Consider the following 111142-nt stretch of genomic DNA (forward strand, 5'->3'; position numbering starts at 1 on the left):
GCGCACGGTCCGCAGTCCGGCCGGTGGGCGGGCCCACTCCCGGCAGGCGTCCAGGAGCCGCAGCTGACGGTCCGCGTCCAGCCAGTCGGGCACATGGACCGCGCCGGGGGCGACCTGTGCGCGGCTCCGCGGGAAGAGCTCGGCGTCCATGGCCCCATCATCACGTATCCGGCCCACCGGGGACGGGGCCCCACCTGCGGCTCGGCTAGCCTGGACGCACCATGAACGACCGATTGACCACGCCGTGGGGCGGGTACGCGCTGGCCCGCTTCCCGGAGGACCCCCGCGACCGGCTGCGTGCCTGGGACGCCTCCGACGCGTATCTGCTGCGGCACCTCGCGGCGAGCGGCACCCCGCTCGACGGTGCGGTCGTGATCGTCGGCGACCGGTGGGGTGCGCTCACCACGGCTCTCGCGGCGCACCGGCCGACACAGATCACCGACTCGTTCCTGGGGCAGGAGGCGACCCGCGCGAACCTCGCGCGCAACGGCGTCGACGCGGGTGCCGTCCGGCTGCTCAGCACCCGGGACGACCCGCCGTCCCGTGTCGACGTGCTCCTGATCCGCGTCCCGAAGAGCCTCGCGCTGCTGGAGGACCAGTTGCACCGGCTGGCGCCCGGTGTGCACGAGGGGACGGTGGTGATCGGCACCGGCATGGTCAAGGAGATCCACACCTCGACGCTGGAGCTGTTCGAGCGCGTCCTCGGGCCGACCCGTACCTCGCTCGCCGAGCAGAAGGCCCGGCTGATCTTCTGCACCCCCGACCCGGACCTCGACCGGGGCGGCAACCCGTGGCCGTACCGCTACCGACTCCCCGACGGCATCGGCCCGTTGTCCGGCCGGACCGTCACCAACCACGCGGGCGTCTTCTGCGCCGACCGCCTCGACATCGGCACCCGTTTCTTCCTCCAGCACCTTCCGCGCGGCCGGGGCGCCGAGCGGATCGTGGACCTCGGCTGCGGCAACGGCATCGTGGGGCTGGCGGCCGCGCTGGCGGACCCCGAGGCCGAGGTGCTGTTCACCGACGAGTCGTACCAGGCGGTGGGCTCGGCGGAGGCGACCTACCGGGACAACGCCCGGGGGCGGGCGGAGTTCCGGGTCGGTGACGGTCTGTCCGGGGTGCCCGCCGCGAGCGTCGACCTGGTCCTCAACAATCCGCCGTTCCACTCCCATCAGGCGACGACGGACGCCATCGCCTGGCGCATGTTCACCGGCGCGCGGCGCGCCCTGCGGCCGGGCGGCGAGCTGTGGGTGATCGGAAACCGTCATCTGGGCTACCACGTGAAGCTGCGCCGCCTCTTCGGCAACAGCGAACTGGTCGCGAGCGACCCCAAGTTCGTCGTGCTGAAGGCGGTCAAGAAGTAGCCGAACCCGCGACAGTCCCCCGCGTGGAGCGTGCGGGGGGGGGGACGCCTACGGGGGCGGGGACTCCGATGCGGGTGTGCCGCCGTCCCGCAGCACGGTCACGAGACGGGCCACGGTCCGGGCCATCGCCTCCCGTCCCACGCCGAGGTAGCCGCGCGAGTCGACCGCCTCGGGCCGCCCGGCGAGGAACTCCCGGATGGCTCCGGTCATCGCGACGTTCAGGGCGGTGCCGATGTTGACCTTCGCGATGCCGCCCGCGACGGCCGCGGTCAGTTCGTGGTCCGGCAGGCCGGACGAGCCGTGCAGCACGAGCGGTACGTCCAGGGCGGCACTGAGCCGTTCGATCAGGGCGTGGTCCAGTGCGGCCGTGCGCGTGGTCATCGCGTGGGTGCTGCCGACGGCGACGGCCAGCGCGTCGACACCGGTGTCCGCCACGTAGGCGGCGGCCTCGGCAGGGTCGGTGCGGGCGCCGGGTGTGTGCGGGTCGGGCGGCGGTTCGCCGTTCTTGCCGCCCACCTGCCCCAACTCCGCCTCGATCCACAGTCCTTGGGCATGCGCCCAGTCGGCGGCGGCGCGGGTCGCGGTGAGGTTCTCCTGGTACGGCAGCCGGGCCGCGTCGTACATCACGGAACCGAACCCGGCGCCGGGTGCCTGCCGGAGCAGGTCGTCGCTCTGGACGTGGTCGAGGTGGAGGGCGACGGGCACGGCGGCTCGCGCGGCGGCCGCGGCGGCGGCGCGGGCGAGCGGGAGGAGCCGTCCGTAGCGGTACTTGACGGCGTTCTCACTGACCTGGAGCACGACGGGGGCGTCGGCGGCCTCGGCGCCCGCGATCACGGCCTCGATGTGTTCGAGGGTGATGACGTTGAACGCGGCGACGGCACCGCCCGCCGCGGCAGCGGCGGCGATCAGCTCACCGGTGGGGGCGAGGGGCACGGCTGCTCCTTCTCACCTGGCGTGGGAATCGGGTGCGAGGATCACCGAACGGGTCAGATGGCGCGGCCGGTCGGGATCGAGTCGGCGGGCGGTGGCGAGGGCGACGGCGAGCCGCTGGACGCGGAGGAGTTCGGCGAGCGGGTCGAGGCCGCCGGCCACCCACAGCCCGCCCGTCTCCCGGACCTGTGCGGCCAGTTGGTCGGGTGCCTCGCCGAGCATCCAGGTCGCGGTCGTGCGGGTGGTGATGCTGATGGGGCCGTGCCGGTACTCCATCGCCGGGTATGCCTCCGTCCACGCCTGCGCGGCCTCGCGCAGTTTCAGCGCGGCCTCGTGGGCGAGCCCGACCGTCCAGCCGCGCCCCAGGAAGGTGAACTGCGTGCGCTGGACGAGCCCTTCGGGCAGCGGGGCCTCCAGGGCGGTGCGGGCGTCGGCGACCACGGCGTCCGAGTGCAGGCCGAGGTGGGCGCGGAGCAGGGTGAGGGCGGTGGTGGCGAACCGGGTCTGGACGACGGAGCGTTCGTCGGCGAAGCCGAGCTCGACCACCTCGTCGGCGCACTCCGTCACGGGCGTGCGCGCATCGGCGGTGATCGCGGTGGTGCGCACCTGACCGCGGAGCCGGCCGAGGAGGTCGAGGACCTCGGTGGTGGTGCCGGACCGGGTGAGGGCGACGACCCGGTCGTAGGCCCGGCCGTGGGGGAACTCCGAGGCGGCGAACGCGTCCGTCTCTCCCTGCCCGGATCGCTCGCGCAGCGCGGCGGCGGCCTGCGCCATGAAGAAGGAGGTCCCGCACCCCACGATCGCCACCCGCTCCCCCGCCGCCGGCAGCACGTCCTTGTGGCCCTGCGCGCTCTCGGCGGCGCGCGTCCAGCACTCGGGCTGGCTGGTCAGCTCCTGCTCGACGTACGTCATGCGCACCCTCCCAGCGATGCCAGTGATGCTTGTTCTTGCAAGATTGAGCCAGATTTCGCGCACGATCAAGCATTGCGACGCAAGTACGGTGCGCTAGGGTCACCCGCAAGGTCAAGGAAACGGAGAGTGGGGATGTCCCGCGACGCCCGCTGGAAGGCGCTGCTGGAGCTGCTCGTCGAGCGGGGCCGGCTGGAGGTCGAGGAGGCGGCGGCAGAGCTCGGGGTGTCGGCCGCGACGATCCGCCGCGACTTCGACCAGCTCGCGGAGCAGCAGATGCTGGTGCGCACCCGGGGCGGCGCGGTGGTGCACGGGGTCTCCTACGAACTGCCGCTGCGCTACAAGACCGCCCGCCGCGCCTCGGAGAAGCTGCGCATCGCACAGGCGGTGGCCGGTCTGATCACGCCCGGCGAGGCGGTGGGTCTCACCGGCGGCACCACCACCACGGAGGTCGCGCGGGCGCTCGCGGCGCGCGGCGACCTGGCCTCGGGCTCCCCCGCGCTGACGATCGTCACCAACGCGCTGAACATCGCCAACGAGCTGGCCGTGCGCCCCCAGTTCAAGATCGTGGTCACCGGCGGGGTCGCGCGACCGCAGTCGTACGAGCTGATCGGTCCGCTCGCGGACGGCGTACTCGGCCAGATCACCCTGGACGTGGCCGTGCTCGGCGTCGTGGCCCTGGACGTCACGCACGGCGCGGCGGCGCACGACGAGGCGGAGGCCGCGATCAACCGTGTGCTGTGCGAGCGCGCCGCGCGCGTGGTCGTGGCGGCGGACTCCAGCAAGCTGGGGCAGCGCGCCTTCGCGCGGATCTGCGCGGTGGAGTCGGTGGACACCCTGGTCACGGACACGGCGGCCGGGGCGGAGACGGTGCGGCGGTTCGAGGAGGCGGGCGTCCGGGTGATCACGGTCTGACGGCCCGAGACCGGGGGCGGATCCGCTCCCCCGTGCCGCCCCCTCGCCTTGCGCCTACTCTGGGACCTGCGGTGCGCGTACCCGGTGGTCAGGGAGGCTGCGATGGCCGAAACGCCGAGCGAGCAGTACGGGCCCGGGCACTCCCGGTACCTGCCGATCGCCGACCACGGTCTGATCGGTGACATGCGCACCGTCGCCCTGGTGGGAAGCAACGGCACCATCGACTGGTACTGCTGCCCCTCCTTCGACTGCCCGAGCGTCTTCGGCGCCATCGTGGACGCCGACCGGGGCGGGTGCTTCGAACTCGCCGCGACCGTGCCCGGCCGCACGAAGCAGTTCTACTTCCCCGACACCAACGTCCTGATCACCCGGTTCTTCACCGAGGACGGCGTCGGCGAGGTGCAGGACTTCATGCCCGTCGGAGCGGGATCCGTCGAGACCGAACGCCACCGGCTGATCCGGAGGGTCCTGTGCGTGCGGGGCTCCCTGCCCTTCCGGGTACGGGTGGCTCCACGGTTCGACTACGGCAGGCAGCCGCACACCCTGCGGCTGCTCGGTGACGTGGCGGTCTTCGAGTCCGCCGGCCTGTCACTGGCCCTGACCGCAACCGTTCCCCTGGAAGGCGACGACCGGGACGTGTGGGCGGACTTCAAACTCGCCGAGGGCGAGGCGACGGTGTTCGCGCTGGACCAGGTCGGTGAACATCTGGCGCCGCGCATGTGCGCACGCGTCGAGGCCGAGAACCAGTTCGCCGCCACGGTGGGGTACTGGAGGCGCTGGCTGCACCAGTCCCGCTACCGCGGTCGCTGGCGGGAGATGGTGCACCGCTCCGCCCTCACCCTGAAGCTGCTCACCTACGCCCCGACCGGCGCGATCCTGGCCGCGCCGACGACCAGCCTGCCCGAGCGGCTCGGCGGCGAACGCAACTGGGACTACCGCTACGTGTGGGTGCGCGACGCGGCGTTCTGTGTCTACGCCCTGCTGCGGCTGGGGTTCGCCGGCGAGGCCGAGGCGTTCATGAAGTTCGTGACCCGGCACATCACACCCGGCGACGGCGGACCGTCCGGCCCGCTGCAGATCATGTACGGCATCGACGGCCGCACCGACCTGCCCGAGTACGAACTCGACCACCTAGAGGGCCATCAGGGCTCCGCGCCGGTCCGGGTCGGCAACGCGGCCGCCGACCAGCTCCAGCTCGACATCTACGGCGCCCTGATCGACTCCATCTATCTCTACGACAAGTGGGCGCAGCCCATCTCCAGCGACCAGTGGGACGAGGTCTGCGCACTGGTGGACTGGGTCTGCGCCAACTGGGACCAGCCGGACGAGGGCATCTGGGAGACCCGCGGCGGCCGCAAGAAGTTCCTGTACTCGCGGCTGATGTGCTGGGTGGCGATCGAACGGGCCATCCGGATGGCCCGCCGCCGCGGCCTGCCCGCCGACATGGTGCGCTGGCTGCAGTGCCGCGACACCATCTACCGGCGGATCATGCAGCGCGGCTGGTCCGTCAAGCGCCAGGCCTTCGTCCAGCACGAGGACGGCGACGTACTGGACGCGTCCGTGCTGATGATGCCCCTGGCCAAGTTCATCGCGCCCACCGACCCCAAGTGGCTGTCCACACTGGACGCGCTCACCCAGGACCTGGTCTCCGACTCCCTGGTCTACCGCTACGACCCGCAGGCCAGCCCGGACGGCCTGCGGGGCGACGAGGGCACGTTCTCCATCTGCTCCTTCTGGTACGTCGAGGCACTGGTCCGCGCCGGACGGCTGGACGAGGCACGGCTGGCGTTCGAGAAGATGCTCACCTACGCCAACCATCTGGGCCTGTACGCCGAGGAGATCAGCCACACCGGCGAGCAACAGGGCAACTTCCCGCAGGCGTTCACGCACTTCGCCCTGATCAGCGCGGCGTTCAATCTGGACCGGGCGCTGGGGTGAGGCGGAACAGTGTGCCGCTGCTTCCGCTCTGCGCGCGCTTCAGACGGATCACGGCGGTGGCGGGGTGCGGTGTCGCCCGGCCGGGGTGATGCTCCTCGACGGTGTGCGCGTCGGCGCCGCGCAGGTCGTTGGTGCGGGGTCTTCAGACGGGAAGCGTGTAGACCACCGACGGGAGGGATGCCGCCGGGGCGGGCTGTTCGAGGGTGCCGTCGTCCCGGACCCGCAGCGCGGCGAGGGTGCCGCTGTGCTGGTTGGCGACGAAGAGGTGACCGGCCGTCAGGGTCAGGCCGCGGGGCCAGGTGCCGCCGCTGGGGAACTCGCCGATCGGCGTCAGGCCGGGGTCGGTGACCCGGAACGCGGCCACCGTGTCCGCTCCGCGGTTGGTCACCCACACGAAGCGCCCGCATGGCGAGGCGACGATCCCGCCGGGATAGTTGTCGACGTCCTGGGCCGTGGTGGCGGGCACGGCGGAGCCCGCCGTCAGGACGCCCGTCCCGGCGTCGTAGCGGTGGCAGGTGACGGTGGAGGAGAGCTCGTCGGCGCTGAACACCAGCTCGCCGCCGGGGGCGAACGCGAGGTGGCGGGGGCCGGAGCCCGCGCGCAGCCGGCTCACCGCGGTCTGTGTGAGGGTTCCGGCGCGGGTGTCCAGCACGTAGGCGAACACCGCGTCCGCGCCCAGGTCGGTGGCCAGCACGAAGCGGCGCGCCGGGTCGACGACGACCTGGTGGGCGTGGCTGCCCTCCTGGCGTCCTGTGACCGGGCCCGAGCCCTCGTGCTCGACGACGTCGGTCGGCTCGCTCACCCGCCCGTCCTCGTCGAGCCGGTGCACGGCCACGGTGCCGGGTGCGGTGTCGCTGCCGTAGTTGGCGGTCAGCAGCCAGCGGCCGTCGGGGTGGACGCTCAGATGGCACGGGTTCGTCCCGCCGCTGGGGACCGGGGTGCCCAGGGGCGTCAGAGCGCCGTCGGGCTGCCGGGTGACCGCGGTGACGGTTCCGGGGTCGGTCTCGTTCGTGCTGTAGACGACGTCCAGGGTCGGGTGCGCCGCCAGGAAGGAGGCGCCGCTGACGGGCAGCGGCGGCAGTCCGCTCTCGGGGGCCAAATGGCCGCTCGCCGGATCGAAGCGCACGGCGGCGAGACCGGCGCCCTCGCCCCCGGTGTCGGGAGTGTAGGAGCCGGTGAGGACGAGGAGGGGGCCGGACGAGGCAGGTGTGGGCATGGGGCTTCCCGGGACTTTCCTTGAAGGGGGCGGTGGCGGGGCTGTTCAGCGGACGTTGTCGTCGTGGTGGTCGAGCAGGGCCAGTTCGGAGCGGCGGGGCAGGCCCTCCCAGTCGCCCGCGGTGCTGACCGCGAAGGCGCCGAGGAGGGCAGCCGTCCGCAGCCGCTGCTCGGGCGGTTCACCCGCGAGCAGTTCGGCGAGGTATCCGGCGGCGAAGGCGTCCCCCGCGCCCACGGAGTCGTGCACGCGCACGGGTATCGCGGGCTGCCGGTGCGGCTGCCCGTCGAGGAGGGCGAACGCTCCCTCGGCGCCCAGTTTGATCACGGCGCCGGACGGGCCGAGGTCGCGGATGCCCCGGGCGAGTTCCTCCGGGTCGTCGGTGCCGGGGACCACGAGCCGGGCCTCGTGCGGTCCCGCGAAGACAAGGTCGCAGCGGCGCAGCAGCGGCAGCAGGGCGCTCCCGGCCTCGTCCTCGCTCCACAGCAGCGAGCGGAAGTTGATGTCGAGTGAGATGGTCACTCCCGCGTCGGCGGCGATGTCCATGGCCCGGGTGACGGCCTTCGCGGGTCCGTCGCCCAGCGCGGGTGTGATCCCGGTGAGGTGCAGGACGGCCGCGCCGGCGACGACGTCTTCGGGGATGTCCTGCGGGGACAGTCCGGCACCGGCCGTGTGGGTGCGGTAGTAGCGCGTGCGGTGGTGGCCGGCGGTGCGCCGTTCCTTCAGCAGGAGCGACGTGGGGGCGGGGTCGCGTACGGCGAGGGCGGTGACCCCTTCCGCGCGCAGCTCCCGCAGGATGAGGTCGCCGAGCGCGTCCTCGCTGACGCGGCCGATCCAGACGGCGCGGCCGCCGAGCCGGCTGACCCCCACGGCGACGTTCGACTCCGCTCCGGCGAGCCCGAGCCGCAGATCGGCGCCCAGGGAGAGCGGGCCGGGCTGCGACGCGGACAGGGCCGCGAGGGTCTCCCCGACCGTCACCAGGTACGGCGTGCGCGAAGGGCTGTTCATCGGCCGACCTCCTCGGCCGCGGCGGTCGCCCCGACCGTGTCGAGCAGGGTGCGCGCCCGTTCGGTGAGCGCTCCCAGGGCCGTCGCACTCGGGTCCCGGTCCGCTCCGCGCAGCAGCGGCGAGCCGATGCCCACGGCGCAGGCTCCCGCGTCGATGTAGTCGCGCGCCTGGGCGATGTCCACGCCGCCGACGGCCATCAGCGGGATCTCCGGCAGCGGCGCGCGCAGCTGGCTCAGATGGGCGGGGCCGCCCGTGCAGGCCGGGAAGAGCTTGACCGCGGCGGCGCCCGCCTGCCACGCGGCGGCCACCTCGGTCGGCGTCCAGGCACCCGGGTAGCACGGGATGCCGCTCTTCGCGGTGCTGCGGATCAGATCGGTGTCCACGACCGGGGAGACGAGGAACTCGGCTCCGGCCGCCAGCGCGTCACGGGCCTGGCCGGTGGTCATCACGGTACCGGCGCCGACCGCCACCGCGGGTCCGAGGTCGTCCCGGATGCAGGCCAGGGCGTCGAGGGCACCGACGGTGGTGAGGGTGACCTCGAGGCAGGTGATGCCGCCGTCCGCGAGCGCCCGGGCCACGGCGGGCAGTCCGAGGGCGTCGCCCGACCGGAGGATGGCCATGACCCGGGTCCGGCCGAGCTGCGGGGTGATGGGGGGACGCTCCATCACTCCACCGCCCCGGAGGACGTGCCGGTGACCTGGGTGTCGGTCATGGGAGAGTTCCTTCGCGTAAGAGTCCGTCGAGTGATCGGCTGTCGGCTGGGTCCTGCCCGTGCGCCGGTCACTTCAGTCCGGACGTGGCAATTCCGGAGACATGTCGTGCGGGTTGCCGTTGCCGACGCCGACGAGCTCTCCCGCACCGTCGACCTCGAACGTCACCTCGAACGTCACCTCGAGACTCCCGTCGGGAACGAGACGGCCCCGGCCGTCCACCACCTCCCAGCACGTGCGCCAGGTCGTCGCGGCCGGTGGTCAGGGATCTGACGTCCGGCACGAGCCGCAGCGCGGCCGGAGCACCCACGGTCGTCAGCGATGAGGCGGCGTTCGGGGCGACCCGTGCGACCCGGCGCCCCGGACTCCCGCCGCCCCGAACTCCCGCCGCTCCGGCCGACGGAGCTACAGCGTGCGCTCCAGGCGCTCCGCCACCAGCTTCACGAAACGCGCGGGTTCCTTGGGCTGGCCGCCCTCGGCGAGCACCGCCAGACCGTGCAGCAGTTCGGTGGTCTCGGCGAGCACGGTGCGGTCCTCGCGTTCCTTGTACGCCTGGTTCAGGCCCTTCACGAGCCGGTGGTCGGGATTGAGTTCCAGGATCCGCTTGGTGCGCGGCACCTCCTGGCCCATCGCCCGGTACATGTTCTCCAGGGCCGGGGTCAGGTCCTGCGCGTCCGAGACGATGCAGGCCGCCGACACGGTCAGGCGCGACGACAGACGCACCTCCTTGATGTCCTCGTCCAGTTGCTCCTTCATCCAGCCGAGCAGACCCGCGTACTCCTCGGTCTGCTTCTCCCGCTCGTCGTCGCCCTTCTCGTCCCCCCGAGCACCCAGGTCGATCTCACCCTTGGTCACGGACCGCAGCGCCTTGCCCTCGTACTCGCCCACGGCGTCGACCCACACCTCGTCGACGGGGTCCGTGAGCAGCAGCACCTCGATGCCGCGCTCCCGGAACGCCTCCATGTGCGGGGAGTTCCCGATGCTCTGCCGGGACTCGCCGGTGATGTAGTAGATGTCCTCCTGCCCGTCCTTCATCCGCTCCACATAGCTCTTCAGCGTGGTCGGCTCGTCGTCGCCGTGCGTGGTGGCGAACGAGGAGACGGCGAGGATGGCGTCGCGGTTCTCGGGGTCGGTGACCAGCCCCTCCTTCAGGACGGCACCGAACTCCCGCCAGAACGTGGCGTACCGGTCCGGGGCACCGGTCATCATGTCCTTGACCGTGGACAGGACCTTCTTCGTCAGACGACGCTGCATCATCCGGATGTGGCGGTCCTGCTGAAGGATCTCGCGGGACACGTTGAGCGAGAGGTCCGCCGCGTCGACGACGCCCTTGACGAAGCGGAGGTACGGCGACAGCAGCGCCTCGCAGTCGTCCATGATGAAGACGCGCTTCACATACAGCTGCACCCCTCGCTGGAAGCCCTGCGTGAACAGGTCGTGCGGGGCGTGCGACGGGAGGAACAGCAGGGCCTGGTACTCGAAGGTGCCCTCTGCCTGCAGCCGGATCGTCTCCAGCGGATCGCGCCAGTCGTGGCCGATGTGCTTGTACAGCTCGTGGTACTCGTCGTCGGACACCTCGTCGCGCGAGCGCGCCCACAGGGCCTTCATCGAGTTCAGCGTCTCGGGTTCGCGCGCACTCTCCTCGCCCTCTGCCGTGGCCGCCTGGGGGACGAGCCGGATCGGCCAGGTGATGAAGTCGGAGTACCGCTTGACGATCTCCCTGATCTTCCACTCGGAGGCGTAGTCGTGGAGCTGGTTGTCCGGGTCCGCCGGCTTGAGGTGCAGGGTGACCGCGGTGCCCTGCGGCGCGTCCTCGACCTTCTCCAGCGTGTACGTGCCCTCGCCGCGGGACGTCCAGCGGGTGCCCTGGCTCTCGCCGGCGCGGCGGGTCACCAGGGTCACCTCGTCCGCCACCATGAAGCCGGAGTAGAAGCCGACCCCGAACTGTCCGATGAGCCCCTCGGCTCCGGCCCCGTCCTGGGCTTCCTTGAGCTCCTTCAGGAACGTGGCCGTCCCGGAGTTGGCGATGGTGCCGATGAGCTGCCCGACCTCTTCGTACGACATGCCGATGCCGTTGTCCCGCACGGTGAGCGTGCGGGCGTCCTTGTCGATCTCGATCTCGATGTGCAGGTCGGACACATCGGCGTCGAGCGTGTCGTCCCGCAGCGCGGCGAGGCGCAGCTTGTCCAGCGCGTCGGAGGCGTTGGAGACGAGTTCACGCAGGAAGACATCCTTGTTCGAGTAGACAGAGTGGATCATCAGCTGCAGCAGCTGACGGGCCTCTACTTGGAACTCAAACGTTTCGGTCGGCATGGTTCGCGATTACCTCACGGGTCTGAGTCGCCGGAACGGTCGGTAGCCACTGTAAAACACCACGTAAGGACGGGATGCGGACCCGTCACACATGATCGATCACAGGGGTTAGCATATGAGCGCCACCTAGCTCGAAAGATAAGACTGTGACTGTCAATGACGACTCGTTCACCAGCTGGAAGCACCGCGAGGAGATCGCGGAGTCGATGATCCCGATCATCGGGAGACTGCACCGGGAGCGGGACGTCACCGTCCTCCTTCACAGTCGCTCCCTGGTGAACAAGTCGGTGGTCAGCATCCTCAAGACCCACCGGTTCGCCCGGCAGATCGCCGGGGAGGAGCTCTCGGTCACCGAGACACTGCCGTTCCTGCAGGCGCTCACCGCCCTCGATCTCGGCCCCTCCCAGATCGACATCGGTATGCTCGCCGCCACGTACAAGGCCGACGACCGCGGTCTGTCGGTGGAGGAGTTCACCACCGAGGCCGTCGTCGGCGCCACGGGGGCGAACAAGATCGAGCGCCGTGAGCCGCGTGACGTCGTCCTCTACGGGTTCGGCCGCATCGGGCGCCTGCTGGCCCGCCTGCTCATCGAGAAGACCGGCTCCGGCAACGGGCTGCGACTGCGCGCCGTCGTCGTACGCGGCGGTGGTGACCAGGACCTCGTCAAGCGCGCCTCGTTGCTGCGCCGCGACTCCATCCACGGCCAGTTCCACGGCACGATCACCGTCGACGAGAGCAACGGCACGCTCGTCGCCAACGGCAACGAGATCAAAGTGATCCACGCCGACGATCCGAGCGAGGTCGACTACACGGCGTACGGCATCAAGGACGCCATCCTCATCGACAACACCGGCAAGTGGCGTGACCGCGAGGGCCTGTCGAAGCACCTTCGCCCCGGTATCGGCAAGGTCGTCCTGACCGCCCCGGGCAAGGGCGACGTCCCCAACATCGTCCACGGTGTGAACCACGACATGATCAAGCCGGACGAGCAGATTCTGTCCTGCGCGTCCTGCACCACCAACGCGATCGTGCCACCGCTGAAGGCGATGGACGACGAGTTCGGCGTGCTGCGCGGGCACGTGGAGACGGTCCACTCGTTCACCAACGACCAGAACCTGCTGGACAACTACCACAAGTCCGACCGCCGCGGCCGCTCGGCGCCGCTCAACATGGTCATCACCGAGACCGGTGCCGCCTCGGCCGTCGCCAAGGCACTGCCGGACCTCAAGGCGAGGATCACCGGCAGTTCGATCCGCGTCCCGGTGCCGGACGTCTCCATCGCGATCCTCAACCTGCAACTCGCCCGCGAGACCACCCGCGACGAGGTCCTCACCTACCTCCGCGACGTGTCGCTGACCTCACCGCTCAAGCGCCAGATCGACTTCATCAGCGCCCCCGACGCCGTCTCGAGCGACTTCATCGGCTCGCGCCACGCCTCGATCGTCGACGCCGGCGCAACCAAGGTCGATGGCGACAACGCGATCCTCTACCTGTGGTACGACAACGAGTTCGGCTACTCCTGCCAGGTCATCCGGGTCGTCCAGCACGTCTCCGGCGTGGAGTACCCGACCTACCCGGCGCCGGCGGTCTGAGCGGGCGCCGGTCGGCATCGACCGGAGCCGGCGGACTCCCGGCACGGCGGACACGCGGTGCCGGGAGCGGGACACCCGCTCAGCGTGCTCGGGTCCACCCTCTGCCGGAGTCCGGCCCGCCCGACGTGCGCAGGGTGCCGACCGTCTTCAGCAGCCGGTCGGCCGGTTTCCGCAGCTCGGGGTGGGCCAGGACCGTGTTGCGCAGGCCGCGCACCGGCCTGCGCCACAGCCGGTACGCCGCCGCCACCGGGTGGGGGCGGGTGGCGAACCCCTCGCCCACCCGCAACTCCCGGGTCTTGAGCCAGTCCTTGTACTCCTTGTCGCCCCGCCCCAGGTCCACCAGCGTCACACCGTGCCGGGCCGCCGCCTCGGTCAGCCGGAGGTGCATCATCAACCCGGGTGAGTAGTAGCGGAGTTCGGGGTCGTAGGCGGTGAACCAGGCAGCGAGCACCGTGCTGGACCTCGGCCCGAAGTGGGCTGCCATAGGCCGGTCGCCGGCGAACAGCACGGACAGCACGCCGGTGAAGTGCTCCTCGCGGACCCGCGAGAGGTGGTCCACCAGGTCGACGATCCACGGCCGCGAGAACCGGTCCATCCGTCCGGTGCGGCGGTACTGGGCGGACTTCCACTGCATCAGCGTGCGCAGCGCCCGCGGATCGCGCTCGTCGAAGACGAACCGCACCTCGCCGACGTCGCGCCCCACGCGGCGCTCCTTCTTCAGGACCGTCTTGGCCAGCCCCGGATACGTGCCGCGCAGCCAGTGCGGGTAGTCGCCGTCGCCGGGCTTCACATCGATCACGGGCGAGGCGAACGTCCCCGTGACATGTCGGCCGAAGGGTTTCTGCTCCTCGACGAGATGGTCGAACTCGAAGATGGACAACCCGCAGGCCTGCAACAGGTCCCGCGCGTCCCAGGAGATCCCGGGTCGGTGCACGAGTGCCTGGCAGTCGGACAGGCCGAGGCCGATGGCCCGGCCCACGCCCAGGGCGTTGCGCTCGTACGGGAGGAATCCGACGGGCTCCCCGTTCTCGCGCAGCACCGCCACCCGTGCCCCACCTCGGTACCGGCCGATCCCGGTGGCGAACTCGGGTGCCAGGAAGGGATTGGCGTATTCCGGCGACGCATCCATGGCCTGGTGCCAGGCCCCGCGCAGGGCGTCGCTCAGCTCGTGCGGCCGGTGAATGGTGATGTCCACCTCACATCAACCGCCCTTCCGCAGGCTCCGCGAGGAACGTGCCGGTGACGGCACAGCCCGGCAAGGCATGGTGGCGACTACTCATGGATCTGCTCGTGGATCGCATTGGACGACCGCTCCCCCCTGTGACGCTGTCCGCGTCCTGTCACTGCTTCGGGCCCCTGCCGGCCCACGCCGTGTACGCGCTCGTTCCACGGTCGAGGACCGGGGCGGGACACGTTCGGCAAGGATCAAACGTCGCGAAACAGTGCGCACGCTGTCAAGAGTGCCTACCGCAACGAAAGTTCGCGCACGAGACGTTCTCTTCGGCCGGCTCAGGGCCGCCCGCGTACCGGCCTCCCCGTTCCGGCGCGTGCGACGCCCGGCTCGGTCGGTGTCCACCGTCGCCTTGCCCGGTCAAGGAGTACTCTCCTAGCCTGACTTTGTGCCGCTCATAAACAAATCAACCCTGCACAAAGGCGTGCCGGGCAGCGACCTCACCCGGCTCCGTGTCGCCCTCACCGCCTTCTTCGCCCTCGACGGTTTCGTCTTCGCCGGTTGGGTCGTACACATCCCCGACGTCAAGGAGCAGACGGGCGCGTCGGCGAGCGCCCTGGGGCTCGCGCTGCTCGGAGTGTCCGCGGGCGCGGTGATCACGATGACGCTCGCCGGCCGGCTCTGCCGCCGGTTCGGCAGCCATCCGGTGACCGTCGTCTGCGCGGTCCTGCTGTCGCTGAGCGTGGCCCTGCCCCCGCTCACCCACTCCGCACGGGCGCTCGGCGCCGTCCTGCTGGTCTTCGGGATGGCGTACGGAGGTATCAACGTGGCGTTCAACAGCGCCGCCGTCGACCTGGTGGCCGCACTGCGACGGCCGGTCATGCCCAGCTTCCATGCCGCGTTCAGCCTGGGCGGCATGGTGGGCGCCGGGCTCGGCGGGCTGGTCGCGGGATCGCTGTCGCCCACCCGGCACCTGCTCGGGCTGACCGTGACGGGCCTGCTCGTGACCGCGGTCGCCGGGCCCACGCTGCTGCGTCAGCGGCCTCCGGAACCGCCGGACAGGGCGCGGCCCGAGGGCACCGCGCCCCACCGTCTCGGCACCCGCACACGGGGGCTGGTCACCGTGTTCGGCCTGATCGCGCTGTGCACCGCCTACGGTGAGGGCGCGCTGGCGGACTGGGGCGCGCTGCACCTGGAACAGGACCTCCACGCCCACCCCGGGGTGGCGGCGGCCGGTTACTCCTGCTTCGCGCTCGCCATGACGGTGGGCCGGATCAGCGGCACCACGCTCCTGGAACGGCTCGGGCGGGTCCGTACGGTGGTGGCCGGCGGCGCCACGGCATCGGCCGGCATGCTGCTCGGCTCGCTCGCACCGTCGGTGTGGGCGGCCCTGCTCGGCTTCGCCGTCACCGGGCTGGGCCTCGCCAACCTCTTTCCGGTCGCCGTGGAGCGCGCCGGTGCGCTCGCGGGCCCCGGCGGAGTCGCGGTGGCCTCGACACTCGGTTACGGCGGCATGCTCCTCGGTCCGCCCGCCATCGGATTCATGGCCGACTGGTTCTCGCTGCCCACGGCGCTCACCAGCGTGGCGGTCCTCGCGGCCGTCGCCTCCGCGATCGCATACGGGGCGCACCGCGCGACCGCAGGCCGACTGTGACCGGAAGAGGCCGTCGAGGACGCACACCGGCCGGGACGGCCCAGGTCGCCTTGATACTGGGGTGGCTCTTGTCCTGGAGCGCGCTTCATCCGGCACACTCGCCGCATGGAGACTGCCGAGTTCGTGCGAGCCCTGGACCGGGAGGGCCGGCTGCTGGCCGCGGCGGCCGAGGAGGCGGGCACCGAGGCCAAGGTGCCGACCTGCCCGGGCTGGCAGGTGCGGGATCTGCTGCGGCACACCGGCATGGTGCACCGCTGGGCGGCGGCCTTCGTCGCCGAGGGGCACACCTCGTACCACCCCGACGGCGGGCTGCCGGACCTCGACGGCACGGAGCTGACGGTCTGGTTCCGCGAGGGGCACCGGTATCTCGTCGACACCCTGTCCTCCGCCGCGCCCGACGTCCAGTGCTGGCACTTCCTGCCCGCGCCCTCGCCGCTGGCGTTCTGGGCCCGGCGGCAGGCGCACGAGACGACCGTGCACCGGATCGACGCCGAGTCGGCGCGCGGCGGTGCGTCCACCGAGATCGGCCGGGAGTTCGCGGTGGACGGCATCGACGAGCTGCTGCGCGGCTTCCACGCCCGCTCCAAGAGCAGGGTCCGCAGCGAGGAGCCGCGGGTGCTGCGGGTACGGGCCACGGACGCCGACGGCGCGGTGTGGACGGTACGGCTGTCGGGCGAGCATCCGGTGACCGAGCGGGGCGGGAGCGGGGAGGCGGACTGCGAAGTGGCCGGGCCCGCCGCGCGGTTGTATCTGTCGCTGTGGAACCGGCTGCCGTTCCCGGAGGTGACCGGGGACGCCTCCCTCGCCACGCTGTGGCGCGAGAGGTCCGCCGTCACGTGGAGCTGAGCATCCTGGTCAGCACCGCGCGCTGCACCGGCCGCACCTCGCCGTGCAGGGCACGGCCCTTGTCGGTGAGGGTCACCCGCACACCCCGCCGGTCCTCGGTGCACAGGGCGCGCTCGACCAGACCGTCCTTCTCCAGGCGGGCGATCAACCGTGACAGTGCGCTCTGGCTGAGGTGGACCCGCTCGGAGATCTCCTGGACGCGGTAAGCACAGGAGCCGTCCGCCCCCGGACCCTCGGACAGCACGTCCAGCACCTCGAAGTCGCTGGCGCACAGGCCGTGCTGGTGCAGGGCGCGGTCGAGTTCGCACTGGGTGCGGGCGTGCAGCGCCAGGATGTCGCGCCACCGGTCCACGAGCGCCCGGTCGGGAGTGTCCGCCTCGTCCTTGGCAGCCATGGCCGCACGGTAGCAGAGAACCGGCTTTGTTGCATCCGAATTAAATGCACTTGCATTGAATGCAGATGCATGAAAGTCTCTTGGGCATGACCTCTCCGCTCACCACACCCGCGTTCGAAGGACGCTGGACCCCCCGGCTGTGGGGCACCCTGCTGGTGCTCTGCGCCGCGATGTTCCTCGACGCACTGGACGTGTCCATGGTCGGCGTCGCCCTGCCGTCCATCGGGACCGACCTCCATCTGACGACGTCGACGCTCCAGTGGATCGTCAGCGGCTACATCCTCGGCTACGGCGGACTGCTCCTCCTCGGCGGACGCACCGCCGACCTGCTCGGCCGGCGCCAGGTGTTCCTGGTGGCGCTGGGCGTCTTCGCGCTCGCCTCGCTGCTCGGCGGGCTCGTCGACTCCGGCCCGCTGCTGATCGCCAGCCGGTTCATCAAGGGCCTCAGCGCCGCCTTCACCGCACCGGCGGGCCTGTCGATCATCACCACGACGTTCCCCGAGGGCCCGCTGCGCAACCGCGCCCTGTCGATCTACACCACCTGCGCCGCCACCGGCTTCTCCATGGGCCTGGTGCTGTCCGGCCTGCTCACCGAGGCCAGTTGGCGCTTCACCATGCTGCTGCCCGCGCCGATCGCGCTGCTCGCCCTGCTCGCCGGCCTGAAGCTGCTGCCGCGCAGCGCACGCGAGAAGGACCACAACGGCTACGACATCCCCGGCGCCGTCGTCGGCACCGCGTCGATGCTGCTGCTCGTCTTCACCGTCGTCGAGGCGCCGCACGTCGGCTGGGCCTCCGCCCGCACGCTGCTGTCCTTCCTCGCCGTCGCCGCGCTCCTCACCGTCTTCGTCCTGGTCGAGCGGCGCTCGGCGGGACCGCTGGTCCGGCTCGGCGTGCTGCGCTCCGGCAACCAGGTCCGCGCCCAGCTCGGGGCGATGGCCTTCTTCGGCTCGTACGTCGGCTTCCAGTTCCTGGTCACCCTGTACATGCAGTCGCTGCTCGGCTGGTCCGCGCTGCACACGGCGCTCGCCTTTCTGCCGGCGGGCGCGCTGGTGGCCGTGTCCTCGACGAAGGTCGGCGCGATCGTGGACCGCTTCGGCACCCAGCGGCTGATCGCGGTGGGCTTCGCCCTCATGGTCGTCGGATACGCCCTGTTCCTGAGCGTGAACCTGCACCCGGTGTACGCGGCGGCCATCCTGCCGAGCATGCTGCTCATCGGCGCGGCCTGCGCCCTGGTCTTCCCCTCGCTCAACATCCAGGCCACGAACGGCGTCGACGACCACGAGCAGGGCATGGTGTCCGGCCTGCTCAACACCTCGGTCCAGGTGGGCGGCGCGATCTTCCTGGCCGTGGTCACCGCGGTGGTGACCGCCAACGCCCCCGCGCATCCCTCGGCGCAGGCCGTCCTCGACAGCTACCGGCCCGGCCTGATCGTGGTCACGGGCATCGCCCTGGCAGGCCTGCTGATCACCCTCACGGGCCTGCGCACGCGCCGGACACAGCGGTCCCTGGTGGTCGCGAAGTCCCTCCAGGAGGAGGCGAACGCGGAACCGGTCGGGGTCCGCGACTAGGGTCTTTCGTTCGGATCAGCCCGGCATGATCAACGAGAGGCCCTTGGGGGACGCCTCCCCACGTGCGCCCGGCGGGGTTCCTTGCCCCGCCGGGCGCACGCCTGTTTGACTCGGGACATGGAGGATCACGGGGGGCGTGCGTCCGGGAGCGGGCGGCGTACACAGGCGCAGCGGGACGCGATCACCGTCGAGATCGGATACGCCCTGTGCAGTGCGGTGTTCGCGGCGGCCCTGGTGTTCGGGGCGGTGGCGGGGCCCGCCTTCGCCTTCGGGCTGTCGGGAGGTACGCGGCACACGCTCGTCGTCTCGGGCATCGCGGTGGCGTCCGTGCTGCTCGTCGTGCGCGTCGTCAGCGTGCTGGTCCGCTTCGGGCGCGGCGTGGGCGCTCAGCCCAGCCAGCCCGGTCGTACCAGCCCCGACTCGTAGGCGAGCACGACCAGTTGGGCCCTGTCCCGCGCGCCCAGTTTGACCATGGTGCGGCTGACGTGGGTCTTCGCGGTGAGCGGGCTGACGACGAGCCGGCGGGCGATCTCATCGTTGGACAGGCCGATGCCGACCAGGGCCATCACCTCCCGTTCCCGCTCGGTGAGTCCGGCGAGCGACGCGGTGGCCGCGGGCTCCTTGGAGCGGGCCGCGAACTCGGAGATCAGCCGCCGGGTCACACTCGGCGAGAGCAGGGCGTCGCCCGCGACCACCGCCCGTACGGCGCGCAGGAGTTCCTCCGGCTCGGTGTCCTTGACGAGGAAGCCGGAGGCACCGGAGCGGATCGCCTCGAAGACGTACTCGTCGAGTTCGAAGGTGGTGAGCACGACCACCTTCACGCCGTCCAGGTCCGCGTCCTGAGTGATCCGGCGGGTCGCGGCGAGCCCGTCGAGCAGCGGCATGCGGATGTCCATCAGCACGACGTCGGGCCGCGCCTCGCGCACCGTGCGCAACGCCTCCTCGCCGTCGGCCGCCTCCCCGGCCACCTCGATGTCCGGCTGGGCGTCGAGCAGCGCCTTGAACCCCGCCCTGACCAAAGACTGGTCATCGGCGAGCAGTACCCGGATCAACGGTCCTCCCTGTGCGCGAGTGCCCCCTCGGTCGATGTCCTCAGCGGCAGTACGGCAAGCACCCGGAAACCGCCGTCCGCGCGCGGGCCCGCCTCGATCGTGCCACCGAGCGCGGCCGCCCGCTCCCTCATCCCGGCCAGGCCGTTCCCGCTCCCGCCCGCCTCGGCGCCGGTCGCGGGCCCGTCGTCGTCGACACGAAGGCGCAGCACGCCCTGAGCGCTGTCGATGTGCACGCGCGCATGCCGCGACCCCGAGTGGCGTACGACGTTGGTGAGCGCCTCCTGCACGATGCGGAACGCGGCGAGATCGGTGCCCGGCGCGAGCCGCGGCGCCTCGCCGTCGACCGTCACCGTCAGCCCGGCGCCCGCGGCCTGCTCGACGAGTTCCGGCAGCCGGTCCAGACCCGGCGCGGGCGCGCGCGGCGCGTCCCCGGGCGTGCGCAGGCCGTCGAGCACCTGGCGCACCTCGCCGAGCGCCTCCTTGCTGGCGGCCTTGATGGTGGTGAGTGCCGTACGCGCCTGCTCCGGGTCGGAGTCCAGCAGCGCGAGGCCGACGCCGGCCTGGACGTTGATCACCGAAATGCTGTGGGCGAGGACGTCGTGGAGCTCACGGGCGATGCGCAACCGTTCCTCGTCGGCGCGCCGCCGTGCGGCCTGTGCCCGTTCGGCCCGCTCGCGCGCCCACTGCTCGCGCCGGATGCGCACGACCTCCGCCATCGCCACGATCGCCACCACCCAGGCGGAGATGAGCAGTTCCTGCCCCCAGGAGGCCGCGGAGTCCCCGGGCGGCGGCAGCCATCGGTACAGCCAGTGCGCGACCAGGACGTGCCCGGCCCAGAACAACCCGACGGCCGTCCACGCAGCGGTGCGGCGGCCCGCGGCGAGGGCGCTGAAGCAGCCGACGGCGACGGTGAAGAAGACCGGGCCGTACGGGTATCCGGCGCCCAGGTACACCATGGCCGCCGCGGCTGTCACGAAGACGACCGGCACGGGATGCCGCTGCCGCCACAGCAGCGCTCCCGAGGCGACGACGACCAGCACGTAGGCGAGGACGTCGAGGGAGACGCGATGGCCGTGCTCGTTGCGGGCGGAGAAGTGCGTGCCGGCCACCACGAAGGCGGTGAACAGCAGGGTGGAGCGCCAGGGCAGACCGGAGCCGCGGGGCTCATGCCTCCACCACGGCGGTCCGTGCCTCCACCACGGCGGTCCGTGCCACCGCCACGGGGCGTCTGCGTGCTGCTCCTCCATGCCGTTCACGCTAGACGCCCCTGACGGTGGCCGTCGTCGACCGGGCGAGGTGATCACGGGTACTCCCCGGGGAGTACGCCTGAGGGAGCACCGGGCCCCTACGGGAACACCAGGCCCACACCGTGCGCGAGCTGGGCCGCCGCGTGCCGGAAGAACGTCGCACGGTCCTCCACGACTTTGTTGAACTGCCCGAACACTTCGAACCCCACCAGCCCGTACAACTGCGCCCAGGCGGCGATCAGGGCGGTGACCGCCTCGGGCGGGAGGTCGGGGGCCAGTTCGTCGGCCATGCGCCGGGCTTCGGGGTCGAGTTCGGCGGGCACCGGGGTGCGGGCCACTCCGCGCCGCCGGTACGCGTCGCGCACGATGCCGATCATGAGGAACCCGACGCGGGAGGCGGCCGGGACGGTGTCCTGAGGTGCGGAGTATCCGGGCACGGGCGAGCCGTAGATCAGCGCGTACTCGTGCGGATGCGCCAGCGCCCAGGCGCGCACGGCCTCGCACACGACGACCCAGCGCTGGGCCGGGGCGGCGTCACCGGCCTGGGCGTCGGCGGCCTCGGCGGCCTCGCCGAGGGAGTCGTAGGCGTCGATGATGAGCGCGGTGAGCAGGTCGTCACGGCTGGGGAAGTAGCGGTAGAGCGCCGAGGAGACCATGCCCAGCTCTCGGGCGACGGCGCGCAGGGAGAGCGCGGCGGCGCCTCCCGCGGCGAGCTGTCTGCGCGCCTCGTCCTTGATGGCGGCGGTTACCTCCATGCGGGCGCGGGCGCGGGCTCCTTGGGGGATGTTCATACTGGGCAGTCTGCCACGGTTCCGGAGCAGTGCACACAAACGAGAGCAGTGCGCTCTGACCTGACGCGAGCGGTGGGCGCACGGGAGAGAGGCACACGCAGACGGGGGCTCCGCTCACCAGGAGCGGCGCTCCACCCGAGAGCGTCGCCCCAAAAAGAGAGCACTGCTCTTGCATTGGACCACCGATCTCGCGCACACTGCTCTTGAGCGAGAGCACCGCTCACACTTCCAGGCCCCAGGAGGCCCCGCCATGTCCGACGCCCGGTCCGCGCACGTCCGGAAGCCCGGCTGGTTCACCGTCAACGTCTTCAACCGCGCCGTGGCCTGGATGACCCGCCGTGGCATCAGCGTCTGGGGCTCCCGGGTCCTCGCGGTCCGCGGCCGCAAGACCGGCGAGTGGCGGACCACCCCCGTCAACCTGCTGACCGTGGACGGGCAGCAGTATCTTCTCGCCCCCCGCGGCCATGTCCAGTGGACCCACAACATGCGCGCCGCCGGCGGCGGCGAGCTCCGGCTCGGCAAGCACGTCGACGTGTTCACCGCCACCGAGGTCGCCGACGACGACAAGGTCCCGCTGCTGCGCGCCTACCTCGAGCGCTGGAAGGCCGAGGTCGGCGTCTTCTTCAACGGGGTCGGCCCCGACTCCCCCGACGCCGACCTGCGCCGGATCGCCCCGGACCACCCCGTTTTCCGGATCACGGTCACGAGCTGACCTCGCCGCCCGCCGGCCGCCGGTCCAGCGCGGTCAGGGCGCGCTGGGCGATCGGGCGGGTGCGGACGATCTCGCCCAGCGACGTGGCCCCCTGCGTGATGTCCTTGAACGCGTTCCAGGCGGGCCGGAAACCGGTCAGCGCCGCGTGGAAGAGACCGGGCCGGCGTTCGAACGCGTTCAGCAGCCGCTTGCCGACGCTCATCTCGACGCCCAGGCCGGCCTTGATCGCGAAGGCGTAGTTCAGGGCCTGGCGGCGCGTGTCGACCGCGTCGTGCGCCTCCGCGATCCGTACCGCCCACTCCCCCGCGAGCCGCCCGGACCGCAGCGCGAACGAGATCCCCTCCCGGGTCCACGGCTCCAGCAGCCCCGCCGCGTCCCCGCACACCAGCACCCGCCCGCGCGACAGCGGCGAGTCGTCGGCGCGGCAGCGGGTCAGGTGCCCGGAGGAAATGCTCGGCCGGAACCCGGCGAGTCCGAGCCGGGCGATGAAGTCCTCCAAGTACCGCTTGGTCGCGGCGCCTTCACCACGCGCCGAGATCACGCCCACGGTCAGCGTGTCGCCCTTCGGGAAGACCCAGCCGTAGCTCCCCGGCATCGGCCCCCAGTCGATGAGGACCCGCCCCTTCCAGTCCTCGGCGACGGTCTCCGGGACCGGGATCTCCGCCTCCAGGCCGAGATCCACCTGGTCGAGCTTCACCCCGACATGGGCTCCTATCCGGCTGGCGCTGCCGTCCGCGCCCACCACGGCACGGGCGAGCAGCGTCTCGCCGCCCTGCAGGACGACGGCGACCGTACGCCGGTCCGGCACCGCAGAGCCGTGCTGCTCGACCCGCGACACCGTCGCCCCGGTGCGCAGTTCGGCGCCCGCCTTCTGCGCGTACTCGACGAGCTGCTGGTCGAACTCGGGCCGGTTGATCAGCCCGAACAGCATCTGCTTGGAGCGGCGGGTGCGGGTGAAGCGGCCGTTGTTCGAGAAGGTGACCGCGTGCACCCGGTCGCGCAGCGGCAGCTCGAAGCCGGGCGGCAGGGCGTCGCGCGAGGGGCCGATGATGCCGCCGCCGCACGTCTTGTAGCGGGGCAGCTCGGCCTTCTCCAGCAGCAGCACGCTGCGTCCCGCGACCGCCGCCGCGTAGGCGGCCGAGGCCCCCGCGGGTCCCGCGCCCACCACGACGACGTCCCACACCCGCTGCACGCCGTCCGCCGAAGAGTTCTCGCCGCTCACGATGGTCTACTGCTCCCGATCAAGCCGCCTGCCGCATCTGTCCCCCGCATCCTACGGCCGCGTCCTCACAGGCCGCTGTGGGAGGATCTGCAGCGTATGCGCCCTGCGCCGGCATGCGCGTACGCCCGAAGGACCGCCCGTACACACCCGCACACGTCCACAGCAGAGGTACTCATCGGTACCTGAGTCGCAACCTGAGGAGCGTTTCCATGTCGTCGAATCCGATCGCCGAGACCGTCGCCTCGCTGATGCCCAGGGCGAAGGAGGAGCTCACCGAGTTGGTGGCCTTCAAGTCGGTGGCGGACTTCGACCAGTTCCCGAGGAGCGAGAGCGAGGGCGCCGCGCGGTGGATCGCCGACGCGCTCACCGCCGAGGGCTTCCAGGACGTGGCGCTGCTCGACACCCCGGACGGCACGCAGTCGGTCTACGGCTACCTGCCGGGCCCCGAGGGCGCGAAGACCGTGCTGCTCTACGCCCACTACGACGTGCAGCCGCCGCTGGACGAGGCCGGTTGGACCACGCCGCCGTTCGAGCTGACCGAGCGTGACGGCCGCTGGTACGGGCGCGGCACCGCCGACTGCAAGGGCGGCGTCATCATGCATCTGCTGGCGCTGCGCGCGCTCAAGGCGAACGGCGGCGTGCCCGTGCACGTCAAGGTCATCGCCGAGGGTTCGGAGGAGCAGGGCACGGGCGGCCTGGAGCGGTACGCCGAGGAGCACCCCGATCTCCTCGCGGCCGACACGATCGTCATCGGCGACGCGGGCAACTTCCGCGCCGGTCTGCCGACCGTGACCACCACCCTGCGCGGTATGACCCTGGTCCGCGTCCAGATCGACACCCTCGAAGGCAACCTGCACTCCGGTCAGTTCGGCGGCGCTGCGCCCGACGCGCTGGCCGCGCTGATCCGTGTGCTGGACTCGCTGCGCGCGGAGGACGGTTCGACGACCGTGGAGGGCCTCGACGGCGAGTCTCCGTGGGAGGGCCTGAGTTACGACGAGGAGCAGTTCCGCAAGGATGCCAAGGTCCTCGACGGGGTGGAGCTGACCGGTTCCGGGTCGGTCGCGGACCGCATCTGGGCGCGCCCTGCCGTGACCGTCCTCGGCATCGACTGCCCACCGGTCGTCGGTGCGACCCCGTCGGTGCAGGCGAGCGCGCGGGCGCTGATCAGCCTCCGGGTGCCGCCGGGCGTGGACGCGGCGGAGGCGACGAAGCTGCTCCAGGCCCATCTGGAGACGCACACGCCGTGGGGCGCCCGGGTGCGGACGGAGCAGATCGGGCAGGGCCAGCCGTTCCGCGCGGACACCTCCAGCCCGGCGTACGCGGCGATGGCCGAGGCGATGGCGGTCGCGTACCCCGGTCAGGAGATGAACTACGCGGGCCAGGGCGGCTCCATCCCGCTCTGCAACACCCTCGCGTCGCTCTACCCGGGGGCGGAGATCCTGCTGATAGGTCTGAGCGAGCCGGAGGCCCAGATCCACGCGGTCAACGAGAGTGTGTCGCCACAGGAGTTGGAGCGGCTGTCGGTCGCGGAGGCGCTGTTCCTGCGGAACTACGCGGCGAGCTGAAACCGCTGGGCGGCGCCGTCAACGGTGTGGCGCGCGACGGACGTCGGCGGGCGGGCTCGGTGCGGTGAAGCCGCCCGCCCCGTCGCACGCCGAGCGCCTCGCGGGCGGGGGCCTTGGACAGGAGCCCCCACCTGGTCAGGAGTTCCTCTCGGTCGGTGACTTCTCCAGCGCGGCGAGCGCCGGGTCGAGGACGATGTCCTCACCGCGTGCCTCGACCGTCGGCTCCTCGGGAAAGTGGCAGGCGGTCAGATGTCCCTCGGGGTTGGCCGTGAGGCGAACGAGCGGCGGCTCGTCGGTCGCGCACTTCTCCTGCGCCTTCCAGCAGCGGGTGCGGAAGCGGCATCCCGAGGGCGGGTCGATCGGGGACGGCACGTCGCCGGCCAGGCGGATGCGCTCGCGCCGCTCGGTGCCGTCCGGATCGGCCTCGGGAACGGCGGACAGCAGTGCGTGCGTATAGGGGTGCCGAGGCCGTGTGTAGAGCGTCTCCCGGTCGGCGACCTCGACGATCTTCCCCAGGTACATCACCGCGACCCGCTCGGAGAAGTGGCGGACGACGGCGAGGTCGTGGGCGACGAAGACGAAGGCGATACCGAACTCCCGCTGCAGGTCCTGCAGCAGATTGACGACCTGGGCCTGGATGGACACGTCCAGCGCCGAGACCGGTTCGTCGGCCACGATCAGCTTCGGCCGCAGGGCGAGTGCGCGCGCGATGCCGATGCGCTGGCGCTGGCCGCCGGAGAACTCGTTCGGGTAGCGGTTGTAGTGCTCGGGGCTGAGACCCACCGTCTCCAGCAGTTCCTGGGCGCGCCTCTTGTGGCCCTGTGGCGGGTTGATCCCGTTGAGCTTCATCGGTGTCTCGATGATGGTGCCGACGGTGTGCCGCGGGTTCAGCGAGGAGTACGGATCCTGGAAGATCATCTGGAGGTTCCGGCGCGCCTCCCGCATCTTCGCGACGGGTTTGTGGGTGATGTCCTCACCGTCGAACACGATGCTGCCGGCCGTGGGCTCCAGCAGCCGCGTGATCAGGCGTCCGGTCGTCGACTTGCCGCACCCGGACTCGCCGACCAGGCCCAGCGACTCGCCGGCCCTGACGGAGAAGTCGATTCCGTCGACGGCGTGCACGGCCCCTGTCTGCCGCTGGAACACGATGCCCTGCCGGATCGGGAAGTGCTTCTGCAGACCGCTGACCTCGAGCAGGTTCTCGCCGGCCGGCGGCTTCGCGGACGCCGGGGAAGCGAGTTCTTCGGGGATGGACTGGGTGGTGCTCACGGCATGCTCCTGTTCGTCCGCCGCCGTCACTGCTCGGCCTCTGCGGCTCGGCCGCCGCGGATCTGTCGTTTGGTCTCTGCGGTGAGGTGGCAGGCGGCGATGTGCTCGGCGGTACCGGAGACCGTCAGCAGTTCGGGCCGCTCCACCGTGCAACGCCCCTCCGGCACCCAGCCCTTGTAGGCGCAGCGCGGGTGGAAGGCGCAGCCGCCGGGAAGGTTGATCAGACTCGGCGGGCTGCCCGGGATCGGGTTCAGCCGCCGGGTGACGTCGTCTCGGATGTGCGGCATGGACTGGAGCAGTCCCCAGGTGTAGGGGTGCTCGGGCTGCTTCAGCACGTCCCGCACGGTGCCGTACTCGATCCGGCGGCCGCCGTACATGACCAGGATGTCGTCGGCGATGTCGGCCACCACGCCGAGGTCGTGGGTGATGATGATGACGGCGGAGCCGAACTCCTCCTGCAGGTCGCGGATCAGGTCCAGGATCTGCGCCTGGACGGTGACGTCGAGGGCGGTCGTCGGCTCGTCGGCGATGAGCAGCGCGGGGTCGCAGACCAGGGACATGGCGATCATGGCGCGCTGTCGCATACCGCCGGAGAACTGGTGCGGGTAGTCCTTCACGCGCCGCTCGGGCTGCGGTATGCCGACCCGCTTCAGCATCTCCACGGCGCGGTCCTTGGCCTCCTTCTTGGACACCTTGTGGTGCACCTGGTAGGCCTCGGCGATCTGGGCGCCGACGGTGAAGAACGGGTGCAGCGCGGACAGCGGGTCCTGGAAGATCATGGAGACCGTGTCGCCGCGCAGCTCCCGCATCTCGTTCTCGGGCAGGGCGACGAGTTCCCTGCCCTCCATCCAGATCTCGCCGGAGACCCGGGCGCGCGTGCCCTTGTGCAACCCGAGCAGGGCCAGCGAGGTCACCGACTTGCCCGAGCCGGATTCACCGACGATGCCGAGGGTCCGGCCCTTCTCCAGGGTGAAGGACACTCCGTCGACGGACTTGACGATGCCGTCCTCGGTCGGGAAGTGCACGCGCAGGTCCCGTACGTCGAGGAAGGAGGAGGGCGCGGGCGTGACGTCCGCGGGCTGTGGCGAGGTCTGCAGGGACACTGGTGTTTCCTTGGGGGCTGCGGGGTCGGGTGTCAGGCGAGGCGTACGCGGGGGTCGACGAGGCCGTACACCAGGTCCACCACCACATTGGCGAGGACGACGAACGTGGCGGCGAAGAGGGTGGTGCCGAGGATGACGGGCAGGTCGGAGTTCTCCACCGAGTTCACCGCCAGCTTGCCGATGCCGTTGATCCCGAACACCGACTCGGTGATGACCGCGGAGCCGCCGATGAGCGAGCCGACGTCCATGCCGAAGATGGTGATGATCGGGGTGATCGCGGCCCGCAGCCCGTGCTTGAGGACGACCGTGCCGGCCGGCAGCCCCTTGGCCCGGGCGGTGCGCATGTAGTCCTCGCTGAAGACCTCCAGCATGGAGGAGCGTGTGAGCCGGGTGTAGAAGGCTAGGTAGACGATGACCAGGGTCGCCCACGGCAGAAGGAGCCCCTGGAACCACGCGACCGGGTCCTGGGTGATGGGGGTGTAGCCGGAGGCCGGCAGGAGCTGCCACTTGTCGACGAACACGAAGAGCAGCAGCAGGCCGATGAAGTAGATCTGCGTGGAGACGCCGACCAGCGCCAGTCCGACCGCCGCCTTGTCGACGGCCTTCCCCCTGCGGACCGCGGCCGCCGTGCCGAGGCCGACGCCCAGGACGAGGAAGGCCACCGCTGCGCCGGCGCCGAGCGAGAGGTCCGCCGGGAAGTCCTGCAGCAGGGTGGTCAGTACAGGGGTGTCGGTCTGGAAGGAGACCCCGAGGCAGGGCGCGCCGCAGTGGATGCGCATGCTCTGGTCGCCGTAGTCGCGGCCGACGAAGAGCCCCTTGAAGAACTCCCAGAACTGCGTCGTGGTGCTCCGGTCGAGGCCCAGCGAGTGCTTGATCTCCGCGAGGCGGGAGGGGGAGCAGGTCTTTCCGCAGGCCAGGAGTGCGGGGTCGGAGGGCAGCGCGAAGAAGATGAAGAAGGTGATCACACTGATCACGAGCAGGATCACGGCCGCTGCCAGCAAGCGGCGGATGAGATAACGAAGCATGTCGTGCTGGGACCTGGCGGGTGCCCGGTCCGCCTCCCTCTAGCTGTGGGCCGGTGGGGTGTGCCTGCGCCCGGTGGGGCTGGACGTGGGTTGGGTGGCCCCGCCGGCGGCGTACCGTCGGCGGGGCCACCGGGGTCACTGCTTGACGTAGACGTGCACGAGGCTGGGCTCGGCCATGATGGTGTCCGGGATGACCCCGCCCACCTTCGAGCCGCTGATGGCGCTGAACTTCATGTACATGAGCGGAACCACAGCGGCGTCCTTCATGATCTGCTCGTCCAGGTTCCCGTAAGCGGTGTTGCGCTGCGAGATGTCGGCTGTCTTGGAAATCGCGGTGATCTGCGCGTTGACCTTCGGGTCGTTCAGGTACGACAGGTCCTGGTTGGCCTGCGGGTTCTTGGCGATGAGGTCACCGTCGAACAGGGTGGGGAGCACGGTGGAGGCGTTCGGCCAGTCCGCGATCCAGTCGCCCCAGGTGAGGTCGTACTGGTTCTTGACGTTGTTGACGGTGTTGAAATAGTTGGCCACCTGCATCGGCACGAGGTTCACCGTGATGCCGATCGCCGCGAGGGAGGTCTTCACCGCGTCACCGAAGTGCTCCTGGGTGGGCGTGTTCTCGATCGCCATCGACATGGTGAGCTTCGGGTCGCCGGCCTGCTTCATCAGCGCCTTGGCCTTGGTGACGTCCCCGGCAGGGCTGGTGCTGTACAGGTTGAACTTCTTGTAACCGCCGATGCCGGGGCTCAGCATCGTGCTCGCGTAGTCGCCGTACGCCTGGCCGCCGAAGGCGCCGCGGACGGTGGTCTTGTCGATCGCGTACTCGATCGCCTCTCGGACCCTGATGTCCTTGACCGTCCGGGTGTTGATCGCCAGGTAGTTGATGCCCGGAGCGGCGTTGTTGTAGTAACGCGACTTGAGCGTCGGGTCGTTGGCGAACGAGTTGAGGTCGGAGCCGGCGAGCGGGTACTGCTCGATCGAGGTCTGGGCGATGCCGCCGTCCGACTTGATCTGCTGGTCGATGGCCGCCTGGTCCTGGCCGAACTTGAAGTCGAACTCGTCGACGTTCTGCTGGCGGATCGGGTCGGTCGACTGCTGCCAGTACTTGTTCTTGACGAGGACGAGTTCCTTGTTCTTGGTGTACGACTTGATCATGTATGGGCCGTCGGACCAGACGTGCGTGTCGTACGTCGAGCCCGTGTCATGGGCCTTGGGCACCGCCGACCACCCGGACATGGCCGTCGTCTCGTTGAAGTCGGCGACCGGCTGGTCGAGGTGGAAGACGATGGTGTACTGGTCCGGCGTCTGGATGGAGTCGAGCTGCTTGCCGCTGTAGGGGCCCTTGTAGTCGCCGCCGCCGACGAGCCACTGCGCCGCGTACGGCGGGCCGCCGTTGATGTCGCCGGAAAAGGCGCGCTCCACACCGTACTTGACGTCCTGGGCGGTGACGTCGGTGCCGTCCTGCCACTTGACGCCGTGGCGCAGGTGGAAGGTCCACACCGTGTCGCCCTTGCTGGGTGTTCCCGTGTCGGTGGCGAGGTCACCGACCAGCTTCGGCGTGGAGCCCGCCTCGTCCCATCCGGTGAGGGTGCGGACGAACAACTCGTCCGTGCTCTGCCCCTCGGTGGTGTAGGTGCGCTGCGGGTCGGTGTGGTCGAAGTCCGACTCGTCGAGGACCGTCAGCGTGCCGCCCTTGACCGGGCCGCTGCTGCTGGTGTTGCTCGAGGAACCACCGCACGCGGTGGCCCCGAGTGCTATCGCCACGGCAGAGGCCGTAAGAGCGACCGCGCGCGTTCTGCGCATCATCTGGGAACTCCGTTCTTGTCATGGGCTCGGCCTGGGCAGTCGTTTGTGGGACGGCCTGTGCCGACACTCGAAGGGCAGCGCGTCGCTGACACTCGAAAGGCAGCGCGTCAGCTGCGGTTGGCGCGGGGGTCGAGGGCGTCCCGGACCCCGTCCCCGAGGAGGTTGAGCGCCAGTACGAGGATCAGGAGCAGGACGCCGGGGATGAACAGGTACATCGGGTCCTGCAGGAAGAACTCGGACGCGTCCGAGAGGAGGGCTCCCCAGTCCGGAGCGGGCGGGATGACTCCGACGCCCAGGTAGGACAGGGCCGCCTCGGTGGAGATGTTCTGCGGGACGGCGAGGGCGAAGGAGATCAGGATCGGCGCCCACAGGTTGGGCAGCAGCTGGCGGAAGAGGATGTGCCGCCGGCCGGCACTCATGATCCGCGCGGCGTCGACGAACTCCCGCTCGCGCAGGGACAGCACCTGACCGCGCACCAGGCGTGCGGTGTAGGCCCAGGCGAAGACCGCGATGTTGAGGACCAGGACCAGCAGCCGGAGGTTCTCGTCCGTCCCGCCGTGACTGTTGGTCTGCAGCGCGTTCTGGATCACCGGGGTGAGCGCGATGATGAACAGCAGCTGCGGGAAGGCCAGCATGACGTCCATGACCCGCGACAGCGCGGAGTCGATCCAGCCGCCGAAGTACCCGGCCGCCAGCCCGGCCACGACACCGACCACGGTGGACAGCACCGCCGACGCGAAGCCGACGAAGAGCGAGGTGCGCAGGCCGTAGACGATCCGGGCGAAGATGTCGTACCCCGTACCCGGCTCGACGCCGAGCAGGTGCTTGAGGCTGATTCCGCCCAGTGATCCGTACGGCTGGTTGCCCGTGTCCGGGTTGATCGCCTTGGAGTCCGGGGTGATCGGGCCCCAGCCGGTGAGCGCGGTGAGCGCCGGGGCCAGTAGCGCGATCGCGATGAAGAGCAGGGTGATCACCAGTGCGATCATGGTGATCCTGTCCCGCCTGATGCGCCTCCAGGCCATCCTGGCGGGTGAGCGGCCCTCGACCGCCGTGCCGCCGGGCAGGGAGTCCTGCGACGGTTCGCCGGCCGGGAGCGTGGTACCGCCGGCGGCCTGGACCGACTGGTGTTGCGTGGTCATCGTATGGACATCCCGGAGGTGAGCTGGGGCCGCCGCGAGGATCTTCCGTCCGGCTCGCCCGCGGCCTTCGCGCTTGTCTCGTCGGCGGCGGACAGGCGGACCGGGGTCGGGCGCCTGGTCGCCGTCGTGGTCGAACTCGTCATGGCGGTTCTGCCCCTGAATGCAGGAGGTGGCTGGCGGCCGGTGTCGGCGCCAGGAGACTGAGCGGACTTTCGCAACCCTGCGCGAGTTCGGTCAACACCGATAAGGCGCCGAAAGGAGACTGTTTACCCGAATGGACAAGGCTTGACGGACGCGGGATGCGGGGTTAGCCCTGCTGTGAATACCTCACGACAGTTTCTTGGCCATCGATTGGCGCAACGCTGCGTGGAGAGGTCGGACACGCCCGGTTCACGGGGCGGGCGACTGGCTCATGGCTCGATCGTCGCCGCAGGTGGCGAGGTGCCTCCAACGCTCCTGCCCCGTCTTCGAGTTGATATTCACACCCGGACGGGGCAGGCGTCCTCACGCTTCTGCGGGAACTCTACGATCCCAGCGAAATCGCCGGGCATTATTAAGAATTCTCAGAATTGCCGCCGCCGTCCGAGGGCAGGCGGGTCATCGGCTCTCAGCCGAGCGGAATTCCCGCTTCGAGGTACAGCGCGGCCCCGCGTTCGCGCGCCTGGAGCGCCCAGCGGAGCCGTTCGTAGCGCACGGGCGGAAGCAGATCGGCCGCTTCCTCTTCCGTGACGAACCGGCAGTCGCGCAACTCCGGGCCGGGCAGCAGGAGTCGGCCGGCTTCCTCGCTGTCGAGGCGGCCGCCGTCGAAGAGGAGGCGCAGACCGCCGTAGCCGGGCGGCGCGGGGGGCTCCCAGTCGAGGACGAGCAGCCGGGGGACCTCTTCCAGCCTGATCCCGGTCTCCTCCTCGACCTCGCGCATCCCGGCGCGGGCGGGCGCCTCGCCGGGTTCGACGACTCCGCCGGGGAACTCCCACCCGGCCTTGTAGGTGGGGTCGACGAGCAGCACGCGGTCCCGTTCGTCGAACAGCAGCACACCGGAGGCGACGGTCTCGGAGGTGGGCTCGGGTGTCTGCACGATCTCGCAGGCGGGTGCCTGGCCGGTCCGGACGGCCTCGGCGATCCGCAGGGCGGCCTCGTAGGGGGTGAGGGCACTGGTGTCGACGGGGTGCGCGTCGGCGGCGAGCCATGTGGCGAGCGCGGTGCGATAGGGCTCGATGTGGTCGTACGACCACTGGCGGATGCGCATCTCCCCGTCGGGGAGGTCGGGCGGGACCTCCCGGCCGGCTATGCGCTGGCGCAGGATCGTTTCGGCCGGAGCGAGGAGGACATGGCGTACGGGGATGCGCCGGGCGGCGAGGCCGCCGAAGATCTCGTCACGGTACTCCTGCCGCAGCAGGGTCATCGGTACCACCAGGACACCGTCGAGTTCGGCGAGCATCGCGGCCGCGGTGTCGATCACGAGCCGTCGCCAGATCGGCAGGTCCTGGAAGTCGCCGACCTCGGCGAGGCGTTTCGGCGGCAGCAGTTGGGTGAGCACTCCGCCGATGACCTCGGGGTCGAAGAGCGTGCTGTTCGGGATCAGTTCGATCAGTTCCCGTGCGGTGGTCGTCTTCCCCGCACCGAACGCACCGTTGATCCAGACGACGGTCACGGTTCCCCCTCTTCTGTTGGCCCCCTGGGGCTTGCCCGCTCCACCCTGCCACGGAAACCCGGCGCTGATGAGGGCGCCTCGGCGTGGCCGAGGTCACCACCACCGCGGCCGCCGGGCTCCGCACACCGCGGCGCCGGGCCCCACCGTCCGGGGGGCACCGGCGCCGCGACGTCGGCTCCCCCTCAGCCGTCCTGCCCCAGGGCGTCGTCGTCCACGGCCAGGCTCTCCTGGCCGATGGTGTGGTCGACGGCGCCGAGAGTGTCCTTGACGCTCAGATCCCCGAGCCTGTCGTGGCCGGCGGCATGGGAGGGGCTGACGGCGGCCACGACGAATCCGGTGGCGAGGGAGGCGATGGCGAGCATGCTGCGCTTCTTCATGCCCTGTTCAACTGCCGAAGGACGCCGGGGTCACGCAACGAACCCCGGCCGGGCTCTTCAGCTTCACACCCCGGCAGCGGTCGCGTCCGTGCCCTTCGCCAGCGCCGCGGCAGCCGCGCCCACCAGGCCCGCGTCCGTGCCCATCAGCGCGGGCGCCACCGTCAGGCGCTGGACGAAGGACAGCGTGGCGTAGTCGGTCAGGGCCTTGCGCAGAGGGGCGAACAGGAGGTCGCCGGCCCCGGCCACTCCCCCGCCGATGACCGCGATGTCGATCTCGACCAGCGTCGCGGTCGCGGCGATCCCCGCGGCCAGCGCCTGGGCGGCCCGCTCGAAGGACGCCACGGCCACCGGGTCGCCCGCACGGGCGGCGGCGGCCACCGCGGCGGCCGAGGTGTCCCCGTCGGGCCCCGGCCGCCAGCCGTCCTCCAGGGCGCGGCGCGCGATGTTCGGTCCGCTGGCGATGCGCTCCACGCAGCCGCGCGAGCCGCACGGGCAGGGATCGCCGTCCAGGTCCACGCTGATGTGCCCGATGTGGCCGGCGTTCCCCGTCGGGCCCGGGTGCAGCCGCCCGCCCAGGACCAGACCGCCGCCGACCCCCGTCGACACCACCATGCACAGCGCGTTGTCATGGCCGCGGGCCGCGCCCTGCCAGTGCTCGGCGGCGGTGATGGCCACACCGTCGCCGATCAGCTCGACGGGCAGCCCGCCCGTCGCCGCCCGGACCCGCTCGACCAGCGGATAGCCGCGCCACCCCGGTACGTTGACCGGGCTCACCGTGCCCGCGGAGGCGTCCACCGGCCCCGCGCTGCCGATGCCGACGGCACGCGCCCGCCCCCAGAACGGGGAGCTGGTCAGCTCCCGTATGACGTCCTCGACGGCCCCCATCACGGTGTCGCCGTCCTCCTGCGCGGGCGTCGCGCGCTGCGCGCGCAGCAGGATCCGGCCGTGGCCGTCCACCAGCGCTCCGGCGATCTTGGTGCCGCCGATGTCGAGCGCGGCCACGAGGTCGGTGTGCATCAGTGTCTGATCTCCCAATGCGTCAGTGGTATCGGCCCCGGCGTACGGCGTGCGGTCGCCGCCGCGGGGTCCGGGCGCCGGGCACGAGCGGGCAGGGAGCGCCCCTGGGGGAAGGCGCGGGCCGGAGAGTGCGGTGGACAGTCTCTCCCGCATCTGACAACGTTGTCCAGGCTCTATGCTCGACGCCACATCCTCATACAACTCCATGGAATCCCGGTAGTGCCCGGGACCGAGGCATCTTCCGTGGACGACAGACAGGACAGCGCATCGTGCCCGAGACCGCCCGCCGCACCGGCCGCCCCGCAGACTCCCACGCCGGGACCCGCTACGGCACCCGTCCGACCATGAAGGACGTCGCGGCACGCGCAGGGGTGGGTCTGAAGACGGTGTCGCGTGTGGTCAACGGCGAGCCAGGGGTCACCCCGGACACCGAGCGCCGGGTCCAGGAGGCGATAGAGGCGCTGGGATTCCGGCGCAACGACAGCGCGCGGGTGCTGCGCAAGGGCCGCACCGCGAGCATAGGCCTGGTCCTGGAGGACCTCGCGGACCCCTTCTACGGGCCGCTGAGCCGCGCCGTCGAGGAGGTCGCCCGGGCGCACGGGGCCCTGCTGATCAACGGCTCCAGCGCGGAGGACCCGGACCGGGAGCAGGAGCTGGTGCTGGCGCTGTGCGCGCGCCGTGTGGACGGACTGGTCATCATCCCGGCGGGTGACGACCACCGCTATCTGGAGCCGGAGATCAAGGCGGGCGTCGCCACGGTGTTCGTGGACCGACCCGCCGGGAGGATCGACGCCGACGTGGTGCTGTCCGACAGCTTCGGCGGCGCCCGGGACGGAGTCGCCCACCTCATCGCGCACGGCCATCGCCGGATCGGCTTCATCGGCGACATGCCGCGCATCCACACCGCGGCCGAGCGGCTGCGCGGCTACCGGGCCGCCATGGAGGACGCGGGCATACCCGTCGAGGACTCCTGGATGTCCCTGGGCGTCACCGATCCCGAGCGGGTGCGCCGGGCCGCCGAGGCGATGCTCGAAGGGCCTGCCCCCGTCACCGCGATCTTCGCGGGCAACAACCGCGTGACCGTCACCGTCATCCGTGTCCTGGCCGCACACAGCCGTCCGGTCGCCCTGGTCGGCTTCGACGACATCGAGCTGGCCGACCTGCTCCAGCCCGGCGTCACGGTCGTCGCCCAGGACGCCGCCGCCCTCGGCAGCACGGCCGCCGAGCGCCTGTTCCGCCAGCTCGACGGCACGCTCATCACCCCGGAGCGCATCGAGCTTCCCACCCGGCTGATCACCAGGGGCTCGGGCGAACTGCCGCCCGCCGACTGAGGTCACGCCCGAGGCCGCGCCCGCACGCCACTGCCGAAGCCACGACGCCCGTCACTGCGCCAAGGCCGTGAGGTCCCCTCGCCTCGGTGCCGCGAAGCCCTCCAGGTCGGCCCGGGTCAGGCCGGTGGCCCGCGTGACCTCTCCCGTGTCCAGAGCGCCGCAGTCCAGCCCCCGCAGCAGATAACCGCTCAGCGCCTTCGCCGTGGCCGGTTCGTCCAGGACGTCGCCGGCGGTGCGATCGGCGTAGCGGGCGAGACGTGCCGCGGCCTGCTGGAAGCCCTCCCGGTAGAAGGCGAAGACGGCCGCGTACCGGGTGGGAAGGTGGCCCGGATGCATGTCCCAGCCCTGGTAGTAGGCGCGGGCCAGCGCCCGTCGGGTGAGCCCGTAGTGCAGCCGCCAGGCGTCGTGTACCCGCTCGGTGGGGCCGACGGGCAGGACGTTCGTGGAGCCGTCCGACAGGCGGACGCCGGTGCCCGCCGCCGCGACCTGCATGACCGCCTTGGCGTGGTCGGCGGCCGGGTGGTCGCTCGCCTGGTGGGCGGCGGACACGCCGAGGCAGGCGCTGTAGTCGAAGGTGCCGTAGTGCAGTCCGGTGGCGCGGCCCTCGGCGGCGTGGATCATGCGGGCGACGGTGGCGGTGCCGTCGGCGGCGAGGACGGCCTGGCTGGTCTCGATCTGGATCTCGAAGCCGAGGCGCCCCGCGTCGAGCCCGTGCGCCTTCTCGAACGCCTCCAGCAGCCGCACCATGGCGGTGACCTGCTCCGGGTACGTCACCTTGGGCAGTGTCAGCACGAGCCCGTCCGGCAGCCCGCCGGCCTCCATCAGGCCGGTGAGGAAGATGTCGAGCGTGCGGATGCCCCGGTCGCGCACCGGTGCCTCCATGCACTTCATACGGATGCCCATGTACGGGGCGGCCGTGCCCTCCCGGTACGCCTGAGCCATCAGCCGTGCCGCGCGGGCGGCCGCCTGGTCCTCCTCGGCGTCGGGGCGCGGCCCGTAGCCGTCCTCGAAGTCGACGCGCAGGTCTTCGATCGGCTCGCGCTCGAGTTTCGCGCGGACGCGGTCGTGGACCGGCTCGGCGAGTTCGTCGCCGAGACCGAGGACCGAGGCGAACGAGGCGGCGTCCGGGGCGTGTTCGTCGAGGGCGGCGAGGGCCCGGTCGCCCCAGGAGCGCACGGTGTCGGCGGCGAAGACGTCACCGGGGACGTAGACCGTGTGGACGGGCTGGCGGGTGCCGGGGTCGCCCGGGTAGCGGCGGGCCAACTCGGCGTCCACCGGGGCGAGGGAGGCACTGATCTCCTCGCGGACGACACCCGCGATGCTCGTCGACACCCGCTCCTGCCGGCCCTGGCCCATCCCACACCCCTCCCGCTTTCCACTGCGCGGAATCAACAATCCGTAGAGCGAAGCTATCCATGGCTCTTGCCGCCGGTCAACACCGTCTGGTGCACGAACCACCCCTCCACCAGCAGGCCCCTGGGACGAACGAAGGCCCCCGCGGACCGCACCTGCGGACGCGGGGGCCTCCCAGCCCTGGAGTCGCTCAGCCCTTGCGGGCCTTGATCTGCTCGGTGAGCTGCGGGACGACCTCGAACAGGTCGCCGACGACGCCGTAGTCGACCAGGTCGAAGATCGGGGCCTCGGCGTCCTTGTTGATCGCCACGATGGTCTTCGAGGTCTGCATACCGGCGCGGTGCTGGATCGCGCCGGAGATGCCGGTGGCGATGTACAGCTGCGGGGACACGCTCTTGCCGGTCTGGCCGACCTGGTTGGTGTGCGGGTACCAGCCCGCGTCCACCGCGGCACGCGACGCGCCGACGGCCGCGCCCAGGGAGTCGGCGAGGGTCTCGATGAGCGCGAAGTTCTCCGCACCGCCCACACCGCGGCCACCGGAGACCACGATCGCGGCCTCGGTCAGCTCCGGACGGCCCGTCGACTCACGCGGCGTACGGCCGGTGATCTTCGTGCCGGTCGCCTTCTCGGAGAAGGTGACGTTCAGCGCCCCGACCGTGCCCGCGGCCGGGGCGGCCTCCACGGCGGCCGAGTTCGGCTTCACCGTGATGACCGGGGTGCCCTTGCTGACACGGGACTTGGTGGTGAAGGACGCGGCGAACACCGACTGGGTGGCCACCGGGCCCGCCTCACCGGCCTCGAGGTCGACGGCGTCGGTGATGATGCCCGAGCCGATGCGCAGCGCCAGACGCGCGGCGATCTCCTTGCCCTCCGCGGAGGACGGGACCAGCACGGCGGCCGGGGACACCTGCTCGTAGGCGGCCTGCAGGGCGTCCACCTTCGGCACGACCAGGTACTCGGCGTACTCGGAGGCGTCGTGGGTGAGGACCTTGACCGCGCCGTGCTCGGCGAGCGCGGCGGCGGTGTTCTCGGCACCGGAGCCGAGGGCGACGGCGACCGGCTCGCCGATACGGCGGGCCAGGGTCAGCAGCTCCAGCGTGGGCTTGCGGACGGCACCGTCCACGTGGTCGACGTAGACGAGAACTTCAGCCATGGGAACGGATCTCCTTGCGGATTGCGAAGTCTGAGGGACGGTAAGGGAGTCGATCCCTTAGATGAACTTCTGGCTCGCGAGGAACTCAGCGAGCTGCTTGCCGCCCTCGCCCTCGTCCTTGACGATCGTGCCCGCGGTGCGCGCCGGGCGCGCGGCCGCGGTCTCGACCGTGGTGTAGGCACCTTCGAGACCGACCTCCTCGGCGTCGATCTCCAGGTCGGACAGGTCCCAGGACTCCACCGGCTTCTTCTTGGCCGCCATGATGCCCTTGAAGGACGGGTAGCGGGCCTCGCCCGACTGGTCGGTCACCGACACGACAGCCGGAAGAGACGCCTGAAGCTGCTCGGAGGCGGCGTCGCCGTCCCGGCGGCCCTTGACCGTGCCGTCCTCGACGGAGACCTCGGACAGCAGGGTCACCTGCGGGACGCCCAGACGCTCGGCCAGCAGCGCGGGCACGACACCCATGGTGCCGTCGGTGGAGGCCATGCCGGAGATCACCAGGTCGTAGCCGGCCTTCTCGATCGCCTTGGCCAGCACCAGCGAGGTGCCGATGGCGTCCGTGCCGTGCAGGTCGTCGTCCTCCACGTGGATCGCCTTGTCGGCGCCCATCGACAGCGCCTTGCGCAGCGCGTCCTTGGCGTCCTCCGGGCCGACCGTCAGGACGGTGACCTCGGCGTCGTCCGCGTTCTCCGCGATCTGCAGCGCCTGCTCGACCGCGTACTCGTCGAGCTCGGAGAGCAGACCGTCCACGTCGTCCCGGTCGACGGTCAGGTCATCGGCGAAGTGCCGGTCGCCAGTGGCGTCGGGCACGTACTTCACAGTGACAACGATCCTCAAGCTCACGCCGGCTCTCCTACTGCATCGTCATTTCTGGGCTGCCTTCTTGCAGGCAGCATAGGCGCCTGAAGCGGCCGATCCCGGTCGGGGCGACCCCGCGCTCCGAACGAAATATTACTTGCCAGTACATCGAGTGGATGCCCGCTAAGCAAGCGCTTTGAACTGTGACCTTGACAACGCTGTGTAACCGGCCGGGTGACGACTCAGGGACGGAGGCCGCTGAAGCGACTCAGTCACGGAGGCCGTTGAACCGGCCCTGGTGGTACAGGAGGGGGCGTCCGGCACCCGAGGGATCACCGAGGACGACCTCGGCGAGGACGACGCGATGGTCCCCGGCGGGCACCCGGGCCACCACGCGGCACACCAGCCAGGCGAGGACGTCGTCCAGAAGGGGCACCCCCTCCGGGCCCTCGCGCCAGCTGGTCGGTGCCCCGAACCGGTCGGCGCCGCTCGTGGCGAAGGTGCCGGCCAGGTCCTCCTGGTGCTCGCCGAGTATGTGCACGCCGACGTGCTCGGCCTCCGAGACGACGGGCCAGCTGGAGGAGCCCACACCGATGCCGAAGGAGACGAGCGGGGGCTCGGCGGAGACGGAGGTGAGGGAGGTGGCGGTGAAGCCGACCGGCCTGCCGCCGCCCTGGGCGGTGATCACGGCGACTCCGGCCGCGTGCCGCCGGAAGACGGAGCGGAGCAGGTCCGGGGAGGCGAGCCGATGGGTGACGAGGTCGGGCGTGGCCCTCATGCGGTGCTCCTTCTGGGAGAGGTGACCTGGGGTCCGTGGGTGCTCAACACGCCGGACAGCACGCACTCGCGGTGTGGGCCAGATCCACGTGGACACGCTCGAAGAGAAGGAGTTCCGGGGGCATACGGTCAGGCTGACGATAGGTGGTACGCGCAGTCAAGTGCGTCCCGGCATCCGGGAGGCACGTCACCGTCGTGGACACAACCGTCAAACCGCCTCCCCCAGCGCCGCGATGACGTCGGCCTTGCGAGGCTGGCCGGTGGCTCGCCGCACGACCCGGCCGTCGGCGTCGAGGATCAGGACGGTGGGCGTCTTGAGGATGTCGAGTTCGCGCACGAGGTCGAGATGCGCCTCGGCGTCGATCTCGATGTGGGTCACGCCCGGAACCATGTCGGCAACCTCGCCGAGGACCCGGCGCGTGGCCCGGCAGGGAGCGCAGAAGGCGCTGGAGAACTGGACGAGCGTCGCCCGCTCGCCGAGCCCCTGGCCCAACTCGGCCGCGCCGAGCCGCTTTCCCTCGTCCCGCCCGCGCACTCTCACTCTCCCGCTCCGTCGCCGGTGCAGCACTCCGTACGCGCTCGCCAGCGCGAGCACGGCCACGCACACCACAAGTCCCGTCATCTTCTGCTCCAGCGTTCACCAGACCGCAAAGATTCCCGGCTCCCCGATCCGATTCATATGCGGAATGCTTGAATCATGGACATCGACGTAAGGGGACCGCGCTTCGGGGCGGCCGTGACGACCGTTGTGCTGGCCGTGGTCCTGGTCACCGGCAGCGCCTGGCTGTTGGCCTGGCAGTTGCTGGCCTTCGCACTGGGCGCGGCCGGGGGCGTGACGCGCTCACCGTACGGATGGCTGTTCCGGAGGGTCGTACGCCCGCGGCTCGGGCCGCCGACGGAGTTCGAGGCGCCGCAGCCGCCGCAGTTCGCCCAGGCTGTCGGGCTCGTCTTCGCCGTCGTCGGGCTGGTCGGCTACACCGCGGGGCCGCGGTGGCTGGGGCTGGCGGCCACCGGGGCGGCGCTCGCCGCCGCATTCCTCAACGCCGCGTTCGGGTACTGCCTGGGGTGCGAGGCGTACCTGCTCATGCGGCGTGCGGCGGTCCGCACGGACTGACGGGGCATCAGGCCAGGTGGTGCGAACGGCTGACGTGACGAGGATCTCGCCGTACACGGGCACCAGGACTGGCCCCGCGTCCGTTCTTCAGGCACGATCTGCGGCAAGCCGTAAACCTACGGCTGCGTAACTTCCGCTGGGAGTCCCTTCCCAGGCAGAGAGAAGGGTCCGTCCCCATCCATGGCTGAGCTCGTCTACCGTCCCGTCATCGGTCTCGCCCGCACGATGTTCAAGGCGTGGGACCTGAAGATCGACTGCGAGGGCTCGGAGAACATCCCCCGCTCCGGCGGTGCGGTGCTGGTGAGCAACCACATCAGCTATCTGGACTTCATCTTCAACGGCCTGGCCGCGCTGCCGCAGAAGCGCCTGGTGCGCTTCATGGCCAAGGAGTCCGTCTTCCGGCACCGCATCTCCGGCCCGCTGATGCGCGCCATGAAGCACATCCCGGTGGACCGCAAGCAGGGCGAGGCGGCGTACGCGCACGCGCTGGACTCGCTGAGGTCGGGCGAGGTCGTGGGCGTCTTTCCGGAGGCGACCATCTCCGAGTCGTTCACCCTGAAGAGCTTCAAGTCCGGTGCGGTGCGCCTGGCCCAGGAGGCGGGTGTCCCGCTGGTCCCGATGGCCCTGTGGGGCACCCAGCGGCTGTGGACCAAGGGCCACCCGCGCAACTTCAAGCGCAGCCACACCCCGATCACGATCCGGGTCGGCGAGGCGATCGAGGCCCCCCGCGAGACATATGCGGGCGTCCTGACCCGTCAGCTGCGCGAGCGGGTCCAGGAGTTGCTGGAGGCCGCGCAGCGCGCCTATCCGGGCCGGCCCAAGGGCCAGGAGGACGCCTGGTGGATGCCGGCCCATCTCGGTGGCACCGCGCCCACCCCCGAGGCGCTGCGCGCCGCCGAGGCGCACTGAGGCCCGTCAGGCAGGGGCGTGGACGGTGATCCTCGCCCCGGGGCTGAACTTCTCCAGCAGTTCCGCGAGTTCGGCACCGGCCTGCTCGACGTCGGCCACCGGCATCGGGTCCAGGCTCTCCAGCAGGAAGAGCGCCGAGGTGGACTCCTCGGTGAGCCGGGTGCGCGGACCCTGGCGCCAGTTCCAGCGGCGGCAGGTCACGCCGGCCTCGTCGCGCCAGACCACCTCGCCGGCGTCCGGGTGTTCCACGGTCTCCTCGCCCGCCGAGACGGTCACGAACTCCTCGTGCCCCGCGGCCCGTACGAGGCGCATGGCGCCCTGGATGCGGTCGAGGTCCTCGCCGCCGACCGGGATGAGATGGGCGACGCTGATGGCGTTGTAGATGTCGACGAGCACGTTGATCCTGGGCAGGCCGGCGTCCGACAGGGCCCGCTTGGCGAGCGCCTCGGCGGAGTTGCGGGTGCGGGACGGCTTGGCGCCGAAGGCCGTGTACACCGCACGCCAGGCCGCCATGTGCGGCTCCTCGTGCGGGGCGCGTCCGTCCAGGCGGGCGGCGAGCCGGCGGGCGGCGTCGTCGAGCAGGGCGGACGTGGCCTCGGTGCTGGGCCCGCTCACGAGACCGTGGGCTTCGATCGCGACATGGGTGAAGCCGGGCGCGAGGGCGCGCACCTCGTCGGACACGGTCAGGGTGGGAGTCATCGCCTGCCTCAGAGCGCGGTGGGGAGGGTCTTCCAGAGGGTCGGCCGGTCGGGTGCGGCCTTGAGGGCCCTCACCACCGCCGGGTGAGGTGCAGCATACAGGACTGAATAGTCCACCTCGCTGGACTTTGCGTCGGGGATCCAGGCGAGGCGCTCACCGTCGAGGGAGAACCGGGCGTCGACGCCCGGTTTGTTGCCGCGGGGGTCCTGACGATGCCAGGCGCCGTTGAACCGCACGGCGACCAGACCGTGCACGGCATGACCGCCGCCGTCGTCGTGCGCCAGCCGCTGGTAGCACAGGGCCGTCGGAATGTCCTCGGCACGCAGCAGCGCCGCCAGGGCGTGGGCCTTGGCGTAGCAGATGCCGGTGCGCTGCTCCAGCACGTCGGAGGCCCGCCAGGTGACTCGCAGGTCACCGCTGTCGGCGGAGTGCGGAATGGCGTCGCGGACGTATTCGTAGGCCGCTCGCGCATAGGCATACGAATTCTGGACGTCCTTCGCAAGGCGCGCGACGGTTTCCCGCACCAGCGGATGGTCATGGTCGATGACCTCGTCGGCGGCCAAGTACGCGGACAGGTCGGGCGTTTCCTGGATCAGCTCCATGCCCGCAGAGCATAGGAATGCGGTCACTCGAGAGTCAATGACTTTTCGAGTGCCCGCATAACTATGCAATCAGCGGGCCGGCGTGTCTGTGCGGCGGCTAGCGCGCCATCTCCTCCTTGAGGGCCGCCACGAACCGGTCCACGTCGTCCTCGGTCGTGTCGAACGAGCACATCCAGCGCACGTCGCCCGCCGCCTCGTTCCAGAAGTAGAAGCGGAAGCGCTTCTGCAGGCGCTCGCTCACGTCGTGCGGCAGGCGCGCGAAGACGGCGTTGGCCTGGACCGGGTGGAGGATCTCCACTCCGTGGACCGCGCGCACACCCTCGGCGAGGCGCTGGGCCATCTCGTTGGCGTGGCGGGCGTTGCGCAGCCAGAGGTCCTTGGCGAGCAGGGCCTCCAACTGCACTGAGACGAAGCGCATCTTGGAGGCGAGCTGCATGGACAGCTTGCGCAGATGCTTCATGTGGCTGACCGCGTCCTGGTTGATGACGACGACGGCTTCGCCGAACAGCGCGCCGTTCTTCGTCCCGCCCAGGGACAGGATGTCCACTCCGACCGCGTTGGTGAACGTGCGCATCGGCACGTCCAGGGAGGCGGCCGCGTTGGCTATGCGGGAACCGTCCAGGTGCACCTTCATACCGTGCGCGTGGGCGTGCTCGCAGATCGCGCGGATCTCGTCGGGCGTGTAGAGGGTGCCCAGTTCGGTGCTCTGGGTGATCGAGACGACCTGCGGCATCGCACGGTGCTCGTCCTCCCAGCCGTACGCCTGCCGGTCGATCAGCTCGGGGGTGAGCTTGCCGTCCGGGGTCGGCACGGTGAGCAGCTTGAGGCCGCCCACGCGCTCCGGCGCCCCGCATTCGTCGACGTTGATGTGGGCGGACTCCGCGCAGATCACCGCGCCCCAGCGGTCGGTGACCGCTTGGAGCGCGACGACGTTGGCGCCGGTGCCGTTGAAGACCGGGAAGGCCTCGGCCGTGGCACCGAAGTGGCTGCGGATGATCCGCTGGAGGTTCTCGGTGTACGCGTCCTCGCCGTACGCGACCTGGTGCCCGCCGTTGGCCAGAGCCAGGGCGGCGAGCACCTCCGGGTGGGCCCCGGCATAGTTGTCGCTGGCGAAACCGCGGACCTCCGGGTCGTGATGACGGCGCGCGTCGGTCCTGGGAGGGTTCACGGCTTCTCGGTCAGCCACAGACGGGTTCCGTTCACTTCGGTGGCGGGCTTCTCCCAGACGCCGGCGATGGCCTCGGCCAGGTCCTTGACGTCGGTGAAGCCCGCGAACTTCGCGTTGGGGCGTTCGGCGCGCATCGCGTCGTGCACCAGCGCCTTCACCACCAGGATGGCAGCCGCCGACGTCAGCTCGCCCTCGCCCTTCGCCTTGTTGAAGGCGTCGGCCATGGCGAGCGTCCAGGCCTCCGCGGCGGCCTTCGCGGCGGCGTAGGAGGCGTTGCCCGCGGTGGGCTTGCTCGCGCCCGCGGCGCTGATCAGGACGTACCGGCCGCGGTCGCTGCGCTGCAGGGCGTCGAAGAAGGCGAGCGAGGTGTGCTGCACGGTGCGGATGAGCAGCAGTTCGAGCAGGTCCCAGTCGTCGAGCTTGGTCCTGGTGAAGGTCTCGCTGCCGCGCCAGCCGCCGACGAGGTGCACCACACCGTCGACCCGGCCGAAGTCCTTCTCGACATGGGCGGCCCAGTCACGGGTGGACTGCAGGTCGAGCAGGTCCACCGTGTCCCCGGTGACGGTGGCGCCGCCGTACGCGTAGCGGGCCGCGTCCACGGCTTCCGCGAGCCGCTCCGGGTCGTTGTCCGAGCCGACGACGGTGGCCCCCGCCTCGGCGAGCCGGAGCAGCGCCGCCCGGCCGGCCGGTCCGCCCGCGCCGGCCACCGCGATCACCGCACCGGCCAGTGGCCCGTTCCCGTTCCGCATCTTCGCCTCCTGCCGAGCGGCCTTACCGGTTCCAAGGGCGCTCACGCGGCGACCCGCCCGGCCGCCTGAGCCGTGATGCCCTTGGTCGAGGCGATCACGTTCTTGAGCTTCTTCTGCAACGCCTCATAGAACATGCTCAGCGGAAACTCGTCCGGAAGCACGTCGTCCACGAGCTTACGCGGCGGCTGCGTCAGATCGAGGGCATCGGGGCCCTTGGCCCACTTGGAGCCCGGGTGCGGCGCGAGGTAGGTGGAGACCAGCTCGTATCCGGCGAACCAGTGCACGAGCTTGGGGCGGTCGATGCCGTCCTTGTACAGCTTCTCGATCTCTGCGCACAGCTGGTTGGTGACCTGCGGGGCGCGCTCCCAGTCGATCGACAGCTTGTTGTCGGTCCAGCGGACGACGTCGTGCTTGTGCAGGTAGGCGAAGAGCAGCTGCCCGCCGAGGCCGTCGTAGTTGCGCACGCGCTCGCCGGTGACCGGGAAGCGGAACATACGGTCGAACAGCACCGCGTACTGCACGTCCCGGGCCTGCGGCACACCGTCGGCCTGCAGCTTCACGGCCTCCTTGAAGGCGGTGAGGTCACAGCGCAGCTCCTCGAGGCCGTACATCCAGAACGGCTGGCGCTGCTTGATCATGAACGGGTCGAACGGCAGGTCGCCGTGGCTGTGGGTGCGGTCGTGGACCATGTCCCAGAGCACGAAGGCCTCTTCGCAGCGCTTCTGGTCGTGGACCATCGCGGCGATGTCCTCGGGCAGCTGAAGGCCCAGGATGTCGACGGCGGCCGCGGTCACGCGGCGGAAGCGGGCGGCCTCGCGGTCACAGAAGATACCGCCCCAGGAGAACCGCTCCGGCGCCTCGCGCACGGCGATGGTCTCCGGGAACAGGACGGCGGAGTTGGTGTCGTAGCCCGCCGTGAAGTCCTCGAACTTGATGCCGCAGAACAGCGGGTTGTCGTAGCGGGTGCGCTCCAGCTCGGCCAGCCAGTCGGGCCAGACCATGCGCAGCACGACCGCTTCGAGGTTGCGGTTCGGGTTGCCGTTCTGCGTGTACATCGGGAAGACGACCAGGTGCTGGAGGCCGTCCTCGCGCCTGGCGGCAGGCTGGAAGGCCAGCAGCGAGTCCAGGAAGTCGGGCACCTGGAAGCCCTCGCCGGCCCACCGGCGCAGGTCCTTCACGAGCGCCTCGTGGTAGGCGGCGTCGTGCGGCAGCAGCGGGGAGAGCTCCTCCACGGCCTGCGCCGCACGGCCCACGGCGGCCTCCGCCTCCGCACGCTCCGGTGCGTCCTCGGCGTCGAAGTCGATCGAACCGTCCTTGGCCTGCCATGGCCGGATCTGCTCCACGGCATCCTTGAGCACGGGCCAAGCGGGGTGGTCCACCACCCTGTCCTGCGGAGGAACCCGCTCCTCCGAAACCACCTGCACAAGAATTTCCGTCATGACCCATCCTTCACGGGAGAACCTCGCGTAAGCACACCGTATGCATACGGGGTTTCTCCCAGCAAGAGGGCAGTCGACAAATTATCCTGTCGGACCAGGCCTTCACCGTTCATTTTCCTGTGCTGCACGACACAGGCGACGACTTCCGCTGAACGCTTGTTCGGCCCCCGCCCGCGGGGCAGAGAGGCGACTTCCGGCCATCGGGCCTGGGGGTGCAGGGCGGTCAACACGGGCGAGACGCGCCCACCCCGGGGTGACACCCGACCGGCCGCTCGGTCCGGTTTCGCGCCGCTCCGTGCACCCCGGGCCCCGGCACGGTCGGGTTCGGGGGCGCGGCCGGGCCATTAGGCTGCGGCCGAGCCGCGCCGTCCGGGAGCGCCGCGCGGCTGCCCGAGCCGCCGTCGACGGAAGCGAGCCGACCTTGAACTTCCTCACCATCGGTCACCGCGGAGTGATGGGTGTCGAACCCGAGAACACCCTCCGGTCCTTCGTCGCCGCCGAACGCGCGGGCCTCGATCAGATCGAGCTGGATCTGCATCTGAGCAAGGACGGCGCTCTGGTGGTCATGCACGATGACCAGGTGGACCGTACGACCGACGGTACGGGGCCGATCGTGGAGAAGACCCTCGCCGAGTTGAGCGCGCTCGACGCGGGCCGTGGTGAGCGGGTCCCCGTCTTCGAGGAGGTCCTGGACGCGGTGAGGACACCGATCCAGGCGGAGATCAAGGACGTGGCGGCGGCACAGGCACTGGCCGAGGTGATGCACCGCCGGGACCTGGTCGGCCGGGTGGAGGTGTCCTCGTTCCACGACGAGGCGGTCAGGGAGATCGCCCGGCTCGTACCGGGCGTCCGCACGGCGCTGATCGCCGACCGCCACGGCACCGACGTCGTGGAGCGGGCCGTGCAGGCCGGCGCGGCGACCGTGTGCCTCAACATCCGCCGGCTGACCCTGGAGGTCGTCGAGCACGCGCGCGAGGCGGGCCTGAAGATCATCGGCTGGGTCGTCAACACCCCGGAGCATCTGCGGCTCGTCCGCGCGCTCGAGCTGGACGGCGCGACCACCGACTATCCGGAGATCAGGCGCACCGGCCGCTTCACGGCGTGACCTGCACGCACACGGTCACACCAGCGGCTTGACCAGCAGCTCGAACTGGAGGTCGTCGCGCTGGGGGATGCCGAAGCGCTCGTCGCCGTACGGGAAGGGGCTCATCCGTCCCGTACGGCGGTAACCGCGCCGCTCGTACCAGGCGATGAGCTCGTCCCGGACGGAGATGACGGTCATCTGCATCTCCTTGACGCCCCAGGTCTCGCGGGCCGTGCGCTCCGCCTCGGCGATGACCACCTTGCCGAGGCCGCCGCCCTGCAGCGTGGGGCTGACCGCGAACATGCCGAAGTAGGCGTGGTCGCCGCGGCGCTCGAGCTGGCAGCAGGCGATGATCACCCCGTCGCGTTCCACGGTCAGCAGCCGGCTGTCGGGCGACTTGATCACCTCGAGCACGGCCTCCTGGTCGGTCCGCCGGCCCTCGAGGATGTCCGCCTCGGTGGTCCACCCCACCCGGCTGGAGTCGCCGCGGTACGCCGACTCGACCAGTGCGACCAGCGCGTCGACGTCGGCCTCCGTGGCGTCGCGGAATGCCAGACCGGTCGTGGCGGTGTCAGCGGTGGCGGGGCTCTCCATTGGGATGCTTCTCCGTGTTCCGTGGCGCGGCGCGGGCATCGATGAGGGTAACCCGCCCACTAGGCTCCACATGCATGGTCCACGTACTGAGCAGCCGCACCCTTCTGCGCCCGGCCGATCCGGAACGGTCCCGGGCCTTCTACGGCGGGAAACTCGGGCTCCCGGTCTACAGGGAGTTCGGTACGGGGCCCGATCGCGGGGTCGTGTACTTCCTCGGCGGCGGCTTCCTCGAGGTGGCGGGCCGCAGCGAGGCCCCGCCCTCACCGGCTCTGAAGCTCTGGCTGCAGGTACCGGACGTGGCCTTGGCGCACACGGAGCTGGCCGACGCCGGGGTCGCGATCGTGCGGCCGCCGGTCAAGGAGCCGTGGGGTCTGATCGAGATGTGGATCGAGGACCCGGACGGCACCGAGATCGTGCTCGTCGAGGTCCCGGCCGACCATCCCCTGCGGTACCGGCCGGGGACCTGATGCCCCCCGCCGGGGGTGGCCTTAGCGTGGTCAGGGGGACCGCAGTGACCGGAGGTGTCTCATGAAGCTCGACGCGCCGGTGACCGGCGGGCCCTGCTGGACGGAGCTGGGCACCAGCGATCTGGAGGCCGCCAAGCGGTTCTACACCGAGCTGTTCGGCTGGCGGCCGGAGACCGACCCGCGGCCGGAGGCGGGCGGCTACACGATCGCGCATCTGGGTGACGCGGCGGTCGCGGCGCTGGCCCCGCTCTTCCAGGAGTCGCAGCCGGTCGCATGGAACGTGACGTTCTCGGTGGCCGACGCGGACGCGGCGGCCGAGGCGGTGCGCGCTGCCGGCGGCACGGTGCTCCTGGGGCCGATGGACGTCTTCGACGCGGGCCGTTTCACGGTCGCCGGCGATCCGGGTGGCGCCGTCTTCCAGATGTGGCAGCCGCGGGCCTTCGCCGGGGCGGGGCTGCTCAACGCGCCGGGCTCGCTCGGCTGGGTGGAGCTGCTGACCCGTGTCCCGGAGCGGGGCATCGACTTCTACACGACCGTCTTCGGCTGGAGCGTGCACCCTTCCGAGCAGTACACGCAGTGGGGCCTCGACGGCGCCGACTTCGGCGGCATGGTGACGATGGGCGACCGGTTCCCGCCCGAGGTGCCGTCGCACTGGCTGCCGTACTTCGCCGTGGAGGACGTGGACGCCTCGGTGCAGGTCGCGACACAGGCGGGCGCGGGCGTCCTCATGGAACCGACCTCGGTCCCGGACGGCCCGCGCATCGCCGTCCTGAAGGACCCGCAGGGCGCGGTGTTCGGCATCTACGTCGCTGGTCAGGAGGGCTAGGGCGTGTTGCGAAAGTTCCGTCGTTCGCCCGAAGGGCGGGCCTCGCGGCGTCAGATGCGTGCTCCGGGGGTACCCCCTGCTCGAAGAGCTTGGGGGAGTGCCGGGCGGAAGCCCTCGTACTTCGGCGTGAGCGTCACCCGGTCGATGACCGGGGCGTACGCCGAGCGCCGGCCGTAGGGGTTGCGGGTGTCGCCGTCGAGTGCGCCGTCAGCCGCGCGGTGCGCCGAGCCGGCCTTCCAGCTGGACGAGCAACTCGCCCAGCAATTCCGCGAGTTGACGCCGGTCGCCGGTGCCGAGCCCGGACAGGACGGCGGTCTCGTACGACAGCTGCTCGGGCAGGACGGCGTCGACCAGCTCGCGGCCCGCCTCCGTCAGATGTACATGCGCCATGCGGCGGTCGCGGGAGTCCCCGCGCCGCTCGACCAGGCCGCGCTCGGCGAGCTGCTTGATCCGTTTGGTGACCGCGGCCCCGGAGGAGAAGGTCTCCCGGGCCAGCTCGCCGGGCGTCAGCTCGTGCCCCGTGCGGCGCAGCGTGCCGAGGACGTCGAACTCCGGCCGGGTGAGCCCGGCGCGGCGCAGCGGGGCGTCCTCGGCCTGCTGGAGCAGGGCGGCGCAACGGTTGACCCGCCCGATGATCTCCATGGGCCCGGTGTCGATGTCGGGGCGGACGGCCCGCCACTGGCGTACGACGGCGGCGACGATGTCGCCCGCGACGGGCCCCGGTCCCGCCGCGCCGCCCTGCGCCCGCGTCGTCGGTCCGTTCACTGCCGTCATGTCCGTGCGCCTTCCGAGGTGTGCAGTCCCTGCCGTCGTACCGTCGCGGCGAGCGTACGGTGTCCGGCCTGTTCGGCGCGCAGCACCCGCTCCTCGGGCAGGGCGCGCTGCCACCACTCGCCGGCCGCGGCGTCGGCCGTGGCGCGCAGCTCTACGAGGGCTGCGGCGAGGGCGCGGCGTGCGCTTTCCAGGGCTCCCGGTTCGGCGTGCTCGGCGGCCAGGAGCAGGGCCGCGCGCTCGCGGGCGCGGTCGGCGGCGGCGAGGGCGTGGTCGAGGCGGTCGCCGGCGCGCCGGTTGGTGACGACGATCGCGGCGACGAATCCGACCAGCGCTCCGATGAGGGTGTCCAGGATCCGGTCGGCCATCAGCGCGGCGGGTTCCTGGTGGCGGGCGAACTCGGTGATGAGCAGGGCCATCGGGGTCACGCAGACGCTGCCGAGCCAGTAGTTGCGGCTGATGAGCGCCTCGGCGCCGAAGTTGAAGACCAGGCCGCACAGCACCAGGGCGAGCTGGTTCAGGTGCGCGAGCGGGGCGATGGCCGCGAAGAGGAGGACGCCGAGGAGGTTGCCGATGACGCGCTGGATGCCTCGGCGCCAGGTGAGGGTGACGTTGGCCTGGTACAGCGCGGCGGCGGTGACCAGCGCCCAGTACGGGCGGCCGACGCCGAGCGCGAGGGAGACGTATCCGGCGAGGGCGCAGCCGAGGGCGGTGCGCAGGGCGATGGGGGCGAGCGGGCCGAGCCTGCGGTGCAGGGGGCGCCGCGGGCTCGCGAGTTCGGCCTCCACGCCGAGGAGTTCGTCGGCGGTCCCGCGGAGGTCGTCCGGGAGCGGGACGGGCCCGGTGCCGCGCAGGTCGCGCGCCCAGGCACGCAGCCGCTCGGGGTCGGTGTCGTCGGGCGCCGCGAGCGCGACCTCGGCCCGGACGACGAGCCGTGCCAGGGCACGCCGAGACGCAGAGCCGGTGGACAGCAGCGACTGCCAGGCGGTGTGCACGGCGGCCGCGGCACCGGCCCGGGCGGTGGCCGCCCCGGTCTCGGCGAACACGGCGGCGGCGCTCAGGGCGTGGGCGGTGGCGCGGCGCTCGGGGCCGTGCGGCCGCAGCAGGCCGGGGGCCATGCCGACGATCCAGGACCAGGCGCCCGCCGCGGCGGCGAGACCGAGGTGGGCGGGGACCTGCCCCAGGGCCTGCGGGGCGAACAGGGACGCCGAGCTGACGAAGGTGAAGATCACATTGCCGGGCGGCCCGATGCGGGTCGCGTCGCAGAGCGCCTTCTGCACCGCCGCCAGGAGGGCGCCCACGGTCACCAGGACCACGGCGTTCGTGGTGAGCGACGCGGCGACCAGGGCGACGGCGAGTCCGCCGAGCATGCCGAGGACGACCCGGACGAGGGTCAGGGCGCGGGCCGCGTACGGGCGGTTGTGCGCGTACAGGGCGCACAGCGAGCCCGCCATCGTGTAGACGGCCAGGTCGAGGCGGCCGAGGGCCAGCAGCGTCAGGTTAGGCGGGGCGACCGCGGCGACCACGCTCAGTGCGGGTTTGAACCAGATCTCCGAGGGCCTGCCGAGGCGCAGATGGCCGGAGAGGGGCAAGGGGCGCACTCGGGAGGTTCGGGGGGTGACACTGCTCATGGACACGAGATTAGCAGGTGTTTTACTCGTAAACGATTTGGAGCGACCATGCCCGGCCTGCCGCGCGATCCCCGCGCTCCCCCTGTACCCCTGTGCGCTTGCGTGCGCACCCTGCGTCACGGGCATGCCCCTCGGTGACCGTCCGAGACCGTCCAGCGGGGAGGTGCGCGGTGCACGGACCGGCTTCGCCCGGCTGGCTGCTCGTCGCGCTGTGCGCGGCGACCGGGGCCTACTGTCTGCTGCGGATGCGCAGCACCGTCGAGGAACAGCGCCGGGCCGCGGGCGGCGAGGCGCTGATGGGGTTCGGCATGGCGGTGATGGCCGTGCCCGCGGCGGTCGCCGTACCGCCGCGCGCCGTGTGGATCACCTACGGCGTGATCTTCGCCGGGGCGGCCGTACGGGCCCTGTGGGAGGCCCGGCGCGGCACCCACCATCTGCACCATCTGGTCGGCGCGTGCGCCATGGTCTACATGGCGGCGGCCATGGCCGCCTCGCAGGGACCCCACACGCACGGCGGTGTGTCGCCGCTGACCGGGACACTGCTGCTCTACTTCACGGTCTATGTGCTGTGGTCCGGAGTACGGCTGGTGCCCGCGGTGGCGGTGGCCGCGGCCGGGGGTGCGCCGGGCAGGGGCTGGGGCGACCGGCCCGAACTCGCGCGCGCCTGCCGCCTGTCCATGGCGATCGCGATGCTGGCGATGCTCCTCACGCTGTGACCCGGGCGCCGGGCCGAGCCGGCATCAGGTCGTCGGTGGGACAGGACGCCACGCAACCGTGGCGTGCGTCACTTTGCCGCGACAGTACGTAGGCCGTGCCCCCGACCGGCTCATAGGCTTCGGCCCATGATGGTCCCCGCGGCACTGCTGCTGCTCGGCGCGCTGACCGCCGTCCTCGCTCCACGGCTGCTCGCCCGGGCGGACTGGGCGGACCGCGAACCGGTGGTCGCCCTGTGGGTGTGGCAGTGCGTGGTGGCGGCGGTCCTGGTGTGCTGCGTGCTGTCGATGACGCTGAGCGCGGCCGCCGCGTGGGCGGCCGTGCGGGGCCATGTGTTCGCCCCCGCCCCGCACTCGGTCGTGGCCGCGTACGCGCTGGGCACGGGGAGCCCCTGGGCCGCGACGACCGCGGTGGCGCTGGCGTGCGGCGGGGTGTGGAGCGCGGCGATGCTGGTCCGGGAGGTCTCCCGGGCACGGGCGCGCCGTCGGCACAGCCGCACCGAACTGCTGGTGCGGGCCCCGCTGTTGCCCGGCGAGGAACCGCGCGGCGACCGACTGGTGGTGCTGGAGGCAGAGCGCCCGGACGCCTGGTGGCTGCCCGGGCCGGCACCCCAACTGGTCGTCACCACGGCGGCGTTGCGCCGTCTCAAGGGCAGGCAGCTGGAAGCGGTGCTCGCCCATGAGCAGGGCCACGCGCGGGCCCGGCACGACTGGCTGCTGCACTCCTCGGCCGCACTGGCCAACGGGTTTCCCCAGGTGCCCGTCTTCGCCGCGTTCCGCGACGAGATGCACCGGCTGGTCGAACTCGCCGCCGACGACATGGCCTCGCGCCGCCACGGCCGCCTCACCACCGCGCTCGCGCTGGTGGAACTCAATGAGGACCGTGGCGTGTTCGGGCCCTGCCCCACCCCGCAGGCCCATGTTCCGCAGCGTGTGCACCGCCTCCTCACTCCCCCGGACCGGCTTCCGGCGGCGCGGCGGCTGCGGCTGACGGCGACCGCGGCGCTGGTCCCGGTGATTCCGGTGCTGGTGGCGTTCGTACCGGGGCTGCGCGCACTCGGGTAGTCACGGCAGGCGCCCGGCGGCCCGGGCTTGACCCGTGGCCGCACTGGTCGGCGAGGATCACGGTATGCACCCCGCGCCCGTCGACTCACCGTCCCGCCCTCCGGCCCCGCGGGCCGCGGCGCTCACCGCCGCCGCTCTCGCCGCCGCGTCAGTGCTGCTCCTGGTGCTGGTCGCCGTCTCCTGGCGGCCGCTCATGACGCTCGACGGCGACATCGCGACCAGCCTGCACCGCCGGGCGGTCGAACACCGTGGAATCACGCACGTGGCCCGCATCCTCACGGACTGGGTGTGGGACCCCCAGACGATGCGCGCCCTGTGCGCGGCCGCCGTGGTCTGGCTGCTGTGGCGGCGCAGAGCGTGGTGGCTCGCACTGTGGGTGGCGGCCACGTGCGTGCTCGCGGCGCTGGCGCAGAACGCGCTCAAGGCGGCTGTCGGCCGCCCCCGCCCGGTATGGCCGAATCCCGTCGACTCCGCCCACTACTCGGCCTTCCCCTCCGGTCACGCCATGACGGCGACCGTGGTGTGCGGACTGCTGCTGTGGCTCCTGCACCGCCTCGGCGCCGGGCGCCTGTTGTGGCGTACGGCGCTCACGGTGGCCGTGGTCTCGGTCGTGGGCGTCGGGCTGACGCGCGTCTGGCTGGGCGTCCACTGGCCGTCGGACGTGCTGGGCGGCTGGCTGCTGGGGGCCCTGCTGGTCGCGCTCGCGGTGGCGTCGTACGAGCGGTGGTGCCAAGGGGAGGAAGAGCCGGTCCGGCGCGAACGGCGTCCTTGACCGTGCGGGGCGTGTCACGAAGGATCGGCCCCATGGCGATCAAAGGCGTGCTCTTCGACTTCTCCGGGACCCTCTTCCGCATCGAGTCGACCCAGTCGTGGCTGCGCGCGGTGCTCGCGGAGGCCGACGTGACGCTGCCCGAAAGCGAGTTGCTGCGGCTGGCGGGGCGGCTGGAGGCCGCGGGCGCGCTGGCGGGCGGCGCCTCCCCCGCGGGGCCACTGCCGGACGACCTGGCCGCGCTCTGGGCGGTGCGGGACCGCAGCGCCGAGGCGCACCGGGCCGCGTACACCGGGCTCTCCCGCCGGGTGGGACTGCCGGATGCGCGGCTGCACGACGCGCTGTACGACCGTCATATGACGCCCGCCGCCTGGCGGCCCTACCCCGACACGGTGGAGGTGCTGGCCGCGCTGCGCGAGCGCGGGGTGGCCGTCGGCGTGGTCAGCAACATCGGCTGGGACCTGCGGCCGGTCTTCCGCGAGCACGGCGTCGACCGGTATGTGGACGCGTACGTGCTGTCGTACGAGCACGGCATCCAGAAGCCGGACACCCGGCTGTTCGCGCTCGCCTGCGACGCGCTCGGCGTCGCCCCGCAGGACACGCTGATGGTCGGCGACGACCGCCGCGCCGACGGCGGCGCGGCGGACCTGGGCTGCGCGGTGCACTTCGTGGAGCACCGCACGGTGACCGAGCGCCCGGACGGGCTCCGTCCGGTGCTGGACCTGATCGACTGAGCCGGGCGCGCGCCTCGGCTGTCAGCTCTCGTAGCCCTCGACCTGCGACGCCGGGCGGACCTGTGCCTCGTCCGGGTTCTCGCCGAACTCGGCCTTCGCGCGGCGCTGGCGCAGCAGGTCCCAGCACTGGTCCAGGGCACGTTCCAGGTCGCCGAGGCGCTCCTGTTCCGTCGCACTGTCGATGCGGCCGGACGACACCGCCTCCCGCAGAGCGCGCTCCTCCTCCACCATGGCCGAAATCCTGCCCAGGATCTGGTCCTGATCCATGTCTGTACGCCTCCTCGGTGACTGCTGACCACTCTAGGGAGGGTTCACCGGCCGTGCGACACCGGTGGCGGGAGAGGAGAGGGGCGCGCCTGCCCTGGACCATCCCCCGTGTGGCCCGGGGCAGGCGCCGTCCGGGGCCGGCCTGCGAGGCGCGGTCCCGGGACGCACTGAGTATAGTTGGCTGGCAGCCAGTCAACGCAGGAGTCCAGGATGTCGCCGCGCAGCGCCTCGGTCAATGAAGAATTGCGGCGGCGTTCCCGCGAGCGGCTTCTGCACGCGGCCGTCGAACTGGTCAGCGAGCGCGGCTACGACGCGACCACCCTCGGCGACATCGCGGACCGCGCCGGCTCCGCGCGGGGCCTGGTGTCGTACTACTTCCCCGGCAAGCGGCAGCTCCTCCAGTCGGCCGTGCACCGGCTGATGCACCGCACCCTGGAGGAGGCGCTGGAGCGCGAGCCGCGCACGGAGGACGGCCGGGAGCGGATGGCGCGGGCCATCGACGCGATCCTGGGCCTGACCGTGCACCACCCGGTGCTGATGCGGCAGCACATGGCGGGGATCCTGCAGGCCGAGGGGTTCGTGCAGTGCCCCGAGCAGCAGCGGCTGGCGGAGCTGCTGCGGGACACGGTCGCACGGCACGGCTCGGCGGCCCCCGAGACCGACTACCCGATGCTGCGGGCCCTGCTGATGGGCGCGGTCTACGCGGCACTGGTGCCGGGCGTTCCCATGCCGCTTGCCGTCCTGCGGGCCGAGTTGTTCAAGCGGTACGGCCTCGCCTGGGAGATGGGTGCCCCGCCGGCCCCCGAGGGGACCGACGAGGCCTACGACGCGGATCTGTCGCGGTTCTTCGCGACGGAGGACCGCCCGCCGCAGAGCAGCGGTCAGCCGAAGTAGTCCGGCTGGGTCTGGACGTTCAGCTCGTCGAGCCGGACCCGCTGTGCGGGGTCGGTGCGGCGGTCGGTCAGCTTCAGGACGTCGAACCCCTTGGCGATGTCGTTCGAGTAGATGTACCCGTTGTAGTAGTACGCCGACCAGGAGCCGCCGACGGTGAGGGTGTCCGTGGTGAGCGGTCCGCGCTCGAAGTAGGCGATCTCCTTGGGGTGCGCGGAGTCGGTGAAGTCCCAGACGGAGACGCCGCCCTGGTACCAGGCCTGGACCATGAGGTCGCGCCCCTTGACCGGGATCAGCGACCCGTTGTGGGCGACGCAGTTCTCGGTGTCCGCCTGGTGGCGCGGGATCTTGTAGTAGCCGCGGAAGACGAGCTTGCGGCTCTCGCCCTTGCCGACGATGTCGTAGATGCCGTCGGCGCCGCGGTTCGGGCCGGTCTGCGCGTTGCAGGTGGCCCCGCTGCCTCCGCCCAGCTCGTCGGTGAAGACGACCTTGTCCGCCTTCTGGTTGAAGGTGGCCGAGTGCCAGAAAGCGAAGTTCACGTTGTCCTGGACCCGGTCGATGACCTTCGGATGCTCCGGGTCCTTGATGGACATCAGGATGCCGTCGCCCATGCAGGCGCCCGCCGCGAGTTCCTTGGAGGGCAGCACGGTGATGTCGTGGCAGCCGGTGGTCTTGGAGACGCCCGGGTTGGTGGGTGCGCCGGGGTTGCCGCCGCCGTCCGGTCCCTCACCGGGGAAGAGCACCGGGAAGCTCACCACCGCGGCCTGCTCGGGCGCCTTGCGCGGCACCTTGATGACCGATATGCCGTCGTGCGGCGGCTGGCAGTCGGGGAACGTGCTGCTCGGCGAGTACGAGGAGACGTAGATGTAGACGTTGTCGCGCTTCGGCACCAGCGAGTGCGTGTGGGAGCCGCAGGCGGTCTCGACGGCGGCGACATACCTGGGGTTCTTCTTGTCGGTGATGTCGAAGACCTTCATGCCCTCCCAGGACGACTTCTCGGTCGCGGGCTGGGTGGTGCTGTTGCAACTGCTGTCGCTGCGCGAGGAGTCGGTGGACAGGAAGAGCAGATTGCCGGAGACGGAGACGTCGTTCTGCGAGCCGGGGCACAGCACCTGGGCGACCGTCTTCGGGGCCTTGGGGTCGGCGATGTCGAAGATGCGGAAGCCGTCGTAGTTGCCGGCGAAGGCGTATCTGCCCTGGAACGCCAGGTCCGTGTTGAAGCCGGGGAGCGCGTCCTTGGGGATGTTGGCGAGGTGCTGGACGTTCGCCGAGTGGACGATCTCGTCCCGGCCGGGTATCTCGCCGTCCGCGATCGCCTTCCTCGCCTGGGTCTGGGTGCTCTCGGACACCTCGCGGGATGCGGGGACGTCTCCGGGATCGGGGGTGGCGGCCGCGGGTTGGGCCGTGAGCAGTGCGGCCAGGAGTCCGGCCGCGACGGCGCCTACTCCCAGGCGTCTGCGCCGCGTTCGGTGGTCGTGGGACAGGGTCACTGTGTCCTCCCTGGTAGCCGTTCGGGCTTGAACGGTTCACGGACCTCCGAAGTATCGTCTTTCTCATGGGCAGATCAACAGATGGCAATGCACTCGTAACGAACGTCTTCGGTCACGCGCGTGCTCTCCGCCGCCGTGCGTCCGTCATGTCGCTGGTGGCGTTGCCGCTGGCGATCGCCCTGCTCACCGGATGCGACTCCGGGTCAGGTGGCAACTCCGCCGCCGGGGACGGCCCTTCGGTGATCGCCCCGGGGAAGCCCGGCGAGGCGGCGCAGACGCTTTCCGCGGAGGAGGCGGGCAAGCGGCGCGCGGAGGACGACACGCCGAACGCGGCGGACTTCTCCTACGCACACATGATGATCGAACATCACCGGCAGGCGCTCGAGATGACACGACTGGCACCGCAGCGGGCGCAATCGGACCAGGTGAAACGACTCGCGGAACGGATCACGGCCGCACAGAAGCCTGAAATCGCCGCGATGGAAGCGTGGTTGGCGGCGCATGCGAAGGACGACCACGGCAGCGCCCACCAGCACGACGCGATGCCGGGGATGGCGACCGAGGCCCAGCTGAAGCAGTTGCGCGCGGCGGAGGGCAAGGCGTTCGACGAGCTGTTCCTCAAGCTGATGATCACTCATCACGGCGGCGCCGTCACGATGGCGACGGACGCGAAGGCCGAGGGCAACAACATCCAGATCGAGGAGATGGCCGACGACGTGATCGCACAGCAGACGAGCGAGATCGGCCGGATGCGCGACATGTTGTGAGGTTGGCGCGCGCGGGCCCCGCCCGGTCAGCGCCGGGTATGACGTGGCGTCAGGAATCCGGCGTCTCGCGCTCCGGCGATCAGTTTCAGCGAGCGGCGCCGGCTTCGCCCTGTCGCACACATGACCGCGTACACCGGGTCGACGCCCTCGGTCTGGGCCGCGCGGTACTCCTCGGCGACCAGGCGCCACCCCTCGACACCGCGCGGCCAGACGGGACGGTGCCGGTCCGCCGGCGCCCCCAGGGGCTCGTACGGCGACTCGGAGTCCACACCGCACGCCTCGAGCAACGGTTCCTCGATCCAGTCCGCGAGGGCCGTCAGATCGCCCAGCGACAGGGGCGGCTGGGCCCGCACCTCCTCGATCGACACGCCGCCGCCCGCGACCACGGCGAGGACGTCGACCCGGCCCCCGTCGGGCAGATCGAGCCGAACCGCGTACCACGACGTGACACTCCCGTGCTCCCGCACTTCCCAGGCGGGCCACACGGCCACCGGCACATCCGACCGAGATCGATCGGAAAAATCCTGAAAGGACACTTCCAGCACACACGGAACGTAAGCGAATGGTCACATACCATGCGGAGAGCCACGCACAGAAGGAGAGCGCACCGCACCCCGTCGGCCCAGCGGCACGCCCCCTCCCCTCCCGCCGTGCGCGGTGCAATGCTGGAGCCACCAGCGATCTCCTCCGCGAGGGAGTTCCGCCGTGCTGCATGTCGCCGTCGTCGGCTCGGGTCCGAGCGGGGTCTACACCGCCCAGGGCCTGGTCCAGCAGGATCCACAGGTGTGCGTCGACGTTCTCGACCGCCTGCCGTGCCCGTACGGACTGGTGCGGTACGGCGTGGCCCCCGACCACGAGAAGATCAAGTCCCTGCAGAACAATCTGCGCACGGTCCTGGAGCACGAGCGGATCCGCTTCCTCGGCGGCGTCCAGGTGGGCGCAGGCGGGGTGCCGCCCGCCCGGCTGCGCGAGCTGTACCACGCGGTGGTCTACTGCGTGGGCGCCGCCACCGACCGGCATCTCGGCATCCCGGGCGAGGACCTGCCCGGCAGCTGGTCGGCCACCGAGTTCGTGTCCTGGTACAGCGCGCACCCGGACTCCGTCGCGGAGGGCTTCCTGCACGACGCGCGGGCGGCCGTGGTGATCGGCGTCGGGAACGTCGCGGTCGACGTGACCCGGATGCTGGCCCGCGAGGTGGCGGACCTGAGCCCCACCGACATGCCGCAGGCGGCGCTCACCGCACTGGCCGCCAACAAGGTCACGGAGATCCACATGGTGGGGCGTCGCGGTCCCTCCCAGGCCCGCTTCACCACCAAGGAACTGCGCGAGCTGGGCGCCCTGCCGGACACCGTCGTCGTCGTGGACGAGGGGGAACTGGCGCTCGACCCGGCGTACGTCGATCCGTCCGGGCTGCCGCCCACCCAGCGCCGCAACGTTGAGGTGCTGCGCGGCTGGGCCGCGACACCACCGAGCGGTGCGGCGCGGCGGATCCGACTGCGGTTCTTCCTGCGCCCGGTCGAACTGCTGGCCGACGCGGGCCGGGTGGGCGCCGTGCGCTTCGAGCGGACGCTGCCCGACGGACAGGGCGGGGTCACCGGCAGCGGGCGCTACGAGGACATCGAGGCACAGCTCGTGCTGCGTTCGGTGGGCTACCGCGGAGTGCCGCTGGAGGGCCTGCCGTTCGACGCGAAGACCGGCACCGTGCCGCATCGGGCGGGACGGGTGCTGCGCGCCGGGGAGGTCTCCCCCGGCGAGTACGTGGCGGGGTGGATCAAGAGGGGCCCGACGGGCGTCATCGGCACGAACCGCCCTTGCGCGAAGGAGACGGTGACCTCCTTGCTCCAGGACGCGCCCGGCCTCGCCGCCCGCGAGGTCCCGGACGACGCGCTCGCGGCCCTGCGGGAGGACGGAGTACGGCCGGTCGAGTGGCCGGGATGGTTGGCGATCGAACGGGCGGAGGCGGCGCTCGGGGCGTCGCTGGGCCGGGGAGTGGTGAAACTCCCGGACTGGCAGTCGCTGATGGCCGCCGCGCACGACACAGTCCCGCAACACCCCTGAAATCAACAAACTGTTCAAGGAGTTTACGTTCTCCCCCATGCCCACCGTGCACCCCGTTGACGAAGTCCCCCCGATACGCCAACTCGCCGCCTACGCCCTCCAACACGTCCTCGCCATGTACGCCGGCGCCGTGGCAGTACCGCTCATCGTCGGCGGCGCCATGAAACTGCCGGCCGCCGACCTGGCCTATCTCATCACCGCCGACCTGCTGGTGTGCGGCATCGCGACCCTCATCCAGTGCGTCGGCTTCTGGCGCTTCGGCGTACGGTTGCCGATCATGCAGGGCTGCACCTTCGCCGCCGTGTCCCCCATGGTGCTCATCGGGACGACGGGCGGCGGACTCCCCGCCATCTACGGCTCGGTGATCGTCGCGGGCCTCGCGATCGTGCTGCTGGCCCCCGTCTTCGGCAGACTCCTTCGCTTCTTCCCACCCCTCGTCACCGGTACGGTCATCCTGATCATCGGGCTGTCGCTGCTGCCGGTGGCCGGCAACTGGGCCGCCGGCGGCCAGGGTTCGAAGGACTTCGGGGAGCCGAGGAATCTGGCCCTCGCGGCCTTCGTGCTGCTGGTCGTCCTCGCGGTGCAGCGCTTCGCGCCGGCGTTCCTCAGCCGGATCGCGGTGCTGATCGGCATCGTGGTGGGGCTGGCGATCGCGGTGCCGTTCGGCTTCACGGACTTCGGCGGGGTAGGACACGCCGACTGGGTCGGTATCAGCACGCCGTTCCACTTCGGTACGCCCGTCTTCCACGCCTCGGCGATCGCGTCCATGCTGGTGGTCGCGGTGGTGACGATGACCGAGACCACCGGCGACCTGATCGCGGTCGGCGAGATGACCGGCCGCAGGGCCGAGCCGCGCTCCCTCGCGGACGGCCTGAGGGCCGACGGGCTCTCCACGATCCTCGGCGGCGTGTTCAACACCTTCCCGTACACGGCGTACGCCCAGAACGTCGGCCTGGTCGGCATGACCCGGGTGCGCAGCCGCTGGGTCGTGGCGGCCTCCGGCGGCATGCTCGTGCTGCTGGGTCTGCTGCCCAAGCTGGGCGCGGTGGTCGCGGCCGTTCCGGCGCCGGTGCTCGGCGGGGCGGGACTGGTGATGTTCGGGACGGTCGCCGCGAGCGGACTGCGGACGCTGGCCGGCGTCGACTTCCGGGGCAACCACAACCTGACGGTGGTGGCCGTCTCGGTGGCGGTCGGCATGCTGCCGGTCGGGGTGCCGACGGTCTACGAGAAGTTCCCGGACTGGTTCCAGACGGTGATGAACAGCGGCATCAGCGCCGGCTGCCTGACCGCGATCGTATTGAATCTGCTCTTCAACCACCTGCCCTCGAAGGCCGGTTCAGCCGTCCTGGAGGCGGACGGCCTGGTGCGCGGCGGCGGTGAGGAGGGTGTCGAGGAGCCCAGGGAAGAGATCGTCTAGGTCGTCCCTGCGCAGGCCGTTCATCTTGGCCGTGCCCCGGTAGACCTGCCGGATCACCCCGCTCTCGCGGAGCACCCGGAAGTGGTGCGTGCTGGTGGACTTGGTGACGGGCAGGTCGAAGTGCGAACAGGAGAGCTCGTCGCCGACGGCGGCGAGCTCCCGCACGATCCGCAGCCGCATGGGGTCGGACAGCGCGTGCAGCACGGCCTCCAGTCGGATGTCCTCACGCACCGGGTGCGGAAGGTCGCGGCTGCCGAGAGCGGGGGCGGCGGGGGTCACAACAGCTCCAGTTCGTCCGGGGGTCCATCCGGCGGGGCGTCCGGGAGACTCCCCTTCATGCCTTCATGGTACGAGGACCATCGTAGTTTGACATCCGCCGTACTACGATGGCTATCGTACGAGGGTCGTTGTCGGCACCGCACCGAATGGAGTCCGCCGTGAGCGCGCTCTTCGAACCCTTCACCCTGCGCGATGTGACGGTCCCGAACCGCCTCTGGATGCCTCCGATGTGCCAGTACTCGGCGGCTCCCGAGGGGCCCGCCACGGGCGCACCGACCGACTGGCACTTCGCGCACTACGCGGCGCGCGCGACCGGCGGCACGGGCCTGATCGTCGTCGAGGCGACGGCCGTCTCCCCCGAGGGCCGCATCTCCCCGTACGACCTCGGCCTGTGGAACGACACACAGGTCGAGGCTTTCCAAAGGATCACGGGCTTCCTCAAGGAGCAGGGCACCACTCCGGCGGTCCAGCTCGCGCACGCCGGCCGCAAGGCGTCGACGGACCGGCCCTGGAAGGGCGGCGCGCCGGTCGGCGCCGACGCCTACGGCTGGCAGCCGCTCGCGCCGAGCGCGGTGCCGTTCGACGCACGCCACCCCGTGCCGACCGAGCTGACCGTGACCGGTATCCAGGAGATCGTGGGGCGGTTCGCGGACGCGGCCCGCCGCGCCCTGGCCGCCGGCTTCGAGGTCGTGGAGATCCACGGCGCGCACGGCTACCTCATCAACGAGTTCCTCTCCCCGCACTCCAACCACCGCACGGACGCCTACGGCGGCTCGTACGAGAACCGCACCCGCTTCGCACTCGAGGTCGTCGACGCGGTGCGGCAGGTGTGGCCGCAGGACAAGCCGCTGTTCTTCCGCGTCTCGGCCACCGACTGGCTGGACGAGGGCGGCTGGACGGCCGACGACACGGTCCGCTTCGCGGCCGACCTCAAGACGCACGGCGTGGACCTCCTCGACGTCTCGACCGGCGGCAACGCGGCGGGCGTCCGCATCCCGACGGGCCCCGGCTACCAGGTGCCCTTCGCCGCCCGGGTGAAGGCGGAAACGTCCCTGCCGGTGGCCGCGGTCGGACTCATCACCGAGCCCGGGCAGGCCGAGAAGATCCTGGTCAACGGGGAGGCGGACGCGGTGCTGCTGGGCCGCGAACTGCTCCGCAACCCCTCCTTCGCCCGCCTCGCGGCCCGCGAACTGGGCGGCGAGGTGCGGATCCCGGACCAGTACCACCGTTCCGTCTGACCTGTCCTCGCCCGCCCGCGCGGACGTCGAGCGCACTGGGGACAGGCCCTGCGGCGTGTCCCCCGGGCGTCGGCACATCGACGACGGTCAGATCGCGTGCGGCCGGTCGCCGGTCAGCCCGTCATCCGGCCCCAAAGCGGCCCGAACCGCGCCCAGGCCTCGTCCCACTGCGCCATGCGCCGGCGTTCCAGGCGTTCACGCAGGATGCGTCCGCCCACGAACGGGACCGCCGCCGCGCCGGCCCCCACCAGCAGCCCGATCATGGCCGCGCGGACCTGCGCCTGGGACTCGGTGGCGGGCTGTGTCACCAGGGAGCCCCCGGGGTCCGTCCACACGGTGACGGCCGTGCCAGTGGGGCTGCCGGCGGCCACTCGGGCCTGCCCGGCGTGCGACGAACCGTCCTCCCCCGTCCACCGCACCTTCGCCCACACCCGCTGCGCCCCGGCGGCGCCCCTCTTCGGGGCGTCCTGGGTGAGCAGGGCCACGACCGGGTGCCACTGCGCCCGCTCCTCGGCCAGCCCTCGCTCCACCGAGTGCGTCGCCGCCCATCCCGTCAGCACTCCCCCGACCACGGTCACGGCCCAGACGGCCAGCACCACCCAGGCCTCCAGCGCATCGCTGCGGCGCCGCAGCGGATTGCGCCGCCACCGCCACAGCCACACCCTGCGACCGCGGAACGTCATCGACGACAGCCACCTCATCGATGGCATCCTCCTCACGCATGCACGGACACCCCCCGACGCCCTCCCATACGCGAGCGGGCCCGCCGCTGCTCACCCGGCGTCCGCCGCCCGCGGGTTCACGGCCCCCGCGCAAAGCCCCCAAGGCTCGCCCGTCGCCCGGCGCGCTTCCTCTCTGCTCTCCGGAAACACGGTTCTGACCTGCGGTGACTCCGTCCACGGGGGTGACTGTCAGTGCCGGGGTGCAGACTGGCCCATGTCTGGAACAACGGCGTTTCGGAGGTGGCCGGCATGGCCGACGTACTGCTCACCGTGGGCACACGCAAAGGACTGTTCATCGCGCGGCGACGAGGCGGCGCCTGGGAGTTCGACGAAAGCCCGTACTTCAACGCACAGGCCGTCTACTCGGTGGCCATCGACACCCGCGGCGCCACCCCGCGCCTGCTGGCCGGAGGCGACAGCGCGCACTGGGGGCCCTCGGTCTTCCACTCCGACGACCTGGGCCGCACCTGGACCGAGCCCGCGCGGCCCGCCGTCAAGTTCCCCAAGGACACCGGCGCTTCGCTGGAGCGCGTCTGGCAGCTGCACCCGGCCGCGGCGGAGCCCGACGTGGTGTACGCGGGCACGGAACCGGCCGCGCTGTACCGCTCCGAGGACCGCGGCGAGAGCTTCGAGCTGGTGCGCCCCCTGTGGGAGCACCCGACGCGCGACAAATGGGTGCCGGGCGGAGGTGGCGAGGGCCTGCACACCGTGGTCACCGACAGACGGGACCCGAAGGCCGTGACGGTCGCCGTGTCGACGGCCGGCGTCTTCCGCACCCGGGACGGCGGCGCGAGCTGGGAGCCGTCCAACTCCGGTGTCTCCGCGGTGTTCCTCCCCGATCCGAACCCGGAGTTCGGCCAGTGCGTGCACAAGATCGCACAGGACGCGGCGGCTGCGGACCGGCTCTATCTGCAGAACCACTGGGGGGTGTACAGAAGCGACGACGCGGGCGCCCACTGGACGGACATCGGCGAGGGCCTGCCGTCGACGTTCGGGTTCGCCGTGGCCGCCCATCCGCACCGCGGGGACACGGCGTACGTCTTCCCGATCAACGCGGACGCGGACCGCGTCCCGGCCGGCCACCGATGCCGCGTGTTCCGGACGGCGGACGCGGGCAAGAGCTGGGAGCCGCTCACGGCGGGGCTGCCGGCCGAGGACCACTACGGCACTGTCCTGCGCGACGCCCTGTGCACGGACGACGCGGACCCGGCGGGCGTCTACTTCGGCAACCGCAACGGCGAGGTCTACGCGTCGGCGGACGACGGTGACAGCTGGCAGCAGCTCGCCTCCCATCTGCCGGACGTGCTGTGCGTACGGGCGGCGGTGATCGCCTGATCCGCCATCAACCGCCGGTTGAGGCCCCTGTTCGCCCGCCGCGCGATCATTCCCGGTCACCCATGGGTCACCGGTTGATCGCCGGTGCGCGAGCGGCAGTAGGGTGACGCCCGTGGCACCACGACCGTTGCATGAAATCGTCGAAGCAGGCTGGGCGAAGGCCCTGGAGCCGGTGGCCGAACGGATCGCCGCGATGGGAGACTTCCTGCGCGCGGAGATCGCCGCGGGGCGCACCTACCTCCCGGCGGGACCGAACGTCCTGCGGGCCTTCCAGCAGCCCTTCGACGAAGTCCGCGTCCTGATCGTCGGCCAGGACCCCTATCCCACACCGGGCCACGCGGTCGGGTTGTCGTTCTCGGTCGCTCCGGACGTACGGCCGCTGCCGGGCAGCCTGATCAACATCTTCCGGGAGCTGAACGCCGACCTGGGTCTGCCCCAGCCGTCCAACGGCGACCTCACCCCGTGGACCGGGCAGGGCGTGCTGTTGCTCAACAGGGCGCTCACCACGGCTCCGCGCCGTCCTGCGGCCCACCGTGGCAAGGGCTGGGAGGAGGTCACCGAGCAGGCGATCCGGGCGCTGGCCGGGCGTGGCAAGCCGCTGGTGTCCATTCTGTGGGGCCGTGACGCGCGCAATCTGCGCCCGCTGCTGGGCGATCTCCCGGCGATCGAGTCCGCGCACCCGTCCCCGATGTCGGCGGACCGGGGCTTCTTCGGCTCACGGCCGTTCAGCCGGGCCAACGACCTGCTGATCCGGCAGGGTGGGCAGCCGGTGGACTGGCGTCTGCCGTGACACCCTCCGGGCCGGGGCCCGTTCCGTCGGCGGACGCATCCGGCGCGGTGCCGGAAGCCGTGCTCGCCGTGGACTCCGGGGGCTCCGGCCTGCGGGTCGCCCTCGCCCCGCGAGGCGGCCCGGCCTCGGCGGCGACGGTCCCGCGCTCGTCCCGCGAGCCGGTGCGCACCGGTGCCCGGGGGATCGATGCCGGGCACCTGCTGGAACAACTCCTGCCGATCGCACGGCGGTTGCTGGCGGACGCCGGTGGTGCCGAAGTGCGGGCGGTCGCGGTCGGGACGGCAGGTCTGGCCACGCTGGGCGACGACCTGCGCGCCCGGCTTCCCGGCGCGCTGGCCCGTGAGCTCGGTGTACGCAGGGTGGCGCTGGTCGCGGACGCCGTCACCGCCTACGCGGGCGCACTCGGCGCACGCCCCGGCGCGGTGGTGGCGGCCGGCACCGGCCTGATCGCGCTCGGCACGGATCTGACGAGCTGGCACCGGGCGGACGGCTGGGGTCATCTGCTGGGCGACTGCGGCGGCGGCGCGTGGATCGGGCGGGCAGGGCTGGAGGCGGCGCTGCGCGCGCATGACGGGCGGCCCGGCGGTTCGGAGCGTCTGCTGGCGCGGGCCGAGGCGATGTTCGGCCCGGTCACCGGCCTGCCCGGCAAGGTGTATCCGCGCCCCGACCGGGCGGCGGTGCTGGCCTCGTTCGCTCCCGAAGTGGCCGCCTGCGCCGCGGACGACCCGGTCGCCGACGGCATCCTGCACGCGGCCGCCCGGCACATGGCCGAGTCCGCGGCCGCCGTGTGCCCCACCTCGGGCGAACCCCGCGTCGCCCTCACCGGGGGCCTGTTCCGGGTGGGCGAGCCCCTTCTCGTACCGCTGCGGCGCGAGTTGGCGCGCCAGGTGCCGCAGGCACACCTGGTCCCCGCGGAGGGTGACCCGCTGTACGGCGCCGTACGCATCGCGCTCGCATTCGCGAACGATTCACTCACACTCCCCGACGACGAACACCTGTTGCATCTCGTGACCGAAAAGAGCGAGTGATTCCCCTTGCCGGGAGAGGGGAGTTACCTCCTCGTACGCGGGGGAAAAGTCACACCGTATCGATCACTTCTCATCCGCACGTAACTCATCAGACAAAACCGGACGGATACCGCTCACCTGCACCCTCCCCGAACAGGGGAGCCCACAAAGCCAGTAGCATGCGGCGCCATGAGCTCCCCCACTGGGCCCGCATCCGGCCTGCCTGTACGAATGCCGCGACCCCGCCAGCCCGGGCGGCACCGCCGCCCGGAACCCGTGGTGGCTCCCGAGGGCGCGCCTGCGCTCGTCCTCGCGGTGCCGGGCACGCCCAGCGCCGCCACGCGCAGCCTCGCCGAGGAGGTCGTGAGCATCGCGCGTTCCGAGCTGCCCGGCCTGGACGCGCGCATCGGCTACCTGGACGGGGACGACTCGGAGTTCCCGACGCTGAAGTCCGTGCTCACGCACACCGCCGAGGAGCGCGCCGCGCGCCACGAGCAGGCGGTCGCGGCCGGCCTGGAGGTCAAGGAGCCCGACGGCCCCGTCGCCGTGGTGGTGCCGCTGCTGGCCGGGCCGGACAGCGCGCTGCTGCGCCGGGTCCGCCAGGCCGTCATGGACAGCCGGGTCGCGGCCGACCTGACCGATGCCCTCGGCCCGCACCCGCTGCTCGCCGAGGCGCTCCACGTGCGCCTGTCCGAGGCCCGTCTGGCCCGCGCCGACCGCGCCCGCCTGTTCACGGTCGCGACGGCCGCGGACGGCATCATCCTCGCCTCCGTCGGCGGCGAGGAGGCCGTGCAGGCGGCCGGGATCACGGGAATGCTGCTGGCCGCGCGGCTCGCCGTCCCGGTGATGGCGGCGGCGCTGGACCAGGAGGGTTCGATCACGTCCGTGGCCGAGCAGCTGCGCTCCTCGGGCTCGCAGCAGCTGGCGCTCGCGCCGTACCTGATCGGCCCGGAGCTCGAGCCGGGGCTGCTGGAGGCGGCCGCCGAGGAAGCGGGCTGCCCCGCCGCCGAGGCGCTCGGCCCGTACCCGGCGATCGGCAAGCTGGCGCTCGCCAAGTACACGACGGCGCTGGGCATCGCCCCGCAGCAGCCGCAGGGGACGCCGGTCCGCTGACCCTGCACACCCGTACGACCAAGGGCCCGCTCCCCGGAGGAGCGGGCCCTTGGTCGTGTCACGGGCAAGCCCGCCGCCGACCCCGCTGCGGGGTGACCGGCGTCAGACCCGGATCGGGGACGAACCGTGCAACGGAGCGGCCAGGGCGATCAGGGCCCGTTCCAGTCCGTGGAGGTGGCTGAGGGCCTGCTCGGCGCCGGGGTGGTGGCCCGGGACGCCCGCGGGAGACGTCAGGGCGCGTTCGGGGACCGCTCCGAGCAGCGCCTCCACCGCGGTCTCGACGCGGCGGCACGCGTCCGTGAGACGGGCGTCGTGCGAGGCGTCCGGGTCCGCGGCGACGGCGACCAGGCCGCGCGTTCGACGGGCGCACTCGTCGAGCAGCGCCAGCACCTGGCGGGCCCGGGCCTTGCGCGCCCGCAACGGGTTCAGCGGATGCACCAACGGCGCGAGTGCCTGCCGGACGCGCCCCAGCAGCGCCTCGAGCTCCGCCGCGCGCGACGCGGGGTCCGCCTCCGGGTCGCCCGCGAGCCGCCGTGCCGCCGCGGCGGTGCAGGCGTGCACCGCGTGCACCGCCCGGCGCACCCACTGGTCGGTGACCGTGTGCGTGGTGATCGGCAGGACGAGCGCGACGGCGAGGGCCGCCCCCAGGGCCCCGACGCCCGTCTCCGCGAGGCGCAGAGCGAGCAGCCCCGGGTGCAGCACGCCGAAGAGGCCGTAGAGCAGGCCCGCCATCACGGTGACGAAGAACATCATCCAGCTGTAGGACGGGGCCGCCGTGTAGAAGATGCCGAAGACGCAGACGGCGACGAGCGCGGCGGTGGGCGCCGGGGCGCCGTGCAGCGGCACCGCGACCAGCAGCCCGGCGACGATGCCGGTGACCGTGCCGACGACGCGCCGGAAGCCGCGCACCAGCGTCTCGCCGCGCGAGGCGGTGTTCACGAAGATCCACCAGGCGGTGCCGACGGCCCAGTACCAGCGCTCGTGGGACAGCACCTGGCCCGCTGCGACGGCGAAGGCGCACGCTGCGGTCGCCTGGAAGGCCTGGCGGGTGGCGGGCCGGGCGAGGCCGCGGCCGCCGAGCGGTGCGGGCGCGGCGGGCAGCGGGGTACGGCGTTCGACGCACCACACCCCGAAGCGGACCGCCGAGGCGGTGACGAGCGAGAGCGCCACGGCCGCGTACAGCTCCGGCAACTGCCCCGGGACGGCATGCAGGAACTGCGCGACGAAGAAGGTCATGAAGGCGAAGATGCCGAGCGCATGCCCGCGCGGCCCCCAGCGACGGGCGTACACACCGGCGAAGACGACCGTGAGCCAGACCGCGTCACGCACCGCCGGCACATCGTGCAGGGCGGTCGCGACCGTGAGGACCGGAAGGCCGACGGCGGGCAGCAGCGCGGTGGTGACCGCCTGGCCGCGCACGGTCGGGTCGGCGACCGTGAACAGCGCCAGCAGCGCGGCGAGCCCGCCGGTGACCGAGGCCGGCAGCGGCAGCCCGGCGACCTCGCACGTGGTCACGGCGAGGCCGATGCCGAGCACCGCACGCAGCGACACGCGCAGCCGGAACAGCCCCGGATCCGGAGCCGTGAACATCTTCTTCAACTTCTTCAGTGCCGGGTGAGTCACCGTCGTCCGTCCGCCCCCACTTCTCATGTCATCGCGACGCCAGGACATGGGAATGGCGCCGCGGGCACGGATTCCGGCCTCGTCACCGGTCCTGCGCTGCGCGGCGCCATCGATACCCCTAAGGAAAGCATCAGAGCCACGGTGGCTCAACCGACACGCTGTTCACTGGTCCATTGGTACAGTCACAGAAGCTCCACTGATACCACCGGGAGGCCAACGGACCATGGCCGTGGACGGACTCGACACCCGCATCCTGCGGCTGCTGCTCGAACAGCCGCGCACCAGCGTGCGCGAGTACGCGCGCATCCTGGGCATCGCCCGGGGCACTCTGCAGGCCCGCCTCGACCGTCTGGAACGCGACGGGGTGATCACCGGCACGGGGCCGTCCCTGTCCCCCGCCGCGCTCGGGCACCCCGTGCTGGCGTTCGTGCACATCGAGGTCACGCAGGGGCATCTGGACGAGGTGGGCGACGCGCTCGCGGGTGTGCCGGAGATCGTGGAGGCGTTCTCCATCACCGGTGGCGGCGACCTGCTGACCCGGGTGGTCGCACGCGACAACGCACACCTGGAGGACGTCATCCAGAAGCTGATCAGCCTCCCCGGGGTGGTGCGCACCCGCACGGAGGTGGCGCTGCGCGAACGCGTACCGCACCGGCTGCTGCCGTTGGTGGACTCGATCGGCCGCGCGGCGGCGAACTGACCCCCGGGCGGGCCACAGGCGGGGCGTGCCGATGGCCGTCGCCCCGGGCTCCTCGCGTGAGGCCATCGAGGCGGTCATGGCGGGCGCCGGCCCGGGCGCATGGCTCGGCACGGCCGTCTCGGCCGACGAGGTCGGGCACGGCGAGCCGGCCCCGGACGTCTTCCTGGAGGCCGCGCGCAGCCTCGGCGCGTCCCCCGCCGGCTGCGTGGTCGTGGAGGACGGGCCGGCCGTCAGCAGGTCCCGACGTTCCCCCGGTGGCGGCCACACTGGCGGCGTTCGGGCGGGCATCGGGAGCCGCCGCCGCGCACGCGGCCGGGATGCGGTGCATCGCAGTCCCGCGGAGCTCACGCCCGGACTGCCTACGACTGGCTGCTGGGCTCGGCCTCCTCGTAGCCTTCTTGCGACCGGGGAGGGGTTCATGGGTTCCGAGGCCGTACTCGTCGCCAACCGCGGGGAGATCGCCGTCCGGGTGCTGCGCACCGCCGCCGAACTGGGCCTGCGGACGGTCGCGGTGTACGCGGACGGCGACGACGCGCACATCCGGCACGCCGACGAGAGCGTCCCGGTCCCGGACTACCGGGACGCGGAGGCTCTGCTGACCTCCGCACGTTCGACCGGCTGCGCGTTCCTGCACCCGGGATACGGCTTCCTCAGCGAGGACGCGGAGTTCGCCCGCCGCTGCGCCGCGGGGCGGGTCACGTTCGTCGGCCCCTCCCCCGACGCCCTCGCCCTCTTCGGCGACAAGGCACGCGCGCGTGCCTTCGCTTCGGAGCTGGGGGTGCCCGTCCTGCCCGGAGGGGGAACGACCCTGCAGGAGGCCCGGGAGTTCCTCCGCGACGGTCCGCTGATGATCAAGGCGGTCGGCGGGGGCGGCGGGCGCGGTATGCGGGTGGTGCGGACGGCCGATGAGCTGGCCGGGGCATGGGAGCGCTGCCGCTCCGAGGCCCGGCAGGGCTTCGGGCGCGACACGGTGTACGCCGAGCGGCTGCTGGAGGGCGCCCGGCACATCGAGGTGCAGATCCTCGGCGACACGCACGGCGCCCTCACGCATCTGTGGGAGCGGGACTGCAGCGCTCAGCGCCGGCACCAGAAGCTCGTCGAGATCGCGCCCGCGCCCGAACTCCCGGACCAGGTACGGACCGCAGTCGTGTCGGCCGCCCTGCGGCTGGCGGGCGCCGCGCACTACACCGGGCTCGGCACGTTCGAATTCCTGGTGCGGGGCGAGGAGTTCCACTTCATCGAGGCCAATCCACGGCTCCAGGTGGAGCACACGGTCACCGAGGAGGTGACGGGCGTCGATCTGGTGGCCGTACAACTGCGCCTGGCTGCGGGCGAGTCGCTGGCGTCGCTGGGGCTGGCGGGACCGCCCGATCCGCCGCGCGGTTTCGCCGTGCAGGCACGGGTCAACGCCGAGGTGACGGAGGCGGACGGCACGGTGCGCCCGTCGTCCGGGCGCTTGACGCGCTTCGACGTGCCGACGGGCCCGGGGATCAGGGTCGACACGGCGGTCCGCGCGGGCGCCGAGGTCGGCGTGCGCTACGACGCACTGCTCGCCAAGGTGGTGGCACACGTCCCGCACGGCGGCTGGCAGGCCGCCTGCGCCCGGGCCCGCCGCGCGCTGGGTGAGTTCGCGATCGAGGGGGTTCGCACATCTGTCCCGCTGCTGCGGGCGGTGCTCGCTCAGCCCGGGTTCTGGGCGCACACGGGATTCGTCGAGCAGCACCTGCCGGAACTGCTGCCCGAGGAATCGGGCGTGGTGGCCGGGTGGGCGGACGGCACCGTAGGGGCACCGCTGAGCGGAAATGTGCTCTCGGTCGCGGTCGCGCCGGGTGACGCCGTGCGCTCCGGGCAGCAGCTGCTGGTGCTGGAGGCGATGAAGATGGAGCACGTCGTCCGAGCACCGGGCTCCGGGGCCGTCCGCGCGGTGCACGCGCGCGTGGGGGACACGGTGGCGGAGGGACGGGCCCTGGTGGAGCTCGACGTCACCGACGACGATCCGCACCAGCACGGCGGAGCCCCGGCGGTGGACCTGGACGCCGTGCGGCCGGATCTCGCGGAGGTGATGCGGCGGCACGCCTTCGGCCTGGACGAGCATCGCCCGGAGGCCGTCGCCAAGCGGCATGCCACCGGCCGGCGTACGGCGCGCGAGAACATCGAAGACCTGTGCGAGGAGGGGTCGTTCACCGAGTTCGGTGCGCTGGCGATCGCGGCGCAGCGGCGCCGGCGCTCGCTGGAGGACCTGATCCGGGCGACTCCGGCGGACGGCATGGTCACCGGCATCGGGCGCGTGAACGGCGAGCCGTGCGTCGTCATGTCGTACGACTACACGGTCCTCGCGGGCACGCAGGGCCTGCAGAACCACCGCAAGACCGACCGGATGCTGCAGATCGCCGAGGAGCGGCGGCTGCCGGTGGTGCTGTTCGCGGAAGGGGGTGGGGGCCGCCCCGGTGACACGGACGGCATCTCCGTCTCGGGCCTGGAGCTGACCACGTTCCACCAGATGGGCCGTCTCAGCGGTTCCGTCCCCCTGGTCGGCATCGCCTCGGGGCGCTGTTTCGCCGGCAACGCGGCTCTCCTCGGCTGCTGCGACGTGGTGATCGCCACGCCGGAGGCCACGATCGGCATGGGCGGTCCGGCGATGATCGAGGGCGGCGGGCTCGGCGTGTTCCGGCCCGAGGATGTGGGGCCGCTGTCGGTCCAGGTACCGAACGGGGTGGTGGACGTGGCGGCAGCCGACGAGGCGGAGGCGGTCGAGGTGGCGCGCCGCTACCTGTCGTACTTCCAAGGGACGCGGACCGCCTGGGAGGCACCGGACCAGCGGCTGCTGCGGCACACCGTTCCGGGGAACCGCAGGCGGGCCTACGAGGTGCGCACGGTGATCGAGGCGCTCGCCGACACGGGGTCGGTGCTGGAGCTGCGACGGGCCTTCGGCGTGGGCGTGGTGACCTCTCTGGTGCGGATCGAGGGCCGCCCGATGGGTCTGATCACGAACAATCCGGGGCACCTGGGCGGAGCCCTCGACCGGGACGCCGCGGACAAGACGGCGCGCTTCCTCCAGCTGTGCGACGCCTTCGGCCTGCCGGTCCTCTCACTGTGCGACACGCCCGGTTTCATGGTGGGACCGGACGCAGAACGGACGGCGACGGTACGGCACTTCGCGCGCATGTTCGTGACGGGGGCGAACCTGCGGGTGCCGCTGGTGACCCTGGTGCTCAGGAAGGCGTACGGGCTGGGCGCGATGGCAATGATGGGCGGCTCCACCCGCGCGCCGCTCGCCTGCGCCGCCTGGCCCACGGGCGAGTTCGGCGGCATGGGGCTGGAGGGCGCTGTCCGTCTCGGCTACCGCAGGGAGCTGGCGGCTATCCCGGACCCCGAGGAGCGGGCCCGCGCGTTCCAGGAACGCGTCGCCGAGCTGTACGAGCAGGGCAAGGCGGTCAATGCGGCGGCGGCCCTGGACATCGACGCGGTGATCGATCCGGCGGACTCGCGGCGCTGGGTGGTGGCGGCCCTGGACGGCTGGGAGGGGCCCCGCGACGCACGCGGGCGGGGGTTCGTCGACACGTGGTGAGCGGGGGTGGCGGCGGGTCCGGAGGGCTCCTGCGGCGACGCTCCGAGCCGTCGGCCGGAGGCCCTGGTCACGATCCTTCCGCGCCGGGTCCTGTCGTTTCCCGCACAGTGCCGGCCGCGGTCACGAGCGCCGACGGGGTTTGCCGCGCCGTGCGGCCTTGGGGCCGCCGCCGGAACCGCTGCGGGGACTGCGGCCGGTCGACTTCCCCGGGGCGGGCTTGCGCCGGGTCCCTGCCGCGTCGGTGCGCTGACGCTTCGGTTCGGCGGAGGGCTGGGCGGGGGTGCGGCCCCGGGTGCTGTTGACCGTCCGCCCGCGCACGATCCCGATGAAGTCCTCCACCAGGTCGGTGGTCGCGTCCTCGGGCCAGGACAGGGCGACGCTCGACTGGGGCGCGTCCACGACCGGGCGGTAGGTGAGGTCGCGGCGGTGGTACAGCCGCGCGAGCGACTGGGGCACGACGAGCAGACCCACGCCCGCCGCCACGAGTTCGATGGCGTCCTCGGTGGTGGCGGGGCGCTCGAAGGCGGGCTCTCCCGGCGGTCGCTCCCAGCCCAGGACGTCGTCGAGGGGGTGGAGGACGACCTCGTCGGCGAGGTCGTCGCAGGACACCTCGTCGACGGCCGCCACCACGTGGTCCTTGGGGACGACGACCACCGTGGTCTCGGTGTAGAGGGGGATCGCGCTGAACACCGTGCGATCCACCGGCAGCCGTACGAGCCCCGCGTCCGCCTCGCCGCCGCGCAGCGCCTCGGGCGCTTCGGCCGCCGGCACCTGAAGCAGGGTGAGGGGCACATCGGGCAGGCGCTCGTTCCAGATCCGCGCCCATTTGGCGGGCGTCGCCCCGGGGACGTACACGAGCCGGAACGAGGGGGGTGCATCCGTGCCTGTCACCCCGCCAGGTTACCGGGCGTGGTCAAAGGGCCCGAATCCGGCCGATAGTCTGGACAGCATGAAGTCGCAGCAGACCACCCAGACGATGAAGCCCGCCACCGCGGCGAAGAAGCTGGGTGTGTACCTCCCCGCCACCCCTGCCGAGTTCCAGGAGGGTGCCGTCTCCCGGGCCGAGCTGAACGAGCTCCAGGCCAACCCGCCCGAGTGGCTGCGGGAGCTGCGACGCAACGGCCCGCACCCGCGCCCCGTGGTCGCGGCGAAGCTGGGCGTCTCCATCGCCGGCCTCGCGCGCGGCGGAATCACCGAGGCGCTCACCACGGAGCAGATCGAGGCGCTGAAGAAGGACCGTCCCGAGTGGCTGGAGAAGGAGCGCGCCACCCAGGCCGAGGTCCGCAAGGAGGCCGCGCGCATCAAGAAGCGGGACGCCGAGCGCGCCGAATGAGGCCGGCCGTCCGCGTCCCTGACGCCGCCGAGCACCGGCCGGCCGTACGCGCGGCAGCGGGGCCGGGCTGATGCCCGGCCCCGGATCCTCCCGGTGTCCTAGACGTTGGGCTCCGCCGCGCTGATGTCGCCGAGCGCCGACTCCGGCTGGCGCTCCACGGCCAGGTCACCGAGGGAGATGATCCCCACCGGCTCTCCGCCCTCGACGACGGGGACACGACGGATGTGGTGCTCGCGCATCACCTGAACCGCGCGGTCCAGGTCCTCGTCGGGGGTCAGGGTGACCAGCTCCTCACTGCACGCGCGAGCCACCGTCGTCTCCTGCGGGTCGGCTCCCTCCGCGAGCGCGCGCACCACGAGGTCGCGGTCGGTGACCAGTCCGCGCAGATGGTCCTCCTCGGTGACGAGGACGGCTCCGATGTCCCGATCGCGCATGATCTGCGCCACCGTCGCCAGCGAGGTCTGCGGTTCGACCTTGACGGGCTCGGCGGTCATGATGTCGCGTACGTGCTGGGCCATGACTTGTCCCTTCTCCACAGGTCTCCCAGGTCTCCCCAGGTCCTCCCCGGGGCGGCGGTTCCGGTCCCCGCCGCTCAGGCGCCGAGTACCCGATGGGCGCGGTCCTGCACGGCTGCGGCGCGGTCTCCCGCGCTGCGGCGGTCCGCCGGGACGGGCCACCTCCGGTCAGGTGGCGCCGGAGCCCCCGCTGCCGAAGGAGCCACTGGAGCCGGAGTTCCAGCGCGGGCGCTTCTGCTGCCCGCTTCGCCGGGTGCCGGAGGCGTGGACCTCGTGCGGGGTGAGACGCCCGCTCTCGTCCTGCGCACGCGGAACCTCGTTCGGCTCCCTGATCTCCCGGGACTCCATCACGGGCCCGGAGGTCGGCCGGGTCGGCTGCTCGGAGGGACGCGGCGGCGCCGACTCCCGGCGTCGCACCCTGATGCCGAGCCGGACGGCCCACACCAGGGCTCCCGCGATGAGGAGACCGCCGACGAAGGCGCCGAGCACGCCCCAGGCGGCATCGGAAGCGGCTAGTTGAACAGAGATCGTCAGCATCTTTTCCGGGTACCCCGCTGCCGGAAATGAACCCTCCGCTCGCGGGCGCCCGCGACGGCGGCGGAAGCGGTCGGCGGACGGGCCTCCAGCGAGGGGCCGCACGGTGACCTCTTACTCCTCCCGACCGGTTTTCACCGGCCGAGCCGGGGCACCCGCGATGCGCCCGCGTGCCGTCCGGCCCGTGCGCCGGGTGTGACACCGCGGGCGACGGCGCGTGGAGGAGGACGATGACAGAACTGTCGGAATACACCGCGGACCTCCGGCGGAAGGCCACCGCCCCCTCCCCTCTCGGTCGCGCGGTGCTGAACTGGATGACGACGACCGACCACAAGGTGATCGGTCGTCTGTACATGGTCACGGCGTTCTGCTTCTTCCTCTTCGCCGGTCTGCTGGCGATGGCGATGCGGGCCGAGCTGGCCCGTCCGGGGCTTCAGTTCATGTCCGAGGACTTCTACAACCAGCTCTTCACGGTGCACGGCACGGTGATGATGCTGCTGTTCGCGACCCCGATGTTCGCCGGATTCGCCAACGCGGTGATGCCGCTGCAGATCGGCGCCCCGGACGTGGCGTTCCCGCGCCTGAACGCCCTGTCGTACTGGATGTACCTGTTCGGCGGCCTGATGGTGGTGTCCGGGTTTCTGACGCCCTCCGGGGCCGCCTCGTTCGGCTGGTTCGCGTACGCCCCGCTGAACAGCGCCTACCGCACGCCCGGCGCCGGCGGCGATCTGTGGACGATGGGCCTGGTGGTGACGGGTGTGTCGACGACACTGGGCGCGGTCAACTTCATCGCCACGATCATGTGCCTGCGGGCCCCGGGCATGACGATGTTCCGGATGCCGATCTTCACCTGGAACGTCCTGTTCACCTCGATCCTGGTGCTGCCCGCGTTCCCCGTGCTCACGGCCGCGCTCCTGGCGCTGGAGGCCGACCGGAAGTTCGGGGCACACGTCTTCGACGCGACGAACGGCGGCGCCATCCTGTGGCAGCACCTCTTCTGGTTCTTCGGGCACCCGGAGGTGTACATCGTCGCGCTGCCGTTCTTCGGGGTGATCTCGGAGATCCTCCCGGTGTTCTCGCGCAAGCCGCTGTTCGGCTATCTGCCGATGATCGGCGCGACGACCGCGATCACCATGCTCTCCGCGGTGGTGTGGGCGCACCACATGTTCACCACGGGTGCCGTGCTGCTGCCGTTCTTCTCCCTGATGTCGTTCCTGATCGCGGTACCTACGGGGATCAAGTTCTTCGCGTGGATCGGCACGATGCACCGCGGGTCGCTGTCGTTCGAGACACCGATGCTGTGGTCGCTCGGCTTCCTGGTGACGTTCCTGCTGGGCGGCTTGAGCGGCGTGCTCCTCGCTTCCCCGCCGATCGACTTCCACGTCACCGACTCGTACTTCGTCGTGGCGCATCTGCACTACGTCCTCTTCGGCACCGTGGTGTTCGCGATGTTCGCGGGCTTCTACTTCTGGTGGCCGAAGTTCACCGGGAAGATGCTGGACGAGCGGCTCGGCAAACTGCACTTCTGGCTGCTGTTCCCGGCCTTCCAGCTCACCTTCCTGGTACAGCACTGGCTGGGCGCGGAGGGCATGCCCCGCCGCTACGCCGACTACCTGCAGGCTGACGGCTTCACCCTGCTGAACACCCTCTCGTCCGCGGGCGCCTTCCTGCTGGGCGTCTCCACGCTGCCCTTCCTGTACAACGTCTGGCACACCGCGCGGTACGGCGAACGGGTCACCGAAGACGACCCCTGGGGTTACGGCCGCTCGCTGGAGTGGGCGACGTCCTGCCCGCCGCCGCGCCACAACTTCGTGGCCCTGCCCCGGGTGCGGTCCGACTCGCCCGCCTTCGAGCTGCACCATCCCCAGGCCTTGCGGCAGTCCCTCGAGGAGGGAGCGCGATGAAAACCGAGGCCGTGCTCTTCGGCGGCGTCGCCGTGTTCTTCGCGGGCTCCGCCGTCCTCTACGGTGCCTGGTCGAGGGATCCGGCGGGTACGGCGTGCCTGGTCGTCGCCTTCGGGATGGCGGCCCTGGTCGCCTTCTTCTGCGCCGTGCAGTACCGGCGCAAGGGGCGTCGCCCGCAGGACCGCAAGGACGCCGAGGTGATGGACGCGGCCGGTCCGCTGGAGTTCTTCCCGGCCCACAGCCCATGGCCCCTGGTCACGGCGCTCGGCTTCGCCCTCGCCGCGACCGGGGTGGTCTTCGGGCTGTGGCTGTTCCTCATCGGGCTCGGGGTGCTGGCTCGGGGTGTTCTCGGGATGGTGTTCCAGTACGCGGCTCGAGGGAGCTGAGCGGCTTCCTCGGCGCTCCCGGCCGGAAGTCGGTCACCGGCTCGTGGCCGCTCTCGTAGCCGCCCTCCACGGTCTGCCGCACCTCCCCGGTCTCCTCCCCCTCGGCCAGGCGCTTCTGCTCCGCCTCCAGCAGGGCGTGGCACAGCCGGCGGGTGAGCAGGAAGGCGACCACGGGGGCCGCCACGAGGGCGATGCGCAGGGTCCGGGTCAGCGAGTTCAGCGAGATCTGGAAGGTCTCGGCCACGATGTCGTTGCCGCCGGCCAGGAGCAGGACGCCGTAGAAGGTGATCCCGGCGACGCCGAGCCCGGTGCGCACCGGGCGTTCCCGCGGCCGGTCGCACAGGTGCTGTTCCCGGTGCCGCTCCCCCGTCAGCCGCTGTTCGACGAACGGGTAGGCGTACAGGACGGCGAACAGCAGCAGCGGCAGGACGACCCCCGGCAGCAGCACGTTCCACATGATCGTGTGGCCGGCGACGGTGGTCTCCCAGCGCGGCATGAGCCGCAGCGATCCCTCCAGGAAGCCGACGTACCAGTCGGGCTGCGAGCCGGTCGACGCCTGGTCCGGCCGATAGGGGCCGTACGTCCACACCGGGTTGATCTGGGCGACTGAGCCGAGCATCGCGATGACGCCGAAGACCATGAGGGACAGGCCGATGGAGGACGCGGCGAACTGCGGGAAGAGCGGCTTGCCGATGACGTTCCGGTTGGTCGCGCGCGGGCCGCGCCACTGGGTGTGTTTCAGGTGGAAGACCAGGATCAGGTGCACGGTGACCAGGGCGAGCAGTGCTCCGGGCAGCAGCAGGATGTGCGCGGGGTACAGCCGGGACACGATGTCCTCGCCGGGGTACTGGGACCCGAAGACGAACATGCTGACGTAGGTCCCCACGACCGGCAGGGACAGCATGATGCCCTGGGCGATGCGCAGTCCCGTGCCGGAGAGCAGGTCGTCGGGGAGCGAGTAGCCCGCGAAGCCCTCGGCCAGGGCGGTCAGGAACAGCGTGACACCGATGATCCAGTTCATCTCCCGCGGCCTGCGGAAGGCGCCGGTGAAGAAGATCCTGAGCAGATGCAGCCCGATCGCGGAGACGAACACCAACGCGGCCCAGTGGTGCGTCTGCCGCATGAGCAGACCGCCGCGCACTTCGAAGCTGATGTGCAGGGTCGAGTCGAACGCCTCCGACACCAGCGTCCCGCGCAGCGGCACGTACGGCCCGTGGTAGACGACCTCGTGCATCGCCGGCTTGAAGAAGAGCGTCAGCCACACGCCGGTCACGATCAGCACGATCAGGCTGTAGAGCGCGATCTCGCCGAGGAGGAAGGACCAGTGCTCGGGGAATGCCTTGCGCAGCAGTCGTCCGCCGCCGTCCAGCACGGGCAGCCGCCCGTCCGCCGCGTCGGCGAACCGCTCCCCGGGACTGCGGGCCTCGGATTCCGCGGACGGGGCCGGTGGCCGGTTCTCCGCCTTCACCGTGCCTCCCCCGGGTGGTCGGCGGACCCCTCACACCGGTCCCGGTCCACGGAACGCCTCCTTCTCCCGCCTCTGACCGACCGTTCCACGCCCTGTGCGGCCCTCGGGCCGCCGACGACCGCCCCTGCCGTCACGCGGCCCGTCCTCAGGGGAAGAGCGCGATGCCGAGGACGACCAGAAGGACGACCACGACGATGATCGCCACCGTGCTCCAGGACCCGCGGTTCTTCGCCGGTGCCTTCGCCTTCCCACCGCGGGGCCGGTCCTCCTCCAGGGTCGGGTTGGCCGGGCGGTCACGCTTGTAGAACTCTTCGTCATCTCGGTGATCGGTCATGACGACTCCTTCCCGATGTGCCCCTGTCCTTGTGTGCCCCTGTCCTTGTGTGTTCCTTGCCGCGGAGCGGGTTCCCCGTCCGCGCGACGGGATTCCACACGCGTCAGGCGGCCAGTGCCCCCGTGCGCAGGGCACTGTCCCCGCCGCGCCATGTCTTGAGGAGGAGGGCGCCGAACCGGTCCTCGAGGAAGCCGGTGGCCCGGATCCCGAACACGACGTCCGCCTCCAGATCGGGTTCGCTCTCCAGCAGCCCGCCGATCACGTCATGGCGTACGACCTGTTCGTGCACGGCGTCCGCCACCACGTGCTCGTCGTAGAAGCGGGCGGCGGCCTCACCCGCGCCCGCCCGGCGCATGGCTTCGGCCAGGCGGCGGGAGCCCGGGGAAGAGGTGACCTCGACCGCCGCGAAATGACCGGCCAGGGCGCCGCGCAGGCTGCGGTGCAGGCCGAGGAGGGACATGAGGTTGACCGTGGCGAGCATCTCCGCGGGCGCGGCCTCCACGTAGTAGCCGTAGGCGGTGTTGAGCCCCAGGTCCTCCATCAGGTCGGCGAAGAGGCCCGCGTGGATCTCGTCGGCCCGTCCCGCCCCGAACTCGTCGAACTCGACGGCCACCATGGCCGCCTTGGCCCTGCCGTGCAGCCGGGGGATCACCCAGGCATGCGGGTCGGCCTCCTTGAGGTGGTACAGCGACCGCAGCGCCGCGTACTCCCTGAGGTGGCGCAGTTCGCCCTCGCTCCGCAGGAAGTGGGTGACGCTGCCGCCGTCGTCGCCGACAGGTTCGACCTGGAGTTCGTCCAGGGCCTCCTGCGCGCCGGCGTCGACGGGGACGTCGGCACGCAGAGCGTCCAGGAAACGGTCCTCGAGGGCGCGGCGGAAGGTGAGCAGGGCGGGGTCCCACTCATGGTCGTCGTCGACCCCGTCGAACCCCTGGTAGTGCAGTTCGTACAGGACGTACAAGGCCAGCTGCAGGTCTTCGCCGTACGGGTCGCTGTCCGCCAGGGACGCCAGCGACAGCGGGCTGCCCCGCTCACGCAGCGCGCTGACCGCACCGTGCGAGAGCGGGCCCCTGGGCAGGGGCAGCGGCGGGCTGAACTGGCGTGGTTCACGTCGGCCGGTCGTCACGCGCGCGTCTCCTTTCGTTCCCGGTCCTGATCGTCGGGAGTCCTTCCGCACCCCGCTTGCCGCTCCTCTGGCATCTCCCTCCGCCCGGCTTCCGGTTCGTCCCGCATCTCTCTCCGCCCGGTTTCCCGGTCGCCCGGCGTCTCCTGCGGTCCGGTTTCCCGGTCGTCCGTCGGTTTCCCGCGGCGGCGATGGCTGGTGTCGCACCACGGGTAGGTGCGGCTGCGCCGGCAGGTGCAGATCGCCACCACGAACCGCCGGCTGACGACGGTGTCGCCGTCGGGCCCTGTGACCTCCACGGGGCCTTCGACCAGCAGTGGGCCGTCGCGATCCGCCCGGATGCGGACCACGCGTTCACTCTCGTACGGCACGGACGACCACCAGCTCTTCCACCATGTCGTCGGCGGGCAGACCGCGCTGCCGCAACCAGGCCAGCCGGGAGCGCAGCACCCGGCCGAACGGAATGGGCACGCGATCCGTGACCCGGGCGCTGAGCCCCGCCGAGGTCAGTCGGTCCAGGGTCTCGTCCACCCCGGACAGCGCGGAATGCACCATGAGGAGCACTCCATGGGGGCGCAGGTGCCCGGGCGCGGCGTCACAGATGCGGTCCAGAAGCAGCCGCCCGTCCCAGCCGGCGTCCCAGGCGCGGGCGGGGCCCCGGGGGCTTCCGGCATCGGGTGAGGGCACGTACGGAGGGTTGCTGACCACCAGGTCGAAGCGGCGTCCGGGCACGGCGGCCGTGAGGTCGCCGCGGCGCACGCTGATGCGCTGTCCGCTGAGCAGCGCGTTGACCCGGGCCGCCAGCACCGCCCGCCAGGAGATGTCGATGGCGGTGACACGCGCGCCGAGCCGTGCGGCCTCCAGGGCCAGGGCGCCGCTGCCGGTGCCCAGGTCGAGGACGTCCGCCCCGGGGCTGATCTCTTCCCGGCGCAGCGCGCGGGTCAGCACCCAGGTGTCCTCCTGCGGCTCGTAGACACCCGGTGGGGTCCACGCGGGGGCGGGAAGGGGCGGACAGGGGGTTTCGACGGTCATCGGCTCCTCCGGTCGACTACACGCAGGCGCCACCCGCGCCAGCCGTGGCGCACCACGGCTGGCGCGGATCTTTGCCTGCGCACCCCGAGTCCCCCACTGCACGTACTCGACACGTGCCCTTCTCACCCCGGGCACCCCGAAGCCCGGGGATCCGGTGCGCCTCACGGGTCACCATGTCTGTCCATCGAGGCAGCGAGCGGTTTAATATTCAATCTTCGGGAAGGTGCCGCAAGGAGGTCGCACCGTGGCAGAGCTGGGACTCGCAGACACGCTGGGCATCCTGCGGCAGCCCGGGGTACGGCCGCAGCGCAGCAGCGCAGGGCTCGGCTGGGATCACCTGTACGTCTCCTGCCAGGAGGAACAGCCCTACCGCGCTCGGTTCGAACCGGCCCCCACCCACCTGCTGATCCTGCATCTCAGCGGACCGGTCACCGTCCACAGGGGCCAGGGGCCGAAGGCACGGTCGCGGACGGTCCCCCGCGGTGGACTGTTCGTGCAGCCGGCCGACCGGACGCTCTCCGTGGAGCTCGGCGGCCGGCTCCACACGGTGCACGCCTATCTGAGCGACGAGGCGTTGCGCGAGGCCAACGACGGGCGGCCGGTGGAGCTGTCCGAGGAACTCGGCACCACCGATCCGCTGGCCGAGCAGCTCGTCCTGGCCTTGGCGGGGATGACACGCGACTGGCAGCCGTCGGCGCGCACCTACGTCGACCACCTCACGGGCATGCTGGCCGCGCAGCTCGTACGACGGCACGGTACCGCCCCCGCCGAGCCGCCTCCGGGCCCGTCCGGACTCAGCGACCGGCAGCTCGCGGCGGTCAGGGAGCTCATGGAGGAGCGGCTCGCCGAGCCACTGCCGATCGCGGAGCTGGCCTCCGCCGCCTCACTGAGCCCGAGCCAGTTCACCCGGCAGTTCCGGGCGAGCACCGGACAGACGCCGCACCAGCACCTGCTCGGGCTGCGTCTTGACCAGGCATGCCGACTGCTGCGCACCGGGTCGGCTCCCATCGGGCAAGTGGCGGTCGAGTGCGGGTTCTCGCACCAGGAGCACCTGACCCGGGTGATGCGCGCCAGGATGGGGACCACCCCGGCCGCGGTGCGCCGCGCCGGCTGAGGCGTGAGGGGTCATCCGCCGCCACGCGCGGGGCGCCACCCGAAGGGTCAGCCCCTGCCCCGCGCGTGTGGCAGGCGCGTCAGCGCTCCAGGACCAGCGCCAGCGCCTGGCCCACGCCGATGCACAGGGCTGCCAGCCCCGTCCCGGATCCCGCCGCGGCCAGCTGGTGCGCGACCGCGCCGGTGATACGGGCGCCCGACGCGCCCAGCGGATGGCCGATGGCGATCGCGCCACCGCGCGGGTTGACGACCTCCGGGTCGAGCTCCGGCAGTGCGGCCAGGCAGGCCAGCGCCTGGGCGGCGTAGGCCTCGTTGAGCTCGATCGTGTGCAGCTCGTCCGCGGCGACCGCCGCCTTTCGGAGCACCTTGCGGATCGCGTCGACCGGGCCGAGCCCGAAGTACTGCGGCTCGATGCCCGTCACCGCCGCCGCCCGCACCCGTGCCAGCGGTTCGCGGCCGATCGCCGCGAGCCCCTCCTCGTCGGCGAGCAGCAGCGCGGCGGCGCCGTCGTTGAGCGGTGACGCGTTGCCTGCCGTGACGGTGCCCTCCGTGACGAACGCCGGCTTCAGCTTGGCAAGGGCCTCCAGGGAGGTGTTGTCGCGGATGTTCTCGTCCCGTGGCAGGTCCACGCCCTCGACCGGGACGACCTCGCCGTCGTAGCGACCGTCGCGCCAGGCGCGCGCGGCGTTGCGGTGGCTGGCGAGCGCGAATGCGTCCTGTGCCTCACGGGTGATGCCGTGCTTCGCGCCCACCAGTTCCGCGCTCTCGCCCAGCGGGATCGTCCACTCCTCGGGCATCCGCGGGTTCACCATCCGCCAGCCCAGCGTGGTCGAGTACAGCTGCTGGTCCTTCGCCGGGAAGGCTCTCTCCGGCTTCGGCAGGACCCAGGGCGCGCGGCTCATGGACTCGACGCCGCCGGCCACCGCGATGGACGCGTCACCGAGCGCGATCGCGCGGGCCGCCTGGATGACGGCCTCCATGCCGGAGCCGCAGAGCCGGTTCACGGTGGCGCCGGGCACGCCGACCGGGAGACCGGCGAGCAGGACGGCCATGCGGGCCACGTCACGGTTCTCCTCCCCCGCGCCGTTGGCATTGCCGAGCAGAACGTCGTCGATATGCGCCGGGTCGAGGCCGGGACTGCGCTCGAGGAGGGCGCGCAGCACACCGGCGACGAGATCGTCGGGGCGTACGCCCGCCAGGGCACCGCCGTAGCGGCCGAAGGGGGTGCGCACGGCGTCGACGACGTACACGTCACGCGGTCTCTCGATCATCAGTGACTCCCTGCAGAACTGCTTTGGTAGGTCAGAGGTGTCAGGGCGGCGACCTGGTCGGCCGTCACACCGGGGGCGATCTCGACGAGGCGGAGTCCGGTGGGCGTGATGTCGAGGACGCACAGGTCGGTGATGATCCGGTCCACACAGGCCCGGCCCGTCACGGGCAGGGTGCACTCCTCGACGATCTTGGGGCTGCCGTCCTTCGCCGTGTGTTCCATCAGGACGACGACCCGGCGGGCGCCGTGGACGAGGTCCATCGCACCGCCCATGCCCTTGATCATCTTCCCAGGAACCGCCCAGTTGGCCAGGTCGCCGCGGACCGAGACCTGGAGGGCGCCCAGGACGGCGGTGTCGATGTGGCCGCCGCGGATCATGCCGAAGGAGAGCGCGGAGTCGAAGAAGGACGCTCCCTGCCGTACGGTCACGGTCTCCTTGCCCGCGTTGATGAGGTCGGCGTCCACCTCGTCGGGCGACGGATACGGTCCGACGCCGAGCAGCCCGTTCTCCGAGTGCAGTGCGACGTCGATGCCAGCCGGCAGGTGGTCGGCCACGCGGGTGGGCAGGCCGATGCCAAGGTTGACGTAGTCGCCGTCCCGCAGTTCGCGCGCGGCGCGAGCCGCCATCTCGTCCCTGGTCCAGCTCATCGCTCGCGCACCGTTCTCTTCTCGATTCCCTTGTCGGCCGCCTGCTCCGGGGTCAGCGCCACGACCCGCTGGACGAACACCCCGGGCAGATGGATCTCGTCGGGGTCCAGCACTCCCGGCTCGACCAGTTCCTCCACCTCGGCCACGGTGATGCGCCCGGCCATCGCGGCCAGCGGATTGAAGTTGCGCGCCGCACGACGGAAGACAAGGTTGCCGTGCCGGTCCCCGCGCGCGGCCCTGACCAGCGCGTAGTCCGTGGTGATGGCGTGCTCCAGGATGTGGTCGACGCCGTCGAAGGTCCGCACCTCCTTGGGCGGCGAGGCCACGGCGACCGAACCGTCCGGGGCGTAGCGCCACGGCAGCCCTCCGTCCGCGACCTGCGTGCCGACGCCGGCCGGGGTGTAGAAGGCCGGGATGCCGCAGCCGCCCGCCCTGAGCCGTTCGGCGAGCGTGCCCTGCGGGGTCAGTTCGACCTCCAGCTCGCCCGCGAGGTACTGGCGCGCGAACTCCTTGTTGTCGCCGATGTACGAGCCGGTGACCCGGACGATACGGCCCGCGGCCAGCAGGATGCCGAGGCCGCGGCCGTCGACGCCGCAGTTGTTCGACACGACCGTCAGGCCGCTCACCCCCGTGTCGTACAGGGCGCCGATGAGAACCTCCGGGACGCCGCTGAGACCGAAGCCCCCGACGGCGAAGGACCGGCCGTCCGTCACGTCCGCCAGGGCCTGCCCCGCCGTGGCCACCACCTTGTCCATCTCGCGCTCCTCCTATCGCGCCAGCATCCGGCGGAGCGCGCCGAGCAGCTCGTCCTGCGCGGACTCCGCCGTGTCGGGAGCGCAGGCGCGCCTGAAGGCGACATGGCCGTCCGGGCGCACGAGCAGTACGCCGTCCTCGGCGATCTCGCTCACCCGGCTCCATTCACCGTACGCATCACGGCAGTCGTCGTCGCCGACGCGCACCACCCGCAGGGCCAGGCCGAGTTCCGCCCGGCACGCCGCGGCCGCCGTGTCCCAGACATCGCCCGACAGCCCGGTCAGCACGGTGAGGACGCCACCGCCGACGACGTCCAGCGTGGACATGCGCTCTCCTTGCGCGTCGACGAGCCACGCGTGCGGGAGCTTGGCGCCGGGCCGGGTCGTCGGCCGGTGCACCAACTCCCGGTCCTCCTCCCAGACTTCGTCCGGACCGTCGTCGGCGATCACGGCGGCGGAGGTGTAGCGCTGGTTCATCTCCACGCCGTGCGCGTTGAACTCGTAGTTCTTGAGCTGGATCGCCTCTTCGAGCAGGCGCCGCTTCTTGGCACCCTCCGGCGTTTGCGCCCGTAGCGCCTCGAGACCCTCGGCGATGGCCTGCTCGTCGCTTCCGCCTCCGACGCCGAGCACCTCGAAGATCGGGCCGAACTGATCACGGCTGAGGTTGGCCCGCTCGACTATCTGCCGTCCGACCGGGGCGCGTTCGGCCGTATAGCTGTCGAGCAGTGCCGGTCCGGCCTCCCCGCGGATCACCATGGCGAGCTTCCAGGCGAGGTTGTAGGCATCCTGGACGGAGGTGTTGGAGCCGAGCCCGTTGGACGGCGGATGACGGTGCACGGCGTCTCCGGCGCAGAACACACGCCCGGACGAATACACCGTGGCGTAGCTGTGGTTGACCGTCCACAGCGAGGTCGACGTGATCTCGACCGGCAGGTCGGGGTCGCCGACGAGATCCCGCACGATCTGCCGTGCCGCTTCATCGTCCACCTCCGGCGGCGGCTGCTCGATGTCGTAACCCCATACCAGCAGCCACTCGTTCCACGGGCGGACCATACGGACCAGGCCCATGCCGATGCCGCCGGTCTCCGCCCCGGGCCGCAACACCCAGTACAGAACGCTGGGCCGGTGGGCGCAGTACCGCGTGAGGTCGGCCTTGAAGACGATGTTCATGCTGCCGGCCTTGGCCATGCGCCCGTCGAAGGGCAGGCCGAGTTGTTCGGCGACCGTGCTGCGCCCGCCGTCCGCGCCGATCAGGTAGCGGGCCCGCACGGTGTACTCGTCGCCGCGGACCCGGTCGCGTAGCAGGGCGGTGACACCGTCGGCGTCCTGGGTGAAGCCGAGGAACTCGGTGTCGAAGCGGACCTTGGCACCGCGGGCCGCCGCGTTGCTCACCAGGATCGGCTCCAGGTAGGTCTGCGGCAGGTCGATCATCTCGCAGGGGCTCTTCGACGCGTACTCGGTGGCCGAGGCGGGCCCTGTGCCCCAGCTGCGGATGCGGCCGATCTCGTCCCCGGTGAGCGCGGTGCACAGCACCGTGTCCCCCATGAGGTGGGACGGGCTGCCCAACGCCAGCGCCTCGGACTCGACGCCCAGGTCGCGCAGCACCTCCATGGTGCGCTGGTTGGTGATGTGCGCCCGCGGGGTGTTGGCGAGCCAGCCGTACTTCGTCACCAGCAGGGTGCGGATGCCGTAGGTGGCCAGCGACAGGGCGGCCGAGCCGCCGGCGGGGCCGCTGCCGACGACGAGGACGTCGGTGTCGTAGGTGTCGTGCGCGTCGGTGGATGTCATGGGGGCGCTCCTCGGTCAGTCGGCCAGGGGGGCGATGCGGAAGGTGTAGTCGAGACGGCGCCACTCCCCCTCGAACTGACGGCCGTCGGGGGTGGGGCCGGTCTGCGGCGTGAAGTCGACGACGAGCTCGTCCTTGACGCCGAAGACGGTGTCGCTGTCCAGGTAGGCGCCGCCTGACACGAACAGCTGGGTGACGAGCCGGCGATGACCGGGCGCGTCGATCATGAAGTGGAGGTGGGGCGCCCGGTAGGGGTGACGCCCCACGGCGTCGAGCATGTGCCCGACCGGTCCGTCGTCGGGGATCGGGTACTCCGAGGGAAGGATGGACCAGAAGGTGATCCGACCGTCGGCGTCGGTGCGCAGCCGGGCGCGCAGCACCGGCCCGTCCAGATCGGGCAGTTGGACGTCGTAGAAGCCGTCCTCGTTGGACTGCCACACGTCCACGACCGCGTCCTTGACCAGCTCGCCGCCGGTGCCGGTGATCCGCACGTCGACCCAGAGCGGGATGCCGGGCAGCCCGCCGGAGATGTCGCTTCCGTGCGCGGCTTCGGGCGGTCCCTGCACGTAGAAGGGGCCGAGCACCGCGGAGGGTGTGGTGGCGGGCGTACGGGAGTTGGTGAGCAGATCGACGGCGCTGGAGACGCCGAGGGTGTCCGACAGCAGTACGAACTCCTGGCGGGTCGGGCCGCACCGCTGTCCTGTCCGGGTGAGGAAGTCGATGGCGTACTGCCATTCGGCGTCAGTGACGTCGTTGGTGGCGACGAAGGTGTGCAGGTGCCGGACGAGGTCGCCGAGCAGGGCGCGGACCCGGGGGTCGGGGGCCTGGGAGAAGCTGGCCACCACCTGTTCGGTGAGACGGGCGAGTCCTGCTTCCGTGGACGGGGGGCCTTCAGGGCGGCGCCCGTGCCAGGCGTCCGTCAGCAGGTCCACGATGCCCTCGGCGGTCAGCTCCCGCGGGTTGGGGTAAGGCGTCGAGACGGCCAGTTCGGCCGCGCGGGCGAGGCTCGCTTCCGGCAGGCCGAGATCGCGCAGCGAGGTGGGCCCGCCGAGGGAGGCGACCAGGTCGTACACACCGCTCGGGGCGTCCGGCACTCCCAGGGCGTTGGCGATACGGCGCATGACGTCGGGGACCGCGGGCGCGTTGTACGCCATGGCGTGCGGCAGGACGACGGTGTGGGTCTCCGCGTGCGGCAGGTCGAAACCGCCGCCGAGGGTGTGGCACAGCTTGTGGTGCAGGCCCATACCGACGGTGGCGAGGCAGGTCCCGGCGAGCCAGGCCGCATGCAGGAGGTCGGCGCGCGCCTCCGGGTCGGCCGGGTCGGCGGCCAGGCGGGGCAGCGCCCGCGCGATGCGGGAGATCGCGTCGAGGGCCTGCTGGTCGGTGACCGGGTTGGCGTCGGCGGAGTACAGGGCCTCGACGGCGTGCGCGAGAGCGTTGACACCGCTGGTGACCGTCAGGGGCACCGGCAGGGTGAGGGTGAAGTCCACGTCATAGATCACGGTTTCCGGCAGGATCGCCGGGGACGACTGGGTGACCTTGCGCCCCTCCCGGGTCTCGCCGAGCACGGGGGTCACCTCGGAGCCGGCGTACGTGGTCGGCAGGACCACCTGCGGAAGGTCCGTGCGCAGGGCGAGCGCCTTCGACAGGCCCGTCGTCGAACCGCCACCGACGGCCACGATGACGTCGGCGGAGGCCTGCGTGAGCACGTCGAGCGCCTGCTCCGTCACCTCAAGGGGGGTGTGCATGGCCGCGCCGTCGAACTCGGCCACCAGCAGGACGCCGAGCGCCTGGCGGACCCGCGCCGAGGCCTCCACCAGAGCCGGGCTGGACAGCAGCAGTACCCGGGAGCAGCCGAGCCGCTCCACCTCGTCGCGGACCCGGCTCACCGTGCCGACACCGAAGACGACCCGCGAGGGACGGGATGTGTAGAGGAATGTTCGCACTGAGCTCGGCCTCCGCGGGTCATCCGGGACTGTGTCGGTCGCTTGGGCACCGAGTATGCGAAGGACGTCCGCGTGAATTCCTGCACGATCAGCGCATGGCACTGCACAGAACCCGCGCGGGTGTGCTGACCGGCGAGGCGGACGCCGCCGACGATCTCGCGGCCGGCTTCGGCCTCAGGCGGGCCAGGGCGTGAGCCGTCAGCGGGTCTCCCACCTCGGCGGCCGGCCGCGCCTCGCGGCATGTTTCACGGGACCGCCCGGACCTCCGGTGGAGCCTCGAGCAATCCGCGAGGTCCTGCGCGCCTGCTTCTGCGGCCGACCAGGGATGCGATGCACGGGGTCCACGAGACCGTCTGCCAGGCCCCTGTGCGTCCCAGGACCGGGGCGACTCGCGCCGGGAGCTCGGCAAGGCACCGCGGACCGGCCAGATGCAGGCCCCGCCTCCAAGCCCGGCAGCGCCCCGCTCCTGCGGTCCCATGGCGATCATCAGCGAACGGCACGTCGGAGCCGAAGGTCGCGCGGCGCCCGGCCACAGGGGTCTGCCCAAAGAGTGGCCGCCGACACATCGCGGACGCCGCCGGTACCGGGCCGCAGGTCCGGTGATCTTCCATTGCGGACCCGTCTGCAGCACACCGGCCGCACATGCGCCTCCGAGCCAAAAAAGCCAGGCCTTGAGCTGTCCCACCTCGCGGTCCATGGACACGGCAGTCCATCCCCAGAACTCCTGTGGCTCCGTGGAGAGGACCATACTTCACGCCTTTTCTTTCGGCTTATATTGACGGCGCGTCGGGCGGCGCCTAACGTCCGGTCAACATCGCGCCCACGAGGCGACTTAGGAGACACGTGTGACTGACGTTCTCGCTGTGCTCGTCAGAGCCAACCGCCCCGCAGACGCACGACCGCCCTCACGACCGCCCTCCTGCTGCCGGCCGCCGCCGGCATCATGCTGGTCGCCGCCCCCGGTGCCGGCGCCGCGGCCATCCCCACCTCCCCCACCACCGTCGTCAACGCAGGCAGCGGCAAGTGCGTCGACGCGCGTGCCGCTGCCACCGGCAATGGCACCGCCGTGCAGCAGTACACCTGCAACGGCACCGGCGCCCAGTCCTGGCAGTTCACCGCGACCGACAGCGGGTACTACCGGATCGGCGTGGCCTCCGCGCCCAATCAGGTCTGGGACGAGACCGACGTCTCGACCGCCGACGGCGCTCTGACCCAGCTGTGGCTCTACGGCGGCGGCGCCAACCAGCAGTGGCTGCCGGTCGCCGAGGCCTCCGGCTCGTACCACTTCGTCAACCGCAACAGCGGCAAGTGTCTGGATGTGCCGTCCGCGTCCACCGCCGACAGCGTCCAACTGCAGCAATACACCTGCAACGGCACCGCCGCCCAGTCCTTCACCCTCTCCAGCGGCATCACCCCGCCGCCCAACACGCCGGACTTCGGCCCCAACGTGACGGTGTTCGACCCGTCGATGCCGATGTCCACCATCCAGTCGAAGATCAACTCGGTCTACAGCACCCAGCAGACCAACGAGTTCGGCACCCAGCGCAACGCCCTCCTGTTCACCCCCGGCACGTACAACGTCGACATCCCCGTCGGCTACTACACCCAGGTCTCCGGGCTGGGCCTGTCACCGGACCAGGTGTCGATCACCGGCGGCGGCGTACACGTCGAGGGTCACACCAGCGACGGCAACGCCACCCAGAACTTCTGGCGCGACGTCGAGAACATGTCCCTCAGCCCCAGTTCGGGAAGCACCATGTGGGCCGTCTCCCAGGCCGACCCGTTCCGGCGGATGGATGTGCACGGCAGCATGAAGCTGTGGGACGACACCCACGGCACCAACACCAACTGGTCCAGCGGCGGCTACATCGGAAACTCCCGGGTCTCCGGCCAGATCAACTCCGGGACCCAGCAGCAGTTCCTCACCCAGGACACCGCCATGGACGGCGGCTGGACCGGACACAACTGGAACATGGTCTTTGTCGGCGACACCGGCGCCCCCGCGACCAGCTTCCCCAACCCGCAGTACACCACCGCCGCCCAGAGCCCGGTGATGCGCGAGAAGCCGTTCGTCTACGTCGACGGCTCGGGCAACTGGCAGGTGTTCGTCCCGTCGGTCCGCACCAATGTGCAGGGCCCGGACTGGGTCAACGGCGCCGCTCCGGGCACCTCGCTCCCGATCAGCCGGTTCTACATCGTCAAGCCGGGTGACACCGCCACGACCATCAACAACGCGCTCGCCGCGGGCCAGAACCTGATCGTCACCCCGGGCGTGTACCACCTGTCCGCTCCTGTGAACATCACCCGCCCCGACACGGTGGTCCTGGGACTGGGCCTGGCCACCCTCGTGCCGGACAACGGCGTCACCGCGATCACCACCGCCGATGTGGACGGCATCGACATCGCCGGATTGCTGATCAGCGCGAACACCACCAACTCCAACACGCTGATGCAGGTCGGGCCGGCCGGTTCGACCGCCGCTCACACGGCCGACCCGATCGTGCTGCACGACGTGTTCTTCCGCATCGGCGGCGACATCGCAGGCAAGGCCACCCAGACATTGGTGATCAACAGCAACGACGTCATCGGCGACGACCTGTGGCTGTGGCGGGCGGACCACACCAACGGCGTCGGCTGGACGACCAACCCGGCCGTCAACGGACTCGTCGTCAACGGCAACAACGTCACCATGTACGGCCTCGCGGTCGAGCACTACCAGAAGTACCAGACCACCTGGAACGGAAACGGCGGCCGCACCTACTTCTACCAGAGCGAGACCCCCTACGACGTGCCCGACCAGTCCAGTTGGACCACCAGTGGAGGCGACCTCGGCTACGCCTCGTACAAGGTCGCGAACTCGGTCACCTCCCACGAGGCATGGGGTGTGGGTGTCTACGCCTATCTGCGCGACAACCCATCCGTGGTACTCGGCCATGCCATCGAGGTGCCCACCACGTCCACGGTGAAGTTCCACAGCATGGTCACCACGGTCCTGGGCGGAGCCGGCACCATCAACCACATCATCGACAACACCGGCAACCAGGTCACACCCAGCAGCAACGTGGCCTACCTGGTCAGCTACCCGTAAGCCCGGCGCGGACCACGCGGCACACGGGGACAGAGGGGCCGGCCGGAGGCGTCACCTCGGCCGGCCCCCACCCGTGCCCGAGGCCACGCCCCGGCCGATCGGCTAGGCAGGCACGACAGACGCTGACCGGCAGCGCGGACCGAGGATCGCTGTCCCGTTCGGCCTCAGGCCCTCCACCGCTGCGACCGGCGTTTGCACACCAGATGGGTGCCGTTGTTCGCGCGACTCCCCCACAAGGTGCGCCGGCACCGGATCGCCAGGGCAACCTTGTCGCCTGCGCTGGCGGCCGGACCTGGGCGGACGGCTTGGTCAGCCCAGGAAGCTCAGTCGAACCTGACGGTTGATATTAGAGATGTTGGTGTCCACCAGGCACACCGACTGCCAGGTCCCCAGTTTCAGCTCTCCGCCGATGACCGGCAGGGTCGCGTGGGGCGGGACGAGGGCCGGGAGGACGTGGTCGCGGCCGTGGCCGGGGCTGCCGTGGCGGTGCTGCCAACGATCGTCGGCCGGGAGGAGGGTGTGCAGGGCGGCCAGGAGGTCGTCGTCACTGCCGGCGCCCGTCTCGATGATCGCCACGCCGGCCGTGGCATGCGGCACGAAAACGTTCAGGAGGCCGTCCCGGCCCCTGCTCACCTCACTCAGGAAGGTCACACATTCTTGGGTGAGGTCGAAGACCGTCTCCGAGGATCCGGTGGCGATATTCAGGACGCGGGTGCTGAAGGCATCGGACATGCCTCCATCGTCACCCACACGACCGATCTCACACACAGCTGACGGCTCGTCCGGCGATACGAGAGGTCCACTGGTCGAGACGCCGTTGACCCGGAAGGCGCCATCTGGCTACTTTCAGCCGCATGTTGCGTTCAGCCCTGCTCACCACGCGCGGTCACATCGACCTGCTGCGGGTGGCCTCTGCCGCGTGTCGCCGCGGCTGCTGACGCCCTCTTTCCCTCTCTTTCACCCTCGTTTCCTCGCCTTGGCGCCGCCCTGCCCGCACGTCTGAGCCCTCTCTGACGCGGCGCCGCCGAGGTGCGTCCCCTTCCGGCCGCTCTCCTCCTCATGGAGCACTCATGAGCATCAGCCATGCCCCACCCGGCGCCCCTGAATCCGATATTTCGGTTATATCGAAAGGTGAACAGTCCCCGCCCGAGCTCGAACCCCTCGTCCCCTCCTCCGCTCGCCGCACCCGCGTCCCCCGCTGGCTGCGGCGCACCTCCGGCCCGCTCCTGCTGCTCGCCCTGTGGCAACTCCTCAGCAGTTCAGGCGCGTTGCCCTCCGACGTCCTCGCCTCTCCCGGCAGGATCGCGCAGGTCGCGGGCGATCTCGTCGCCGACGGGTCCCTGCCCTCCGCGATGGCCACCTCGCTGCGCCGGGTCGCGGCCGGTCTGCTGCTCGGCACCGTCATCGGCACCGGGCTGGCCCTCGTCTCCGGGCTGTTCCGCATCGGCGAGGACCTCGTGGACGCGCCCGTCCAAATGCTGAGGACGGTCCCGTTCGTCGGCCTGATCCCGCTGTTCATCATCTGGTTCGGCATCGGCGAGGCCCCTAAGGTCGCCATCATCACCCTCGGCGTGACCTTCCCGCTCTACCTCAATGTCTACGCCGGCATCCGCGGCGTGGACGCCCAGCTGATCGAGGCCGGGGAGTCCCTGGGGCTCTCCCGGTGGGGGCTCGTCCGGCACGTCGTCCTGCCCGGCGCGTTGCCCGGCGCGATGACCGGTCTGCGCTACTCCCTCGGCATCGCCTGGCTCGCCCTCGTGTTCGCCGAGCAGGTCAACGCGGACGCCGGGATCGGCTTCCTCATGGTGCAGGCGCGGGACTTCCTGCGGACCGACGTGATCGTGGTCTGCCTGATCGTCTACGCCTTCTTCGGTCTGCTCGCCGACTTCATCGTCCGCTCCCTCGAAAGGCTGCTGCTGCAATGGCGACCGACGTTCACGGGCCGGTGACGACCGGCGCCGCAAAGGCCCCGGCCCCCGCCTCGGCCGTCCGCGTCGAGGGGCTCACTCGCTCCTTCGACGGGCGCGCCGTCATCGACCGCCTGCAACTCGATGTGCGACCGGGAGAGTTCGTGGCTCTGCTGGGCCGCAGCGGCTGCGGCAAGTCGACCCTGCTGCGCATCCTGGCCGGACTCGACCGCGACATCGAGGGCACCGTCCTCGTCCCGCGCCGCAAGGCGGTCGCCTTCCAGGCGCCCCGGCTGATGCCGTGGAAAAAGGTGTGGCGCAACGTGCTGCTCGGGCTGCCCGGCAAGCCCGAACGCAATGTCGCCGAAAAGGCGTTGGAGGAGGTCGGCCTGGCGCACCGCTCGGACGCCTGGCCCAAGACGCTCTCCGGCGGCGAGGCCCAGCGCGCATCCCTGGCTCGCGCCCTGGTGCGCGAACCGGATCTGCTGCTGCTCGACGAGCCGTTCGGCGCGCTCGACGCGCTCACCCGTATCAAGGCCCAGCGCCTGGTGGGCGAGCTGTGGCAGCGGCGGGGCTGCGCCGTGCTGCTGGTCACGCACGACGTCGAGGAGGCGGTGCTGCTCGCCGACCGCGTCCTGGTGATGGACGGCGGCGTCATCGCCCACGAGACGACGGTCGACCTGGAACGCCCGCGCGACATCACCGACCCCCGCTTCGCGGAGGTACGCGCCGGGCTGCTGGAACGCCTCGGCGTCGCCACGGCCGCCGAAGCCGGCTGACTCCCCCACCTCATTCCTATAACTCTCCGCACACGAACGGATCCGTCATGCGACGACGCCTCCTGCCCGCCGCGCTGCTCCTGCCTTTCGCCCTGCTGCTCACCGCCTGCGGCGGGAACTCCGCCGCCGAGACCTCCGCCGGCGGCCGAACCGACGGCAAGGGCTCCCTCACCCTCAACGTCGGTGACCAGAAGGGGGGTTCCGAGGCGGTCCTGGAGGCCGCCGGTGAGCTCAAGAACCTCGACTACAAGATCAAGTGGTCCACTTTCACCTCCGGGCCGCCCCTGCTGGAGGCGGTCAACGCGGGCGCCGTCGACATCGGAGGCGTGGGCAACACCCCACCGGTCTTCGCGGCGGGCGCCGACTCGAAGATCACGGTGGTGGCCGCCTGGCACGGCACGTCCAAGGGCGACGCCATCCTCGTACCGAAGAACTCCCGGCTGACCGCGGTGCAGCAGCTCAAGGGCAAGTCGATCGCGGTGGCGCAGGGTTCGTCCGCGCACTACCAGCTGGTCGCCTCCCTCAACAAGGCCGGGCTGAAGCTGAGCGACGTGAAGGTCAAGTACCTGCAGCCCGCCGACGCCCTGGCCGCGTTCACCAGCGGCAAGGTCGACGCCTGGGCGGTGTGGGACCCGTACACCTCGCAGGTGCTGCAAGGGGGTCAGGGACGCGTCCTCACCACCGGCGACGGCGTGACCAACGGCCTCACCTTCCAGGTGGCGGCTCCGAGCGCCCTGAAGGACGAGAAGAAGGCCGCGGCCATCAGGGACTACCTGGAGCGGCTGCGGCGCGCGCAGGGCTGGGTCTACGGGCACCCGGAGGCCTGGGCCAAGGTGTGGGCGAAGGACACCGGTCTGTCGTACGAGGTGGCGCTCGCCGCGGTGAAGCGCACCAACGCCTCCCGGGTCCCGGTCGCCGTGGACAAGTCGCTGATCGCCTCCGAGCAGCAGATCGCGGACACCTTCACCGGTTTGAAGCTCATCCCGCGCAAGGTGGACTTCGGCGACTTCGTGGACACCGAGTTCAACGGCGACCTGCCCCCGTCCACCGCGACGCCCCGTGTCCTGAAGGAGTCGTGACATGACCGTCCGACTTCACTGGTTCCTGCCGACGGGTGGGGACGGCCGCACCCTCGTCGACCGGCACGCCCACGCACCCAACGAGGCGGGTGCCACCCGGCAGGTGCGCGGGGTGCGCACACCGGACATCGAGTATCTGGCGCAGATCGCGAAGGCCGCCGAGCAGTTGGGCTTCGAGGCGGTCCTGACCCCGACCGGCACCTGGTGCGAGGACGCCTGGCTGACCACGGTCGCGCTCGCCCAGCACACCGAGCGGCTGAAGTTCCTTGTCGCCTTCCGGCCGGGGCTGATCTCGCCGACGCTCGCGGCGCAGATGGCGGCGACGTACCAACGTGTCACGCGTGGCCGGCTGCTGCTGAACGTCGTCACGGGTGGCGACTCGGCGGAACAGCGGCGCTTCGGCGACCGCCTCGACCACGACCGGCGCTATGCCCGGACCGACGAGTTCCTGACGGTCGTCCGCGGGGTGTGGCGTGGGCAGCCGTACGACTTCGACGGCACCCACTACCAGGTCGAGGGTGGGCTCACCGCGGTGCCGCCGGACCCGCTGCCGCAGCTCTTCTTCGGCGGCTCGTCGCCGGCGGCCGGACCGGTCGCCGCGCGGCATGCGGACGTGTATCTGACCTGGGGCGAGCCTCCCGCCCAGGTCAAGGAGAAGATCGACTGGATCCGCTCGCTCGCCGAGCGCGAGGGGCGCACGGTCCGCTTCGGGATCCGGTTGCACACCATCTCCCGTGACTCCGCCGCAGAGGCCTGGGCGACCGCCAACCGGCTGCTCGACGACCTCGACGCGGACACGGTCGCGGCAGCGCAGGCGGCGCTCGGCCGCAGCGAGTCGGTGGGACAGCAGCGGATGCTGGCCCTGCACGGCGGCTCCCGGGAGGCGCTGGAGATCCACCCCAACCTGTGGGCGGGCGTCGGTCTGGTCCGTGGCGGGGCGGGCACCGCGCTCGTCGGCAGCCACGCCGAGGTCGCCGACCGGATCGAGGAGTACCACGCGCTCGGCATCGAGCACTTCGTGCTGTCCGGCTATCCGCATCTGGAGGAGGCGTACTGGTTCGGGGAGGGTGTGATCCCGGAGCTGGCGGGCCGCGGGCTGCTGGACCGCGGGCCCGCAGCGGCGGGCGCACCGCTCCTCGTCGCGAGCGGACGCTGACCTGCCGGGAAGATCCATGCCCGCGACAGGGTTGGTGGAAGCGTGAACAACACACGCGAGGTCGAGGTGGTCGTCACAGGCGCTGGGCAGGCCGGCCTGTCCAGCGCCTATCACCTGCGGCGTAGCGGGTTCGAGCCGGAGCGCGACTTCGTGGTCCTCGACCACTCCCCCTCTCCGGGCGGCGCCTGGCAGTTCCGCTGGCCCTCGCTGACCTACGGCAAGGTGCACGGGATGCACGCGCTGCCGGGCATGGAGCTGACGGACGCGGATCCGGCGCGGCCGTCGTCGGAGGTCATCGGCGCGTACTTCGACACCTACGAGCGCACCTTCGACCTGCGCGTACGACGGCCGGTGCATGTACGGGCCGTGCGGGAGGGCACGGAGGGGCGGCTGCTCGTCGAGACGTCGGCCGGGACATGGTCGACACGGGCGCTGATCAACGCCACGGGCACCTGGGACCGGCCTTTCTGGCCGCGCTATCCCGGCCAGGAGACCTTCCGGGGGCGGCAGGTGCATACCGCCCAGTACCCCGGGCCCGAGGAGTTCGCCGGACAGCGGGTGGTCGTCGTCGGTGGCGGCGCGTCCGGCACCCAGCATCTGATGGAGATCGCCCCCTACGCCGCCGCGACCACTTGGGTGACCCGGCGTCCCCCGGTGTTCCGCGAGGGCCCGTTCACCGAGGACGTCGGACGGACTGCCGTGGCACTCGTCGAGGAGCGGGTGCGGCAGGGGCTGCCACCGAGGAGCGTGGTGTCCGTGACCGGGCTGCCGCTCAATGACGCGGTCCGGCAGGCGATCGCCGACGGTGTGCTGGACCGGCAGCCGATGTTCGACCGGATCGTGCCGGACGGTGTGGAGTGGGACGACGGACGGCATGTGGAGGCCGACGTCATCCTGTGGGCGACCGGCTTCCGGGCCGCGATCGACCACCTGGCTCCGCTGCGGCTGCGCGAGCCGGGCGGCGGCATCCGGGTGGAGGGCACGCGGGTGGTCTCCGACCCGCGGATCCACCTGGTCGGCTACGGCCCGTCGGCGAGCACGATCGGCGCGAACCGGGCGGGACGCGCGGCCGTGCGGGACATCAGGCGTCTGCTGGCGAGGGAACCGGCCGCCGCCGCGTGAGGCGCGATGCGCCGACCCTCAACTCGTGGTCTCCAGTTGCGCGTCCCGCCGGACCAGGGCCGCGTACCGGCCGTCCAGCTCCAGCAGTTCCTCGTGCGTGCCGCGTTCGACCGCGCGTCCGGAGTCCAGGACGACGATCTGGTCGGCGCTGCGGATGGTGGACAGCCGGTGCGCGATGGTGAGCGTCGTGCGGTTGGCCGACAGGGCGTCGATGGCCTCCTGGACCGCGTGCTCGGTCCGCGTGTCGAGCGCGCTGGTCGCCTCGTCGAGGATGAGGACCGGCGGGTCGCGCAGGATGGTGCGGGCGATGGCGAGCCGCTGTTTCTCACCGCCCGAGAAGCGGTGGCCGCGCTCGCCGACGACCGTGTCGTACCCGTCGGGCAGGGACATGATGTGGTCGTGGATCTGGGCCGCCCTGGCCGCCGCGTACAACTCCTCCTCGGTGGCCTCCGGCTTGGCGAAGCGCAGGTTGTCGGCGACCGAGGCGTGGAAGAGGTAGGTCTCCTGGGAGACGACGCCGACCGCGCGGGCGAGCGTGTCGAAGTCCAGATCGCGCACGTCCACGCCGTCGAGCGTGACCCGCCCTCCGGTCACGTCGTAGAGCCGGGGCACCAGGTAGCCGAGCGTGGACTTCCCGGAGCCGGTGGGTCCCACCACGGCGAGGCTGCCGCCTGCCGGCACGGTGATGTCGATGTCCTCGAGGACCGGGCCGCTCTTGTCGTCGTAGTGGAACTCCACGTCCTCGAAACGGATCTCGCCCTTGACCTGGTCGAGGTGGACCGGCTCGTCGCGTTCGGTGATGTCGATGGGCAGGTCGAGGTACTCGAAGATGCGCTGGAAGAGCGCCAGGGAGGTCTGGATCTGGACGCCGGTGGAGAGCAGGCTGACCGTCGGCCGGAACAGGCCCTGCTGGAGCGAGACGAACGCGACCAGGGTGCCTATCGAGATGGACGGGCCGCCGAGTTGGAGCGCCAGCCCGGCGGTCCAGTAGATGACGGCGGGCATGGCGGCCATGACGATGGTGATGACGGCCATGCGCCAGCGGCCCGCCATGTTGGACTTCACCTCGAGCTCGACCAGGCTCTCGGACTCACGCCCGAAGGACTGGGTGAGGGAGTCGGCGCGGCCCATCGTGCGGCCGAGCAGGATGCCGCTGACGGAGAGCGACTCGGTGACGGTGGCGGCCATCGCGGCCATCTGCTTCTGGCGCTGGGTGGCTATCTTCTTGCGTTCGTTGCCGACGCGTCGGCTGATCCACACGAACAGCGGCAGCAGGAGCAGCGAGACGACGGTGAGGCGCCAGTCGAGGGCGACCATGGCGACGATGGTGGCGACCACGCTGGTGAGGTTGGACACCAGGGAAGTCGCGGTGGAGGTGACCGTCGCCTGCATGCCGCCGATGTCGTTGGCGATCCTGGACTGCACCTCGCCCGTGCGAGTGCGAGTGAAGAAGGCGAGCGACATGCGCTGCAGCCGGCCGTAGACGGCGGTGCGCAGGTCGTGCATGACGCGCTGGCCGACGGTGGTGGAGATCAGGGTCTGCAGCACACCGAAGACGCTGGTGACGACGGCGCTGAGGATCATGCCGAGGGCGAGCAGGGTCAGCAGACCGGTGCGGCCCTGCGGGATCGCGACGTCCAGGGTCTCCTTCAGCAGGAAGGGCGTGGCGACGGAGACCAGCGACGAGGCGCCGACCAGCAGGCCGACGACCGCGAGCCGGCCGCCGTACGGCCTGAAGAGTCTCAGGATGCGGCGGACCTGCCGCGGCTGCTCCTGCGAGTCGTCGGGCGACGGTGTCCAGGTGGGTTGGTCGGGGTGCATGGGCTCCTACGGAGGTGAGGCGTCGGAACGCGTCGGAACGCGCCGGGGACGCATCGGGACGGGTAGCGGGAGATGTATCGGGATCCTAGCTCATTGTTACCTATACTCACAATGCACAAGGTCCTGATATTGTTCCCGCATGACGACCCCCGATCCGGACAGCCTGCTCGCCGAGCAGCTGCTGCGGCTCACCCGTCGGGTCCACCGCATCCAGAAGCGCCATCTGGAGCGGTGCGACCTGGGCATCACCCCGGCCCAGTCCCGGCTGCTGCGCACCCTCGCCCACTTCAGCTCACCGCCCCGCATGGCGGATCTCGCCGAGCGCCTCGAGGTGGTGCCGCGAGCGGTCACGACGCTGGTCGACGGCCTGGAGGCGAGCGGCAGGGTGCGCCGGGTACCGGATCCGACCAACCGGCGGGTGATCCGGATAGAGGTCACGGACGAGGGGCGCAGGGCGTTGCGCGCGTTGCGCGGTGCGCGCCGGTCCGCGGCCGAGGAGATTCTCGCCCCCCTGACGGACGAGCAGCGCGAGCTGCTGGGCGATCTGCTCACCACACTGATCGACGGCGGGGACGTCGCCCTGGCAGCCGAGCGCGACCTCGCAGGCGAACGGGGGCTGGCAGCCGAACGGCAGCACCGGTGCTGACATCAAGCGCCTGAGCCAAAGGTGGCGGGGCGCGGCCCCGGCTCTCTCGGGCAACCACGCCCCCTGTCGTTGCGTCAGGCCTCGCGTTGCGGGCTCCCTGACCGCCTCGGCACCGGCCTGCTGAGCGACGCCCGCCTCCCCCGTCGTGGTCTCCACGGGGAGTCCGCCCGGCCCACAACGGGGCCTCACGGGGCGTCAAGGAGTTCCTCCGGTTGCTCCCAGGCCTTCAGGTGCGCCCTGTCGCCCATCACCACCACGGGCTCCTGGTCGGGATCGAGCACGCGCAGCAAGTACCTCATACCGGATTCGGGCACCGTGACACAGGCCAGCGTGCCGTCCTTGTGATCCACGTGCAGCCAGATGCCGCCGCCCTTCTCCTCGCCCTCGGGGCGGGCCGGATCGTGGGGCGGGGTGCCCCTGAGCCGGTTGTAGTCGATGGCGATGACGTAGTCGAAGGCGTTCCGGAGCGACTCGCCCCAATCCTCCGGCGCCGCGTACGACTCCCCCTGGCTGTACGGGAGCTTCGTCCCCGGATCGTCGAGGAGACCGCCCGCGTCGCTGAGCGTGAACACGCCGACCGGACTGCGCAGATCGCCCAGGTAGTGGTCCGTCGTCCAGCCCGCCTTCCCGTTGTGCCCGCGCCAGCGCCCCGACTCCTTCCAGGCCGAGCCCTCCTTCAGGTAGAGCACGACCGTGGACTCCGGAGAGTCCTCGTCGTCGCCGTAGACCACCACGACCTGACGCGACCCGTCGGGGATCCGCCGGTGCAGCCCGTCACCGACGCCCGGAATGCGGCTCGGCCCGGGCGTGGGTGCAGGTGTTCTCTCGGCCCCGTTCCCCGGAGCACCGCGAAGGGTCGGGCCGTCTCGTGTCGCATCGGGGCCTTTCGCCCGGTGGCTCTCGCCCGCCGAACCGCCGCACCCTGGCACGGACATCAGCAGCACACCGCAGGCCGCCGCCACCATCCACCTGTCCACCGCCGCACCGCGCACACCACCTGTTCGCATATGTCGTATCGTCACATCGCTTTCCAGGCCCTACCGTCCGGATGTCGGCCGTTCGGCCGCACGCGACGGCGGGACGGCGGGACGGCCGGACGGCGGGGGCCGGATCTGGCCTGCGGGGCCGGAAAACCGTTTGCTTTTGAGCGCGTTCCGACGCGAGGCTGTCACGGGTTGTCACGGGCAGGCGCGGACCCCCAGATGCTGCCCCGGCCTGCCCCGCCACCCGTTTCCGCTGACACGAGCCACTGGGACGTCATGCAGATTCACGACCTTCCGTATCCCGACCCGGGTGTGCCGGACGCACGCTCAGGTCCCCGATTCCTGTGGTGGCTCGGCCGGAACCAACTGGGCGGGCAACTGAAGTCCCTGGCCTGGGGGCTGCTCCACTTCCTGTCCGTCTGCGGGCTGCCGTTCTGCGTCGGTCTCGCCGTGCAGGCCGTCGTCGACCGGTCGGGCGCCCGGCTCGCACTGACGGGCGGACTGCTCCTGCTGTGCGGGGCCGGCATCGCGCTCGGCGACACCATGCTGCACCGCACCGCGGTCACCAACTGGATCACCGCCGCCGCGCGGGTCCAGCAACTCCTGGCGCGCAGGACGGCCCTGCTCGGCTCCGCCCTGACCCGGCGGGTGGCGGCCGGTGAGGTCGTCGCGGTCTCCACCGGCGACGTCGAGAAGATCGGCTGGTTCGTGGAGGCCGTCTCGCGGTTCAGCGCGGCCGCGCTCACCGTCGTCGCGGTCTGCGTCGCACTCGTCGTCTACCAGCCCGCGCTCGGCGTCATCGTGGCGGTGGGCGTGCCGGCGCTGGCGCTCACCGTCCTGCCGCTGCTGCCCCGGGCGACCCGGCGCGCCGACGTCCAGCGCGAGAAGGCGGGCCGCGCCACCGAGCTGGCCTCGGACACCGTCGCGGGCCTGAGGGTGCTGCGCGGCATCGGCGGCGAGGAACTGTTCCTGGAGCGCTACCGCCGGGCCTCCCAGGAGGTCCGCATCGCGGCCGTGGGCAGCGCCCGCATGTGGTCGCTGATCGCGGCGATCCAGGTGCTGATGCCGGGTCTGCTGATGATCGCGCTCGTCTGGCGCGGTGTCCAGCTGGCCCATGAGGGGCGTATCGAGGTCGGTGAGCTGGTGACCGTGTACAGCGCCGTCATGCTGCTCACCTACCCGCTGCAGCACTTCCAGGAGATCGCCATGGCGTACTCCTTCTCTCGGCCGTCCGCCCGGCGCGCGGCCCGGGTGCTGTCCCTGGAGCGCGCCACGGACGCCGCGGGCTCCCGCGAGGCGAGCCTGCCGGCCGGGGACCTGTACGACCCGCGGACCGGCCTGCTCGCGCCCGCGGGAGAGCTCACCGCCGTCGTTTGCGGCGACCCGGACGCGGCGGGGGTGCTGGCCGAACGGCTGGGCGGACACCCCGCGGAGGAGGGCACCTCGGTGCTGCTGGGCGGCGTCCCGCTGGACGAGCTGCCGCTCCAGACGGCCCGCACCGCCGTCCTCGTCCAGGACAAGGATCCGGTGCTGTTGTCCGGCTCCCTGCGCGAACTGCTCGACGTACCCGCCTCGGGCGAGGTCGGCGCCGAGGAGGCGCTCGCCGCCGCGCAGTGCGGTGATGTCCTGGACGCCCTCGTGGAGGGGTCGACGGACATCGACGACCCGATGGACGCGCGGATCACCGAGCGCGGCCGGTCCCTGTCCGGCGGCCAGCGCCAGCGGCTCGCCCTGGCCCGGTCGCTCATCACGGACCCGCAGGTGCTGGTCCTGGACGAGCCGACGTCCGCCGTCGACTCGCACACCGAGGCACGGATCGCCGAAGGGATCCGCCGCCTGCGGGCGGGTCGCACGACGGTCGTGTTCACCTCCTCACCCCTGCTCCTGGACCGAGCCGACCGGGTGGTGCTGGTGCACGAGGGAGAGGTCGCGGCGGTCGGCCTGCACCGCGACCTGGTGCACGCCGAGCCCCGGTACCGCTCGGTCGTCACCCGCGAGACCGACGACGAGGCCGCCGCGCGCGCCGACGTCCTGGCCGAACTGCACGAGCTGGAAGAGATCGAGGAGACCGCATGATCGGCGTGGCGCCACCGGCGTACGACCCGGCGGCCCCGACGACGGCGACCACTCTGCCCGTCGGCGCCCCCGCGACCGTACGCGCCTACGTGGCCGAACTGTTCCGCCGGCACCGCCGCCCCTTCCTGCTGCTCATCGCCGTGAACACGGTCTCCGTGGTCGCCTCGATGGCCGGCCCGTACCTGCTGGGCGGGCTCGTGGAACGCGTCTCGGACGGCGCCCGGGAACTCCATCTGGAACGCACCGTCGCCCTGTTCGTCGTCGCGCTCGTCGTCCAGGCGGTCTTCGTACGCCTGGTGCGGCTGCACGGCGCGGTCCTCGGCGAGCGGATGCTGGCCGACCTGCGCGAGGACTTCCTCGTACGGTCGGTAAGACTGCCGCCGGGCGTCCTGGAGCGCGCCGGGACCGGCGACCTGCTGTCCCGGATCACCACCGACATCGACCGGCTCGCCAACGCCATGCGCGAGGCCGTGCCGCAGCTCGCCATCGGCGTGGTGTGGGCCTTGCTGCTGCTCGGCGGCCTCACCGTCACAGCCCCGCCGCTGGCACCGGCCGTGCTCGTCGCGGTACCGCTGCTGGTGATCGGCTGCCGCTGGTACTTCAAGCGCGCCCCGTCCGCCTACCGCTCCGAAGCCGCCGGGTACGCCGCCGTGGCCGCGGTCCTCGCCGAGACCGTGGATGCGGGGCGCACCGTCGAGGCCCACCGCCTCGGCGAACGGCGCATCGAGCTGTCGGACCGGCGGGTCAAGGAGTGGACCGCGTGGGAGCGCTACACCCTGTGGCTGCGGTCGGTCCTCTTTCCGGTCGTCAGCGTCACACATGTCACCGTCCTGTCCTCGGTCCTGTTGATCGGTGGGGTGTTCGTCCTGCACGGCTGGATCGGCATCGGGCAGCTGACGACCGGCGCGCTCATCGCTCAGATGCTGGTCGACCCGGTGGGGCTGATCCTGCGGTGGTACGACGAGCTGCAGGTGGCCCAGGTGTCACTGGCCCGGCTCGTCGGGGTCCGCGAGATCGAGCCCGACGCGGGCGACACCTCCCTGGCGCCCGACGGCCGTGACGTGGCCGCCGAGGAGGTGCGTTTCGGCTACCGCGCGGGCGTCGACGTGCTGCACAGGGTCTCCCTGCAGGTGGCGCCCGGCACCCGCCTCGCCCTGGTAGGCCCGTCCGGCGCGGGCAAGTCGACGCTGGGCCGGCTGCTCGCCGGCATCTACGCGCCCCGGGACGGCCGCGTCACCCTCGGTGGCGCGGAGCTGTCGCGGATGTCGGCCGAGCGGGTGCGCTCGCACGTGGCCCTGGTCAACCAGGAGCACCACGTCTTCGTGGGCTCCCTGCGCGACAACCTGCTGCTGGCCCGGACGGACGCCGTCGACGCCGAGCTGTGGGCCGCCCTCGGGGCTGTGGACGCGGACGGCTGGGCGCGCGCCCTGGACGACGGCCTGGAAACCGAGGTGGGCTCCGGTGGTCTGGCGCTCACCCCGGCGCAGGCGCAGCAGATCGCGCTGGCCCGGCTGGTGCTCGCCGACCCGCACACGCTGGTCCTGGACGAGGCGACCTCCCTGCTCGATCCGCGGGCGGCCCGCCATCTGGAGCGCTCCCTGGCCCGTGTGCTGGACGGCCGCACGGTGGTCGCCATCGCGCATCGGCTGCACACCGCCCACGACGCCGACGTCATCGCCGTCGTCGAGAACGGGCGGATCAGCGAGCTGGGCAGCCACGAGGAGCTGGTCGCCGCCGACGGGGCGTACGCGGCGCTGTGGCGCTCCTGGCACGGGTGACCTCGGGCACCCGCCCGGCAGCGGTCCGGGGCAGGCGGGCAGGGATCGGCGGCCCGGGATCGGCGGCCCGGCGGGCAGTCGGTCGCCGGGACCGCTGCCGTCGCGGGTGCGCCGGTCCGCCCGCTCGCAGACGCCTGCCCCGGCCTTTCCCGGCCGCTGTCCGGCTGCCGTTGCGCGGTGCCGACGGGGGGTGGAAGTCTGGAGGTGGCACCGGCCCGGGGGACGTGCCGGAGCCGTCCGGCTCGGGAGGGCGCGGGCCGTCCGAGCGGTCCCCCGCGTCCGCGACGCGTGCATGGCGGCAATCGGTTCCGTCCCACCACCTGGAGGTATCTGTGGACAGCACCGAGGGATGGGGCGACGACGTCTACCAGCCCGACGGATCCGAGGTGCAGGACGACGCGGGGCTGCTCGACGCCGAGGACACCCTGGAGAGCGACGGCGTCACCAACCCGCTCGACCGGGGCTGGTCGCCGCCCGAGCGGCCCTGGGCGGTGGAGCACGTGGGCGTGACCGCGGCCGAGGGGCATAAGGGCGAAACCCTGGACCAGCGACTCGCCGAGGAAATCCCGGACATCTCCGTCCCGGACGACGACGGCATCGGGGACTGGTCCGACGGCGACGGGGAACCCCTGGACAACGAGGTCGGCGACGCCCGCTCCGGCCGTCTCGTCGCCCCGGACGAAGGGGCGCACGAGGACGAGGAGAACGGACTGGTCGCCACCGACGTCGGCATCGACGGCGCCGCGGCCTCGGCCGAGGAGGCGGCCGTGCACATCGTCGACGAGGACACGCTGCCCGGCTGAACGCCACCCGCCGCACGCGCCACGCAAGGAGGCCCCATGCAGCAGGACAAGCACCCCGACTACCACCCCGTCGTCTTCCGCGACCGCGCCGCGGGCTACGCCTTCCTCACCCGGTCCACCGCGACCAGTGACCAGACCATCGAGTGGGACGACGGGGCGACGTATCCGGTGGTGGACGTCGAGATCTCCTCCGAGAGCCACCCCTTCTACACGGGCAAGGCCCGCACGGTGGACACGGAGGGGCGCATCGCCCGCTTCGAGCGGCGCTACGCCAGGGGACAGGGAGCAGACGGCGACTCCGGCCAGTAGGCCGCCGCACCCGTCGAACGGCCGCCGTCCCCCAGCCGCCCTCAGATGACGTTGAGCGCCGCCGCGCAGCCCACCCCGCCCAGCAGCATGAACGCCGGCATCAGCACCTTCAGCTCGACCCAGCTGCCCGCCCGGAACCGCAGCGCCTTGGGCGGGCCCACCGGATACCAGCGCTTGCGGCCCAGGGGGATCGGCCACAGGATCGGGCAGCCGGAGACCGTCAGCGCGTCCCCGATGTCGTGCACCAGGGCGCCGAGGACGATCGGCAGGCCGAGCCACAGGTAGTGCTGGTCCGGCGCGGTGAACAGCCAGTCGGCACCGTTGCCCGGTTTGTCGAGTATGCCGGCCAGAATCCACGCGCTCGTCGCGGCCAGCAGCCACACCAGCACATCGCTGCTCGAACCGCGCGCCGCCCGCCACAGCAGTCCCTCGATGGCCAGCACCATGTGCGCGAAGAGGATGGCCAGCACGGTCCAGCGGCCGCCCGTGACGGCCGCCACGGCCGTTCCCGCCCCGATCAGCACCGCCCACAGCCAGGTGTGCGTGAGCGTGCGGTGACCGCCCGACCGGCGTGCATCGCCCGGCTTCCTGGTCGCCTTGTAGACGGCGTACGACAGCTTGTCGACGATCTCGCAGATCCAGCGGGAGAGGGGTCCGAAGGCCCGCGAGATGGTGGCCGCCTTGTGATCCAGATCCGGGGCAAGCGCGGCACCGGCGCAGATCAGCGCACCGACGAGAAGGACCGGCCAGGGCATCGGATGACCCGACGCTGCGGCGGCCGCTCCCACCCCGAGCCAGGCTGCGGCCCCCGACAGTGAGTGTGCTGGTCCCATCATGGCCGCATCCCGCCCCATTCCTCTTGTAGCGCTGTCCAGTTGTCCGTGTGCGTCGACCTACTGTCGGCGCCACAGCGTAGCGTTCATGATCTTCGGGTCGGCAGCCGATTCCCTCATCGGGTGCGAGGGCAGGCAAGATGGGGGCGTGACCCTCATCGATCAGCTCCCGCAGACCGCAGACCCCGACGCCCTCTACGAAGCCTTCGAGTCGTGGGCCGGGGAGCGCGGGCTCACCCTCTATCCGCACCAGGAGGAGGCGCTGATCGAGGTGGTCTCGGGAGCGAACGTGATCGTGTCGACTCCCACCGGATCCGGCAAGAGCATGATCGCCGCGGGCGCGCACTTCGCGGCGCTCGCCCGGGACGAGGTCACCTTCTACACCGCGCCGATCAAGGCACTCGTCTCGGAGAAGTTCTTCGAGCTGTGCAAGCTCTTCGGCACCGAGAACGTCGGCATGCTGACCGGTGACGCCTCCGTCAACGCCGACGCGCCTGTGATCTGCTGCACGGCCGAGGTCCTGGCGTCGATCGCGCTGCGCGACGGCAGGCAGGCCGACGTCGGCCAGGTCGTGATGGACGAGTTCCACTTCTACGCCGAGGGTGACCGCGGCTGGGCGTGGCAGATCCCGATCCTGGAGTTGCCGCAGGCACAGTTCATCCTGATGTCGGCGACGCTCGGCGATGTCTCGATGTTCGAGAAGGACCTGACCCGCCGCACTGGTCGCCCCACGGCGGTGGTGCGCTCGGCGACCCGTCCGGTGCCGCTCTCCTACGAGTACCGGCGCACCCCGCTCACCGAGACGCTCACCGAACTGCTGGAGACCCGGCAGGCCCCTGTCTACATCGTCCACTTCACCCAGGCGCAGGCCGTGGAACGGGCCCAGGCGCTGATGAGCATCAACATGTGCTCGCGGGAGGAGAAGGAGCAGATCGCCGAACTGATCGGCAACTTCCGCTTCACCACCAAGTTCGGCCGCAACCTCTCCCGTTACGTGCGGCACGGCATCGGCGTCCACCACGCCGGCATGCTGCCGAAGTACCGCCGCCTGGTGGAGAAGCTGGCCCAGGCCGGCCTGCTGAAGGTGATCTGCGGCACCGACACTCTGGGCGTCGGCGTCAACGTCCCCATCCGCACCGTGCTGTTCACGGCCCTGACCAAGTACGACGGCAGCCGGGTGCGCACCCTCCGCGCCCGGGAGTTCCACCAGATCGCCGGCCGCGCCGGGCGTGCCGGCTTCGACACGGCCGGCCTCGTCGTGGCACAGGCGCCGGAGCACGTCATCGAGAACGAGAAGGCGCTCGCTAAAGCCGGCGACGACCCCAAGAAGCGTCGCAAGGTGGTGCGCAAGAAGGCGCCGGAAGGCTTCGTCGGCTGGACGGACAACACCTTCGAGAAGCTGATCGCCTCCGAGCCGGAGCCGCTCACCTCCCGCTTCCGGGTCACCCACACGATGCTGCTGTCGGTGATCGCCCGCCCGGGCAACGCCTTCGAGGCGATGCGCCATCTGCTGGAGGACAACCACGAGCCCCGCAAGCAGCAGCTGCGGCACATCCGGCGGGCGATCGCGATCTACCGCTCGCTGCTGGACGGCGGCATCGTCGAGAAGCTCGACGAGCCGGACGCCACCGGCCGCATCGTGCGCCTCACGGTCGATCTCCAGCAGGACTTCGCGCTCAACCAGCCGCTGTCCACCTTCGCGCTGGCCGCGTTCGAACTCCTCGATCCCGAGTCCCCGTCCTACGCCCTCGACATGGTCTCCGTCGTCGAGTCCACGCTGGACGACCCGCGTCAGATCCTCATCGCCCAGCAGAACAAGGCGCGCGGCGAGGCCGTGGCCGCGATGAAGGCGGACGGCGTCGAGTACGAGGAGCGCATGGAGCGGCTCCAGGACGTCACCTACCCCAAGCCGCTGGAGGAGCTGCTCTTCCAGGCGTACAACACCTACCGCAAGAGCCATCCCTGGGTCGGCGACCACCCGCTCTCGCCGAAGTCGGTCATCCGCGACATGTACGAACGGGCGCTCTCCTTCACTGAGTTCGTCTCGTTCTACGAGCTGGCACGCACCGAGGGCATCGTGCTGCGCTACCTGGCCAGTGCCTACAAGGCCCT

At 71.4% G+C, this 111142-nt stretch carries 106 protein-coding genes and 1 pseudogene (2 of these 107 only partly in view); 49 read left to right on the top strand and 58 right to left on the bottom strand.

What is annotated here, in order from left to right; translation table 11 throughout:
• Nucleotides 1-150: the 5' end (the start) of an alpha-ketoglutarate-dependent dioxygenase AlkB family protein gene (locus tag ACIRC0_RS01850; RefSeq protein ID WP_403609890.1), read on the bottom strand. It extends 540 nt beyond the left edge of the window; the window shows 150 of its 690 coding nt (coding positions 1-150); the start codon lies at nucleotides 148-150; its stop codon lies beyond the left edge, outside the window.
• Between the two features lie 71 nt (nucleotides 151-221).
• Here ACIRC0_RS01850 and ACIRC0_RS01855 point away from each other — a divergent pair, with 71 nt between their 5' ends.
• Nucleotides 222-1364: a methyltransferase gene (locus tag ACIRC0_RS01855; protein ID WP_403609892.1), complete on the top strand. Its 1143-nt coding sequence runs from the start codon at nucleotides 222-224 to the stop codon at nucleotides 1362-1364.
• 48 nt (nucleotides 1365-1412) lie between these two features.
• Here ACIRC0_RS01855 and ACIRC0_RS01860 read toward each other — a convergent pair whose 3' ends face one another.
• Nucleotides 1413-2297, bottom strand: a complete 885-nt coding sequence (locus ACIRC0_RS01860; protein ID WP_403609894.1) for a ketose-bisphosphate aldolase — start codon at nucleotides 2295-2297, stop codon at nucleotides 1413-1415.
• Between the two features lie 12 nt (nucleotides 2298-2309).
• On the bottom strand, nucleotides 2310-3206 hold the full coding sequence (locus ACIRC0_RS01865; protein ID WP_403609896.1) for an SIS domain-containing protein: 897 nt from the start codon (nucleotides 3204-3206) through the stop codon (nucleotides 2310-2312).
• Between the two features lie 132 nt (nucleotides 3207-3338).
• Between ACIRC0_RS01865 and ACIRC0_RS01870 the strand changes: the two genes are divergently transcribed.
• Both ACIRC0_RS01870 and ACIRC0_RS01875 read left to right on the top strand, forming a co-directional pair.
• Nucleotides 3339-4118, top strand: a complete 780-nt coding sequence (locus ACIRC0_RS01870; protein ID WP_403609899.1) for a DeoR/GlpR family DNA-binding transcription regulator — start codon at nucleotides 3339-3341, stop codon at nucleotides 4116-4118.
• A 102-nt stretch (nucleotides 4119-4220) separates the two neighbouring features.
• Nucleotides 4221-6056, top strand: a complete 1836-nt coding sequence (locus tag ACIRC0_RS01875) for a glycoside hydrolase family 15 protein (protein WP_403609902.1) — start codon at nucleotides 4221-4223, stop codon at nucleotides 6054-6056.
• Between the two features lie 142 nt (nucleotides 6057-6198).
• Here the strand turns inward: ACIRC0_RS01875 and ACIRC0_RS01880 are convergent, their stop codons facing one another.
• The 5 genes from ACIRC0_RS01880 to htpG all read right to left on the bottom strand — a co-directional run bounded on the left by ACIRC0_RS01880 (nucleotide 6199) and on the right by htpG (nucleotide 11300).
• Nucleotides 6199-7272 carry a lactonase family protein gene (locus tag ACIRC0_RS01880; RefSeq protein WP_403609904.1) on the bottom strand — a complete coding sequence of 358 codons (1074 nt, stop codon included), beginning with the start codon at nucleotides 7270-7272 and terminating at the stop codon, nucleotides 6199-6201.
• Between the two features lie 45 nt (nucleotides 7273-7317).
• Entirely contained in the window at nucleotides 7318-8277 is a 960-nt protein-coding gene (locus ACIRC0_RS01885; protein WP_403609906.1) for a sugar kinase, read from the bottom strand.
• Entirely contained in the window at nucleotides 8274-8942 is a 669-nt protein-coding gene (locus tag ACIRC0_RS01890) for a bifunctional 4-hydroxy-2-oxoglutarate aldolase/2-dehydro-3-deoxy-phosphogluconate aldolase (protein WP_403609908.1), read from the bottom strand. The genes ACIRC0_RS01885 and ACIRC0_RS01890 overlap by 4 nt, the downstream gene beginning before the upstream one ends.
• 120 nt (nucleotides 8943-9062) lie before the next feature.
• Nucleotides 9063-9212: a hypothetical protein gene (locus ACIRC0_RS01895; RefSeq protein ID WP_403609911.1), complete on the bottom strand. Its 150-nt coding sequence runs from the start codon at nucleotides 9210-9212 to the stop codon at nucleotides 9063-9065.
• A gap of 180 nt (nucleotides 9213-9392) precedes the next feature.
• The gene (htpG, locus tag ACIRC0_RS01900) at nucleotides 9393-11300 is read right to left on the bottom strand and encodes a molecular chaperone HtpG (protein ID WP_403609913.1); all 1908 of its coding nucleotides are present in this window, start codon (nucleotides 11298-11300) and stop codon (nucleotides 9393-9395) included.
• Between the two features lie 146 nt (nucleotides 11301-11446).
• Between htpG and ACIRC0_RS01905 the strand changes: the two genes are divergently transcribed.
• The gene (locus tag ACIRC0_RS01905; RefSeq protein ID WP_403609916.1) at nucleotides 11447-12892 is read left to right on the top strand and encodes a glyceraldehyde-3-phosphate dehydrogenase; all 1446 of its coding nucleotides are present in this window, start codon (nucleotides 11447-11449) and stop codon (nucleotides 12890-12892) included.
• 79 nt (nucleotides 12893-12971) lie between these two features.
• Here the strand turns inward: ACIRC0_RS01905 and ACIRC0_RS01910 are convergent, their stop codons facing one another.
• Nucleotides 12972-14087, bottom strand: a complete 1116-nt coding sequence (locus tag ACIRC0_RS01910; RefSeq protein ID WP_403609918.1) for a GNAT family N-acetyltransferase — start codon at nucleotides 14085-14087, stop codon at nucleotides 12972-12974.
• Nucleotides 14088-14547: 460 nt separating this feature from the next.
• On the opposite strand from ACIRC0_RS01910, the gene ACIRC0_RS01915 reads away from it, so the two are divergent.
• Together ACIRC0_RS01915 and ACIRC0_RS01920 are read left to right on the top strand one after the other, a co-directional pair.
• Complete coding sequence (locus tag ACIRC0_RS01915; RefSeq protein ID WP_403609921.1) at nucleotides 14548-15717, top strand: MFS transporter; 1170 nt, start codon at nucleotides 14548-14550, stop codon at nucleotides 15715-15717.
• A gap of 105 nt (nucleotides 15718-15822) precedes the next feature.
• Entirely contained in the window at nucleotides 15823-16563 is a 741-nt protein-coding gene (locus tag ACIRC0_RS01920) for a maleylpyruvate isomerase family mycothiol-dependent enzyme (RefSeq protein ID WP_403609923.1), read from the top strand.
• On the opposite strand, the gene ACIRC0_RS01925 is transcribed toward ACIRC0_RS01920, so the two are convergent.
• The gene (locus ACIRC0_RS01925; protein WP_403609926.1) at nucleotides 16550-16957 is read right to left on the bottom strand and encodes a MarR family winged helix-turn-helix transcriptional regulator; all 408 of its coding nucleotides are present in this window, start codon (nucleotides 16955-16957) and stop codon (nucleotides 16550-16552) included. The genes ACIRC0_RS01920 and ACIRC0_RS01925 overlap by 14 nt on opposite strands.
• A gap of 86 nt (nucleotides 16958-17043) precedes the next feature.
• On the opposite strand from ACIRC0_RS01925, the gene ACIRC0_RS01930 reads away from it, so the two are divergent.
• Nucleotides 17044-18525, top strand: coding sequence for an MFS transporter (locus tag ACIRC0_RS01930; protein ID WP_403609928.1), 1482 nt, complete (start codon nucleotides 17044-17046; stop codon nucleotides 18523-18525).
• A 117-nt stretch (nucleotides 18526-18642) separates the two neighbouring features.
• Complete coding sequence (locus ACIRC0_RS01935; RefSeq protein WP_403609931.1) at nucleotides 18643-18951, top strand: DUF6332 family protein; 309 nt, start codon at nucleotides 18643-18645, stop codon at nucleotides 18949-18951.
• On the opposite strand, the gene ACIRC0_RS01940 is transcribed toward ACIRC0_RS01935, so the two are convergent.
• The 3 genes from ACIRC0_RS01940 to ACIRC0_RS01950 form a co-directional block, all read right to left on the bottom strand.
• Nucleotides 18912-19577 (bottom strand): response regulator, encoded by a 666-nt coding sequence (locus ACIRC0_RS01940; RefSeq protein WP_403609934.1) that lies wholly within the window; start codon nucleotides 19575-19577, stop codon nucleotides 18912-18914. The genes ACIRC0_RS01935 and ACIRC0_RS01940 overlap by 40 nt on opposite strands.
• Entirely contained in the window at nucleotides 19574-20824 is a 1251-nt protein-coding gene (locus ACIRC0_RS01945) for a sensor histidine kinase (RefSeq protein WP_403609937.1), read from the bottom strand. Before ACIRC0_RS01945 ends, ACIRC0_RS01940 begins: the two co-directional genes overlap by 4 nt.
• A gap of 98 nt (nucleotides 20825-20922) precedes the next feature.
• Entirely contained in the window at nucleotides 20923-21615 is a 693-nt protein-coding gene (locus tag ACIRC0_RS01950) for a TetR/AcrR family transcriptional regulator (RefSeq protein ID WP_403609939.1), read from the bottom strand.
• A 250-nt stretch (nucleotides 21616-21865) separates the two neighbouring features.
• On the opposite strand from ACIRC0_RS01950, the gene ACIRC0_RS01955 reads away from it, so the two are divergent.
• Nucleotides 21866-22327, top strand: coding sequence for a nitroreductase family deazaflavin-dependent oxidoreductase (locus tag ACIRC0_RS01955; protein WP_403609942.1), 462 nt, complete (start codon nucleotides 21866-21868; stop codon nucleotides 22325-22327).
• On the opposite strand, the gene ACIRC0_RS01960 is transcribed toward ACIRC0_RS01955, so the two are convergent.
• Complete coding sequence (locus ACIRC0_RS01960; RefSeq protein WP_403609944.1) at nucleotides 22317-23549, bottom strand: geranylgeranyl reductase family protein; 1233 nt, start codon at nucleotides 23547-23549, stop codon at nucleotides 22317-22319. The genes ACIRC0_RS01955 and ACIRC0_RS01960 overlap by 11 nt on opposite strands.
• 209 nt (nucleotides 23550-23758) lie before the next feature.
• Between ACIRC0_RS01960 and ACIRC0_RS01965 the strand changes: the two genes are divergently transcribed.
• Nucleotides 23759-25114, top strand: a complete 1356-nt coding sequence (locus ACIRC0_RS01965) for a dipeptidase (protein ID WP_403609946.1) — start codon at nucleotides 23759-23761, stop codon at nucleotides 25112-25114.
• Nucleotides 25115-25249: 135 nt separating this feature from the next.
• Here ACIRC0_RS01965 and ACIRC0_RS01970 read toward each other — a convergent pair whose 3' ends face one another.
• The 8 genes from ACIRC0_RS01970 to ACIRC0_RS02005 all read right to left on the bottom strand — a co-directional run bounded on the left by ACIRC0_RS01970 (nucleotide 25250) and on the right by ACIRC0_RS02005 (nucleotide 34498).
• Nucleotides 25250-26413, bottom strand: coding sequence for an ABC transporter ATP-binding protein (locus ACIRC0_RS01970; protein ID WP_403609949.1), 1164 nt, complete (start codon nucleotides 26411-26413; stop codon nucleotides 25250-25252).
• Entirely contained in the window at nucleotides 26410-27486 is a 1077-nt protein-coding gene (locus tag ACIRC0_RS01975) for an ABC transporter ATP-binding protein (RefSeq protein WP_403609951.1), read from the bottom strand. The genes ACIRC0_RS01970 and ACIRC0_RS01975 overlap by 4 nt, the downstream gene beginning before the upstream one ends.
• A gap of 32 nt (nucleotides 27487-27518) precedes the next feature.
• Nucleotides 27519-28511 (bottom strand): ABC transporter permease, encoded by a 993-nt coding sequence (locus ACIRC0_RS01980; RefSeq protein WP_403609953.1) that lies wholly within the window; start codon nucleotides 28509-28511, stop codon nucleotides 27519-27521.
• Nucleotides 28512-28646: 135 nt separating this feature from the next.
• The gene (locus tag ACIRC0_RS01985) at nucleotides 28647-30272 is read right to left on the bottom strand and encodes an ABC transporter substrate-binding protein (protein WP_403609956.1); all 1626 of its coding nucleotides are present in this window, start codon (nucleotides 30270-30272) and stop codon (nucleotides 28647-28649) included.
• Between the two features lie 149 nt (nucleotides 30273-30421).
• Complete coding sequence (locus ACIRC0_RS01990) at nucleotides 30422-31453, bottom strand: ABC transporter permease (protein ID WP_403609959.1); 1032 nt, start codon at nucleotides 31451-31453, stop codon at nucleotides 30422-30424.
• Between the two features lie 607 nt (nucleotides 31454-32060).
• Nucleotides 32061-33104 (bottom strand): NUDIX domain-containing protein, encoded by a 1044-nt coding sequence (locus ACIRC0_RS01995; RefSeq protein ID WP_403609961.1) that lies wholly within the window; start codon nucleotides 33102-33104, stop codon nucleotides 32061-32063.
• A 182-nt stretch (nucleotides 33105-33286) separates the two neighbouring features.
• Complete coding sequence (locus ACIRC0_RS02000) at nucleotides 33287-33481, bottom strand: hypothetical protein (RefSeq protein ID WP_403609963.1); 195 nt, start codon at nucleotides 33479-33481, stop codon at nucleotides 33287-33289.
• A gap of 63 nt (nucleotides 33482-33544) precedes the next feature.
• A complete protein-coding gene (locus ACIRC0_RS02005; RefSeq protein ID WP_403609965.1) occupies nucleotides 33545-34498 on the bottom strand; it encodes an ROK family protein in 954 nt (317 codons plus the stop codon).
• A 269-nt stretch (nucleotides 34499-34767) separates the two neighbouring features.
• Between ACIRC0_RS02005 and ACIRC0_RS02010 the strand changes: the two genes are divergently transcribed.
• Nucleotides 34768-35829 (top strand): LacI family DNA-binding transcriptional regulator, encoded by a 1062-nt coding sequence (locus tag ACIRC0_RS02010; RefSeq protein ID WP_403609968.1) that lies wholly within the window; start codon nucleotides 34768-34770, stop codon nucleotides 35827-35829.
• 51 nt (nucleotides 35830-35880) lie between these two features.
• Here ACIRC0_RS02010 and ACIRC0_RS02015 read toward each other — a convergent pair whose 3' ends face one another.
• The 5 genes from ACIRC0_RS02015 to ACIRC0_RS02035 form a co-directional block, all read right to left on the bottom strand.
• Nucleotides 35881-37185, bottom strand: coding sequence for a DUF6986 family protein (locus ACIRC0_RS02015; RefSeq protein WP_403609970.1), 1305 nt, complete (start codon nucleotides 37183-37185; stop codon nucleotides 35881-35883).
• A 187-nt stretch (nucleotides 37186-37372) separates the two neighbouring features.
• Nucleotides 37373-38335: an electron transfer flavoprotein subunit alpha/FixB family protein gene (locus ACIRC0_RS02020; RefSeq protein WP_403609973.1), complete on the bottom strand. Its 963-nt coding sequence runs from the start codon at nucleotides 38333-38335 to the stop codon at nucleotides 37373-37375.
• Between the two features lie 57 nt (nucleotides 38336-38392).
• Nucleotides 38393-39178 (bottom strand): electron transfer flavoprotein subunit beta/FixA family protein, encoded by a 786-nt coding sequence (locus tag ACIRC0_RS02025; protein ID WP_403609975.1) that lies wholly within the window; start codon nucleotides 39176-39178, stop codon nucleotides 38393-38395.
• 223 nt (nucleotides 39179-39401) lie between these two features.
• Nucleotides 39402-39911, bottom strand: coding sequence for a flavin reductase family protein (locus tag ACIRC0_RS02030; protein WP_366026727.1), 510 nt, complete (start codon nucleotides 39909-39911; stop codon nucleotides 39402-39404).
• 207 nt (nucleotides 39912-40118) lie between these two features.
• Complete coding sequence (locus ACIRC0_RS02035) at nucleotides 40119-40532, bottom strand: thioredoxin family protein (RefSeq protein ID WP_403609977.1); 414 nt, start codon at nucleotides 40530-40532, stop codon at nucleotides 40119-40121.
• A gap of 75 nt (nucleotides 40533-40607) precedes the next feature.
• Between ACIRC0_RS02035 and ACIRC0_RS02040 the strand changes: the two genes are divergently transcribed.
• Both ACIRC0_RS02040 and ACIRC0_RS02045 read left to right on the top strand, forming a co-directional pair.
• A complete protein-coding gene (locus ACIRC0_RS02040; protein ID WP_403609979.1) occupies nucleotides 40608-41024 on the top strand; it encodes a DUF4395 domain-containing protein in 417 nt (138 codons plus the stop codon).
• 180 nt (nucleotides 41025-41204) lie between these two features.
• On the top strand, nucleotides 41205-41933 hold the full coding sequence (locus ACIRC0_RS02045; RefSeq protein WP_403609982.1) for a lysophospholipid acyltransferase family protein: 729 nt from the start codon (nucleotides 41205-41207) through the stop codon (nucleotides 41931-41933).
• Between the two features lie 6 nt (nucleotides 41934-41939).
• Here the strand turns inward: ACIRC0_RS02045 and ACIRC0_RS02050 are convergent, their stop codons facing one another.
• The 5 genes from ACIRC0_RS02050 to ACIRC0_RS02070 all read right to left on the bottom strand — a co-directional run bounded on the left by ACIRC0_RS02050 (nucleotide 41940) and on the right by ACIRC0_RS02070 (nucleotide 46590).
• Nucleotides 41940-42632 carry a B3/4 domain-containing protein gene (locus tag ACIRC0_RS02050; RefSeq protein WP_403609984.1) on the bottom strand — a complete coding sequence of 231 codons (693 nt, stop codon included), beginning with the start codon at nucleotides 42630-42632 and terminating at the stop codon, nucleotides 41940-41942.
• 8 nt (nucleotides 42633-42640) lie between these two features.
• Entirely contained in the window at nucleotides 42641-43234 is a 594-nt protein-coding gene (locus tag ACIRC0_RS02055) for a transglutaminase domain-containing protein (RefSeq protein WP_403609987.1), read from the bottom strand.
• Nucleotides 43235-43331: 97 nt separating this feature from the next.
• Complete coding sequence (locus tag ACIRC0_RS02060; RefSeq protein ID WP_403609989.1) at nucleotides 43332-44402, bottom strand: threonine aldolase family protein; 1071 nt, start codon at nucleotides 44400-44402, stop codon at nucleotides 43332-43334.
• Nucleotides 44399-45151 (bottom strand): SDR family NAD(P)-dependent oxidoreductase, encoded by a 753-nt coding sequence (locus ACIRC0_RS02065; protein WP_403609991.1) that lies wholly within the window; start codon nucleotides 45149-45151, stop codon nucleotides 44399-44401. Before ACIRC0_RS02065 ends, ACIRC0_RS02060 begins: the two co-directional genes overlap by 4 nt.
• Nucleotides 45152-45192: 41 nt before the next feature.
• Nucleotides 45193-46590: a DUF6421 family protein gene (locus ACIRC0_RS02070; protein ID WP_403609993.1), complete on the bottom strand. Its 1398-nt coding sequence runs from the start codon at nucleotides 46588-46590 to the stop codon at nucleotides 45193-45195.
• A 421-nt stretch (nucleotides 46591-47011) separates the two neighbouring features.
• Here ACIRC0_RS02070 and ACIRC0_RS02075 point away from each other — a divergent pair, with 421 nt between their 5' ends.
• Entirely contained in the window at nucleotides 47012-47695 is a 684-nt protein-coding gene (locus ACIRC0_RS02075; RefSeq protein WP_403609996.1) for a glycerophosphodiester phosphodiesterase, read from the top strand.
• Nucleotides 47696-47710: 15 nt separating this feature from the next.
• Here the strand turns inward: ACIRC0_RS02075 and ACIRC0_RS02080 are convergent, their stop codons facing one another.
• Nucleotides 47711-48268 (bottom strand): GNAT family N-acetyltransferase, encoded by a 558-nt coding sequence (locus ACIRC0_RS02080; RefSeq protein ID WP_403610000.1) that lies wholly within the window; start codon nucleotides 48266-48268, stop codon nucleotides 47711-47713.
• Nucleotides 48269-48342: 74 nt separating this feature from the next.
• Here ACIRC0_RS02080 and ACIRC0_RS02085 point away from each other — a divergent pair, with 74 nt between their 5' ends.
• Both ACIRC0_RS02085 and ACIRC0_RS02090 read left to right on the top strand, forming a co-directional pair.
• Nucleotides 48343-48735, top strand: a complete 393-nt coding sequence (locus ACIRC0_RS02085; protein ID WP_403610003.1) for a VOC family protein — start codon at nucleotides 48343-48345, stop codon at nucleotides 48733-48735.
• Between the two features lie 61 nt (nucleotides 48736-48796).
• Nucleotides 48797-49561, top strand: coding sequence for a VOC family protein (locus tag ACIRC0_RS02090; protein ID WP_403610006.1), 765 nt, complete (start codon nucleotides 48797-48799; stop codon nucleotides 49559-49561).
• A 207-nt stretch (nucleotides 49562-49768) separates the two neighbouring features.
• Here ACIRC0_RS02090 and ACIRC0_RS02095 read toward each other — a convergent pair whose 3' ends face one another.
• Nucleotides 49769-50335, bottom strand: a complete 567-nt coding sequence (locus ACIRC0_RS02095; protein WP_403610009.1) for a MarR family winged helix-turn-helix transcriptional regulator — start codon at nucleotides 50333-50335, stop codon at nucleotides 49769-49771.
• Complete coding sequence (locus tag ACIRC0_RS02100; protein ID WP_403610012.1) at nucleotides 50332-51963, bottom strand: FUSC family protein; 1632 nt, start codon at nucleotides 51961-51963, stop codon at nucleotides 50332-50334. Before ACIRC0_RS02100 ends, ACIRC0_RS02095 begins: the two co-directional genes overlap by 4 nt.
• A 170-nt stretch (nucleotides 51964-52133) precedes the next feature.
• Here ACIRC0_RS02100 and ACIRC0_RS02105 point away from each other — a divergent pair, with 170 nt between their 5' ends.
• From ACIRC0_RS02105 to ACIRC0_RS02120, 4 genes are all read left to right on the top strand, one after another.
• Nucleotides 52134-52679: a DUF5134 domain-containing protein gene (locus tag ACIRC0_RS02105; protein WP_403610014.1), complete on the top strand. Its 546-nt coding sequence runs from the start codon at nucleotides 52134-52136 to the stop codon at nucleotides 52677-52679.
• 126 nt (nucleotides 52680-52805) lie between these two features.
• On the top strand, nucleotides 52806-53741 hold the full coding sequence (locus ACIRC0_RS02110; RefSeq protein ID WP_403610016.1) for a M56 family metallopeptidase: 936 nt from the start codon (nucleotides 52806-52808) through the stop codon (nucleotides 53739-53741).
• A gap of 64 nt (nucleotides 53742-53805) precedes the next feature.
• A complete protein-coding gene (locus ACIRC0_RS02115; RefSeq protein ID WP_403610018.1) occupies nucleotides 53806-54513 on the top strand; it encodes a phosphatase PAP2 family protein in 708 nt (235 codons plus the stop codon).
• Between the two features lie 32 nt (nucleotides 54514-54545).
• Nucleotides 54546-55244, top strand: coding sequence for an HAD family hydrolase (locus ACIRC0_RS02120; protein ID WP_403610021.1), 699 nt, complete (start codon nucleotides 54546-54548; stop codon nucleotides 55242-55244).
• A 21-nt stretch (nucleotides 55245-55265) separates the two neighbouring features.
• Here the strand turns inward: ACIRC0_RS02120 and ACIRC0_RS02125 are convergent, their stop codons facing one another.
• Nucleotides 55266-55511 carry a DUF2630 family protein gene (locus tag ACIRC0_RS02125; RefSeq protein WP_366026709.1) on the bottom strand — a complete coding sequence of 82 codons (246 nt, stop codon included), beginning with the start codon at nucleotides 55509-55511 and terminating at the stop codon, nucleotides 55266-55268.
• Nucleotides 55512-55721: 210 nt separating this feature from the next.
• Between ACIRC0_RS02125 and ACIRC0_RS02130 the strand changes: the two genes are divergently transcribed.
• Nucleotides 55722-56405: a TetR/AcrR family transcriptional regulator gene (locus ACIRC0_RS02130; RefSeq protein ID WP_403610024.1), complete on the top strand. Its 684-nt coding sequence runs from the start codon at nucleotides 55722-55724 to the stop codon at nucleotides 56403-56405.
• Here the strand turns inward: ACIRC0_RS02130 and ACIRC0_RS02135 are convergent.
• On the bottom strand, nucleotides 56393-57892 hold the full coding sequence (locus ACIRC0_RS02135; RefSeq protein ID WP_403610026.1) for an LVIVD repeat-containing protein: 1500 nt from the start codon (nucleotides 57890-57892) through the stop codon (nucleotides 56393-56395). The two genes, ACIRC0_RS02130 and ACIRC0_RS02135, sit on opposite strands and share 13 nt — an antisense overlap.
• A 146-nt stretch (nucleotides 57893-58038) precedes the next feature.
• Between ACIRC0_RS02135 and ACIRC0_RS02140 the strand changes: the two genes are divergently transcribed.
• A complete protein-coding gene (locus ACIRC0_RS02140) occupies nucleotides 58039-58659 on the top strand; it encodes a DUF305 domain-containing protein (protein ID WP_403610029.1) in 621 nt (206 codons plus the stop codon).
• Between the two features lie 26 nt (nucleotides 58660-58685).
• Here the strand turns inward: ACIRC0_RS02140 and ACIRC0_RS02145 are convergent, their stop codons facing one another.
• Nucleotides 58686-59150: a DUF6214 family protein gene (locus tag ACIRC0_RS02145; protein WP_403610031.1), complete on the bottom strand. Its 465-nt coding sequence runs from the start codon at nucleotides 59148-59150 to the stop codon at nucleotides 58686-58688.
• Nucleotides 59151-59364: 214 nt separating this feature from the next.
• Here ACIRC0_RS02145 and ACIRC0_RS02150 point away from each other — a divergent pair, with 214 nt between their 5' ends.
• Together ACIRC0_RS02150 and ACIRC0_RS02155 are read left to right on the top strand one after the other, a co-directional pair.
• A complete protein-coding gene (locus tag ACIRC0_RS02150; RefSeq protein ID WP_403610034.1) occupies nucleotides 59365-60717 on the top strand; it encodes an FAD-dependent oxidoreductase in 1353 nt (450 codons plus the stop codon).
• A gap of 37 nt (nucleotides 60718-60754) precedes the next feature.
• Entirely contained in the window at nucleotides 60755-62134 is a 1380-nt protein-coding gene (locus ACIRC0_RS02155; protein ID WP_403610036.1) for a nucleobase:cation symporter-2 family protein, read from the top strand.
• Here the strand turns inward: ACIRC0_RS02155 and ACIRC0_RS02160 are convergent.
• The gene (locus ACIRC0_RS02160) at nucleotides 62054-62413 is read right to left on the bottom strand and encodes an ArsR/SmtB family transcription factor (protein WP_403610039.1); all 360 of its coding nucleotides are present in this window, start codon (nucleotides 62411-62413) and stop codon (nucleotides 62054-62056) included. The genes ACIRC0_RS02155 and ACIRC0_RS02160 overlap by 81 nt on opposite strands.
• A gap of 158 nt (nucleotides 62414-62571) precedes the next feature.
• Here ACIRC0_RS02160 and ACIRC0_RS02165 point away from each other — a divergent pair, with 158 nt between their 5' ends.
• Complete coding sequence (locus tag ACIRC0_RS02165) at nucleotides 62572-63651, top strand: NADH:flavin oxidoreductase/NADH oxidase (protein WP_403610041.1); 1080 nt, start codon at nucleotides 62572-62574, stop codon at nucleotides 63649-63651.
• Between the two features lie 113 nt (nucleotides 63652-63764).
• Here the strand turns inward: ACIRC0_RS02165 and ACIRC0_RS02170 are convergent, their stop codons facing one another.
• Nucleotides 63765-64334, bottom strand: coding sequence for a hypothetical protein (locus ACIRC0_RS02170; RefSeq protein WP_403612640.1), 570 nt, complete (start codon nucleotides 64332-64334; stop codon nucleotides 63765-63767).
• 288 nt (nucleotides 64335-64622) lie between these two features.
• Here ACIRC0_RS02170 and ACIRC0_RS02175 point away from each other — a divergent pair, with 288 nt between their 5' ends.
• The 4 genes from ACIRC0_RS02175 to ACIRC0_RS02190 all read left to right on the top strand — a co-directional run bounded on the left by ACIRC0_RS02175 (nucleotide 64623) and on the right by ACIRC0_RS02190 (nucleotide 68618).
• Entirely contained in the window at nucleotides 64623-65708 is a 1086-nt protein-coding gene (locus ACIRC0_RS02175) for a WD40/YVTN/BNR-like repeat-containing protein (protein ID WP_403610044.1), read from the top strand.
• A gap of 112 nt (nucleotides 65709-65820) precedes the next feature.
• Nucleotides 65821-66498 carry a uracil-DNA glycosylase gene (locus ACIRC0_RS02180; protein WP_200420174.1) on the top strand — a complete coding sequence of 226 codons (678 nt, stop codon included), beginning with the start codon at nucleotides 65821-65823 and terminating at the stop codon, nucleotides 66496-66498.
• Nucleotides 66495-67526 (top strand): N-acetylglucosamine kinase, encoded by a 1032-nt coding sequence (locus ACIRC0_RS02185; RefSeq protein WP_403610046.1) that lies wholly within the window; start codon nucleotides 66495-66497, stop codon nucleotides 67524-67526. The genes ACIRC0_RS02180 and ACIRC0_RS02185 overlap by 4 nt, the downstream gene beginning before the upstream one ends.
• A gap of 168 nt (nucleotides 67527-67694) precedes the next feature.
• Complete coding sequence (locus tag ACIRC0_RS02190; RefSeq protein ID WP_403610049.1) at nucleotides 67695-68618, top strand: sirohydrochlorin chelatase; 924 nt, start codon at nucleotides 67695-67697, stop codon at nucleotides 68616-68618.
• Between the two features lie 102 nt (nucleotides 68619-68720).
• Here the strand turns inward: ACIRC0_RS02190 and ACIRC0_RS02195 are convergent, their stop codons facing one another.
• Nucleotides 68721-70208: an FUSC family protein gene (locus tag ACIRC0_RS02195; protein WP_403612642.1), complete on the bottom strand. Its 1488-nt coding sequence runs from the start codon at nucleotides 70206-70208 to the stop codon at nucleotides 68721-68723.
• Between the two features lie 256 nt (nucleotides 70209-70464).
• On the opposite strand from ACIRC0_RS02195, the gene ACIRC0_RS02200 reads away from it, so the two are divergent.
• The 3 genes and pseudogenes from ACIRC0_RS02200 to ACIRC0_RS02210 all read left to right on the top strand — a co-directional run bounded on the left by ACIRC0_RS02200 (nucleotide 70465) and on the right by ACIRC0_RS02210 (nucleotide 74509).
• Entirely contained in the window at nucleotides 70465-70941 is a 477-nt protein-coding gene (locus ACIRC0_RS02200; RefSeq protein WP_403610051.1) for an Lrp/AsnC family transcriptional regulator, read from the top strand.
• 25 nt (nucleotides 70942-70966) lie between these two features.
• Nucleotides 70967-71155 (top strand): annotated as a pseudogene (locus tag ACIRC0_RS02205) (HAD family hydrolase); the annotation flags it as partial.
• Between the two features lie 204 nt (nucleotides 71156-71359).
• Complete coding sequence (locus tag ACIRC0_RS02210) at nucleotides 71360-74509, top strand: carboxyl transferase domain-containing protein (protein WP_403612644.1); 3150 nt, start codon at nucleotides 71360-71362, stop codon at nucleotides 74507-74509.
• A 120-nt stretch (nucleotides 74510-74629) separates the two neighbouring features.
• On the opposite strand, the gene ACIRC0_RS02215 is transcribed toward ACIRC0_RS02210, so the two are convergent.
• The gene (locus tag ACIRC0_RS02215; protein WP_403610053.1) at nucleotides 74630-75400 is read right to left on the bottom strand and encodes a LysR substrate-binding domain-containing protein; all 771 of its coding nucleotides are present in this window, start codon (nucleotides 75398-75400) and stop codon (nucleotides 74630-74632) included.
• Nucleotides 75401-75458: 58 nt separating this feature from the next.
• On the opposite strand from ACIRC0_RS02215, the gene ACIRC0_RS02220 reads away from it, so the two are divergent.
• Entirely contained in the window at nucleotides 75459-75842 is a 384-nt protein-coding gene (locus tag ACIRC0_RS02220; protein WP_403610055.1) for a DUF5997 family protein, read from the top strand.
• A 98-nt stretch (nucleotides 75843-75940) separates the two neighbouring features.
• Here the strand turns inward: ACIRC0_RS02220 and ACIRC0_RS02225 are convergent, their stop codons facing one another.
• Both ACIRC0_RS02225 and ACIRC0_RS02230 read right to left on the bottom strand, forming a co-directional pair.
• A complete protein-coding gene (locus tag ACIRC0_RS02225) occupies nucleotides 75941-76360 on the bottom strand; it encodes a CBS domain-containing protein (RefSeq protein ID WP_263233576.1) in 420 nt (139 codons plus the stop codon).
• A 165-nt stretch (nucleotides 76361-76525) separates the two neighbouring features.
• Entirely contained in the window at nucleotides 76526-76894 is a 369-nt protein-coding gene (locus ACIRC0_RS02230; protein ID WP_403610058.1) for a DUF6479 family protein, read from the bottom strand.
• A gap of 311 nt (nucleotides 76895-77205) precedes the next feature.
• Between ACIRC0_RS02230 and ctaD the strand changes: the two genes are divergently transcribed.
• Nucleotides 77206-78795, top strand: a complete 1590-nt coding sequence (ctaD, locus tag ACIRC0_RS02235) for a cytochrome c oxidase subunit I (RefSeq protein ID WP_403612646.1) — start codon at nucleotides 77206-77208, stop codon at nucleotides 78793-78795.
• Entirely contained in the window at nucleotides 78792-79181 is a 390-nt protein-coding gene (locus ACIRC0_RS02240) for a cytochrome c oxidase subunit 4 (RefSeq protein WP_403610061.1), read from the top strand. Before ctaD ends, ACIRC0_RS02240 begins: the two co-directional genes overlap by 4 nt.
• Here ACIRC0_RS02240 and ACIRC0_RS02245 read toward each other — a convergent pair.
• From ACIRC0_RS02245 to ACIRC0_RS02265, 5 genes are all read right to left on the bottom strand, one after another.
• Nucleotides 79111-80649, bottom strand: a complete 1539-nt coding sequence (locus ACIRC0_RS02245; protein WP_403610064.1) for a cytochrome bc complex cytochrome b subunit — start codon at nucleotides 80647-80649, stop codon at nucleotides 79111-79113. The genes ACIRC0_RS02240 and ACIRC0_RS02245 overlap by 71 nt on opposite strands.
• Nucleotides 80650-80794: 145 nt before the next feature.
• Nucleotides 80795-80983 carry a hypothetical protein gene (locus tag ACIRC0_RS02250; protein ID WP_403610067.1) on the bottom strand — a complete coding sequence of 63 codons (189 nt, stop codon included), beginning with the start codon at nucleotides 80981-80983 and terminating at the stop codon, nucleotides 80795-80797.
• Nucleotides 80984-81086: 103 nt separating this feature from the next.
• Nucleotides 81087-82106 carry an iron-containing redox enzyme family protein gene (locus ACIRC0_RS02255; protein WP_403610070.1) on the bottom strand — a complete coding sequence of 340 codons (1020 nt, stop codon included), beginning with the start codon at nucleotides 82104-82106 and terminating at the stop codon, nucleotides 81087-81089.
• Nucleotides 82103-82453, bottom strand: coding sequence for a CDGSH iron-sulfur domain-containing protein (locus ACIRC0_RS02260; protein WP_403610072.1), 351 nt, complete (start codon nucleotides 82451-82453; stop codon nucleotides 82103-82105). The genes ACIRC0_RS02255 and ACIRC0_RS02260 overlap by 4 nt, the downstream gene beginning before the upstream one ends.
• Before the next feature lie 4 nt (nucleotides 82454-82457).
• Nucleotides 82458-83135, bottom strand: a complete 678-nt coding sequence (locus ACIRC0_RS02265) for a HemK2/MTQ2 family protein methyltransferase (RefSeq protein ID WP_403610075.1) — start codon at nucleotides 83133-83135, stop codon at nucleotides 82458-82460.
• A 244-nt stretch (nucleotides 83136-83379) separates the two neighbouring features.
• Here ACIRC0_RS02265 and ACIRC0_RS02270 point away from each other — a divergent pair, with 244 nt between their 5' ends.
• Nucleotides 83380-84249 (top strand): helix-turn-helix domain-containing protein, encoded by an 870-nt coding sequence (locus tag ACIRC0_RS02270; protein ID WP_403610077.1) that lies wholly within the window; start codon nucleotides 83380-83382, stop codon nucleotides 84247-84249.
• Nucleotides 84250-84328: 79 nt separating this feature from the next.
• On the opposite strand, the gene ACIRC0_RS02275 is transcribed toward ACIRC0_RS02270, so the two are convergent.
• From ACIRC0_RS02275 to ACIRC0_RS02295, 5 genes are read right to left on the bottom strand one after another with little or no spacing between them, the layout of a single operon-like run.
• Nucleotides 84329-85519 carry a thiolase family protein gene (locus tag ACIRC0_RS02275; RefSeq protein WP_403610079.1) on the bottom strand — a complete coding sequence of 397 codons (1191 nt, stop codon included), beginning with the start codon at nucleotides 85517-85519 and terminating at the stop codon, nucleotides 84329-84331.
• Nucleotides 85519-86166: a CoA transferase subunit B gene (locus ACIRC0_RS02280; RefSeq protein WP_403610081.1), complete on the bottom strand. Its 648-nt coding sequence runs from the start codon at nucleotides 86164-86166 to the stop codon at nucleotides 85519-85521. Before ACIRC0_RS02280 ends, ACIRC0_RS02275 begins: the two co-directional genes overlap by 1 nt.
• Entirely contained in the window at nucleotides 86163-86921 is a 759-nt protein-coding gene (locus ACIRC0_RS02285; RefSeq protein ID WP_403610083.1) for a CoA transferase subunit A, read from the bottom strand. The genes ACIRC0_RS02280 and ACIRC0_RS02285 overlap by 4 nt, the downstream gene beginning before the upstream one ends.
• A 12-nt stretch (nucleotides 86922-86933) precedes the next feature.
• The gene (locus ACIRC0_RS02290; RefSeq protein WP_403610085.1) at nucleotides 86934-88706 is read right to left on the bottom strand and encodes an FAD-dependent oxidoreductase; all 1773 of its coding nucleotides are present in this window, start codon (nucleotides 88704-88706) and stop codon (nucleotides 86934-86936) included.
• 15 nt (nucleotides 88707-88721) lie between these two features.
• Nucleotides 88722-90650 (bottom strand): maleylacetate reductase and hydroxyquinol 1,2-dioxygenase domain-containing protein, encoded by a 1929-nt coding sequence (locus ACIRC0_RS02295; RefSeq protein WP_403610088.1) that lies wholly within the window; start codon nucleotides 90648-90650, stop codon nucleotides 88722-88724.
• Nucleotides 90651-91593: 943 nt separating this feature from the next.
• Between ACIRC0_RS02295 and ACIRC0_RS02300 the strand changes: the two genes are divergently transcribed.
• Nucleotides 91594-93738, top strand: coding sequence for an RICIN domain-containing protein (locus tag ACIRC0_RS02300; RefSeq protein ID WP_403610089.1), 2145 nt, complete (start codon nucleotides 91594-91596; stop codon nucleotides 93736-93738).
• A 309-nt stretch (nucleotides 93739-94047) separates the two neighbouring features.
• Here ACIRC0_RS02300 and ACIRC0_RS02305 read toward each other — a convergent pair whose 3' ends face one another.
• A complete protein-coding gene (locus tag ACIRC0_RS02305; RefSeq protein WP_403610090.1) occupies nucleotides 94048-94470 on the bottom strand; it encodes a secondary thiamine-phosphate synthase enzyme YjbQ in 423 nt (140 codons plus the stop codon).
• 122 nt (nucleotides 94471-94592) lie between these two features.
• Between ACIRC0_RS02305 and ACIRC0_RS02310 the strand changes: the two genes are divergently transcribed.
• The 6 genes from ACIRC0_RS02310 (at nucleotide 94593) to ACIRC0_RS02335 (ending at nucleotide 99781) form a co-directional block, all read left to right on the top strand.
• Complete coding sequence (locus ACIRC0_RS02310; protein WP_349817350.1) at nucleotides 94593-94676, top strand: putative leader peptide; 84 nt, start codon at nucleotides 94593-94595, stop codon at nucleotides 94674-94676.
• Nucleotides 94677-94808: 132 nt separating this feature from the next.
• Entirely contained in the window at nucleotides 94809-95687 is an 879-nt protein-coding gene (locus ACIRC0_RS02315) for an ABC transporter permease (protein ID WP_403610091.1), read from the top strand.
• Nucleotides 95660-96424: an ABC transporter ATP-binding protein gene (locus tag ACIRC0_RS02320; protein WP_403610094.1), complete on the top strand. Its 765-nt coding sequence runs from the start codon at nucleotides 95660-95662 to the stop codon at nucleotides 96422-96424. Before ACIRC0_RS02315 ends, ACIRC0_RS02320 begins: the two co-directional genes overlap by 28 nt.
• Nucleotides 96425-96471: 47 nt before the next feature.
• On the top strand, nucleotides 96472-97503 hold the full coding sequence (locus ACIRC0_RS02325) for an ABC transporter substrate-binding protein (protein ID WP_403610097.1): 1032 nt from the start codon (nucleotides 96472-96474) through the stop codon (nucleotides 97501-97503).
• Nucleotide 97504: 1 nt separating this feature from the next.
• On the top strand, nucleotides 97505-98659 hold the full coding sequence (locus ACIRC0_RS02330; RefSeq protein WP_403610100.1) for an LLM class flavin-dependent oxidoreductase: 1155 nt from the start codon (nucleotides 97505-97507) through the stop codon (nucleotides 98657-98659).
• A gap of 42 nt (nucleotides 98660-98701) precedes the next feature.
• Nucleotides 98702-99781, top strand: coding sequence for an NAD(P)-binding domain-containing protein (locus tag ACIRC0_RS02335; protein WP_403610103.1), 1080 nt, complete (start codon nucleotides 98702-98704; stop codon nucleotides 99779-99781).
• A gap of 18 nt (nucleotides 99782-99799) precedes the next feature.
• Here ACIRC0_RS02335 and ACIRC0_RS02340 read toward each other — a convergent pair whose 3' ends face one another.
• Nucleotides 99800-101602: an ABC transporter ATP-binding protein gene (locus ACIRC0_RS02340; protein WP_403610106.1), complete on the bottom strand. Its 1803-nt coding sequence runs from the start codon at nucleotides 101600-101602 to the stop codon at nucleotides 99800-99802.
• 139 nt (nucleotides 101603-101741) lie between these two features.
• Here ACIRC0_RS02340 and ACIRC0_RS02345 point away from each other — a divergent pair, with 139 nt between their 5' ends.
• Nucleotides 101742-102248, top strand: coding sequence for a MarR family winged helix-turn-helix transcriptional regulator (locus ACIRC0_RS02345; protein WP_403610109.1), 507 nt, complete (start codon nucleotides 101742-101744; stop codon nucleotides 102246-102248).
• A gap of 185 nt (nucleotides 102249-102433) precedes the next feature.
• Here ACIRC0_RS02345 and ACIRC0_RS02350 read toward each other — a convergent pair whose 3' ends face one another.
• Nucleotides 102434-103255, bottom strand: a complete 822-nt coding sequence (locus tag ACIRC0_RS02350) for a hypothetical protein (protein WP_403610111.1) — start codon at nucleotides 103253-103255, stop codon at nucleotides 102434-102436.
• A gap of 252 nt (nucleotides 103256-103507) precedes the next feature.
• On the opposite strand from ACIRC0_RS02350, the gene ACIRC0_RS02355 reads away from it, so the two are divergent.
• The 4 genes from ACIRC0_RS02355 to ACIRC0_RS02370 all read left to right on the top strand — a co-directional run bounded on the left by ACIRC0_RS02355 (nucleotide 103508) and on the right by ACIRC0_RS02370 (nucleotide 108197).
• The gene (locus ACIRC0_RS02355) at nucleotides 103508-105307 is read left to right on the top strand and encodes an ABC transporter transmembrane domain-containing protein (protein WP_403610113.1); all 1800 of its coding nucleotides are present in this window, start codon (nucleotides 103508-103510) and stop codon (nucleotides 105305-105307) included.
• Complete coding sequence (locus tag ACIRC0_RS02360; RefSeq protein WP_403610115.1) at nucleotides 105304-107085, top strand: ABC transporter ATP-binding protein; 1782 nt, start codon at nucleotides 105304-105306, stop codon at nucleotides 107083-107085. Before ACIRC0_RS02355 ends, ACIRC0_RS02360 begins: the two co-directional genes overlap by 4 nt.
• Before the next feature lie 332 nt (nucleotides 107086-107417).
• A complete protein-coding gene (locus ACIRC0_RS02365; protein ID WP_403610117.1) occupies nucleotides 107418-107888 on the top strand; it encodes a DUF5709 domain-containing protein in 471 nt (156 codons plus the stop codon).
• 36 nt (nucleotides 107889-107924) lie between these two features.
• On the top strand, nucleotides 107925-108197 hold the full coding sequence (locus ACIRC0_RS02370; protein ID WP_200420199.1) for a type B 50S ribosomal protein L31: 273 nt from the start codon (nucleotides 107925-107927) through the stop codon (nucleotides 108195-108197).
• Between the two features lie 41 nt (nucleotides 108198-108238).
• On the opposite strand, the gene ACIRC0_RS02375 is transcribed toward ACIRC0_RS02370, so the two are convergent.
• Nucleotides 108239-109033, bottom strand: coding sequence for a metal-dependent hydrolase (locus ACIRC0_RS02375; protein ID WP_403610121.1), 795 nt, complete (start codon nucleotides 109031-109033; stop codon nucleotides 108239-108241).
• A 145-nt stretch (nucleotides 109034-109178) separates the two neighbouring features.
• Here ACIRC0_RS02375 and ACIRC0_RS02380 point away from each other — a divergent pair, with 145 nt between their 5' ends.
• Nucleotides 109179-111142: the 5' portion of a DUF3516 domain-containing protein gene (locus ACIRC0_RS02380; protein WP_403610123.1), read on the top strand. It continues 550 nt past the right edge of the window; the window shows 1964 of its 2514 coding nt (coding positions 1-1964); its start codon is at nucleotides 109179-109181; its stop codon lies off the right edge, out of view.

The organism is Streptomyces sp. NPDC093984, from assembly GCF_044764595.1.
In the GTDB taxonomy this organism is placed as follows: domain Bacteria; phylum Actinomycetota; class Actinomycetes; order Streptomycetales; family Streptomycetaceae; genus Streptomyces; species Streptomyces cynarae.

Excerpts from the sequence above, each read along its gene's own strand:
- ACIRC0_RS01855 (WP_403609892.1), top strand. The coding sequence starts at position 222 with ATGAACGACCGATTGACCACGCCGTGGGGCGGGTACGCGCTGGCCCGC.
- ACIRC0_RS01865 (WP_403609896.1), bottom strand. The coding sequence starts at position 3,206 with ATGACGTACGTCGAGCAGGAGCTGACCAGCCAGCCCGAGTGCTGGACG.
- ACIRC0_RS01870 (WP_403609899.1), top strand. The coding sequence starts at position 3,339 with ATGTCCCGCGACGCCCGCTGGAAGGCGCTGCTGGAGCTGCTCGTCGAG.
- ACIRC0_RS01875 (WP_403609902.1), top strand. The coding sequence starts at position 4,221 with ATGGCCGAAACGCCGAGCGAGCAGTACGGGCCCGGGCACTCCCGGTAC.
- ACIRC0_RS01880 (WP_403609904.1), bottom strand. The coding sequence starts at position 7,272 with ATGCCCACACCTGCCTCGTCCGGCCCCCTCCTCGTCCTCACCGGCTCC.
- ACIRC0_RS01885 (WP_403609906.1), bottom strand. The coding sequence starts at position 8,277 with ATGAACAGCCCTTCGCGCACGCCGTACCTGGTGACGGTCGGGGAGACC.
- ACIRC0_RS01890 (WP_403609908.1), bottom strand. The coding sequence starts at position 8,942 with ATGGAGCGTCCCCCCATCACCCCGCAGCTCGGCCGGACCCGGGTCATG.
- htpG (WP_403609913.1), bottom strand. The coding sequence starts at position 11,300 with ATGCCGACCGAAACGTTTGAGTTCCAAGTAGAGGCCCGTCAGCTGCTG.
- ACIRC0_RS01920 (WP_403609923.1), top strand. The coding sequence starts at position 15,823 with ATGGAGACTGCCGAGTTCGTGCGAGCCCTGGACCGGGAGGGCCGGCTG.
- ACIRC0_RS01925 (WP_403609926.1), bottom strand. The coding sequence starts at position 16,957 with ATGGCTGCCAAGGACGAGGCGGACACTCCCGACCGGGCGCTCGTGGAC.
- ACIRC0_RS01930 (WP_403609928.1), top strand. The coding sequence starts at position 17,044 with ATGACCTCTCCGCTCACCACACCCGCGTTCGAAGGACGCTGGACCCCC.
- ACIRC0_RS01935 (WP_403609931.1), top strand. The coding sequence starts at position 18,643 with ATGGAGGATCACGGGGGGCGTGCGTCCGGGAGCGGGCGGCGTACACAG.
- ACIRC0_RS01945 (WP_403609937.1), bottom strand. The coding sequence starts at position 20,824 with ATGGAGGAGCAGCACGCAGACGCCCCGTGGCGGTGGCACGGACCGCCG.
- ACIRC0_RS01950 (WP_403609939.1), bottom strand. The coding sequence starts at position 21,615 with ATGAACATCCCCCAAGGAGCCCGCGCCCGCGCCCGCATGGAGGTAACC.
- ACIRC0_RS01955 (WP_403609942.1), top strand. The coding sequence starts at position 21,866 with ATGTCCGACGCCCGGTCCGCGCACGTCCGGAAGCCCGGCTGGTTCACC.
- ACIRC0_RS01965 (WP_403609946.1), top strand. The coding sequence starts at position 23,759 with ATGTCGTCGAATCCGATCGCCGAGACCGTCGCCTCGCTGATGCCCAGG.
- ACIRC0_RS01980 (WP_403609953.1), bottom strand. The coding sequence starts at position 28,511 with ATGCTTCGTTATCTCATCCGCCGCTTGCTGGCAGCGGCCGTGATCCTG.
- ACIRC0_RS01990 (WP_403609959.1), bottom strand. The coding sequence starts at position 31,453 with ATGACCACGCAACACCAGTCGGTCCAGGCCGCCGGCGGTACCACGCTC.
- ACIRC0_RS02000 (WP_403609963.1), bottom strand. The coding sequence starts at position 33,481 with ATGAAGAAGCGCAGCATGCTCGCCATCGCCTCCCTCGCCACCGGATTC.
- ACIRC0_RS02005 (WP_403609965.1), bottom strand. The coding sequence starts at position 34,498 with ATGCACACCGACCTCGTGGCCGCGCTCGACATCGGCGGCACCAAGATC.
- ACIRC0_RS02015 (WP_403609970.1), bottom strand. The coding sequence starts at position 37,185 with ATGGGCCAGGGCCGGCAGGAGCGGGTGTCGACGAGCATCGCGGGTGTC.
- ACIRC0_RS02020 (WP_403609973.1), bottom strand. The coding sequence starts at position 38,335 with ATGGCTGAAGTTCTCGTCTACGTCGACCACGTGGACGGTGCCGTCCGC.
- ACIRC0_RS02030 (WP_366026727.1), bottom strand. The coding sequence starts at position 39,911 with ATGAGGGCCACGCCCGACCTCGTCACCCATCGGCTCGCCTCCCCGGAC.
- ACIRC0_RS02035 (WP_403609977.1), bottom strand. The coding sequence starts at position 40,532 with ATGACGGGACTTGTGGTGTGCGTGGCCGTGCTCGCGCTGGCGAGCGCG.
- ACIRC0_RS02040 (WP_403609979.1), top strand. The coding sequence starts at position 40,608 with ATGGACATCGACGTAAGGGGACCGCGCTTCGGGGCGGCCGTGACGACC.
- ACIRC0_RS02045 (WP_403609982.1), top strand. The coding sequence starts at position 41,205 with ATGGCTGAGCTCGTCTACCGTCCCGTCATCGGTCTCGCCCGCACGATG.
- ACIRC0_RS02050 (WP_403609984.1), bottom strand. The coding sequence starts at position 42,632 with ATGACTCCCACCCTGACCGTGTCCGACGAGGTGCGCGCCCTCGCGCCC.
- ACIRC0_RS02055 (WP_403609987.1), bottom strand. The coding sequence starts at position 43,234 with ATGGAGCTGATCCAGGAAACGCCCGACCTGTCCGCGTACTTGGCCGCC.
- ACIRC0_RS02065 (WP_403609991.1), bottom strand. The coding sequence starts at position 45,151 with ATGCGGAACGGGAACGGGCCACTGGCCGGTGCGGTGATCGCGGTGGCC.
- ACIRC0_RS02070 (WP_403609993.1), bottom strand. The coding sequence starts at position 46,590 with ATGACGGAAATTCTTGTGCAGGTGGTTTCGGAGGAGCGGGTTCCTCCG.
- ACIRC0_RS02080 (WP_403610000.1), bottom strand. The coding sequence starts at position 48,268 with ATGGAGAGCCCCGCCACCGCTGACACCGCCACGACCGGTCTGGCATTC.
- ACIRC0_RS02085 (WP_403610003.1), top strand. The coding sequence starts at position 48,343 with ATGGTCCACGTACTGAGCAGCCGCACCCTTCTGCGCCCGGCCGATCCG.
- ACIRC0_RS02090 (WP_403610006.1), top strand. The coding sequence starts at position 48,797 with ATGAAGCTCGACGCGCCGGTGACCGGCGGGCCCTGCTGGACGGAGCTG.
- ACIRC0_RS02095 (WP_403610009.1), bottom strand. The coding sequence starts at position 50,335 with ATGACGGCAGTGAACGGACCGACGACGCGGGCGCAGGGCGGCGCGGCG.
- ACIRC0_RS02100 (WP_403610012.1), bottom strand. The coding sequence starts at position 51,963 with ATGAGCAGTGTCACCCCCCGAACCTCCCGAGTGCGCCCCTTGCCCCTC.
- ACIRC0_RS02110 (WP_403610016.1), top strand. The coding sequence starts at position 52,806 with ATGATGGTCCCCGCGGCACTGCTGCTGCTCGGCGCGCTGACCGCCGTC.
- ACIRC0_RS02115 (WP_403610018.1), top strand. The coding sequence starts at position 53,806 with ATGCACCCCGCGCCCGTCGACTCACCGTCCCGCCCTCCGGCCCCGCGG.
- ACIRC0_RS02120 (WP_403610021.1), top strand. The coding sequence starts at position 54,546 with ATGGCGATCAAAGGCGTGCTCTTCGACTTCTCCGGGACCCTCTTCCGC.
- ACIRC0_RS02125 (WP_366026709.1), bottom strand. The coding sequence starts at position 55,511 with ATGGATCAGGACCAGATCCTGGGCAGGATTTCGGCCATGGTGGAGGAG.
- ACIRC0_RS02130 (WP_403610024.1), top strand. The coding sequence starts at position 55,722 with ATGTCGCCGCGCAGCGCCTCGGTCAATGAAGAATTGCGGCGGCGTTCC.
- ACIRC0_RS02140 (WP_403610029.1), top strand. The coding sequence starts at position 58,039 with ATGTCGCTGGTGGCGTTGCCGCTGGCGATCGCCCTGCTCACCGGATGC.
- ACIRC0_RS02155 (WP_403610036.1), top strand. The coding sequence starts at position 60,755 with ATGCCCACCGTGCACCCCGTTGACGAAGTCCCCCCGATACGCCAACTC.
- ACIRC0_RS02170 (WP_403612640.1), bottom strand. The coding sequence starts at position 64,334 with ATGACGTTCCGCGGTCGCAGGGTGTGGCTGTGGCGGTGGCGGCGCAAT.
- ACIRC0_RS02175 (WP_403610044.1), top strand. The coding sequence starts at position 64,623 with ATGGCCGACGTACTGCTCACCGTGGGCACACGCAAAGGACTGTTCATC.
- ACIRC0_RS02190 (WP_403610049.1), top strand. The coding sequence starts at position 67,695 with ATGAGCTCCCCCACTGGGCCCGCATCCGGCCTGCCTGTACGAATGCCG.
- ACIRC0_RS02195 (WP_403612642.1), bottom strand. The coding sequence starts at position 70,208 with ATGTTCACGGCTCCGGATCCGGGGCTGTTCCGGCTGCGCGTGTCGCTG.
- ACIRC0_RS02200 (WP_403610051.1), top strand. The coding sequence starts at position 70,465 with ATGGCCGTGGACGGACTCGACACCCGCATCCTGCGGCTGCTGCTCGAA.
- ACIRC0_RS02210 (WP_403612644.1), top strand. The coding sequence starts at position 71,360 with ATGGGTTCCGAGGCCGTACTCGTCGCCAACCGCGGGGAGATCGCCGTC.
- ACIRC0_RS02220 (WP_403610055.1), top strand. The coding sequence starts at position 75,459 with ATGAAGTCGCAGCAGACCACCCAGACGATGAAGCCCGCCACCGCGGCG.
- ACIRC0_RS02225 (WP_263233576.1), bottom strand. The coding sequence starts at position 76,360 with ATGGCCCAGCACGTACGCGACATCATGACCGCCGAGCCCGTCAAGGTC.
- ACIRC0_RS02230 (WP_403610058.1), bottom strand. The coding sequence starts at position 76,894 with ATGCTGACGATCTCTGTTCAACTAGCCGCTTCCGATGCCGCCTGGGGC.
- ctaD (WP_403612646.1), top strand. The coding sequence starts at position 77,206 with ATGACGACGACCGACCACAAGGTGATCGGTCGTCTGTACATGGTCACG.
- ACIRC0_RS02240 (WP_403610061.1), top strand. The coding sequence starts at position 78,792 with ATGAAAACCGAGGCCGTGCTCTTCGGCGGCGTCGCCGTGTTCTTCGCG.
- ACIRC0_RS02250 (WP_403610067.1), bottom strand. The coding sequence starts at position 80,983 with ATGACCGATCACCGAGATGACGAAGAGTTCTACAAGCGTGACCGCCCG.
- ACIRC0_RS02265 (WP_403610075.1), bottom strand. The coding sequence starts at position 83,135 with ATGACCGTCGAAACCCCCTGTCCGCCCCTTCCCGCCCCCGCGTGGACC.
- ACIRC0_RS02275 (WP_403610079.1), bottom strand. The coding sequence starts at position 85,519 with ATGATCGAGAGACCGCGTGACGTGTACGTCGTCGACGCCGTGCGCACC.
- ACIRC0_RS02280 (WP_403610081.1), bottom strand. The coding sequence starts at position 86,166 with ATGAGCTGGACCAGGGACGAGATGGCGGCTCGCGCCGCGCGCGAACTG.
- ACIRC0_RS02285 (WP_403610083.1), bottom strand. The coding sequence starts at position 86,921 with ATGGACAAGGTGGTGGCCACGGCGGGGCAGGCCCTGGCGGACGTGACG.
- ACIRC0_RS02290 (WP_403610085.1), bottom strand. The coding sequence starts at position 88,706 with ATGACATCCACCGACGCGCACGACACCTACGACACCGACGTCCTCGTC.
- ACIRC0_RS02300 (WP_403610089.1), top strand. The coding sequence starts at position 91,594 with ATGCTGGTCGCCGCCCCCGGTGCCGGCGCCGCGGCCATCCCCACCTCC.
- ACIRC0_RS02305 (WP_403610090.1), bottom strand. The coding sequence starts at position 94,470 with ATGTCCGATGCCTTCAGCACCCGCGTCCTGAATATCGCCACCGGATCC.
- ACIRC0_RS02310 (WP_349817350.1), top strand. The coding sequence starts at position 94,593 with ATGTTGCGTTCAGCCCTGCTCACCACGCGCGGTCACATCGACCTGCTG.
- ACIRC0_RS02315 (WP_403610091.1), top strand. The coding sequence starts at position 94,809 with ATGAGCATCAGCCATGCCCCACCCGGCGCCCCTGAATCCGATATTTCG.
- ACIRC0_RS02320 (WP_403610094.1), top strand. The coding sequence starts at position 95,660 with ATGGCGACCGACGTTCACGGGCCGGTGACGACCGGCGCCGCAAAGGCC.
- ACIRC0_RS02325 (WP_403610097.1), top strand. The coding sequence starts at position 96,472 with ATGCGACGACGCCTCCTGCCCGCCGCGCTGCTCCTGCCTTTCGCCCTG.
- ACIRC0_RS02330 (WP_403610100.1), top strand. The coding sequence starts at position 97,505 with ATGACCGTCCGACTTCACTGGTTCCTGCCGACGGGTGGGGACGGCCGC.
- ACIRC0_RS02340 (WP_403610106.1), bottom strand. The coding sequence starts at position 101,602 with ATGCACCCCGACCAACCCACCTGGACACCGTCGCCCGACGACTCGCAG.
- ACIRC0_RS02345 (WP_403610109.1), top strand. The coding sequence starts at position 101,742 with ATGACGACCCCCGATCCGGACAGCCTGCTCGCCGAGCAGCTGCTGCGG.
- ACIRC0_RS02350 (WP_403610111.1), bottom strand. The coding sequence starts at position 103,255 with ATGCGAACAGGTGGTGTGCGCGGTGCGGCGGTGGACAGGTGGATGGTG.
- ACIRC0_RS02355 (WP_403610113.1), top strand. The coding sequence starts at position 103,508 with ATGCAGATTCACGACCTTCCGTATCCCGACCCGGGTGTGCCGGACGCA.
- ACIRC0_RS02360 (WP_403610115.1), top strand. The coding sequence starts at position 105,304 with ATGATCGGCGTGGCGCCACCGGCGTACGACCCGGCGGCCCCGACGACG.
- ACIRC0_RS02370 (WP_200420199.1), top strand. The coding sequence starts at position 107,925 with ATGCAGCAGGACAAGCACCCCGACTACCACCCCGTCGTCTTCCGCGAC.
- ACIRC0_RS02375 (WP_403610121.1), bottom strand. The coding sequence starts at position 109,033 with ATGATGGGACCAGCACACTCACTGTCGGGGGCCGCAGCCTGGCTCGGG.